Raw genomic sequence first — 114268 nt, forward strand, 5'->3', positions numbered from 1 at the left:
GCGGGTGCCCTGGACACCGTCCTCGGTGATCCGGCGGCCGCCCGGCGGATGGGTGAGGCCGGACGGGCGCGCGCGGTCGGGGAGTTCGGCTGGGACGCCGTGGCCCGGCGCACGGCCGCGCTGTACGAGGAGGTCCTCAAGCAGGCTTAGTCCCGTCCGCTCGGGGCAGCCATGGTTCAACCAGGGTGAGGGGAGCGGCCATGCGTCGTGGAGGGCCTTCCGTGCTCGGGATCGTACTGGCGGGCGGCGAGGGGAAGCGTCTGATGCCGCTGACCGCCGACCGTGCCAAACCAGCCGTCACCTTCGGCGGCACCTACCGTCTCGTCGACTTCGTCCTGTCCAACCTCGTCAACGCCGACATCCTGCGCATCTGCGTGCTGACCCAGTACAAGTCGCACTCGCTGGACCGGCACATCACCACCACCTGGCGGATGTCCAGCCTGCTCGGCAACTACGTCACCCCGGTTCCGGCCCAGCAGCGCCTCGGCCCGCGCTGGTACCTGGGCAGCGCCGACGCGATCCTGCAGTCGCTGAACCTGATCCACGACGAACAGCCGGAGTACGTGGCCGTGTTCGGCGCGGACCACGTCTACCGCATGGACCCGCGGCAGATGCTCCGCCGGCACATCGAGGGCGGCGCGGGCGTGACGGTAGCCGGGATCCGGGTGCCGCGCGCGGAGTCCTCGTCCTTCGGCGTGATCACCCCGGGTCCGGACGGCTGCGCCGTCGAACGCTTCCTGGAGAAGCCCGCCGACCCTCCCGGGCTGCCCGACGACCCTGAGTGCGTGTTCGCCTCGATGGGCAACTACCTCTTCACCACCAAGGCCCTCGTCGAGGCGCTGCAACGGGACGCCGAGGACGGGCAGTCGGTGCACGACATGGGCGGTTCGATCCTCCCCCAGCTCACCGCCCGCGGCGAGGCGCAGCTGTACGACTTCAGCGAGAACCACGTGCCCGGCGAGACCACCGGCGACCAGGGCTACTGGCGGGACGTGGGCACCCTCGACGCCTACTACGAGGCGCACATGGACCTCATCGCCGAGCGCCCCGCGTTCAACCTCTACAACCGCCAGTGGCCCGTCTACACCCACTCGGGCCAGCTCTCCCCGGCCCGCTTCAACTCGGGCGGCATCGCGAGCGAGTCCATCGTCAGCGCGGGTTGCCTGATCCGCGGTCAGGTCACCCGGTCCGTCCTGTCCCCGGGCGTACAGGTCGACCCGGGCGCGGTGGTCCAGGGCTCGGTGCTGCACGACAACGTGCGCATCGGCCGGGGCGCGGTGGTCCGCGGCGCGGTCCTGGACAAGAACGTCGAGGTCCCGCCCGGCGCGACCATCGGCGTCAACCCGGAACGGGACGCGGAGCTGTACACCGTCTCCCAGGGCGGAGTGATCGCCCTGGGGAAGGGGCAGCGGGTGCCCTAGGACAGAGCCTGGGGATAGGGTCCCGCGCATGCGATGTGGGATATGCGGTTCCGAGCGGCTGAGCCCGGTCGGTGAGCTCGTCGCGGCGGGTCAGGCGCGCGTGCGACTGCGGCTGAGGTTCCGCCGTCCGGGGTTCTTCAAGCCCCGGCCGGAGTTCGAGGCCCTGCGCGCGCGTGCCTGCCGCGACTGCGGAGCCTTCCTGCCCTTCCTCGCCGAGTACGACCGGCGGGAACTGGACGCGGTGGCCGACGAGCTGATCGAGGTCGACGACGCCGAGCCCGCACCTCACCCCTGGGGCCCGCCCACGGCTTAGCTGTCATGGTTCGTTCGCACACATGACCTTGTGCGACGCGTTGGGGGTAACCCTCATGGAATGCCCGGGTTCGGCTCGTTCGCCCCTCAGGATGCAGGCAACGACTCGAACTTCCGGAGGTCATCCGACATGAGAGGGACCCGGCGCACGCGGCTGTGCCTGGCCGGGGTGATGGCAGCGTCCGCGCTGATCGCCACCCCCGCCGCACGGGCTGCCGAGCGGACCGACGGCCACCTCACCGATCTGGTCAACCCGTTCATCGGGAGCCAGGACGAGGGCAACACCTTCCCCGGTGCGGCCGTGCCCTTCGGCATGGTGCAGCTCTCCCCGGACACCGGGCACAGCACCGGCTACGACTACACACAGAACCGGATTCGCGGCTTCTCCCTGGTCCATCTCTCGGGCGTCGGCTGCCGTATCGGCGGCGACCTGCCCGTGCTGCCCACCACCGGCGACGTCACACAGACGGACTACAGCCAGTACGCGGCCGGCTTCTCGCACCGGGACGAGACGGCGAGCCCCGGCTACTACCGTGTCGGCCTGTCCTCCGGCATCCGTGCCGAGCTGACCGCGACCGAGCGCACCGGCGTGCAGCGCTACACCTTCCCCGCCACCGGCAAGGCCAACATCCTGCTGAACGCCGCCCAGTCGCTGCACAAGGCGGTCTCCAGCACCGTCGAGATCCTCGACGACCGCACCGTGCGCACCGAGATCACCGGCCGCGGCTTCTGCCGGGACACCAACCCCTACACGGTGTATACGATCACCCGCTTCAGCCGGCCCTTCACCGCCTACGGCACCTGGGACGGAAAGACCGTCACCCCGGGCTCCCGCAGCGGGCACGGCGGCGCCTACGTCCGCTTCGACACCACCGGGAACCGTACCGTCGAGGCGACCACCGCCCTGTCGTACGTCGACGCGGGCGGCGCGGCCGGCAACCTGCGCGCCGCGGGCGACAGGTCCTTCGACGCGGTACGCGAGCGGGCGCGCGAGGAGTGGGAGAAGCGGCTCGAAGCCGTCCAGGTGCGGGGCGGCACGAGCGCACTGCGCCGCACCTTCTACTCCTCCCTGTACCGGTCCTTCCTCGCGCCGAACATCGGCAGCGACGCCGACGGACGGTACCTCGGCTGGGACCGCCGTACCCACCGCGCCGACGGGTTCACGTACTACCAGAACTGGTCGCTGTGGGACACCTATCGCACTCAGGCCCAGCTCCTCGCGCTGCTCGCGCCGCACGAGGCACGGGACATGGCCCGCTCGGTCGTCGCGATCGCAGAGGACGGCGGCTGGCTGCCCAAGTGGGGCTACGGCCCGGTCGAGACGAACGTCATGAGCGGCGACCCGGTCACCCCGTTCCTGACCACGGCGTACCAGACCGGGCTGCTCAAGGGCTTCGAGGAGCGGGCCTACCGGGCGCTGAAGAAGAACGCCGACGGTGTCCCGCCCGCCGACTACCCGGGCATCGGCCGGGAGGCCAACACCGAGTACCTCGCGCACGGCTTCGCCCCGTTCATCAAGGACCGTCCGCTGGCCAAGCTGGGCGACTCCGACTACCACCACGGCGCCTCCGTCACCCTGGAGTACGCGCTCGCCGACGCGATGCTGGCCCAGATGGCCCGCGGACTCGGCCATGAGGCGGACGCCGACCGGTACGCGGCCCGCGCCCAGAACTACCGGACCATCTTCGACCCGTCGACCGGCTTCTTCCGCGCCCGCGACGCCTCCGGCGCCTTCACCGGCTCGGCCGACCCCGCGCTCGGCACCGGCTTCCACGAGGGCACCGCCTGGCAGTACCAGTGGCTCGTGCCCCAGGACGTGCCCGGCATGGTGCGGCTCATCGGCGGCGAGCGCGCCGCCAACGAGCGCCTGGACTCCTTCTTCGCCTACGACCGGCTGCTCGCCGACCCCGCGAAGACCGCCCGCGAGGTGTGGGTGCACGGCGACGCGTACGCGTACTACAACGCCGACAAGTACAACCCGATGAACGAGCCGGACCTCATCGCGCCCTACACCTACCTCGCCACCGGACAGCCGTGGAAGACCACCGACGTGGTGCACGCCGCCCTGACCCTCTTCACCGACGGGCCCACCGGCATGACCGGCAACGACGACCTGGGCACGATGTCCGCCTGGAACGTGCTGTCGTCCATCGGACTGTTCCCGGTCCAGCCCGGCTACAGCACCTGGGGGCTGTCGACCCCGGTCTTCGACCGCGTCGACCTCACCCTGGACCGCCGGTACTGGCCGAGCGGCGGGCTGACGATCGCCGCGCCGGGCACCTCCGCCACCGACCGCTACATCCAGACCGTCCGCACCGACGGAACACCGCACGAGCGGACGTATCTGACGACGGGTGCGCTGCGCTCCCTGCGCTCGCTCGCGTTCACGGTCGGCCCGCGCCCGTCTGAGTGGGGTACGTCACCCGAGGCGGCGCAACCCGTCCTGAAGTGACCTCACATATCCCTTGGTCCCGCCCCCTGTACAGGGGCGGGACTTAATCTGCCGTTAACTGAGCGTAGCCTGATCGTACTTGACCGTAATCGGCTGACAGGGATTGACTGCGAACGACTGCAGATCCACCCGTCGTCGACGCGTGAGGCAAGCCCTTGACTTCCGACCTGCTCGCTCCCCTCGACCTGGCGTTCTGGAACATCGAGTCCGACCGGCACCCGATGCACCTCGGCGCGCTCGGCGTCTTCGGTTGCCACTCGCCCACCGCCGGCGCCCATGCCGCCGACCTGCTCGCCGCCCGCGCCGCCGCCGTACCCGGGCTGCGCCTGCGTATCCGCGACGTGTGGCAGCCGCTCGCCTTCGGCGGCGCCACCCGGGAACCCGACCCGGACTTCGACCCGCTGAACCACGTACGGCTGCACGCGCCGACCGCCGACTTCCACGCGGTCGCCGGCCGGCTCATGGAGCGCCCGCTGGAGCGTGGCCGGCCGCCGTGGGAGGCACACGTCCTGCCCGGCGAGGACGGTGTCTCCTTCGCCGTCCTCTTCAAGTTCCACCACGCCCTCGCCGACGGGCTGCGCGCCCTGAAACTCGCCGCCGGCATCCTCGACCCGCTGGACATGCCCGAGCGGGCACCCCGCGCCATCGAGCCGCCGCGCGGTCTGCTGCCCGACATCCGCAAGCTTCCGGAGCTCGTCCCCGGGCTGGTCAGGGGCGCGCTGTCCGACGTCGGCCGGGCGCTGGACATCGGGGCCTCGCTCGCCCGCTCGACCCTGGGCATGCGGCCCGTCTCCGCGCTGATCTCGGCCCCGAGCGGTACGCGCCGCACCGCCGGAGTCGTCGTCGACATCGACGACGTGCACCGGGTGCGCAAGGCCGCCGGCGGCACCGTGAACGACGTGCTCATCGCCGTGGTCGCCGGGGCGCTGCGCCGCTGGCTGGAGGAGCGCGGCGACGGCAGCAAGGGGGTGGCGCCCCGCGCCCTCATCCCCGTCTCCCGGCGCCGCCCGCGCACCGCCCACCCGCAGGGCAACCGGCTCTCCGGCTATCTGATACGGCTCCCCGTGCACGAGTCCGACCCGCTCGGCCGGCTCGACACCGTGCGCACCGCCATGCTCCGCAACAAGGACGCGGGGCCCGACCGGGGCGCCGGCGCCGTGGCGCTGCTCGCCGACCATGTCCCGGCCCTCGGTCACCGGCTCGGCGGACCGCTCGTCGGACAGGCGGCCCGGCTGTGGTTCGACATCCTCGTCACCAGCGTGCCGCTGCCGGGAGTGGGGCTGCGGCTCGGCGGGCACGAGCTGACCGAGGTCTATCCGCTGGCCCCGCTCGCCCCGGGCCAGGCGCTGGCGGTAGCCATCTCGACGTACCGCGGGCGAGTGCACTACGGGCTGGTCGCCGACGCTCGGGCGGTGCCGGACCTGGACCGGTTCGCTCACGCGGTGTCGGCCGAGGTGTCGACGTTGCTTTCGGTGTGCGAGGCCTGATCCGTCCTCCGGCCGGACGGTGTTCCCACCCGCCCACCCGTGCGACTCCTGTCGCCGGGTGCGGGTGGCTCCCGCCGGGCAGGGTGGCTCCCGCCGGGCACATGCGCCGCCGGCGGCTTGCGGGGGTGCGTGGGTGGGGCCGCGTGCGGGTCCGTTGCTGCTCCGCGTGGGGGCCATGGTCGCGTGCGGGTCCTTCCATGGCGGGCCGGTCCCTGGGCGGACGGCTTGCGGGTGCGTGGGTTGATGGCCCGCGGGCGGCTCGGGGGCTGTGCGTGGACGGCCGGAGGCGCGGCGCCCGGACGATCGGCGCCGCTGCGGAGGGCCTCGGCGGCAGACGCGTCCCGTCCCGTGCCGTCCAGGGACGGGCACGCGCCGACCAGCTCGGGGCCATGGCGCCCCGACGGCGGACACCCCGCCCGCGCACGCCCGCGAGCCGGTCACAGCGGCCACGCCCCCACTCGAGCGCGCCTCCGAACGTCGCTGGCCGGTCGTGATCGGGACCGCACGGGTCCGGGGGCGGGCCGCGGTCGGTCATGGCCCGGATGGAACGGGTTTGGCGGCCGGGCCGTGCGCTCCGTAAAATTCCCCGTTCGAAAGCGGGCGCGAGTCGGAGCGCTGCGCGGGTGATCAGGGAAGCGGCAGCGCGATGACGGTGACAGAGGACGGCTCCATGGCCTGCACGGCCTCCATGACCACGGACGAGGTGGTCTACGGGCCGGGTATCGACCCCGAGCGGCTGGCCGTCTGCCTGAGCGTGCTCGAGGAACTCGACCAGCTCGACGTCGACCACCCGGACGCGGTCAGGGTCCGCCGGGCCACCTCGCACATCTACCGCACGGTCAAGCAGCGCCGCCGCCAGGAGCGCCGCGCCGCCAAGACCGCGCACGACCGCGCCGTCACCGAGGCCACGGCCACCGGCTCCGCCGAGCGCATCGACGACGAGACCGAGGGCATCCTGCCCTCCTCCAAGGTCGAGGCCGGAAAGATCGCGGGCATACTCCAGCGCGCCCGCTCCTGCTACACCTGCAAGCAGCGCTACGTCGAGGTCGACTACTTCTACCACCAGCTCTGCCAGAAGTGCGCCGCCGAGAACCGCGCCAAGCGGGACGCCCGCGCCGACCTCACCGGCAAGCGCGCCCTGCTCACCGGCGGCCGTGCCAAGATCGGCATGTACATCGCGCTGCGGCTGCTGCGTGACGGTGCGCACACCACCGTCACCACGCGCTTCCCCAAGGACGCCATCCGCCGCTTCAAGGCGATGGAGGACTCGGCGGACTGGCTGCACCGGCTGGAGGTCGTCGGCATCGACCTGCGCGACCCGGCCCAGACCGTGGCCCTCGCCGAGCTGGTCGCCGAGGCGGGCCCGCTCGACATCCTGATCAACAACGCCACGCAGACCGTACGCCGCCTGCCCTCCGCGTACGCGGCCCTGGTGGAGGGCGAGAGCGCCCCGCTGCCCGCCGGTGAACTCCCCGCCCACCATGTCATCGGCGCCTTCAACTCCGGCGCCGTCGACGGCATCGCCGCGCTGCCCGTCGGCACCAGCGGCCTGGACGCACAGAAGGTCGCCGACCTCGCCCTCGTCGCGGGCAACGCCAGCGTCGCCCGGCACCTCGACGGCACCGCCATCGACGCCGGCGGCCTCGTCCCCGACGTCGTCGACACCAACACCTGGGTGCAGACCATCGACCAGATCTCGCCGGTCGAGCTGCTCGAGACCCAGCTGTGCAACTACACCTCGCCGTTCATCCTGATCAGCGCCCTGCGCCCGGCGATGGCGGACGCCGCGAAGAAGGCCGCCAGCGGCCGTGCGTACGTCGTCAACGTCTCCGCCATGGAGGGTGTCTTCCACCGTGGCTACAAGGGCGCCGGGCACCCGAACACCAACGCCGCGAAGGCGGCCATGAACATGGTCACGCGGACCAGCGCCCAGGAGATGTTCGACACCGACGGCATCCTCATGACCTCCGTCGACACCGGCTGGATCACCGACGAGCGCCCGCACTACGACAAGCTGCGCCTCGCCGAGGCCGGCTTCCACGCCCCCCTCGACCTGGTCGACGGCGCCGCCCGCGTCTACGACCCGGTCGTCCGCGGCGAGGCGGGCGAGGACCTGTACGGCGTCTTCCTGAAGGACTACGCGCCCGGCAAGTGGTGAGCCGGTGATGTCGGCGGCGCGCCGTCAGCTGCCGGCCGCGGGCCGGGACAGCCATCCCTGGTCAGTCGACGGCGCCGAGCCTGGCGTTCCGGGCCGCCACCAGTTCCAGCACCGTACGCCAGTCCTCCAGCACACCCGCGTCGAAGCCCGCCGTGCGGCTTTCCGCGCCGGCCTGGCGCAGCCGCAGCAGATCGTCGTCGGCGAGGGCGGTGGGGGCGGTGGGGTCGCGGTCCCCGCGCACCAGCCGGTACACCCGCTCCCCGAGCAGTGAGCGCACCGCCTCGGTCGCGCCGATGTCCTGGACCAGCCCCGCCACCTGGAGCTCCTTGTCGGCGGGCCGGCTGCGGCGCAGCAGCGCGGCGGTTCGCAGCGCGTGCTGGTGCCGGCCGGCGTACAGCAGATCCATCAGCTCCTCGACACTGCGCAGCTCCATGCGTCAGTCCTTCCGCGAGACAGCCGTTGCCGCCATGAGCAGACCATGGCGAGCTTGCGGCCCGGCCAACGGCACTTGAACTGCACCGCACCCGGTCCGCAAGCCGAGCCGGTTCGAAGGCGTGTTCGCACGTGTGGGCCGAGTGGGTGATTCGTCGTGCTGGTCGTGTGATGCGTCCAGTGCCAAATAGCTGCATATTGGGGGGCATTGAGGGGGTATTCGGCGTCCGATAGTTACACCTTGTTTGCACTCCCTATCGAGCGGCAGGTCGCTCATTTGGTTAATCTGGAGGGGACGGACAGCAGTACGGGGTCCCACCCACACCCAACGTCCGTCCCGGGGTGAGCCGGTTGACAACGGCCTGCTCTGCATGACGTACCGGCGCCACCGCGTCAGAACTGGCCTTCCATTCAGACCCGAGCGGGCGTCGAGTGCCGAAGCACAGGTTGTCCGGCAGGCCCTCGAGGGTGACCGACACATAAGGAGTGCGCGGTGACACCGGAGAAGACGAATCGCGAACAGCGCCCCAAGGAACGCACGGAGCGCGCGGGCAAGCGGCCCGGAGAGCTCGGCAGCCTCGATGTGTGGGCCCGTTCGGCCCCGATCCGCCTCGCGGGCTACGAGGACGACCTCGCCGAACCCCACATCCTGCCCAGCGTGGACTGACCCCCGGGCCGGACCTTCGCGATCGCCGCACGCATGGGCGTGACCTGACAGACTCACGCCCATGCTGATCAGAGAAGCCGTGGCCGGGGACTGGCCGCGGATCTGGCCTTTCTGGCACCGCATCGTCGCCGCCGCCGAAACCTACGCCTGGGACCCGGAGACCTCCGAGGAGGACGCCCGCGCCCTCTGGATGCACCCGGCCAAGCGCGTCTACGTCGCCGAGGACGCGGCCGGAACCGTGGTCGGCTCGGCCTACCTCACCCCCAACTACGGCGGCCCCGCCGCCCGCGTGGCCAACGCGGGCTTCATGGTCGACCCGGACCGCACGGGTGAGGGCATCGGCCGCGCCCTCGCCGGACACGTCCTGGCCGAGGCCAGGGCCCACGGCTACCGCGCGATGGTCTTCAACGCCGTGGTCGAGACGAACCCCGCGGTCGCCCTGTGGACCTCCCTCGGCTTCACCGTCCTCGGCACGGTCCCGGAGGCCTTCGACCACCCCCGGCACGGCAGGGTGGGCCTGCACATCATGTACCGGTCACTCGAATAGCCGGTACTCAGGAGCCGGTCACCGGTGCCGTACGCCGCCAAGGGCGCAGCCGCTCCAGTTCCTCCGCCAGCTCCAGCAGGACCGCCTCCGCACCCGGACGGCCCACGAGTTGTACGGCGCAGGGGGCGCCCGAGGGGAGGACGCCGGACGGGACCGACATCGCGGGCCAGCCGGTCAGGTTCCAGGGCGGGGTGAACGGGGAGTACGCGGTGTTGGCCAGGACGTTGTGCAGCCAGCCGCGTTCGTGCCATGGTCCCGCCGCAGGGGACCGGCGGGCCAGCGCCGGGGTGAGCAGGACGTCGTACTCGGTGAAGAAGGGCGTCAGCCGGGCGCGCAGCCGCTCTCGGCTGTCCCCGGTGCGCACCGAGCGGACGAACCGCCGGCCCACCGCCGCGTGCACCCGGGTCCGCCGGGCCAGCCGCGTCCGGTCCAGGCCCTCGGCGTCCACCGCGGTGCCCGCCGTCCAGTGCCGCAGCGCGGTCGCCCCCAGCGAGAGGGGATAGGGCGGCTCGGCCCGCCGTACGTAGTGCCCGGCCCGTGCCAGCACTCCGGCCGCCTCCCGGACCGCGCTCGTGTACGGCCTGCTCACGCCGACTCCGGCGAGCGGGCTGCGCAGGGAAACGGCGATCCGCAGGGTTCCGGGTTCCTCCGTGCGCGGAACGCCGTCGTCCGCCAGGACGTCCAGCATCAGCCGCAGATCCTCGACCGTGGTGGCGAGCGGACCGTTCTCCGCCATGCCGAACCAGTCGCCGTTGCCGATCCCGGCCGGCACCACACCGTGCCCCGGCTTCAGCGTGACGAGTCCGCAGTTCGCGGCCGGGATGCGCAGGGAGCCCATCCCGTCGTTGCCGAGCGCGACGGGGACGAGCCCAGCGGCCACGGCGGCCGCGCCGCCGCCGGAGGAGCCGCCCGCCGTACGCGAGGTGTCCCATGGATTGCGGGCGGTGCCGTACGGCCCCTCCGTCGTGCCGAAGACACACAGCTCGGGCACGTTCGTCAGGCCCACCACCACCGCGCCGGCCGCCCGCAGCCGGGCCACCGTGACATGGTCCTCGGCGGCCGGGGTGTCGGGGGTGGCGGCGGAGCCGTCGCGGTGGGACTCGCCGCGCACCGCGAGGTTGTCCTTCACGGCCACGGGCACGCCTGCGAGCGGCAGTTCGGCCAGATCGGCGCGGGAGGCCACCTCGTCGGCCTCGGCGAGCGCCGCCTCGGCGCGCACCTTCCGGAACGCCTCGATCCGTCCGTCGAGCCGCTCGATCCGCGCGAGGTGCCCGGCCACCACCTCGCGGGGCGTCACCCGCTTCTCGCGTACGGCGGCGGCTATCTCGGCGGCGGTCCGCCCGGCCCAGTCACCCACGGGAACTCCTTCGTCGGTCGTCGGCTACTCGCTGGTACGAATCAAGGCGCAGGGAGAACTGTGCACGGCCCGGCCGCCCCACGTCGAGAGGCCGTCCTCACCCACGCCCCGGTCGTCCGATCGGCGGCAGCGGGCGCCACCGCATGAGCGCGACCGAGCCGCTGACAAGTCCGGTCTCTCATCCCTGCCGTGCCGTCCCCGTACTGCCGCGCCCCGTCAGCCTCGGCACCGGCACCGCCGCCGCGCGCGCCGCCTCACCGTCGAGCAGCGCCAGCAGCTCCCGTGCCGCCGTCCGGCCGAACTCGGCGCTGTCGCGGGAGAGCGCGGACAGCCGCGGTGTGACCATGCGGCACAGGGCCGAGTCCTCCCAGGAGACCAACGAGACGTCCTGCGGGACGCGGAAGCCGAGTTCCGCCGCGGCGGCGAGGCCGGCGACGGCCATCACGTCGTTGTCGTAGATCAGCGCCGTCGGGGCGGGGGAGCCGCCGAGCACCCGGCGGGTCACGGCCGCTCCCTGCGTGTCGGAGTAGTCGGTGGTCACCGAGCTGACCTCGGTCAGACCCCGGCGCTCCGCCTCCGCGCGCAGGGTGGCGATACGGCGCTCGGTGTGCGCCAGGCCGGCCAGGCCCGCGATGTGCACGATCCGGCGATGGCCGAGGGTCGTCAACTCGTCCACCACGGACGCCATCGCGCCCGCGTCGTCAGCCCAGACCGTGGACAGACCGCGGTGACGCACATCGGACGCGCCACCGATGACCACGGCGGGCAGGCCCAGTTCGTCCAGCACGCCGGGGCGCGGGTCCTCGGCGCGCGGGTCCACCACCAGCACGCCGTCCACCCGGTGCTCCGCCCACCAGCGGCGGTAGACCGCGCACTCCTCGTCCACGTCCTCGGCCACCTGGAAGAGGAGACCCAGATGGCGCTCGGCGAGCACTTCCTGGATGCCGGAGACGAGTTGCAGGAAGAAGGAGTCGACGCCCAGGGTGTGCGCCGGACGGGCCAGGACGAAGCCGACCGTGGCCGCGCCCTCACCGGAGAGCGCGCGGGCCGCCGTACTGGGGCGCCAGCCCAGCTGCTCCGCGACCCGGCGGACCCGGGCGCGGGTGCCCTCGGAGACGCCCGGGCGGCCGTTGAGGGCGAAGGAGACCGCGCTCTCGGAGACTCCGGCGCGGCGCGCGATGTCCTTCATCGTCGGCCGGCGCGCGGGTGATCGCTTCGACGCCACGTCATCCCCCGTCCCACCAAGAACTAATGCGCTTGAGCGCGATGACCCTAAAGCGCATTAGCGACCGGGGCAAGATGTCGACCGGAACGGCTTTCACCTGGACTAATGAAGAGTGGATTTCTTTAGCTGGGAACCGTGCATTGACTTTCTCCGAACGGCCCGGGCAAGGTCGCTGGCATCACCGCCGCCGACACCGCAAGGGAGCCGTGTCACCGTGCCCACATCCCGCAGAGTCCTCGCCGCTGCCGCCTTTCTCGTCCTCGTCCTGCCGCTGAGCGCCTGCGGCCCGGACGGTGGCGACGGCGGCTCGACCGACGCCTCGGGCAAGGTCGAGGGCGACATCACCTTCCAGACCTGGAACCTGCGCGCGAACTTCAAGCCGTACTTCGAGGGCCTCATCGCGGACTTCGAGAAGAAGTACCCCGGCACCCATGTGAAATGGATCGACCAGCCCGCCGAAGGCTACCCGGACAAGCTCAGTGCCGACGCCGGCGGCGGCACCCTGCCCGACGTCGTCAATGTCTCCCCGGACCTGGTCGCCCCGCTCGCCAGGGCGGGCCTCGCCCTCGACCTCGACAAGACGGCCGGTACGTACAGGTCCGAGTACCTGGACGGGGCCTGGGCCAGCCACCAGGTGCCGGGCATGAGCGGCACGTACGCCTTCCCCTGGTACCTGAACACCGGTCCGCTCTTCTACAACAAGGCCCTGTTCACCAAGGCCGGACTCCATCCCGGCCGGCCGCCGAAGACGTACGACGAACTCTTTGCCGACGCCCTGCAGATGGCGAAGAAGAGCGGCGGCAAGGTCGCCACCCTCGCCAATGTGCCCACCATCGAGGACTTCGGCCGCTACGGCGTCACCCTGATGAACAAGCAGGGCACCGCGTTCGCCTTCAACGACACCAAGGGTGTCGAACTCCTCGGCAGGTACAAGGAGTTGTACGACGCCAAGGCTCTCGACCCACAGGCCTTGACCGCCACCCCGGAGTCCTCCGGCAAGAAGTTCCTCACCGGCGCCGTCGCCATGAACCCCGGCAGCGCCCTCGACCTCGACAACTTCAGGAAGAACGCGCCGAGCCTGTACCGGAACATCGGCATCACCGACCAGATCACCAGCACCGGGCACGTCAACATGTACGTGATGGGTGTGATGGTCAACTCGCACACCAAACACCCCCCGGCCGCCGTCGCCTTCGCACACTTCGTCACCGACGCGCGGAACCAGATGTCCTTCGCCAAGAAGGTCGCCATCTTCCCGAGCACCGCGGGCTCCCTGAACGATCCCTACTTCACCAAGGAGGACGGCACCGACGAGACCCGGGTCCGCATCGCCGCCGCCAAGTCCCTGAAGACGGCCGTCAACTACACGCCGGTGCTGTTCAGCGACCAGATGAAGACCGCGCTGCGCAACGAGGTGGCCAAGGCGCTCCAGGGCAAGGAGAGCCCCAGGCAGGCCCTCGACAACGCTGTCAACGCCGCCGACCGCCTCCTGCGGCAGGGCTGACCGGCCATGGCCACGCCTGTCCGCATCAGGCGCCAGCTTCCGTTCAGCCCCTGGCTGTTCGCCGCACCCGGGCTGCTGATCACCGGCGGCTTCGTGCTCTACCCGTTCGTCTCCACCCTGGTGAACTCCTTCACCGACCGCCGCACCCTGCTCCCGGGCCACTTCGTGGGCCTCGCCAACTTCCGCGAGCTGCTCCACGACGACATGTTCTGGACCGGCCTGCGCAACAGCACGCTGTACATCCTCGGAGTCGTACCCGCCCTGGTGGTACTGCCGCTGCTGCTCGCCCTGCTGGTGCAGAAGAACATCCCCGGCATCACCTTCTTCCGCTCCGCCTTCTACACCCCGGTCGTCGCCTCGATCGTCGTGGTCGGACTGATCTGGGTGTGGCTGCTGGACGAACGCGGCCTGGTCAACTCGCTGCTGGAGGCCGCCGGGATCGGCCGGATCGGCTTCCTCAGCGACCAGTGGCTGCTCCTGCTGAGCGCGATGGCCGTCACGGTGTGGAAGGGCCTCGGCTACTACATGATCATCTATCTGGCCGCGCTCTCGAACGTGCCGCGCGAACTGCACGAGGCCGCCGCCGTGGACGGCGCGGGACCGGTGCGCCGCTTCTTCTCGGTCACCGTGCCCGCCGTCCGCTCCACCATGGTGCTGGTCGCCGCGCTCTCCTCGGTCGCCGCCTTCAAGGTGTTCTCCGAGGTGTATCTGATGGCCGGCCCGAGCGGCGGTCCGGCCGGCGAGGACACCACCCTCGTCATGCTCGTCCAGCGCACCGGCACCGGCCTGACCGGCCGTGTCGGCTACGCCTCCGCGCTCTCGGTCGTCGTGTTCGCCGTCACCGTCGCGCTGATGCTGCTCGTGCTGCGCGCCGACCGCAGGGAGGAGTCGTGAGCGTCCTGGAGAAGGTACGGCCCGTGCGGACCCCCGCCCCGGAGCGGGAGCCGCGCGTCACCGACCAGCACGGCCGCCGAATCCGGGCCGGCGAGCTGGCCTGGCGCTACCTGCTGCTCCTCGCCGTCCTCGCGCTGACCGTCGGCCCGTTCCTGTGGCAGCTGGCCACCTCCCTGAAGAGCCCGACGGAGGACATCTACAGCTCACCGCCGAGCTTCCTGCCCGCTCACCCGACCCTGCACAACTACACGCGGGTCGCCGGCACCATCCCCGTCTGGGACTACGCCCTCAACTCCCTGAAGGTCGCCACCGCCAACGTCGCCACCAACTGCGTCGGCTCCGCGCTCGCCGGGTACGCCCTGGCCCGGCTGCGCTTCCGCGGCCGGCGCGTGACCACGCTGGTGTTCGTGCTGGCGATGCTCGTGCCCGTCGAGGGCATCGTCATCGCCCAGTTCACCACCATGCGCGAACTCGGCCTGAACAACACCCTCGTCGGCGTCGTGCTGCCCGGCGCGGTGGGCGCGATGAACGTGCTGCTGATGCGCAACGCCTTCCGCAATCTGCCGTACGAGATCGAGGAGGCGGCCTACGTCGACGGTGCCAACGTCTGGCAGCGGTTCCTGCGCGTCGCCCTGCCCTCGGTGAAGGGCACGGTGGCCGTCGTCGCGATCTTCGCCTTCATGGGCGCCTGGGACGACTTCCTGTGGCCGCTGATCGTGCTCAGCGACCCGTCCAGGTTCACCCTGACCATCGGCCTCAACTATCTGCACGGCACCTTTGCCAACGACGAACGCCTGGTCGCCGCCGGCACCGTGATCGCCGTGGCCCCGCTCATCGCCCTGTTCGCCTGTCTCCAGCGGTACTTCTTCCGCGGGGTCGGCGAGGGCGCCGTCAAGGGCTGACCATCCGTACGCCACAAGGACACTCCATGCCTCCTGCCGTGCGCTTCGGCGTCAACTACACCCCGAGCGTCGGGTGGTTCCACCACTGGCTCGACTTCGACCTCGACTCCGTGCGCGCCGACCTCGACGCGATCGCCGCGCTCGGCCTCGACCACATCCGCGTCTTCCCGCTGTGGCCCTACTTCCAGCCCAACCGCACCCTGATCCGCCCGCGCGCCGTCGAGCAGCTCGTGGCCCTCGCCGACGCTGCCGCCGAACGGGGCCTCGACGTCAACGTGGACGGTCTGCAGGGCCACTTGAGCAGCTTCGACTTCCTGCCCGCGTGGACACGCACCTGGCACCGGCGCAACCTCTTCACCGACCCCGACGTGGTCGAGGGGCAGGCCGCCTACCTGTGCACCCTCGCCGCGGCCCTCGCCGACCGGCCGGGCTTCCTCGGCATGACCGTCGGCAACGAGGTCAACCAGTTCGCCGCGGGACCCCACCCCGACCCCGACCGCATCACCGCCGAGGAGGCCGAGCGGTGGCTCGTTCGGATGCTGGCCGCCTGCGCCGAGGGCGCCCCGGGCCGGCTCCATCTGCACGCCTCCTACGACGCCGCCTGGTACCAGGACGACCAGCCCTTCACCCCCGGCCACTCCGCCCGCCTCGGTGACGTCACCGCCGTGCACTCCTGGGTGTTCAACGGCACCGCCCAGCGGCACGGCCGTACCTCCGTACCGGCCGAACACCACGCCGCCTACCTCGCCGAGCTCAGCAAGGCCTGGGCGGACACACCCCACCGGCCGGTGTGGCTGCAGGAGGTCGGCGCACCCGCCCCGCTCGTGCCCGCCGAGCACGCCGCCGCCTTCGCCGAGGCGACCATCGCCCACGCCCTCGACTGCCCCGACCTGTGGGGCGTCACCTGGTGGTGCTCCCACGACGTCTCACGCGGCCTCGCCGATTTCCCCGCGCTCGAATACGGGCTCGGACTGTTCACCAACGACCGGCGGCCCAAGGACCTTGCGCGCGTGCTGGCCGACGCGGCGCACCGTACCCGTGAGGTCCCCGCCGTACGCACCACGGCCCTCGTCGTCCCCGACGATCCGGGCCGCCGTTCCCGCTGCGCCCCCGGCGGAGCCGTCTTCGACGCCTTCTTCCGGCTCGTCGCCGACGGCGCGCGCCCCACCACCGTGCTCGACACCCGCGCGGCCGACAAGGACCACCTCGCCGCGCGCGGCATCACCGAAGTCGTCACTCCCGACCAGGTACTCCCCACCCCACACGGAGGCACCCGCACGTGAACCCCGCCAGACGCACCGTCCTCGTCGCCGGCGCCGCCGCCCTGCTCCCCGTGCCCGCCCTCGCAGCCGCCCGCCCCAAGGCCGCCGCCACCCCGCCGTACACCTGCTACTGGTACCCGGACTCGCTTCCCTCCGGCAGCCCGGGCAGCGGCATCACCTGGCGCAGTCTGAAGAGCTGGCGCGCGGCCGACGACCCCGACCTCGCCTTCAACGCCGCGTCCGTGCCGCTCGCCTCCCGCTTCACCCCGGTCCCGGCGAACCCCACCGCCCGCTCGGGCCGGGCCCGCATCCAGGCCCTGGTGTCGTTCGCACCGACGTCGAGCAACCCTTCCCAGGGTTCGGCCACCGCCGACTACTACGCCCTCACCCACTGGGCCTATCTGGACGAGCTGGTCTTCTGGGGCGGCTCGGCCGGCGAGGGCCTGATCCTCGCGCCCAACGCGCCGGTCGTGGACGCGGCCCACCGGCACGGCGTCCCGGTGCTGGGCACCGTCTTCCTGCCCCCGGTGGCGTACGGCGGGCAGTTGCAGTGGACCCGGGACCTCGTGCAGAAGGACGCCGCGGGGCATCACCCGCTCGCCGCGCAGCTCGTCGCGGTCGCCGCGGCCTACGGCTTCGACGGCTGGTTCCTGAACGCCGAGACCGGCGGCGGGGACACCGCGCTGGGGCAGGCCATGCTCGGCTTCGTCAAGGAGCTGAAGGCGCGCGCGGCGGCCGAGGGGCAGCGGGTGACCTGGTACGACGCGATGACCTTGAACGGCACCGTCGGCTGGCAGGGCGCGCTGAACAGCCAGAACCAGGCGTTCTTCCAGGCCGCCGACGACATGTTCGTGGACTTCCGGTGGACCGCGGCCACACTCGCGGCCTCCGGTGCGAAGGCGGGCCGGCTCGGCCGCAGCCGGTACGCGTTGTGGGCGGGCGTCGACGTCGAGTCGAACGGGTCCGGTACCTCCGTGGACTGGGACGCGATCGTGCCGGCCGGACGGCCGCACGTCACCTCGATCGGCTTCTACCGGCCGGAGTGGACCCGCAACCACCTGCCCGCCGACCAGCGCGCCCCCGAGGACTTCCACGCCGCCGACGACCGGTTCTGGACCGGGCGTTCGCTGGACCCGTCCCGCCCGGACGCCGGCGATCCGTGGCGGGCGCCGGCGGTGTCGGTCGCCGACCGTTCGACGGTGACCGCGCTGCCGTTCGCCACCGTGTTCAACACCGGGCACGGACTGCGCTGGTACGAGGAGGGGTCGGTCACCTCGGACGCGGCCTGGAACCACCTCGGGCTCCAGGACCGGTTGCCCGCACGGCGGTGGGTGGTGCGCACGGCGGGGAAGCGGCCGGTGGTCTCCTTCGACTTCGCCGATGCCTGGCGGGGCGGGAGCAGTGTGCTGGTGGACGGTGAACTGGATCAACCCGTGGAGGTGGACCTGTACGCGACCCGGCTGCCGATCGGTGTGAACACAGTTGTCGAGCTGACGTCCCGGACGGACGCGGGTGCTGTGAACGTCGAGCTGGCTGTGGCGACCGCCGAGCCGGGCTCACCAGGTGTGACACCGCCCTACACCTATCTGCCTGTGAATTCGGCCAACGGATGGCAGACCGTGAGCGTGCCGCTCACCGGGCTGACCGGGACCGTCCATGCGATCGGTGTGCGGCTCACCGCGACCGACGGCCCCGTGAGGTGGCGGCTGGGCGGACTCGCCGTCCGGGACGCGGCCCAGACCCCGGCCGCCCCCTCCGGCCTGCGGATCACCGCGGCCTCCGGCGGCAACCTGCGCCTCGCCTGGCATCCGTCCCCCGGCGGCGTACGCCACTACACCCTGCACCGGCTCCTGCCCGACGGCACCCGTCGCTTCCTCGGCGGCACCTGCCAGCAGGCCTGGTTCGCCACGGGCCTCCAGCCCGAACAGGGCGAACGGGCGGCGCGGTTCGAACTGCGTGCCGTGGGGGAGCTGTACACATCGTCGGCCCCCGTGACCGTGACCCACACCTGGTAACCATCCCCTGCCTTGGAGGTCACCCCGCATGCATGACGACCGCACTCTGGTGGAAGCCCGCCTCAGGCGCGTCCTCGACGAACGCATCCGCCCCGCCGTGTATCCGGAATCCGTGCCGCTGCGGGTCGCGGTGTGGCACGCGCCCGGCGAGCCCGTGCCGGTCGCGGAGGGACTCGCCGCCGAGCCGGAACCGATCGAGGCCGGCGCCCGCTGGGGTGCTCCCTGGGGCACCAGCTGGTTCCGGGTGACCGGGACCGTGCCCGAGGCGTGGGCCGGGAGGACCGTCGAGGCCCTGCTCGACCTGGGCTTCGACGAGAACATGCCCGGATTCCAGTGCGAGGGCCTGGTCTACCGGCCCGACGGCACCCCGGTGAAGGGCCTGAACCCGCGCAACCAGTGGGTGCGCGTCGGCGCGCCCGCCGAGGGCGGCGAGGAGGTGCGCCTGCACATCGAGGCCGCCTCCAACCCGGTCGTCCTCGACTACCACCCCTTCCTGCCCACGAAGCTCGGCGACAAGGAGACGGCCGGCAACGAGCCGCAGTACACCCTCACCCGCATGGACCTGGCCGTGTTCGACGAGTCGGTGTGGCAGCTGGTCATGGACCTGGAGGTGCTCGGCGAGCTGATGGCCGAGCTGCCCGTGGACTCCGCGCGCCGGTACGACATCCTGCGCGCCGTCGAGCGGGCCCTCGACACCGTGGACCTGCAGGACGTGAACGGCACGGCGGACCGGGCCCGGGAGCGGCTCACCGGTGTCCTGTCGGCCCCCGCCGTACCGTCCGCGCACCGCATCAGCGCCGTCGGGCACGCGCACATCGACTCGGCGTGGCTGTGGCCGCTGCGCGAGACGGTGCGCAAGGTGGCCCGTACGACCTCCAACATGACCGCGCTGATCGAGGACGAACCGGAGTTCGTCTTCGCCATGTCCCAGGCGCAGCAGTGGGCATGGGTGAAGGAACACCGGCCCGAGGTGTGGGCGCGGGTGAAGAAGGCCGTCTCCGAGGGGCGGTTCGTGCCGGCCGGCGGGATGTGGGTGGAGTCGGACACCAACATGCCGGGTTCGGAGGCGATGGCCCGGCAGTTCGTGCACGGCAAGCGGTTCTTCCTCGACGAGTTCGGCATCGACAACGAGGAGGCCTGGCTGCCCGACACCTTCGGCTTCGCCGCGGGCCTGCCGCAGATCATCAGAGCGGCCGGCTCCAAGTGGCTGCTGACGCAGAAGATCTCCTGGTCGCGTACGAACACGTTCCCGCATCACACCTTCTGGTGGGAGGGCATCGACGGCACCCGGATCTTCACCCACTTCCCGCCCGTCGACACCTACAACTGCTCCATGAAGGGCGGCGAAATCGCCCACGCGGCAAGGAACTTCAGGGACAAGGGCCGGGCCCGGCACTCGCTCGCGCCCACCGGCTGGGGTGACGGAGGCGGCGGCACGACCCGCGAGATGGTCGCCAAGGCGGCCCGGCTGCGCGACCTGGAAGGCTCGGCGACCGTGGTCTGGGAAACGCCCCGCGCCTTCTTCGAGAAGGCCGAGGCCGAGTACCCCGAACCGCCGGTCTGGGCCGGCGAGCTGTACCTCGAACTGCACCGCGCCACCCTCACCAGCCAGGCGAAGACCAAGCAGGGCAACCGGCGCAGCGAACACCTGCTCCGCGAGGCGGAACTGTGGGCGGCCACCGCCGCCGTACGCACCGGGTTCCCCTACCCCTACGAGGAGTTGGACCGCATCTGGAAGACGGTCCTGCTGCACCAGTTCCACGACATCCTGCCCGGCTCCTCGATCGCCTGGGTGCACCGGGAGGCACGGGCGACGTACGAGCGGATTGCCGGCGAGCTGAACGCGATCACCGAAGCCGCCCAGCGCGCCCTGGCAGGCGGGGGCACGACCCCTCTCGTCTTCAACGCGGCCCCGCACTCCCGCACCGGCGTGCCCGCCGGAGGAGCGGCGACGCCGCACACGGACGGCGCGACGACACTCGCGCCGCGCCCGGACGGCGGACACGTTCTGGACAACGGCCTGCTGCGGATCGGGATCGACGCCCGGGGCCTGGTCGTCTCCGCCCACGACATCGCGGCCGACCGCGAAACGATCGCCCCCGGCGCCGCCGCGAACCTCCTCCAGCTGCACCCCGACCTCCCGAACATGTGGGACGCCTGGGACGTGGACGAGTTCTACCGGAACACGGTCACGGACCTCACGGACGCGGACGAGGTGAGCGCCGGCGAGGACGAGATCTCGGTGCGGATCGTCCGCTCCTTCGGCGACTCCCGCGTCACCCAGGTGCTGACCCTGCCGCCGGGGGAGCGGCGCCTGGTGCTGGACACGGAGGTCGACTGGCACGAGACGGAGAAGTTCCTGAAGCTGGCCTTCCCGCTCGACCTGCACGCCGAACGCTACGCCTCCGAGACCCAGTTCGGGCATGTCTTCCGGCCCACGCACACCAACACCTCCTGGGAGGCGGCCAAGTTCGAGGCGTGCAACCACCGCTTCGTCCACCTGGAGGAACCCGGCTGGGGCGTGGCGGTCGTCAACGACTCGACGTACGGCCACGACGTGACCCGCACGGTGCGCACCGGAGGCGACCGCGGTACGACGACCACGCTCCGTGTCTCCCTCCTGCGTGCCCCGCGCTTCCCCGACCCCGAGACCGACCAGGGCGTCCACCGCTTCCGGCACGCCCTGGTCCCCGGCGCCTCGATCGCCGACGCGGTCCGCGAGGGCTGGCGCGTCAATCTGCCCGAACGGCATCTGACCGGCGCCCACGAGGTCGCCCCGCTGTTCACCGTCGACAACGACGCCGTCGTGATCACGGCGGTCAAGCTCGCCGACGACGGCAGCGGTGACGTGGTGGTCCGCTTCCACGAGGCCCACGGCGGCCGTGCCCGGGCCACCCTCACGGCCGGCTTCGAGATCGCGGACGTCACGGTGACGGACCTGCTGGAGCGCCCGGACGGCGACGCCGAGCCGCCGGTGCGGAACGGCGGGCAGATCACCGTACGACTGCGGCCGTTCGAGCTGAGGACCCTGAGGCTGCGCAGGGCGTGAACCCGGGGCGGGCAAGGGCGCCCGGCGCGGCCGTCCCTGCCCGCCTCGGGGCTTTCCCCGGCGCGGGCCCAGCCACGATGATGTGCCGACGAGGTGAAGAAGGGTCCCCGACAGTTCCTGGGCCGCCGAGCCGGATCCCCTTCCGGCCCTCGTCCGAAGGGATGTGGCGTTCTACACGCGGGCCTCCGACCGGGCCAGGCGGCTGCACCACGGCACCTGAGCTCGGCGCGAACGAGCTGCGCGCCTGGTCCGAAGAGCAGAGCGGGCGCCCGGAACCCCCTCTGCCCTCGATGGGACCCTGACCGAGGGACCGAGCGTGGTGCCGTCCAGGGCAGCCAACGGCAGTCCGCGCCACCAGCCTCCAGAAGTCTCCGGTGTGGCCGGCGGTCCAGCCACCTGCCTGAACACAGTCTTGCGGTGCCCTGACGGAGTGGCGGTTCGCCGCGGGGGCCGCGGGTCCGCCGGGCAGGGAGAGTGCTGACGGTCCCGGTCAAAGCAACTGCATGGGGCGGGTCAGGGTCCCAGCTGGGCCCGTAGCCACTCTTCCACCTCGCCCACATGGGCCGCTGCCGCCGCCCGTGCCGCCTCCGGGTCGCGGGCGGTGAGGGCGCGGTGGATGGCGGCGTGTTCGCGGCGGGTGCGGGTGAAGGCGCCCTCCTCCTGGTAGCCGCGCCAGACGCGGGCGCGGAAGGTGCGCGAGGACAGGCCCTCCAGGATCGCGGCCATGGTCTCGTTGCCCGCCGCGGCGGCGATCTCTCGGTGGAAGGCGAGGTCGTGCGCGAGGATCTCCTCGGGGTCGTCGGTGGCGTTCATCGCCGCCAAGTGCTTTCCGACGGCGGCCAGTTGGTCGGCGGTGATGCGCGCGGCGGCCAGTGCGGTCGCCGTCGACTCCAGGATGCGCCGCACCTCCAGAAGCTCCACCAGTCGCGGTCCCCGGGACAGGTCCGCGACCACCCCGAAGGTCTCCAGCAGATCGCCGGCCTCCAGTGCGGTGACGTAGATCCCCGAGCCGTGCCGGGCCTCCAGGACGCCCATCACGGTCAGCGCGCGGATCGCCTCCCGCATCGAACTGCGCGAGATGCCCAGCCGCGCCGCGAGATCCCGCTCGGTGGGCAGCCGCTGGCCCGGTTCCAGCCGGCCCTGGGCGATCATCGCCGTGATCTCTTCGATGGCGCGCTGGGTCACCGTGCCCTTCTGCGGCACTTCTTCCTCGTCCACGCCACTCCTCCCTCCGCCGGGTGTGCCGCAGTCTAATCAGGCAAGTGGTCCGACCACTACGCCATAAGCCCCGGGATTTTCCCTGCACGAGGGTGTTGACGCGGCTTATTGGTCTGATAAGTATGCGGCGTCCGCTCGAACACCCTCGACGAGGAGCCGCGAGATGCCCGCCAGCACTGTCAGGAAGCGCAGCAGGTCCCGGATCATCGGCGCGACGGCCCTGGCCGCAGGCGCCTCGCTTCTGCTCGCCGCCTGCGGCAGCACCAAGGACACCGCGAGCGCGGGCAGCGGCGGCACCGGCCGGGTCGGTGTGATCCTCCCGCTGCTGACCTCGCCGTTCTGGCAGTCGTACAACGACTACGTGCCCAAGATGGCGGCGTCCGAGGGCGTCGAGGTGCTGAAGACGGTCAACTCCAACAGCGACCCCTCGCAGCAGATCACCGACATCGGCAATGAACTCAACCAGGGTGTCAAGGGGTTGGTCGTCGCCCCGCTGGACAGCGCCGCCGTCCAGGCCGGACTGGACCAGGCCGAGCGCAAGGGTGTCCCCGTGGTCGCCGTGGACGTCGCCCCCGACAAGGGCAAGGTCGCCATGGTGGTGCGCGCCGACAACGTGGCCTACGGCGAGAAGGCCTGCGACTACCTCGGACAGCACGTCGGCAGCGGCAAGGTCGTACAGATCATGGGCGACCTCGCCTCGGTCAACGGCCGCGACCGCTCACAGGCCTTCCGCTCCTGCGTGAGGAAGAAGTACCCGAAGCTGGAGGTGCTGGAGGTCCCCGCCAAGTGGGAGTCCGACACCGCCGCCGCCAAGCTGGACACACTCCTGGGCGCCAACCCCGACATCAAGGGCATCTACCTGCAGGCCGGCGGCGTCTATCTCGCACCCACCCTGCAGACCCTGAAGTCCAAGAACATGCTGAAACCGGCCGGACGGAAGGGTCACATCGCCATCGTCTCCAACGACGGCATCCCGCAGGAGTTCGACGCCATCCGCAAGGGCCTGATCGACGCCACGGTCTCCCAGCCCGCCGACGCCTACGCCCGGTACGGCCTGTACTACATCAAGGCGGCGATGGCCGGGAAGACGTTCAGGCCCGGCCCGACCGACCACGGCTCCACGATCGTCAGGCTGCCCAGCGGGATCCTGGAGGACCAGCTGCCCGCGCCCCTGATCACCAAGGCCAACGTCGACGACCCCAAGCTGTGGGGCAACACCGCCCAATGACCACGCCGCCGCTTGTCCAAGCCGAGGGCATCGTCAAACGGTACGGCCCCACCCTCGCGCTCGCCGAAGGCCGGCTCACCGTCCGGCCCGGTGAGTCACACGCCCTGGTCGGCCGTAACGGCGCCGGCAAGTCCACCCTGGTCCATGTGCTCACCGGGCTCCAGGCCCCGGACGCGGGCACCGTCCGCTTCGACGGCGAGCCCGCGCCGCCGCTCGCCGACCGGGACGCCTGGCGCCGCAAGGTCGCCTGCGTCTACCAGAAACCCACGGTCGTGCCGGAGCTGACGGTCGCCGAGAACCTGTTCCTCAACCGGCAGCCGACCGGCCGCGGCATCATCAGCTGGCGCCGCCTGCGCCGCGAGGCCGCCGAACTCCTCGCCACCTGGGACGTGCGCGTCGACCCCGAGGCACGCACCGCCGACCTCAGGGTCGAGGACCGTCACATGGTCGAGATCGCGCGGGCCTTGAGCTTCGGCGCCCGGTTCATCGTGCTGGACGAACCCACCGCCCAGCTCGACAACCGGGAGATCGAGCGGCTCTTCACCCGGATGCGCTCCCTGCAGGACTCCGGCGTCACCTTCCTGTTCATCTCCCACCACCTCCAGGAGGTGTACGAGGTCTGCCAGACGGTCACCGTGCTGCGCGACGCCCGCTGGATCACCACCGCCCCCGTCGCCGACCTGCCGAAGGCGGCGCTGGTGGAGGCCATGGCCGGGGAGTCCGTCGCCGGGCAGGCCGTACCCGGCAGGAAAGCCGACGCAGGCGCTCCCGTGCTGCTGGAGGCACACGGGCTCACCTCACCGGCGTACCAGAACGTCGAACTCACCGTCCGCCGCGGCGAGGTGGTCGGACTCGCCGGCTCCAGCGGCAGCGGCAAGACCGAGCTGGCCGAGTCCTTCGCCGGACTGCACACCCCCACCGGGGGCACCGCCCACCTGGACGGTGAGCGGCTGCCCTTCGGTGACGTACGGGCCGCCCTGCGGGCCGGTGTCGGCTGTGTGCCGCGCGACCGGCACCAGCAGGGACTGGTGTCCGGCATGAGCATCGGCGACAACGCCACGCTGAGCGTGCTGGACCGGCTCGGCCGGGCCGGATTCGTCGCCACCGGCACAAGGCGCCGCTTCGCCACCGAGCTGATCGACCGCCTCGACATCCACGCCGAGGGCCCCGACCAGCCCGTGTCCGACCTGTCCGGCGGCAACGCGCAGAAGGTGGTCATGGCCCGCGCCCTCGCCTCCGATCCGCGCCTACTGGTGCTGATCAACCCCACCGCCGGAGTCGACGTGAAGTCCAAGGAGTCACTGCTCGCCCGCATGGACAGCGCCCGGGACGACGGCACCGCTGTTCTTGTCGTCTCCGACGAACTCGACGACCTGCGCCGCTGCGACCGCGTCCTCGTCCTCTTCCACGGCCGTGTCGTCGCCGAGCACCCGGCCGGCTGGCGCGACCACGAGCTGATCGCCTCCATCGAAGGAGTTGACCATGGCTGACACCCGGGCCGCCCCGCCGCTCGCGCCGACGAAGACCCCGGACGCCCGCACGGCCAGGACCGTACTGCTCCGCCGCGCCCGCGAACTCGCCCTGTTCCCCGCCCTGTTGCTGCTCATGGTACTCGGCGCGGTGGTCAACGACTCGTTCCTGACCGAGCGGAACCTGATCTCGATCCTCGGTGCCTCGGCCGCGCTCGCCATGGTCGTCCTCGCCGAGTCCCTGGTGCTGATCACCGGAAAGTTCGACCTGTCCCTGGAATCGGTCGTCGGTATCGCACCGGCCGTCGGCGCCCTGCTGGTACTGCCCGCGAGCCAGTCCGGCTGGGGCACCGGCTTCCCGGCCGCGCTCGCCCTGCTCGCGATCCCGGTGGCCGGCGCGGTGATCGGTGCCTTCAACGGCGTCCTCGTGGTGAAGTTCCGGCTCAACGCGTTCATCGTCACGCTCGCGATGCTCATCGTCCTGCGCGGCCTGCTGGTCGGCGCCACCAAGGGCAAGACCCTGTTCGGCATGCCCGACGGCTTCTACTCCCTGGCCACCACCACCTTCCTGAACGTCCCGCTGTCCGTGTGGCTCGCCGGCGTCGCCTTCGCGGTCGCCGGATTCGTGCTGAAGTACCACCGCACCGGCCGCGCCCTGTACGCGATCGGCGGCAACGCGGACGCCGCCCGCGCGGCCGGGGTCCGCGTGGACCGGGTCATGCTCGGCGTGTACGTCGTGGCGGGCGTGCTCGCCTCCGTCGGCGGCCTGCTGCAGACCGGCTACGTCGGTGCGATCAGCGCCAACCAGGGCCAGAACATGATCTTCACCGTGTTCGCGGCGGCGGTGATCGGCGGCATCAGCCTGGACGGCGGCAAGGGCACCATGTCCGGCGCGCTGACCGGCGTCCTCCTCCTGGGTGTCGTACAGAACCTGCTCACCCTCGCCCAGGTCCCCTCGTTCTGGATCCAGGCCATCTACGGCGGGATCATCCTCGTCGCCCTCGTGATCGCGCGCGTGACGACGGGCCGCGCCCAGGACTGACCCACTCCATCCCGCCCACGGAAAGGACCTCAGTGTCCCAGGTCCCCGCCCGCGTCACCGCGGTCGACACCCACGACATCCGCTTCCCCACCTCGCGCGAGCGGGACGGCTCCGACGCGATGAACCCGGACCCCGACTACTCGGCGGCCTACGTCGTGCTGCGCACCGACGCCGCCGACGGGCAGGAGGGACACGGGTTCGTCTTCACCATCGGGCGGGGCAACGACGTCCAGGTCGCCGCGATCGACGCGCTGCGGGACCATGTGCTCGGCCGCGACGTGGCCGAGCTGTGTGCCGACCCCGGCTCCCTCTACCGGGACCTGATCGGCGACAGCCAGCTGCGCTGGCTCGGCCCCGAGAAGGGCGTGATGCACATGGCGGTCGGGGCCGTCGTCAACGCCGTCTGGGACCTGGCCGCCCGGCGGGCCGGCAAACCCCTGTGGCAGCTGCTCGCCGACGCCGAACCCGAGTGGCTGGTCCGGCAGATCGACTTCCGGTACATCGCGGACGCGCTCACCCCGAAGGAGGCCCTCGGTCTGCTGAGGCGGGGGCGGCAAGGAGCGGCAGAGCGCCGCAGAGGGCTCCTGGAGCGCGGCTACCCCGCGTACACCACCTCCCCGGGCTGGCTCGGCTACGACGACGACAAGCTCGGCCGGCTCGCCGCGCAGGCCGTCGCCGACGGCTTCACACAGATCAAGCTGAAGGTCGGCGCCGACCTCGACGACGACATCCGGCGCTGCCGGGTCGCCCGCGCGGTCGTCGGACCGGACATCCGGCTCGCCGTCGACGCCAACCAGCGCTGGAACGTGGACGAGGCGATCCGCTGGACCAGAGCCCTCGCCGAGTTCGACCCGTACTGGATCGAGGAGCCCACCAGCCCCGACGACGTCCTCGGCCACGCCACCATCCGCCGCGCCGTGGCCCCGGTGAAGGTCGCCACCGGCGAACACGCGCACAACCGGATCGTCTTCAAGCAGCTGCTCCAGGCGGGCGCCCTCGACATCGTCCAGATCGACGCCGCCCGCGTCGCCGGCGTCAACGAGAACCTCGCCATCCTGCTGCTCGCCGCCAAGTTCGGCGTCCCCGTCTGCCCGCACGCGGGCGGGGTCGGCCTGTGCGAACTCGTCCAGCACCTGTCGATGTTCGACTACCTGGCGGTCTCGGGCACCACCGAGGACCGGGTCATCGAGTACGTCGACCACCTCCACGAGCACTTCGTCACCCCGGTCGTCATCCGCGACGGCCACTACACCGCGCCCACCGCCCCAGGCTTCTCCGCCGCCCTGCGCCCGGAGTCGATCGCGCGGTACACGTTCCCCGGCGGCACCTGCTGGGCCGCCGACCCCGACACCCGGAAGGGACAGGCCGCATGAGCGACTTCGAGGGCCTGAGGGCCCTGGTCACCGGCGGCGCGGCCGGCATCGGCCGGGCCACCGCCGACCTCCTCGCCCACCGCGGCGCCCGGGTCGCCGTCCTCGACCGGGACCCGACGGGCGTCGACAAGCCGCTCCTCGCCCACCGCGCCGACGTCACGGACGACACCTCGGTGCGCACGGCCGTCGAGCGCGCCGCCGAGGACCTCGGCGGCCTGGACATCCTGGTCAACAACGCCGGGATCGGCGCCCAGGGCACCGTCGAGGACAACGACGACGCCGAGTGGCTCCGCGTCTTCGACGTCAACGTCCTCGGCATGGTCCGCACCGCCCGGGCCGCCCTGCCGTACCTGCGCCGCTCGGACCACGCCGCGATCGTCAACACCTGCTCCATCGCGGCCACCGCCGGACTGCCCCGGCGCGCCCTGTACAGCGCCACCAAGGGCGCCGTGTACTCCCTGACCCTCGCCATGGCCGCCGACCACGTCCGCGAGGGCATCCGCGTCAACTGCGTCAACCCCGGCACGGTGGACACCCCGTGGATCGGCCGGCTGCTGGACGCGGCCCCGGACCCGGCCGCCGAACGCGCCGCCCTCCAGGCCCGCCAGCCCATCGGACGGCTGGTCTCCGCCGCCGAAGTGGCGGCCGCCATCACCTACTTGGCCGGCCCCCTGTCCGGTGCCACCACCGGCACCGCCCTCGCCGTCGACGGCGGCATGCAGGGCCTCAGGCTCCGGCCGGTGGGCCAGTGAGGAGGCTCGGCCACAGCGGCGTCGAGGTCACCCCGCTCGGCTTCGGCGCCGCCGCGCTCGGCAACCTCTACACCCCGCTCGACGACGAGCAGGCCCACGACGCCGTACGCGCCGCCTGGCAGCGCGGCATCCGGTACTTCGACACGGCCCCGCACTACGGCCTCGGCCTGTCCGAACGCCGGCTCGGCGCGGCCCTGCGGGCCTACGACCGCGCCGACTACACCGTCTCCACCAAGGTCGGCCGCCGCCTCGGCCCGGCCGACGGCACGGGCGACGACCTCGCCCACGGCTTCGCCGTACCCGCCACCCACCGCCGCGTGTGGGACTTCACCGCCGACGGCATCCGCCGCACCCTGGAGGCGAGCCTGAACCGCCTCGGCCTGGACCGGGTCGACGTCGTCTACCTGCACGATCCCGACGACCACGCCGAGCAGGCGTTCCGCGAGGGCTACCCGGCCCTGGAGAAGCTGCGCGCCGAAGGCGTCGTCGGCGCGATCGGCGCGGGCATGAACCAGACCGGGATGCTCACCCGGTTCGTCCGCGACACCGACGTGGACGTGGTCCTGTGCGCGGGCCGCCACACCCTGCTCGACCAGAGCGCCGGGACCGAACTGCTGCCGACGGCCGCCGAGCACGGGGTGTCGGTGGTCCTCGGCGGTGTCTTCAACTCGGGCCTGCTGGCGGACCCGAGGCCCGAGTCGACGTACGACTACACCCCGGCGCCACCGGAGGCGCTGAACCGCGCCCTGCGCATGAAGGCGGTCGCCGAACGGCACGGCACCACCCTGCGCGCCGCCGCACTGGCCTTCTCCGCCGCCCACCCGGCCGTCGCCTGCGTCCTGCCCGGCCCCCGCTCCGCTGCCGAGGTCCACGACTGCGCCGACCAGTTCGCCGCCCCGGTCCCGCCGGAGTTCTGGCAGGAGCTACGGGAGTCCGGACTGCTGCCCCGACAGGAGGGCCTCGCATGAGAACCGCCCTGCACACCGAGGCCCGCGCCGTCGGCTGGGAGCTGCCGTGACCGTCGACGCCCATCACCACCTCTGGGACCTCTCCGTACGGGACCAGGACTGGATCCCCGAACACAGCCCGCTCAGGCGCGACTTCACCCTCGCGGACCTCGAACCGGAGGCCCGCGCGGCCGGGGTGGACCGTACGGTCCTCGTCCAGACGGTCACCGTCCCGGAGGAGACCCCGGAGTTGCTGGCCCTGGCGGCCGAGCACGACCTGATCGCGGGCGTCGTGGGCTGGACCGACCTCACCCGCACGGACGTGGCCGACGAACTGGCCCGGCTCCGCGAACTCCCCGGCGGGGCCTTCCTGAAGGGCATCCGGCACCAGGTCCAGGGTGAGCCGGACCCGGGGTGGCTGCTGCGGAAGGACGTACGGCGGGGACTCGCGGCCGTGGCGGCGGCGGGACTGGTGTACGACCTGGTCGTCCTGCCCCACCAGCTCCCGGCCTGCACCGAGGCCGCCGCAGCCCTGCCCCGGCTGACCTTCGTACTGGATCACCTGGGCAAGCCGCCGATCGCCTCGGGGGAACACGAACCCTGGGCGTCCGCGCTGCGCGCACTGGCCGCCCTCCCCAACACGGTCGCCAAACTCTCCGGCCTGGTCACGGAGGCCGACCCCGCCGCCCGGACCGTCGCCGACCTGCGGCCGTACACCGACACGGCCCTGGAGGCCTTCGGCCCCGGCCGCCTGATGTCCGGCTCGGACTGGCCGGTGTGCACCCTGACGGCCACCTACGCCGAAGTGCACGCCACGGCAGCCGAGTTGACCGCCGGCCTCGGCGAGACGGAACGCCAGGCCCTCTTCGAGGGCACCGCCACCGCCGTCTACCGTCTGTGAGGCCACAATGGCCACATGACCGATCACCAGGCTCCCGCGTCCGTCCGGCCGCTGCTGCGCCGGCCCGAGGACGGCGAATTCATAGACGTCGCCGGCGTCGCGCACTTCTTCCGGCTCACCGGCGAACACACGGGCGGGCACTTCGCCTTCGAGGAGTTCAGCCTCGCCCCCGGCACCGTCGGTGCCAGGCCCCACCTGCACGACGGACACGACGAGTACTTCTATGTCCTGGAAGGCGAGTTGACGCTCCACACCGGCGACGGCGAGGTGACGGCCGGCCCCGGACACCTGCTCGCCGCCACCCGCGGCACCCCGCACGGTTTCCGCAATGCCGGCCCGGTTCCCGCGCGCGCACTGTGCCTTTACACCCCGGCCGGCTACGAGAACTACTTCCGGGACGTGCACGCCGCCGTGAGCGCCGGGGCCGAGGCGACCGACGAGCTGCTGGCCGAGTTCCGCAGCCGCTACCGCACCCGGTCACACGGACGCTCATGACTGCCGGGCCACCGCCGCCAGCCGCGTCGGTGGCAGGTACTCGCGCACATACGTCCGCTCCCAGCACGCGCCCGACTCCCGCAGCTCACGCCAGGTGGTGTAGCGGTAGCGGAAGAGGCGGGCCCGGACGTAGCGGGGCGGGGTGTCCGGCGGGAAGGGGGAGCGGCGCAGCAGGCGCAGGGTGTCGCGGTCGTTCTCCAGCAGGCGTTCCACCAGACCGCCGAACCAGTCGCCCGCATAGCCCGGGGACAGCGCCGCGAACCACATCAGCCAGTCCAGGCGCAGATGGTACGGGGCGAACTGGCGCGGCCAGTGCCGGGTGTCCCCGGGCTTTCCCCGGAACTCGTACTCCCGCCAGTCCGAGTCCTCCCGGGGTACGGCGTCCAGCGTGCCCTCGACCACCACCTCGTAGCGGACCCGGCTGACACTGCCGAACGCGCCGTAGGTGTTCACCAGGTGCAGCGGGTCGAAGGAGCGGTTCATGACCTGGCGGCGGGAGATCATGTTGACCACCGGGTGATAGCTCAGGAAGAGCAGCAGCGCGGCGACCGTGAGCACCAGCACCTCGTACCACAGCGGCGCCGACGGCACGGACGGCGCGGACCCGGGAATCCGGAGCGCGGGCAGGGCCAGCACGATGGTGATCCAGTTCAGCCAGGAGAAGTTGCCGGACAGCACCAGCCACAGCTGGGTGACGATCATCAGGGCGGCGGCGGCCGAGGCGATCGGCTGCGGTGTGAACAGCAGCACCGGTACGACCAGTTGGGTGACGTGGTTGGCGGCCACCTCGGCCCGGTGCAGCGGCCTCGGCAGATGGTGGAAGAACCAGCTCAGCGGGCCCGGCATGGGCTGTGTCTCGTGGTGGTAGTACAGGCAGGTCAGCTGCCGCCAGCACGCGTCGCCCCGCATCTTGATCAGCCCGGCGCCGAACTCCACCCGGAACAGGATCCAGCGCAGCAGGAACAGCACCACGATCGGCGGCGCCACCTCGTCGTTGCCGAGGAACGCGGCCAGGAAGCCCGTCTCCAGCAGCAGTGACTCCCAGCCGAACGCGTACCAGGTCTGGCCCACGTTGACGACCGACAGGTACAGCGCCCACGGCACCAGCCACAGCAGGATCGCGGCCCAGAGCGGCAGCAGCGAGTCCGCGCCGGCGAGCAGGGCCGCCGACACCGCGGCGCCGGTCCAGGCGCAGCCCGCGAAGAAGCGGTCGGAGTAGTGCAGATGGAACAGGCTCGGGGCCCGTCGGAAGGGGATGCGGGCCACGAAGCGGGGGATCGGCAGCATGCCGCGTTCGCCCAGCAGGGCACGGAACTGCAGGGCCGCCGTCAGGAACGCGACCAGGTACACGGCGGCCAGGGCCCGCTGGAAGACCAGCCGGCTCAGCCAGTAGTCGTCAGCGGTGAACCAGTTCACGACCGTGCGCACCCTTCGTCGCGGCTACACCGCCGGTGTCGTCCTCATCATGACCTTCCCCGAGTTGCCAGCCAGACGCGTGCGATGCGCACAATGGGGAGAAGTCACCCATAGTGATGCGGAGCGTACGGTGCGGATACCCGCCCGTCCGGACGGGCGAGGCGGTCCGCCCCGTGCCTCCCCTCCTCCGGTCGGCCGCGGCTAGCCCTCTCCCCGGCAGCACCGGGCGCGCTCCCCGGAACTCATCGGACGATCAGGTCGAAGAATCGCACGAATCCTGGCAAGGTGGCCCCATGGCAGAGCGGGGAGCGAGTGCCGTGTCACTGCCGGCGGAGTGGCCCGCCCACCCGGACCCGATCCTGGCGCTCAACCGCATGGGCACCTTCGACTGGGACCTGGACACGGGTCTGTTCCACATGGACGCCCAGGCGTACGAGGTGTTCGACCTGCTGCCCGAGGAGTACGACGGGCGCCCCGAGTCGCTGGCCGTCCGGGTTCCGCCGCCCGAGGCGGCCCGGCTGGACGCGGCGGTGGCGCGGGCCATCAAGGACCGCAGCGAGAACTACGGCGCCTACTTCCGCATCCGCCGCCGTGACGGCACCCCGCGCTGGACCCACACCCAGGGCTACATCCGCCGCGACCACACCGGCCGCCCGCGCCGGGTCGTCGGCATCGTCCGCGACGCCACCGAGGAACTCGCCGAGAGCGCGGAACGCAGTCTGCGGGCCGCCCAGGACGAGGCGTTCCGCCAGCAGACGAACGTCGTCCAGACCGTCTCCGCCGCCCTCGCCCACGCCCGCAGCGTCCACGACGTCATCGACGCCCTCAAGAACACCCACGGCATCCGCCACCTCGGCGCGGCCAGTCTGGTGATGGGACTGGTGGAGGCCGGGCGCATCCGGCTCGTCGCCGAAGGACCGGCCGGTGCCTCCGTCCCCGGCACGCAGGTCACCCGGATCGACGAGCCGTACCCGATGAGCGAGGTCGTCCGCACGCTCCTGCCGCGGTTCATCGAGTCCGCGGAGGAGTTCGCCCAGGGCTACCCGATCCTGTGGCCGCACCTCACCGGCCTGCACATCACCTCGGCCGCCTATCTGCCGCTGATCGCCCAGGCCCGCCCGATCGGCGCGATGGGGCTGCTCTACAACGACCGGCGCGGCTTCTCCACCGAGGAACGCGCCGTGCTGCTCGCGCTCGGCTCCAGCATCGCGCAGAGCCTGCAGCGGGCCATGCTCTACGAGCAGGAGAAGGACGTCGCCCAGAGCCTCCAGCAGGCCATGCTGCCCCGCACCATCCCCAGCGTCCGCGGCGCCGACACAGCCGTCCGCTATCGCGCCGCCACCGCCGGGGGCACCCTCGGCCGGGACATCGGCGGCGACTGGTACGACCTGATCCCGCTGCCCGGCGGCCGGGTCGGCGCGGTCATCGGCGACGTCCAGGGCCACGACACGCACGCGGCGGCCGTCATGGGCCAGCTGCGGATCGTGCTGCGCGCCTACGCCGCCGAGGGACACCCGCCGGCCACCGTGATGGCCCGCGCCTCGGTCTTCCTGCACGAACTCGACACCGACCGCTTCGCCACCTGTCTGTACGCCGAGGCCGACCTGTCCACCGGTGTCGTCCAGGCGGTCCGCGCCGGGCACATCGACCCGCTGATCCGGCAGGGCGACGGCACCTGCCGCCGGGTCCCGGTCGAAGGCGGGCTGCCACTGGGCCTGTCCGCCGAGTTCGGCCGCCTCGAGTACCCGGTCTCCACCCTCGAACTCGACCCCGGCCACACCCTGCTGCTGTGCACCGACGGGCTCGTCGAACAGCCCGGCGCCGACCTCGACGACGGCATGCGCCGCCTGACGGCACTCGTCGCGGACGGCCCCGAGGACGTGGGGGCGCTCGCCGACCGGCTGATCCAGCTGGCCGAGGAGCGGGGCGGCGACGACGACGTGGCGCTGCTCCTGCTGCGCCGGCGCGTCCCGGAGGCCCCGCGGGCGGGCGGCCGGCTCCAGCAGCATGTGGCCCCCGGCGATCCCGAGGCGCTCACCCAGGCCCGGCACCTGATCCGGGCCGCGGTCCGCTCCTGGGGCCACCGTGACCGCGCCGACGAGATCGAGCTGGTCGCCGACGAACTGATCACCAACGCGCTGATGCACACCGAGGGCTCCGCGATCGTGACGCTGCGGGCCCTCGGCGACGGGGTGCGCAGGCTGCGGATCGAGGTCGAGGACTCCTCCAGCGCCCTGCCGCGCCGCCGCGAGGCGGGCGAGGACGGCGTCTCCGGCCGGGGCCTGCTCCTCGTGGAGACCCTCGCCGACGCGTGGGGCGTGGAGGCACGCGGCGGCGGCAAGGCGGTGTGGTGCGAGTTCCGGCGCACTGCCTGAAGGGCGTTGTCCGTACCGGATGGCACTCTGGACGTATGCCGGAACTTCCCGAGGTGGAAGCGCTCAAGGACTTCCTCACCGAGCACCTGGTCGGCCGCCGGGTGGCGCGGGTGCTGCCGGTCGCCGTCAGCGTGCTGAAGACGTACGACCCCCCGGTCACCGCCATCGAGGGCGCCGAGGTGACGGCCGTGCACCGGCACGGCAAGTTCCTGGACCTGACGGCGGACACCGGGCTGCACCTGGTGACCCACCTGGCCCGGGCCGGCTGGCTGCAGTGGAAGGACCGGCTGCCGGACGGCCCGCCCAAGCCGGGCAAGGGCCCCCTCGCGCTGCGCGTGGCACTGGAGACCGGCGAGGGCTTCGACCTCACCGAGGCCGGCACCCAGAAACGCCTCGCGGTGTACGTCGTCCGTGATCCGCGGCAGGTCGAGGGGATCGCCCGGCTCGGCCCGGACCCGCTGGCCGCCGACTTCGACGAGGACCGCTTCGCCGCTCTGCTCGCGGACGAGAGACGTCAGCTGAAGGGCGCTCTGCGCGACCAGTCCCTGATCGCGGGCGTCGGCAACGCCTACAGCGACGAGATCCTGCACGCCGCGAAGATGTCCCCGTTCAAGCTCGCCGCGTCCCTGACCCCCGAGGAGACCCGTCGGCTGTACGAGGCGCTGCGCGGCACGCTCACCGAGGCGGTCGAGCGCTCCCGGGGCGTGGCCGCCGGACGGCTGAAGGCCGAGAAGAAGGGCGGACTGCGCGTCCACGGCCGCACCGGCGAGCCGTGCCCGGTGTGCGGCGACACCATCCGTGAGGTCTCCTTCAGCGACTCGTCGCTGCAGTACTGCCCCACCTGCCAGACGGGCGGCAAGCCCCTGGCGGACCGCAGGCTGTCCCGGCTGCTGAAATGAGCCCCGGTGTCACTGCGGCGCCTCGACGGACACCAGACGCTGCCCGTCCTGGGTGCGCACGTCGTAGCGGGCGATCTCCTGCGGGTGCATGCTGGACGACCCGAGCGCGGTGAAGGTGCTGATGCCGTGGCCGGGCTCCATCCAGGTGCCGAGGACCTGCTCGGTGCCGTCGCGGCCCACGACGACGAGCCGGCAGGCATGGGGGCCGGTGCCGTCCTTCACCCGCAGCAGCAGCCGGCTGCCCGTGTCCCCGTCGTCGGCCGTGACCTCGGCCCACACCCCGGTCCTCGGATCGGTCGCGGCGGTGACGTGTGCGGCCGGCTCCCCATGCCCGGCGAAGGCCACGACACCCGTACCGGCGACCGCGAGCACCACGGAGGCGGCCAGGCCGTACAGAAAGCGCCGGCGCCGCGCCCGCTGCCGGTGCGCGACCTCGCCGAGCAACCGGTCGAGCAGCCGGGGACCGGGCTGTGTCATGGGGTGCACAAAGCGCGGCGTGGCCCGGCGGTACAGCATCAACTGCCGTGTGGCCGGACCGAATTCGGTCACCTGTGCCGCGCACTGAGGGCACTCCATGAGGTGGTCCTCGAAGCGGAATGCCTCCGCCTCGTCCAGCACGCCGAGCGCGTACGCGCCGACGTCGCGATGCCTTTCCAGGGACCTCATGCCGAATCCTCGTGCCGATGGGTGCGGGTGGGGTTACTCCGTGCACCCATCCGTACGCAGCCGACAGCCGAATCACTCAAGCCACTCGCAGAATCCCGGACAGGGGATTCGGAGCCGCGCGGCCCGCGGATTGGTCCGATCGCGGAAAACTTCGCCGTGGCTCGGACCGTGTGGTGAGTACGGGTGATCAGAACAGATGGATCGCGAGGTGCCCGAGGGGCAGCCCGAGCCGCCAGGCCGGTGTCCACACCTTCGGTCCGTCGTCCTCGTCGGCCACCGCTCCGCCGCCCGGCACCGCGTCCAGGTCCGGCGCGAGCAGCTCGGTCTCCTCCAGCCACCGCCAGGCGTCCGCCGCGAGATCCAGGTCGGGCGACCGGGTGCCGGACCGGTGGGCCCGCTCGGTCAGCTCGGCCATGCGCTCGCGCACCCAGTCCTGCCACGGCTGGTCGTAGGCGGTCAGCGACAGCCAGTTCTCCAGCTGGGAGATCACCCGGATGCCGGACAGCTCCCCGTCGGTGTCGGACAGGAAGACGGTGAGCGCCAGCGCGTCCCGCCCGGCCCGGAACTCGAAGGACGTCGGCGGCATCAGATCGCCGGTGCGCAGCAGCTCGTCGGCGATGTACTCGGCGTACAACCAGGCCATGGGGACGGCCAGTTCACCGCCGTCGGTGCCGTCCGTGCTCTCGTGCCCTCTGTGCAGCATCCCTTTCTGCCCTTCCTCCGGTGCGTGCGCGTCGCCCGAGCCCGGTCGGGTCGCAGACCGCCGCCCGGAACGCGGATGAGGACAGCCCATTGCCCGAACGGGGGCCACAGCAAGGCGCTTTACGAGAGCTTTGCTCTGTTGCCGGTTTCAGTGCAGGTCGGCCGCATACCCCGGAAGGACCCGGCGCAGCGCGCGCAGCGCGTCATACGCGCGGGACTTCACGGTACCGGGTGGAACGCCCAGGGTCTGCGCCGCTTCCGCCACACTGGCCCCGAGGAAGTACACAAGTGCCAGCACGTCACGGTGTTGCGGCGTGAGTGTCTTCACAGCCCGGCGGACATCGAGCATCGCGGCGGCCCACTCGGCGTGGCCGCACGGAGTCGAAGTCCGCGGCGTGCGATCGCGTCGGCGAACGGTCGGACGAGCGGTCCGGTGCAGCACCGAACGGGCTAATGACAGCGCTCGGGTCGTTTATTCGGCGAGTCAGATTCGTACCCATATGCCCGACACTGCATTGTCGGTAAATACGACATTCCAGGGGTGAGCGGATGTTCGGACGCAGACAACAGGTGGCCCTGGCGATCACCGCCGTCCTGACGGTCGCGGCTGCCTGCCAGAACCATGACCGACAGGAGGCCGGCAGTGCGGGCCCGTCCGGGGCCGCCGCCGGCTTCACCCTCGTCGCCTCCGGTGACGTCCTGCCGCACACGTCCGTCCTCGACCGGGCGGCCCACGACTCCGGCGACGACGGCTTCGACTTCCGGCCCATGCTCTCCGGCGTCGAACCGGTCGTCTCCCGGGCCGATCTGGCGCTGTGCCACATGGAGACCGTCTACGGCGCCGAGGGCGAGTACTCCGGCTACCCCGCCTTCAGAACCCCGCCGCAGATCGCCCAGGGCCTCGCCGCGACCGGCTACGACGGCTGCTCCACCGCCTCCAACCACTCCCTGGACGACGGCGCCGACGGTATCCGCCGCACCCTGGACGCCATGGACGAGGCCGGCCTCCGGCACGCCGGCACGGCCCGCTCCGAGGACGAGGCCCGCTCGGTCACCCTCCTCAGGGCCGGTCCCGCCAAGGTCGCACACCTGGCGTACACCTTCGGCACCAACGGCATCCCGCTGCCCGCCGGCCGGTCCTGGGCCGTGAACCTCATCGACGAGCGGCGGATGATCGCCGACGCCCGCGCCGCCCGGCGGGCCGGCGCCGACGTGGTCGTCCTCTCCGTGCACTGGGGCACCGAATGGCAGGACGCGCCGGACCGGCTGCAGCTCACCCTCGCCCGCCGGCTCACCGCCTCCGCCACCGGCGGCCGCCCGGACATCGACCTGATCCTCGGCACCCACGCCCACGTCCCACAGGCGTACGAGAAGGTCAACGGCACCTGGGTGATCTACGGCATGGGCCATCAGATCGCCGGCGAGATGTACAACGGCAAGGGCGCCCGGGACCCGCGCGGCAACGAGTCCACGATCGGCCGGTTCACCTTCGCCCCGCCCGCCGGAGAGGGCGCCCGCTGGCGGGTCACCAAGGCCGAGTTCATCCCGCAGCTGTACGACGTCGGCACCGGCCGGGTGCTGAACCTCAACCGGGCCGTCGCCGACGGCACCGAGCCGGCCGGCGTGCGCGACCGCATCCGGAAGGTGGTGCTCAGCCGCGGGGCCGCCAAGGACGGCCTGGTCATGGGGGAGTGATCAGCCGCTGCTCATGCGGCGGGCCGCCGCTCGGCCAGGGCCGAACGCCGGTAGGAGTAGCCGAAGTAGATCACGCAGCCGATCACGAACCACACCGCGAACCGCACCCAGGTCTGCCACTGCAGGAACGTGATCAGCCAGACCGAGAACACCACACCCAGGGCGGGCACCACGGGCATCGCCGGCGTACGGAAGGTGCGCGGCAGCTCCGGCTGCCGGTAGCGCAGCACGATCACGGCCGTGCACACCACCACGAACGCCAGCAGGATGCCGATGTTGGTCAGCTCGGCCGCCTCGGCGATCGGGATGAACCCGGCGATCACGGCCGACGCCGCACCGACGATCCAGGTGACCCGGGTCGGCACGTGCCGCGTCGGATGGGTCTTCGCGAACCACCGGGGCAGCAGCCCGTCCCGGGACATCGAGAACCACACCCGGGTCACGCCCAGCATGAACGTGAACATCACGGTGAGGATGCCGATGATCGCGCCCACCGCGATCACGTCCGCGAGCCCGCTCAGGCCCACCGACTTGAACGCGGTGGAGAACCCGCTCTCCTTGTTGATGTGCTGGTAGTTCTGCATGCCGGTCAGCACCAGGCAGGCCGCCACGTACAGCACCATCGAGATCACCAGCGAGTAGATGATGGCCTTCGGCATGTGCCGCTGTGCGTCCCGGGACTCCTCGGCCGCCGTCGACATGGCGTCGTAGCCGAACACCGCGAAGAACACGGTCGCCGCACCGGTGAACGCCCCGCCGACGCCGTACGGGAAGAACGGGTGGTAGTTGGCCGTGGTGATGTGGAAGACGCCCACGGCGATCACCAGCAGCACCACCAGCACCTTCAGCGCCACCACGAAGGTCTCGAAGCGGGCCGCGCTGCGGATGCCCAGGTTCAGCAGCCAGGCGATCAGCAGACACAGCACGACCGCGAAGAGGTCGACTCGGTGCCCCGCCCCGGTGCCCGGCGCGCCCAGCATCCAGTGCGGCACCTTCGCGCCCATCTCCTCCACCAGGAAGCCGAAGTAGCCCGAGATGCCGATCGCCACCACCGCCACGATCGCGGTGTACTCCAGCAGCAGGTCCCAGCCGATGAACCAGCCGGCGAACTCGCCGAGCACCGCGTAGCCGTAGGTGTACGCAGACCCCGCCTTCGGGATCAGCCCGGCGAACTCGGCGTACGACAGCGCCGCACAGGCGCTCGCCGCACCGGCGATCAGGAACGACACCAGCACCGCGGGCCCGGCCGTCCCGTTGGCCACCGTGCCGGCCAGCGTGAAGATGCCGGCGCCGATGATGCCGCCCACCCCGATCGCGGTGAGCTGCCACAGCCCGAGCGAACGGTCCAGTCGGGCGCCCTCGCCGACTTCGGTCTCGTCGATGTGCTCGATGGGTTTGCGGCGGAGAATCCCCTCACCCGCGCGGAGCCTGGCCATGTGCCTCACCTCTTCGCCGACGGCAACGGCTGACGGCGGATCATGATGTCTCAGGGGTGCCCTGCGCGGAAGACGCCACGCACGGCCCAGGCCGGTGTCCAGGTGCGGGAGGCGGGCCGGGCCGGCCGCCGGGCGGCGAGATGGGCGCGCAGGGCGGCGAGCCCGGGGTGTGTGTTGGCCGCGCTCCAGACCAGGGAGTGCGGGTACACCGGCGTCGGGTCGATGAGCGGGATGCGCCGCAGCTCGTGGCCGACGGGCCGGGACAGCCGGATCTGCTCGCAGACCAAGGTGGTGAGCGAGGCGGAGCCGGCGACCGCGTCCAGCAGTGGCTCCCCGTCGAAGCCGGGGACGACCGGGTCGATGGTCAGCCCGAACTCGGCGGCGAGGGTCGTGTAGTACGCGGCCCACTCGGTGCCGTCCACCAGGCCCGGCATCCAGATCCGGTGCCCGGCCAGCTGCGCCGGCGTCACCGAGCGGGCCCCGGCGAGCGGGTGCCGCACTCCGGTGAGCAGCTGCACCGGCTCGTCCAGCACCCGGACGGACCGCAGCCCCTCGGGAAGCCGCGTGGTGACCGCGCGGATGGTCGCGTCGATCGTGCCCGCGCGCACGGCGGCCACGGCCGTGCCCGCGTCGAAGAGCGTCACGGCGTCGAGAGCCGTGCCGGGATGTGCCTCGTGGAAATCGCGCAGCAGGGCCGCCGGGGCCAGCCTGGCCCCGATCACGTCGACGCGCAGCGCCCGCCGTCCCGGCCGTACCGAGGCCAGGGCGCGCTCCTCGGCCAGCAGCAGCTCCCGGGCGTGCGGCAGGAACGCCTGCCCGTCGATGGTCGGCTCCGCCCCGCGCGCGGTCCGCGTGAACACCCGCACCCCGAGGTCCTTCTCCAGGGCCGCGATCCGCTTGGACACCGCCTGCTGGGTGATGCCGAGGACGGCCGAGGCCTCCTGGAACTGCCCGGTGTCCACCACGGTCACGAAGGTGCGCACGGCCTTGAGGTCCACGCCGCTCACCCTACTCGTACAACCATCGGTTGTACCTCCTCGCCTTCTGGTTGTTTGCTCCGGGCCCGACCTGCTGGTTTTCATGTCCCGGGGCAACGGGAGGTTGTGCATGGGACGACAGTTCGGATGGTTGTGGGCCGCGTACTCGGTGAGTGCGGTCGGCACCTGTCTCGCCTTCGACGCGTTCTCGGTGATCGCGGTCATCGCGCTGCATGCCGGGCCGGCCCAGGTGGCGCTGCTCGCCGCGGTCGGACCCGCCGTGGGCGCCGTGGCGGCGGTGCCGCTCGGGCCGTGGGTGGAGTTCCGGCGCAAGCGGCCGGTGATGCTGGCGATGGACCTGATCAGGTGCGCCGCGCTGCTGACCGTCCCCGCCGCCTACGCGCTCGGCGGCCTCGGCCTCGGCCAGCTCCTGATGGTGTCCGTGATCGTCGCGGCGGCCGACATCACCTTCAGCGCGGCCTCCGGCGCCTTCCTCAAAGGTCTGGTACCGGCAGACCGGCTGCTCACCGCCAACACCCGGTTCGAGGCCACGAACTGGACGGCGCTGGTCCTCGGACCACCCCTCGGCGGCGCCGCGATCGGTCTGTTCGGCCCGGTCGCGACGGTCGCGGCCAACGCGGTCAGCTTTCTGCTGTCGGCCCTGGGCATCCGCGCCGTCGCAGGTGGCGAGCCCCGCCCCGAGCGCACCGGGACCGGACGCCTGCGGGCCGCCGACCTGCTGGAGGGCTGGCGGCACATCCTCACCAGTCCGGCCCTGCGGCCGCTGTTCTTCAACAACCTCGCGGCCAACGCCCTGATCATGGTCGCCATGCCGCCGCTGGCCGTCCTCATGCTCGGCCCGCTCGGCTTCGCCCCCTGGCAGTACGGCCTCGCCTTCGCCGTGCCCTGCCTCGGCGGCCTCGTCGGCTCCCGGCTGGCCCGCCCCCTCGTCGCCCGCTACGGACAGCACCGGGTGCTGCGCACCTCCAGCGCCCTGCGCGCCGTCTGGCCCCTCGGGCTGGCCTTCGTCCGGCCCGGGCTGCCCGGCCTGCTGCTGGTGATGGTCCTGGAGGTCGGGGTGATCACCTGCTCGGCCGTCTACAGCCCCGTGTACGCCACGCGCCGCCTGGAGTGCACCCCGGACGACCGGGTCGCCCGCACTCTGTCCGCCTGGTCCGTCACCGGCAAGGCCACCACGGCCGCCCTGACCGCCCTGTGGGGACTGCTGGCCGCCCTCACCGGCCCGCGCACCGCGATCGCCGTGGCCGGGACACTGCTGCTGGCGACCCCGCTGCTGCTGTGGCGCCCTACGGGACGACCGTCACCGGCCAGCGCCCCGCCTTCACCAGTCGCACCGCCACCGAGCCGATGATCCGGTGTCCGGCCTGCTCCGAGGCGCCCACGACCACCGCGTCCGCCTTCAGCTCGTCGGCCGCCTTCACCAGCCCGTTGTAGGGGTCGCCGCGGAAGGTGTGGAACTCCCAGCGCACCTCGAATATCCCCTTGACCCGCTCGGCCGCCTCGCGGATCTGCTGGATCAGGTCCTCGGCGATCTCGTCGGTCGTCTCCGCCACCGGCGCCCCGAGCGCCGCTCCGGCCGCGAGCACCGGCTGCACGTACACCACGGCCAGCAGCGCGTGCTGTCGCCGGGCGAGTCCGCCCGCGTACGCCGCGGCACGCAGCGAGGATTCGGAGCCGTCCACCCCCACCACGATGACCTTCGGGCCGTCCGTGCCCCGCTCGAACCGGTGCCAGGGCGTGCGCTGCTCGTGCTGTTCCGTCACGACGCGAGGCTACCGGAACGGCCGATTCCAACAAGGCCCCTGGGCTGTTGCGCACAGGGAGGCGGCCACCCGGCAGCCCGCTCTCCGGCCCTGCGACCGGTGTGACACGGGGGCGGGTGACGCCTCGACGGCCCGGCCGGCGGCCTCGCGCTACGGGCCCCGGCACACCGGCCTGCCCCGGAACGTCGGCCGCATGGCGCGGGGGCGCCCTGACGACGCGCCCGGTCGCCCTCCTGCGGGACCTGCGACACCGCCCCGCGCCGCGCCTCGACGCACCGACGCGCTCCCACCGTGCGCGGCGTCCGGTCCCTGCGGGCGCCGGCCCGATCGTCCTCGATGCGCTGTGTGCCGTGTCGTGGCTGTGTGGCGCGGTGTTGTGCGGTGTTGTGCGGTGTCGGGGTGTCGTGGTTCTGCGGGGTCGGCCTCGGCGCCGTCGGGCCGTGCGCGGTGTCTGATCGCTGCGGGTGCTGCCCGGGTCCACTCGACGCGTCGTGCGGGTGTCGTAGCACCCGCGGCGCCGGCCCGGCGTCATTGCGTCGGTGTGCGGCGGCGGGGCCCCGTGGGGGCGGACCGGCCGCCCTGGCGGCCGACCCGCGGTGTCGGAGCGCGCTGTCGGCCGGTCCGGGCCGTCTCGACGGGCGAGCCGCGCGCCCGCTTCCTACAGTCGGAACCATGACCGCCAGCGCGGAGCCCCTCGCACGGAGGGACCCCACGGCCCCGATACGCCCGCCCGCCGGCGGGCGCCTGGGCTGGGTGCCCGAGGCCTTCGGTACGCTCTTCGCCGCGCTCGGCCTGCTGTGCGCCGTACTCGCGCTCATCGAACCGCTGCGCCGCCTGCTCCGCCCGGTCGCCCACGCCGTCGACCTGCTGCTGGTGCCCATCAGCGCCAACCTCGCGTACGCCGTCTTCCTGTTCCTGCTGGCCGGCGCCACCGCCGCCCGCAAGAAGGTCGCCTGGTGGCTGGTCGTCGTCTATCTCGGCCTGCTCGTCCTCACCGACGCGTTCGGCCTCGCCCTCGGCATGTACGCCGAATCACTGCCCTCCCTGGTGCTGTGCGCCCTGCTGCTGCTCCTGCTCGTCGTGGCCCGCGGGGAGTTCTACGCCGCGTCCCGCCGCGCCGCCCTGTGGCGGGCCCTCGGCGTGCTGCTGGCCGGACTAGCCCTGGCGATCCTGCTCGGCTGGGGCCTGGTCCTGCTGTTCCCCGGCTCCCTGCCGGCGAGCCAGCACCTGGCGTGGGCCGCCGACCGGGTGTGCGGCGGACTGGTCCCGAACAGCTCCTTCGCCGGCCACCCACCCCGCAAGGTCACCTTCGTACTCGGCCTGCTCGGCGCCCTCGCCCTGCTCAACGCCGCCGCCACACTGTTCCGCTCCCAGCGCCTGGAAGCCGCCCTGCACGACGACGAGGAGGCCCGCATCCGGGCGCTGCTCAGGGCCTATGGCGACCGGGACTCCCTCGGCTACTTCGCCACCCGCCGCGACAAGGCCGTCGTCTTCTCGCCCAGCGGCAAGGCCGCCGTCACCTACCGCGTCGAGGTCGGCGTCTGCCTCGCCAGCGGCGACCCCGTCGGCGACCCCGAGGCCTGGCCGCACGCCATCGCCGCCTGGCTGGACGTGGCCCGCCGCTACGCCTGGGCGCCCGCCGTGATGGGCGCCTCCGAGGACGGCGCCCGTGCCTACGCCCGCGCCGGACTCGGCGCCCTCCAGCTCGGCGACGAGGCGATCGTGCACGTGGCCGCCCTTGATCTGAACGGCCGCGACATGCGGGTGACCCGGCAGGCCGTGCACCGGGTCCGCCGCACCGGCGCCACCTGCCGCATCCGCCGCCACGCCACCCTCTCCGAACGGGAGATGGAGGAGATCGTCGACAAGGCCGACGCCTGGCGCGACACCGAGACCGAGCGCGGCTTCTCCATGGCCCTGGACCGGCTCGGCGACCCCGCCGACGGCGACTGCCTGCTGGTGGAGGCCCTCGGTGACGACGGCCGGCTCCTCGCCCTGCTCTCCTTCGTCCCCTGGGGCCGCGACGGCATGTCCCTGGACCTCATGCGCCGTGACCGCGCCGCGCCCAACGGAGTCATGGAGTTCATGGTCGCCGAACTGTGCGCCGCCGCCCCCAAGCTGGGCGTGCGCCGGATCTCGCTGAACTTCGCCGTCTTCCGCTCCGTCTTCGAGGAGGGCGCCCGCATCGGTGCCGGACCGGTCCTGCGGCTCTGGCGCCGCCTGCTGCTGTTCTTCTCCCGCTGGTGGCAACTGGAGGCCCTGTACCGCTCCAACGCCAAGTACCACCCCGAGTGGTATCCGCGGTTCATCTGCTACGGCGAGACCGCCTCCCTCGCCCGCATCAGCCTCGCCTCCGGCATCGCCGAAGGCTTCGTCTCCGTACCGTCGTTGCGCAAACTCTGGGGAAAGGGGCACCCGAAGACGGGGCAGCGGCCCGCGACCACGTACGGGCTGCCGCCCCTGACGGCGCTCGGCCTCGGCGGAGGGGACCAGGCCGGGTCCGCCGCCCCGGACGCGGGCCTGCCCGACCAGGTCCGCGTCCGGCACCACAAGCTCGACCGGCTGCGCGCCACCGGCACCGACCCCTATCCGGTCGGCGTCCCCGCCCCCACCCATGCCCTCGCCGACGTGCCCCCCGGCGAGGACGTCACCGTGGCCGGACGGATCATGCTGGTCCGGGACTTCGGCGGCATCGTGTTCGCCGTGCTGCGGGACTGGTCCGGCGACCACCAGATCGCCCTCACCCGCAGCGCCTCCGGCACCGCCCTCGACCGTTTCACCGCCGGCACCGACATCGGCGACCACATCACCGCCATCGGCCGGGCCGGCCTCAGCGACAAGGGCGAACCCACTGTCTTCGTCACCTCCTGGCAGCTCACCGGCAAGTGCCTGCGCCCGCTGCCCGACAAGCGCCGCGGCCTCACCGACCCCGAGGCCCGGGTCCGCCGCCGCTACCTCGACCTCGCGACCAGCCCCGCCGCCCGCACCGTGATCCGGGCCCGCTCCGCCGCCGTACAGGCCCTGCGACAGGGCCTGTTGGACCGGGGCTACGTGGAGGTCGAGACCCCGATGCTCCAGCAGATCCACGGCGGCGCCAACGCGCGCCCCTTCACCACCCACATCAACGCCTACGACCTGGACCTGTACCTGCGCATCGCCCCCGAGCTGTATCTGAAGCGGCTGTGCGTCGGCGGCCTGGAGAAGGTCTTCGAACTGGGCCGCACCTTCCGCAACGAGGGCGTCTCCTACAAGCACAACCCCGAGTTCACGATGCTGGAGGCCTACCAGGCCTACGCCGACTACAACGTCATGCTCGACCTCACCCGCGAGCTGATCCAGGGCGCGGCGACCGCCGCGTTCGGCTCCCCGGTGGCCCGCAAGGACGGGCAGGAGTACGACATCTCCGGGCCATGGCCGGTCAAGACGGTCCACGGCGCGCTCTCCGAGGCGCTGGGGGAGGAGATCGGCCCCGGTTGCGAACTGCTGCGGCTGCACCGGCTGTGCGACCGGGCCGCGATTCCGTACACCGCCGACGACGGGCCAGGGGACATCGTCCTGGAGATGTACGAGCGGCTCGTCGAGGAACGCACTCAACTGCCCACCTTCTACAAGGACTTCCCGACGGACGTCTCCCCGCTGACCCGGCAGCACCGCACCGACCCGCGTCTCGCCGAGCGCTGGGACCTGGTCGCCTTCGGCATCGAACTCGGCACCGCCTACTCGGAGTTGACCGACCCCGTCGAGCAACGCCGACGGCTCACCGGGCAGTCGCTGCTGGCCGCCGGCGGCGACCCGGAGGCCATGGAGCTGGACGAGGACTTCCTGCAGGCCCTGGAGTACGCGATGCCCCCGACCGGCGGACTCGGCCTCGGCGTGGACCGGCTGGTGATGTTCCTCACCGGCCTCACGATCCGGGACACCCTGCCGTTCCCGCTGGTACGCCGCCGCTGACGCCCGGGCCCGGGACGGTCGTCCGGGCGGCGCGCCGGGGCAGGGCGAACAGCGCGGTCGCCACGGCGGTCGGACAGGGCGCGGTAGCGAGTGCGAAGCAGTCGCCGGCCCCTCCCCCCGAGGAGCGCCCGGTTCTGTTCGCTCCCGCTGAGCGCCACGCTCGTCGTGCCCCGCTCCGCGAGCCGCGCAGCGGCAGCCGCACGCCCGTGAGGTGGCAGACCACGCCCGGACGGCTGAGCAGGGGGCCCGACCGCTGCCGCACCGCAGGCCCCGGCCACCGTGGCGCAGAGACCGGGCAGCACCAGGCAGTCGACGACAACCGCGGCAGCGGACACGCTCCGGTCCCCGAGCCGGTCGGCGAACCAGGCCAGGAACCCCGGCGGCACGACCGCCGGCGCGGCAATCCCCAGCCGGCGGTTCCTCCGTACGGGCGCCATCGAGCCCAGAGCCCCGGCGCGCACCGGCGGCGCGGCGAAGCACACGCTGGACGCGGACAGCGGCCAGGTCGGCCCGGCGACGGTCAGCCCCGGTCGCGCGCGATCAGCGGCCCGCCCACCACGAAGGCCGTCGTGTCGAGGACGACCAGCCCGACCCCCTTGTCTCTCCCGGCAGTTGCTGCGAAGCGACTGCTTGCCAGAAGCGCGTGCGGCGGACCGTCACCGCCCCGCGGTCCGCCGTCCGGGTGTATTCCTGCCGCCGCACCGGTGCCGTTGCGGTGCGCCGGAGTCCGGCGGGGCGACTGATGAGTCATGCAGAATGATCAGCTCTTCACGCGGCGGCGGATGCTCCTCGGCGGCGCCGCCGCGCTGGGGGCCGCGGGTACTGCCGGAGCCTTCCTGGCGAGCGGCGCCGGGGAGAGCGCCGGGACCGCCGCCGCTCCCGTCGCCGGCCCGCAGGCCCGTCAGGCGCTCAAGTCGTCCGCCTTCCGGCTCCAGCCGCTCACCGGTGACGGACCGCCACGCGCCGCGCCGCGCAAACTGAAGACCCGTAAGGAGCCCATCCTGCGGATCTCCGGGCGCGGCCGGCACATGATGCTGACCTTCGACGACGGCCCCAACCCGGACTACACCCCGCACATCCTGGACACCCTCGCCAAGTACGACGTGCGGGCGATGTTCTTCGTGTGCGGCGAGTGCGTCGTCCAGTACAAGGAACTGGTCGCCCGGATGGCCGAGGAAGGCCATGTCGTCGGCAACCACACCTGGACGCACCCGCTGCTGACGACGCTCAGGCGCAAGGAGATCCGCTCCGAGATGGAGCGCACGAGCGACATCATCGAGGACACCTACGGCGAGCGTCCGCAGTGGTTCCGCGCGCCCTACGGCGCCTGGAACCGGGCCGCGTTCCAGCTGGGCGCCGAGATGGGCATGGAACCGATGGCCTGGACGGTCGACACCACCGACTGGGAGACCCCCGGTACCGACGTCATCATCGACCGGGTGGAGAACGGCGCCGCCCCCGGCGTCGTGGTGCTCTCCCACGACGCCGGGGGCGATCGCTCGCAGACCGTCCACGCGATCCGTGAATGGCTGCCCTATCTCCTCGACTCCGGATATCACCTCACCGTGCCGCGCAGACGCGTGTGAGCACGGCCATCGGCCGCCCGGCCGCGGTGGTTCAGTTCACCGCGACCAGGCGGGCGAAGACGACGACATTTCCGTCATAACCGCTCTGCTTGGAAAAACCGCCGCCGCAGGTGATGACCCGCAATTCCGGTGCGCCCTTCGCGCCGTACACCTGGTCACCGGGAAAACCGGCTTTCGAGACGACCTCGACTCCGTACGTCTCGAACACCGCGGTCTTTCCGTCCTTGCGCAGGACTTCGATGCGGTTTCCCTTTTTCAGGGCCCCGAGTCCGTAGAACACGGCGGGGCCCTGTTTGTTGTCGACGTGCCCGACGATGACGGCGGTGCCGTTCTCCCCGGGGGAGACCGCACCCGTGAACCAGCCCGCCAGGTTGGGGTCCTCCGGCGGCGGCGCACCGACCCAGCCGTCCGCGTCCAGGCCGACGGGCGTGACCGGGGCGTCCACCTGGATCGCGGGAATACGGACCCGGTCGACGGCGGAGAACGCGAGCGGCGCCGGACCCGCGGTGAAGGTGCCCAGGCCGGTCCGGCTGTCCGGGGCCGCCGCCGAAGCAGGCTGCGGCGGACCGACGTCGAACTCCCCCGAACCGTTCCGGATGAGGGCGAGACCGGTCAGCAGAAGAAGAGCTATCACGCCCCACGGGGCGCGCTTCCTCCGCCGCTCCTCCGCCTCTGCAAGCTGGGTCAGCTCGGACGCAGACATTCGCCATCCCCTCTCGACGCGGTCGTCGCCACGTCCCGCACGCTTGGGAAAACGCTAAATCCCGCGCGGACGCCGGGCGACGGGGCAAGTGGCGAACGGGTGGCCGACAGGCCTTGTGGTGCGCCATCCGAGTTGCCGTTCCCAGGAATTTTCTGACGGTCCGTGACCTGCAGGAATATCAGATTGTGTGCTTTTCCTTCGGCGTGTCGTCTCACCAGGACGGACGATTCTCGACATGCGGGCGTGTTCCGCGCGCTTGAGGGTCTTCCCGGGAGGTGTTTTCTCGCCGATCCACCGGGGACGGGACCCGGGGCGCCTCCCGCGGAGGATCACATGCGAAATCAACGTGCCCTGGCGGCGGCATGCACCGCGGTCGCCGTGCTCGGGCTCGCCGCCCCTGTGGCCGTCGCGGACGGCATGGGCAACGGCGGCGGCCCGTCCACCCCCGGCGTGGGAGTGAACCCAGGCGTGGGGGTGGCGCCCGGTGTGGGCGTCGCACCCGGCGTGGGGGTGGCGCCCGGCGCGGGCTTCGATCCGGACAGCGGCTTCAGCGGAAACTTCAACCTCAACGGTCACTTCAGCAACAACGGCAACCGCCGCTTCGGCGACGGCGGCCGGGATCGGGACCGGGATCGGGATCGGGACCGTGACCGGGACCGGGACCGGGACCGGGGCCGTGGCGACGAGGGCGGCCGTGACCGGGGCCACGGTGAAGACTTCGGCCGGGGCGACGACTTCGGACGTGGCGACGACTTCGGTGCCCATGGCAACGGCGGCGGGCGGGGTGACGACTTCCGAGGCCCGCGGAACATCATCGTCATGCCCGGCCTGGTCGCGGCCGGTGGCCGGCTCACCATCACCGTGGACGGCTGCCGCGGCGGCACCGCGTCCTCCCGCGCCTTCCCCACCACCGAGCTCAACCCGTTCCGCGACGACACCGCGCGCGGCACCGCCAGGATCGACAACGACGCCCGTCCCGGCCGGTACGACATCACCGTCCGCTGCGACGGCAGGACCCTGACCCGCCAGCATGCGTTCACCGTGATCGGCGGTGTCCAAGGCGGTTTCGGCGGCAGCATCACCAACGGTGCCACGCCGACCGACATGGCCATCGGCGGCGGACTCGTGGCCTCCGCGGTCATCGGCGGCGGCGCGTTCTGGCTCCGCCGGCGGCACGAGAAGCGGATCTGAGGCCCCGTCGACCGGCCCACCGACTCGTCCCCTGCGCACGGCGCACATCGGCACGGCGCACGTCGGTACGGCAATCGCCCCGGTCCCTCACCGGGAGCCGGGGCGAGGACGTCCTCGGGGACGCTTGCGCGGTCGGAGGACTAACCGGTGATGCCCGGGAACAGGTTCACGAACGGCTCCGCGGTCACCGCGATGCCCCGGCTGAAGGGGGCGTCGAAGTCCCAGATGAGGAACAGCATGAACGCGATGGTCGCGGAGAACAGCCCGGCCAGCACCAACTCGCGTTTCGTGCGCCGGATCTGCAGCGCGAACACCATGCCGATGGTGACCAGCGCCCCGGTGAGCAGCCCCCACCACACCACCGACGGCATGGTGGCCCCGGTGGAGTCGGCGCGGGCGTTGCGCGCCTGGTCGGCGGCGGTGATCTGGTCCAGCAGCGGCTGGTAGGCCTGCGCCTCGAAGTCGTTCTTCGGCTGGTAGTCGGTGACGTCCTGGCGGACCTTCTGGAGCAGTTCGGTGCCGTGGTCGGTGACCCGCTCGTCGCGGGCCATCGTGGTCCACTCGTGGTGTACGACGTAGCCGACATAGGTGTTGACATCGTCCCGGATCCGGTCACGGACCTCCGGCGGATAGACCCGGACCCGCTCCGAGATCTCGTGCAGCGCCTGGGCCTCGGACTGCACATAGTCCTGGGCCGAGCTGTGGGCCTCCCACACGCCCGCGATGGCCAGACCGAGGACGATGGCGTACACGACGCCGATCCACATCGTCATGTACTCGATGACGTCCGGCGTCTCATTGGGGTCCTCGTCCTCGGGAGCCCGCTTGTGCCGTACGACGGTGACGACGATCACCACGGCGCAGGCCGCCAGCATCGCGAGGACGAGAACAAGCCAATCCGACAACAGGTGCCTCCAGAAGTGAGCGGGCCGGCGCTTCAGCGCGGGCGCAGGGCCGCGACGGCGACGATCGCCGGAACGGTGATGAGCAGGACGTAGGTGACCGGCGGGGTGTGGCCGGGCGCGGTGTGCGCGGTGGAGTGCGGGTGGTACGCCGGATAGCTCACGCGCGTCGCCAGCGACCGCGGAGCGGGCGTCGGCCTCGGCTTGGGCGTCGGCCTCGGCTTGGGCGTCGGCGTGGGGGTGGGCGTCGGCCGTGGTGCAGGCGGAGCCGGGGCGGGCCTCGCCGGCGGCTTCGGCTTCGGACTGGGTTTCGGCACAGGGCGCGGAACCGGCGTCGGCTTCGGCGGTCGCGGCTTGGGCGACGGGGGCGGGGGCGGCGTGGGCGTGGGTGTGGGGGTCGGCGGGGGTGTGGGTGTGGGGGTCGGCGGGGTGGGCTCAGGGCAGGGCGGCGGTGCGGGCCAGTGGTGGCCGCCGGCGTAGGCCGTCGCCACCGTGCCGTCCGGGCCCGTGGAGGCGTACGCACAGGCGTCGGCCGACGCGCTGCCGACCGGGCAGCCCACCAGGGCCCAGGTCAGCGTCATCAGGGCCAACACCCGTGCGGCGGGCGCGCGTCGGGTCGCTTCGGGTCCATGCACGACGAAGATCATGGGGTGCGGAACCCGGCCGTATGCCGTAGTGCGCCGGGATTGCTTCGAAGGGAGGACATGATGCGATCAATGGTTTGAATCGGTGAAGTATGCAGTAGGGGCGATATGTACGCCTGTACGAGCCTCCCGTGGCGGCACCCCGCGCAGGGTCCGGCGGGATCCGGAAAGAAATTCCTGAAGAACTTCCCCTCCCCGTTGAACGCTCCGGCCCCTTCGGTGCGTACCCATGACCGTGCGGCGGCACGACAGAGCGCTGCAACATCCAGGCGATTATGGGGAGTTGGACATGAAGACCTCCTGGCGGACCGCCTCACTGGTGGCGACAGCCGCTTCGGTGCTGGCGCTGACGACGGCGTGCGGTCAGGACAACAGCACCACCCCGGCGTCGGCGGCCCAGAACGTCGGCGCCACGGCACCCGCGGGCAACCCGACCAACGGCGCCGGTACCGGCACGGGCACGGGAACGGGCAACGGCTATGGAGCCGACGGCAACCAGGCCTCCAGCTCCCCGACCCAGGCCGCCCCCGCGGGCAAGCTGACCGTGGCCGCCAACCCCGACCTGGGCAACGTACTGACCGACGGCTCCGGCCTCACCCTGTACCGGTTCGACAAGGACACCGCCAACCCGCCCAAGTCGAACTGCGCCGGCGACTGCGCCACCACCTGGCCGCCGGTGCCCGCCGACGACGCCACCGCCGGCGCCGGCATCGACAAGACGCTGCTGGGTGAGGTCACCCGCGCCGACGGCAGCAAGCAGCTCACCATCGGCGGCTGGCCCGCCTACCGCTACGCCAAGGACGTCAACGCCGGTGACGTCAACGGCCAGGGCGTGGGCGGCAAGTGGTTCGCGCTGGCCCCCAACGGCAAGAAGGCATCCCTGTCCTCCATGCCGGGACTGTCCGTGCGCAAGGACCCCAAGCTCGGCGACATCGTCGTGGACAAGAGCGGCAGGACGGTCTACCGCTTCCTGAAGGACAAGGCCTGGCCGAAGTCCGTCTCGAACTGCACCGGGGCCTGCCTGGAGAAGTGGCCGGCCGTCGGCATCGTCAAGCCTGAGGACACCAAGGGCGTCAAGAAGAAGGGCCTGATGGGCTTCACCCGTCCCGACGGAGTGAAGCAGATGACCGTCAACTGCTGGCCGATCTATACCTTCTCCGGCGACAAGGCCCCCGGGGACACCAACGGTCAGGGCGTGGGCGGCACCTGGTACGCCGTCTCGCCCGACGGCAAGCCGGTCGGCGCGCCGGGCAACTAGATCACCTCCCCAGGGTCGATCGCCCCGCCCGGCCCGGAGCGCCACCGCAGGTCCGCCCCCTCCGCACCGCACGGAGGGGGCGGACCGTTTGTGCGCTTCGAAGCCCCCATGTCCCGCACTCGCAAGACGGGCAAACCCCGGCACACGCGACAGCGACTTCGCAGGCAGTGACCGGGAACGGACGGTCAATTTCCGGTTTGGCTCGCTCCTTTCGCGGGCGATCAGTAGCCTCAGCTCGAACACCGGATCGCCTGTCCCTGTCGCCTACGCCTTGGAGTGATACATGGAGCGCCCCGCCTGGGCCCCCCGGAGCATCGACATCTCGGTGCCGAGCGTCTCGCGGATCTACGACTACTACCTGGGCGGTTCGCACAACTTCGAGGTGGACCGGGAAGCAGCCCGCAAGGCGATGGGGTTCATGCCGGGGCTGCCGAAGATCATGCAGGCCAACCGGGCGTTCATGCGCCGTGCCGTACGGTTCGCGGCCGGCGAGGGCATCACCCAGTACCTCGACATCGGCTCAGGCATCCCGACCTTCGGCAACGTCCACGAGGTGGCCCAGACGGCCGCACCGGGTGCCCGCGTGGTCTACGTCGACCGCGACCCCGTCGCCGTCGCACACAGCCAGGCGGTACTGGCGGGCAACGACACCGCGGACATCGCCGCCGCGGACCTGCGCAAGCCGCAGGAGATCCTGTCCAGCCCCCAGGTGGAGCGGCTGATCGACCTGAACCGGCCAGTCGCGCTCCTCCTCGTTGCCATACTGCACTTCGTGGAAGACGCGGACGACCCCTACGGTGCGGTGGCCGAACTGCGCGACGCGCTCGCGCCCGGCAGCCTGCTGATCCTCACCCATGCCTCGTACGAGGGAATCCCGGTGCCCGCCGAGCGGGCCGAGGGCGCGGTGGACGTATACAAGGACATTCGCAACCCGCTGATCATGCGCTCGCGCGACCGGATCGCGCGGTTCTTCGAGGGGTACGACATGGTGGAACCGGGACTGGTGCCGATGCCGCACTGGCGGCCGGAGTCGGCGCCGGAGGACGAGGACCCGTTCGCCTTCTCCGGGTTCGCCGGCGTGGGGCGTACGGCGTGAGGGCCGAGCCGGACGGGCCGGAGGACAGACTGCGCCGGTTCACCACGATCTGGAGCCGGGCGGTCTACCCGGTGACCTCCACATCGCTGACCCGCGCCGAGTTCGAGGAACAACTCCTTCCGCTCGCACGCCGGTTGAGTGAGCTGCTGCGCGCGCACGGCTTCGACGCCGACGCGGCCAAGGCGGTCGGCGCCGCGCTGGTCCGCGCGCACTGCACCGACCCCGAGGCGCTCGCCCGCACCCTGGACTGCGTCGACGCCTATCTGGTGCTGTACTGCGCCGAGGACGGCCCCCAGGACGAACCGCGCCTGCGCTCCTCGCGGTTGCAGCACGCGATGGCCGCCGGATACGCCGAGGCGCTGCGCGAGCGCACCCTCGCCGAGCAGGAGTCCATCGCCCAGGCCGCCCTGCAGGCCCAGGGCGTGGTCGCCCAGGCGCTGCACGCCAGCGAGGCCCGCTTCCGCGCGGTCTTCGAGGGCGCGGCCATAGGGATCGGCATCGCCGACCTCGGCGGCAACGTCCTGCAGGTCAACCAGGCGCTGATGCGCATGTTCGGGCTCTCCGAGCAGACCCTGCGCGGCCGCCGCGTCCAGGACTGGGTGCACCCCGAGGACGCGCCGCAGACCTGGAAGCTCTACGACGAACTCGTCCGCGGCGCGCGCGAGCACTACCACCTCGAAAAAGCCTTCAACCGGCCCGACGGCACGGTCCTGTGGACCAACCTGACGGTCTCCCTGCTGCGCGACGCCGACGGCACACCGCAGTACCAGCTCGCCCTCATGGAGGACACCACCGAGCGCCGGCTGCTCAACCTCCGGCTGCGCTACGAGGCGACGCACGACGCGCTCACCGGCCTGCCCAACCGCACGCTGTTCTTCGAGCGTCTGGAGAAGGTGCTGAACGCGGGCGAGGGTCAGCGCTTCGGCCTGTGCTACCTCGACCTGGACGGCTTCAAGACCGTCAACGACAGCCTGGGGCACGCGGCCGGCGACCGGTTGCTGGTGGAGGTCGCCGACCGGCTGCAGTCCTGTGCGACCGCGCCCGGCGAGATGGTCGCCCGGCTCGGCGGTGACGAGTTCGTGGCGCTGACCACCGGCCCCGGCACCGCGCGCAAGGTGGACGAACTGGCCGAGCGGATCATGAACGCCCTCGTCACGCCGGTCAGCATCGACGGCCGTGACCTGCTGGTGCGCGGCAGCCTCGGCATCGTCGAGGGCCCGGCGGGCGAGCGCACGGCGGCGGAGATCCTCCGGAGCGCCGACATCACCATGTACCGGGCCAAGTCCGCGGGCGGCAACCGCTCCGAACTCGCCGACCCGGAGGCCGACGCCCGCGCCATCACCCGCCACGGCCTGACCACGGCCCTCCCGACGGCCCTGGAACGCGGCGAGTTCTTCATCGAGTACCAGCCGCTCGTCCACCTCGGCGACGGCAGCGTGCGCGGCGCCGAGGCCCTGGTGCGCTGGCTGCACCCGCAGCACGGCGTGCTCGGCCCCGACCGTTTCATCCCGCTCGCCGAGCACACCGGTCTGATCGTGCCGCTCGGCCGCTGGGTCCTGGAGGAGTCCATCCGCCAGGCCCGCGCCTGGCGAGAACGTCATGGCGAGGACCAGGCCGCCGGGCCCCTGCGCATCAACGTCAACCTCTCGCCGTGCCAGCTCAGCCATCCGCGCCTGGTCCAGGACACCGTCGACATCCTGGAGCGCGCGGGAGTGGCCCCGGAAGCCCTGTGCCTGGAGGTCACCGAGTCCGCGCTCATCGGCGCCGACGACGATCTGCTCAAACCCCTGCACCGGCTTGCCGAGATGGGCGTCGACATCGCCCTGGACGACTTCGGCACCGGCTACTCCAACCTCGCCAACCTGCGCCGGCTGCCGGTGCGCGTCCTCAAGCTGGACCGCTCCTTCACCCGGGGCATGCAGCAGTTCCCCGCCGACCCGGTCGACCTGAAGATCGTGGAGGGCATCGTCTCCCTCGCCCACAGCCTCGACCTCGCCGTGACGGTCGAGGGCGTGGAAACCGGCGCCCAGGCCGAACAACTCCGGATACTGGGCTGCGACACGGCCCAGGGCTGGTACTACGCCCGCCCCGGCCCACCCGAGCGCCTGCACGACCTGGCTTTGGTGGACGCGACGGGCTGAGCTCTTCGAGGAGGAGTGGCGCAGTTCCCTGAGGGGCGCGGGGAACTGCGCGAGAAACCACAACGCACTCGCACTCCGGGACGGCGCTTCCCGGGCAGACGAATCCGAACACAACACCCTCACCGCTCAAGAAGCATCCGCTGAAGCTCCCGCGCCGCCCTCGGCGGAGCAACGTCACTGCGGTGAGCCAACGCGATCGTCCGATGCAACCCGGGACGGGCAAGCGGCGTCACCCTGAGCCCCGGCCCGGCCCGAGTCGCAACCATCCGCGGCACCACCGCCACCCCCAGCCCAGCCCGCACAAACCCCAGCACCGCGTCCATCTCACCGCCCTCGACGGCGAACTCCGGCTCGAACCCGGCCGAGCGACACGCTGCCACGGTCAGCTCGCGCAGGTCGTAGCCGTGCCGGAACATCACCAGCCGCTCGCCCTCCAGATCGGTGATGTTCACTGCCCGCCCAGCCCGGCCGGGTGCGGGCGCGTCCGGTGAGGACACCACGACCAGGTCCTCGCGCAGCAGCTCCACCGTGGTCAGTGCCGGCGCCGGCGTGGGCAGCGGCAGCACGACCAAGGCGAGATCGAGGGCGCCGCGCGCCAGTTCCCGCACCAGGTCGTGCGAGCCGCCCTCCTCAATCAGCAGCTGGATGCCGGGATACCGGTCGTGGAAGGCGCGCAGCACATCCGGCAGCAGGCCCGTGCACAGGCTCGGCGTCGCCCCCAGCCGTACCCGGCCCCGCCGCAGCTGCACCAGCTCCTGCACCTCGTACCGCGCCGTGTCCGCGTCGGCCAGGATCCGCCGGGCCAGCGGCAGCAGCGCCTCGCCGGCGTCCGTCAGCGTGATGTTGCCCCGCGCGCGCAGGAACAGATCCGCGCCCAACTCCCGCTCCAGCGCCTTGATCTGCTGCGACAACGACGGCTGGGCGACATGCACCAGCTCGGCGGCGCGCGTGAAGTGCCGGGTCTCTGCGACGGCCACGAAGTACTGGAGCTGCTGGAGCTGCATACAGCAATGATAGCCGCAGCCTATGGAAACGAGCTGGACCATGTCTTGGACCGATCGGCTCCCGCGCCCCTAGCGTGCTGTTCCATGGCTCTGGCAACGCGGACGGACCGACGGCCGTCCATGGCGCGCACGATGTGGGACTCCTCCGTCGGCAAGAAGACCGTGATGGCCGTCAGCGGCCTGATCATGCTGCTGTACCTGGTCGCGCACATGATCGGGAACCTGAAGATCTACTTCGGGGCGGGCGAGTTCAACCACTACGCCCACTGGCTGCGCACCATCGGCGAACCCTTCATGCACTACGCGTGGACGCTCTGGCTCATCCGGATCGTCCTCGTCATCGCCGTGGCCGCCCACGCCACGTCCGCGTACCAGCTCAGCCGCCGCGACATCAAGGCGCGGCCCAGCAAGTACGTGCACTCGAGGCCCCGGGCGAGCTACGCCACCCGCACCATGCGCTGGGGCGGCATCATCCTCGGCCTGTTCATCGTCTGGCACATCCTGGACCTGACCACCGGCACCGTGCACCCCGGCGGCTTCCAGGAGGGCCACCCGTACCAGAACGTGGTCGACACCTTCTCCACCTGGTACGGCAACGTCGTCTACATCGTCGCGATGCTCGCGCTCGGCCTGCACATCCGGCACGGCTTCTGGAGCGCCGCGCAGACCCTCGGCGTCGGCAGCCGCGCCCGCGACCGCGCCCTGAAGGCCGTCGCCGACATCCTCGCGCTGCTGCTCACGGCCGGTTTCATCGCCGTACCCGTGGGCGTCATGACCGGAGTGGTGAGCTGACATGACCGACTACGTGAACTACCCGACCGGTGACCCGGTCACCGACACCAAGGCGCCGTCCGGACCGATCCACGAGCGCTGGGACAAGCGCCGTTTCGAGGCCAGGCTGGTCAACCCCGCCAACCGGCGCAAGCACACGGTCATCGTGGTCGGCACCGGCCTGGCCGGCGGTTCCGCGGGGGCCACCCTCGCCGAACAGGGCTACCACGTCGTCCAGTTCTGCTACCAGGACTCCCCGCGCCGCGCCCACTCCATCGCCGCGCAGGGAGGCATCAACGCGGCGAAGAACTACCGCAACGACGGCGACTCGATCCACCGGCTGTTCTACGACACCGTCAAGGGCGGCGACTTCCGCGCCCGCGAGTCCAACGTGCACCGCCTCGCGCAGATCTCGGTCGAGATCATCGACCAGTGCGTGGCCCAGGGCGTGCCCTTCGCCCGCGAGTACGGCGGCCTGCTCGACACCCGCTCCTTCGGCGGTGTCCAGGTCTCCCGCACCTTCTACGCCCGCGGCCAGACGGGCCAGCAGCTGCTGCTCGGCGCCTACCAGGCGCTGTCGAGGCAGATCGCCGCCGGGAACGTGGAGATGCACCCGCGCACCGAGATGCTGGACCTGATCGTCGTCGACGGGCGGGCCCGCGGCATCGTGGCCCGCGATCTGATCACGGGTCGCATCGACACCTACTTCGCCGACGCGGTGGTGCTGGCATCCGGCGGTTACGGAAACGTCTTCTACCTGTCGACCAACGCCATGAACTCCAACGCGACCGCCATCTGGCGGGCGCACCGGCGCGGCGCGTACTTCGCCAACCCCTGCTTCACCCAGATCCACCCCACCTGCATCCCGCGCACCGGCGACCACCAGTCCAAGCTGACCCTGATGAGCGAGTCGCTGCGCAACGACGGCCGGATCTGGGTGCCCAGGGCCAAGGGCGACACCCGCCCGCCCCACCAGATCCCCGAGGACGAGCGCGACTACTACCTGGAGCGCATCTACCCCTCCTTCGGCAACCTCGTCCCGCGGGACATCGCCTCCCGCGCCGCCAAGAACGTCTGCGACGAGGGCAGGGGAGTGGGCCCCGGCGGGCAGGGCGTCTACCTCGACTTCGCCGACGCGATCAGGCGCATGGGCCGCACGGCGGTCGAGGCCAGGTACGGCAACCTCTTCGACATGTACCAGCGGATCACCGACGAGGATCCGTACGAGGTGCCGATGCGGATCTACCCGGCCGTGCACTACACGATGGGCGGCCTGTGGGTCGACTACGACCTGCAGACCACCGTCCCGGGCCTGTTCGCGATCGGCGAGGCCAACTTCTCCGACCACGGCGCCAACCGGCTCGGCGCGTCCGCGCTGATGCAGGGCCTGGCCGACGGCTACTTCGTGCTCCCGGCCACCATCAACGACTACCTGGCCCGCAACCCGCACCAGGAGGCCGTCACCGCCGAACACCCCGCCGTGCAGGAGGTGCTGGGCGAGACCGAGGAACGGCTCAACCTGCTCCTGTCCGTCGACGGCGACCGCACCCCCGACTCCTTCCACCGCGAAGTCGGCGAACTCATGTGGGAGTTCTGCGGCATGGCCCGCACCGACGCCGGGCTGCGCAAGGCCCTGGAGCGCATCCCGCAGATCCGCGAGGAGTTCTGGCGGCGGATCAAGGTGCCCGGCACCGGCGAGGAGTTCAACCAGTCGCTGGAGAAGGCCAACCGGATCGTCGACTACCTGGAGCTTGCCGAGCTGATGTGCCTCGACGCGCTGCACCGCGAAGAGTCCTGCGGCGGCCACTTCCGCGAGGAGTCCCAGACCCCGGACGGCGAGGCCGCCCGCAAGGACGACGAGTTCGGCTACGCGGCGGCCTGGGAGTTCACCGGCACCGGTGAGGCACCCGTCCTGCACAGGGAAGACCTGGTCTTCGAGTACGTCCACCCCACCCAGCGGAGCTACGCATGAAGCTCACCCTGCGCGTCTGGCGGCAGAAGAACGCCGACGCCGAAGGAACGATGTCCACATACGAGGTGGACGGCATCTCGTCCGACATGTCCTTCCTGGAGATGCTGGACGTCCTCAACGAACAGCTCATCCTCTCCGGCGAGGAACCGGTCGCCTTCGACCACGACTGCCGCGAGGGCATCTGCGGCGCCTGCTCGCTCGTCATCAACGGCGAGGCGCACGGACCGGAACGGACCACCACCTGCCAGCTGCACATGCGGTCCTTCAAGGACGGCGACACGATCGACATCGAGCCGTGGCGGGCGGCGGCCTTCCCCGTGATCAAGGACCTGGTCGTCGACCGGTCCGCGTTCGACCGGATCATCCAGGCCGGCGGTTACATCACCGCGCCGACCGGATCCGCGCCGGAGGCGCACGCCACACCGGTGCCGAAGGCCGACGCCGACTTCGCCTTCGAGCACGCGGAGTGCATCGGATGCGGGGCGTGCGTGGCCGCGTGTCCCAACGGCGCGGCGATGCTGTTCACCTCCGCCAAGGTCAACCACCTCAACGTACTGCCGCAGGGGGCGCCCGAGCGGGAGACGCGGGTGCTGGACATGGTGGCGCAGATGGACGAGGAGGGGTTCGGCGGCTGCACGCTGACCGGTGAGTGCGCGACGGCCTGTCCCAAGGGGATTCCGCTGGTGTCGATCACCAGCATGAACAGGGAGTGGCTGCGGGCCACGCGCAAGGTGGGCAGGAGGTAGCGCCCGAACCGCGGCCGGGCGGCCGAAGAGAGCGTGGGCTCTCCGGCCCCCGGCGTCCCGGTGTCGCTCTGTGGCCAGGGCGTCACTGACAGCGGTAAGTGACTCCGGGGCTCTGGATCTTGACGTCGCCCGGCCCGTCGGTCTCCGAGTGGACCCGGTACTGAGGGCGGGTCCGCCCACGCCGTTCAACAAGCCCACACCCGCTCTCCGGGCGCCGGTCACGCGCAGGCCAACCGGCGTCGGAAGAACAGGAGGGGCAGACCGGCCGACGGACTGCCCCTCCCTGCCGACCCGGCCCGTGACCTTGGAGAGAGCCATGACCGGCGTCACCACGCTCGACCGTCCTCCGCAGCCCGCGGCACCCACCCGCTACACCGTCACCCTCGCCCGCGACGAGGCCGACGTGCGTGCCGCGCAGCGGCTGCGGCACGATGTCTTCGCCGGGGAGATGGGTGCCCTGCTCGCCACCCCGCAGCCGGGGTACGACATCGACGCCTTCGACGCGTACTGCGACCACCTGCTGGTGCGCGACACCGTGACCGGGCAGGTCGTCGGCACCTACCGGCTGCTGCCGCCGGAGCGGGCCGCGGTCGCCGGGCGGCTGTACTCCGAGGGCGAGTTCGAGCTGACTCCGCTCGCCGCGATCCGGCCCGGCCTGGTCGAGGTCGGCCGCTCCTGTGTGCACCCCGACCACCGCGACGGCGCCGTCATCAGTCTGATCTGGGCCGGGATAGCCCGGTACATGATCGACCGCGGGCACGAGTGGCTGGCGGGCTGCTGCTCGGTGCCGCTCGCCGACGGCGGCGCCTTCGCGACGGCCACCTGGGAGCGGGTGCGCGCCAAGCATCTGGCACCCGAGGAGTTCCGCGTACGGCCGCTGGCGCCGTGGACCCCGGACGCCGAGCCCCCGGCCGGGCACAGCGAGCTGCCCGCCCTCCTGCGCGGCTACCTGCGACTCGGTGCCTGGGTGTGCGGCGAGCCCGCGCACGACCCCGACTTCGGGGTCGCCGACCTGTATGTGCTGCTGTCGATGCGCCGGGTGAACCCGCGCTATCTGCGGCACTTCCTCTCCCTCGTGCCTGCCTGATGAGCGTCTGGCTGCCCAGCGCGCCCTGCACCCCGGGCGCCTGTGTGGAGCCCGCCCCGGCCGCCGCGGCCGTACCCCGGGCCGTGCTGCGGCTGGCCGCGGTCGGGGTCCTGCTGCTGGCCGGGATCGCGCTGTCCCCACTCGGCGGGAGGATCCCCGCCGAGTGGGTCGGGCGGTGGTGCCGGGCGATCGTGCGGGCCGTCGGGGTCCGGGTCCGCCTCACCGGTGCCGCGGCACCGGCCGGCGGGCTGCTGCTGGTCGCCAACCATGTCTCGTGGCTGGACATCCCGCTGCTGACCGCCGTACGGCCGGCCCGGATGCTGGCCAAGACCGAGATCCGGCAGTGGCCGGTGGCGGGTGCGCTGGCCGCGCGCGGCGGGGCCCTGTTCATCGAGCGGGACCGGCTGCGCGCCCTGCCCGGGACGGTGGCCCGGATCGCCGGGGCGCTGCGCGAGGGGGCGGCTGTGGCGGCGTTCCCCGAGGGCAGCACCTGGTGCGGGCGGGCCCATGGCCGCTTCCACCGGGCGGTCTTCCAGGCCGCGCTGGACGCGGGCGCGCCCGTACAGCCGGTGCGGCTCCGCTACACCCGGGACGGCGGTACGGCCAGCACGGCGGCGGCGTTCGTCGGCGAGGACACCCTGTTGGCCTCCCTGTGGCGGGTGGCCCGTACACGCGGCCTGATCGCGGAGGTGGAGATACGCCCGGTGATACCGCCGGGCACCCATTCCGACCGCCGGTCCCTCGCCCGCGCGGCCCAGCCGGTCGCTCCGGAGCCCTCCTGGACCCACGAGGCCCTGGTCTCCGCCTGACCAATCGACGAAAAAGCTTACATATGGGGCGAATGGGAAGACGGACAGTGCACATCACTACTCCCTGAGGAGCGTGTGGCCATGTCCACGGGAACGCTTCTGGCGATCATCATTCCGATCGTGGTGGTGGTCGCTCTGGCCGCTGTGGCGGTCTCACTGCTGATGCGCCGCCGTCACCTCCGTCAGCGCTTCGGCCCGGAGTACGAACGGACGGTCGAGGGGTCCGACAGCCGGCTCTCCGCCGAGCGTGAGCTCAGGGCCCGCGAGCGGCGACACGACTCGCTGGAGATCAAACCGCTGCCCACCGTCTCAAGGGACCGCTATACGCGGGAGTGGAGCAGTGTCCAGGAGGAGTTCGTCGACCGGCCGGAAGACGCGGTGCACGACGCCGACCGGCTGGTGACCTCCCTGATGCACGAGCGCGGATACCCGACCGAGGGGTTCGAGCAGCAGATGAAGGACCTCTCGGTGGAGCACGGCGCCACGCTGGAGCACTACCGGGCCGCGCACGAGGTGGAGACCCTCACCACCCGCAAGCAGGCGACGACCGAGCAGCTGCGGGGTGCCATGGTGCACTACCGCGCCCTGTTCGACGAGTTGCTCTCCGACGGCGGCGGCCGGGCGCACCCCGCCCGGTCCTGACCGCGACCACGACCCCGCATGGAGGAACGCCATGCACAGAAACGAGGACGAGGACCGCACCACCGGCGGTCTGTCCACCGAGGACCTCGCCCAGCCGTCCGCCACCGGCGCGGAGGCAGAGCCGGCATCCTCCGAAGCCCCTGTCTATCCCGGTGAGAGCACCGCGACGGAGGGCGCGGGCGGCGAGTCCGCCACGGGTGGAGCCGACGCCGAGGTCGCGGCCCCCGAGGCCCCGGCCGCCGAGGGTGCCCAGGACGCCTCGGACGACGAGGTGCCGCAGCTGCTGACGGACGACGAGGAGCGCGGGTTCCGCGACCGATGGCAGCAGATCCAGAACAAGTTCGTGGACGACCCCCGCGAGGCCGTACACGACGCCGACACACTGGTGGCGGACGTCATGCAGGCTCTGGCGTCCACCTTCGCCCAGCACAAGAAGGACCTGGAGGCCCAGTGGAGCCAGGGCGAGCGGGTCGACACCGAGGAACTCCGCGGGGCGCTGCGCCGCTACCGCTCGTTCTTCAACCGGTTGCTCAGCACCTGAGCGTCCTGTTCAGGGTATGACCCGGGCCAGGAAGGGCGCCGTCGCGCTGCCCTCCGCCCGGGCCACCCGCTCCGGCGGACCCGACGCCACGATCCGCCCGCCCCGGTCACCCCCGCCGGGGCCCAGGTCGATCACCCAGTCCGCGCCCGCGACCACCGTCATGTCATGCTCGACCACCACGACGGTGTGCCCGGCGTCGACCAGCCCGTGCAGGCGGTCCATCAGCACCTCCACGTCGGCCGGGTGCAGCCCCGTCGTCGGCTCGTCCAGCAGATAGAGGGTGTGCCCGCGCCGCCCACGCTGCAGTTCGCTCGCCAGCTTGATCCGCTGTGCCTCGCCGCCGGACAGTTCGGTCGCCGGCTGCCCGATCCGCAGATAGCCGAGGCCCACGTCGAGCAGGGTACCCAGGCTGCGGGCGGCGGCCGGGATGCCGGCGAAGAACTCCGCCGCGGCCTCCACCGTCAGATCGAGGACCTCGGCGATGTTCCGCCCCCGGTACGCCACTTCGAGGGTCCCGGGGTGGTAGCGGGCGCCGCCGCAGTCCGGGCACGGCGCGTACGTGCTCGGCAGGAACAGCAGCTCGACGCTGACGAACCCCTCGCCCTGGCACGTCTCGCAGCGTCCCCCCGCCACGTTGAAGGAGAAGCGGCCGACGCCGTACCCGCGCGCCCGCGCCTCCTCCGTCTCGGCGAACACCTTGCGTACGACGTCGAACAGGCCGGTGTAGGTGGCCAGGTTGGACCGCGGGGTGCGCCCGATCGGCTTCTGGTCGACCCGGACCAGCCGGTCCACCCCCGCCAGCTCCTCCGTCAACTCACCGATGAGTGTGGACTTTCCGGAGCCGGAGACCCCGGTGACGGCGGTGAAGGCGCCGAGCGGGAACTCGGCCGTCACCGCGCGCAGGTTGTGCCGGGTCACCGGACCCACCGTCAACCAGCCTCGCGGCTCGCGGACCGCACGCGCCGGTCCCGGTGACTCGTCGAAGAGGAAAGCGGCCGTCGCCGACTCCTCGACCGACGCCAGCTCGGCCGGCGGCCCGCTGTACAGCACCCGTCCGCCGTGCTCGCCCGCGCCGGGGCCCACGTCCACCAGCCAGTCGGCGCCGCGCACCACCTCCAGATGGTGCTCCACCACGAACACCGAGTTGCCCGCGGCCTTCAGCCGGTCCAGCACGGTCAGCAGCGCCTCGGTGTCCGCCGGGTGCAGGCCCGCGGACGGCTCGTCCAGGACGTAGACGACGCCGAACAGTCCGGAGCGCAGCTGCGTGGCCAGCCGCAGGCGTTGCAGCTCGCCGGCCGAGAGGGTGGGGGTGGAGCGGTCGAGGCTGAGGTAGCCGAGGCCCAGTTCGACCACCGGCGCGATCCGGGATCTCAGGTCCTCGGTGAGGACCCGCGCGGTCTCGGAGCGGCCGGCCGGCAGTGCGGCCAGGTCCGTCAGCGGCAGCGCGGCCAGTTCGGCGACGGTCCGGCCGCCGAAGGTCACCGCGAGCGCCTCGGGCCGCAGCCGGCTGCCCCCGCACACCGCGCAGGGCGCGCTGGTCAGGAACCGTTCCGCCTTCGCCCGCAGCGACGCGGACCTGGTGTCCGAGAAGGTCTTCAGCACATACCGGCGGGCACTCATGTACGTGCCCTGGTACGGCCGTTGGATACGGTCGGCATCCCGCACCGGGTGGACGGTGACGACCGGCTGCTCGTCCGTGAACAGGATCCACTCCCGCTCCCGCGCGGGCAGCTCGCGCCAGGGCCGGTCCACGTCGTGGCCGAGCGCGTCGAGGATGTCCCGCAGGTTCTTGCCCTGCCAGGCACCGGGCCAGGCGGCGATGGCGCCCTCGCGGATGGACAGCGAGGGGTCCGGCACCAGCAGCTCCTCGGAGGTGTGGTGCACCCGGCCCAGTCCGTGGCACTCCGGGCAGGCCCCGGCCGCCGTGTTCGGTGAGAACGCGTCCGAGTCGAGCCGCTCGGCGCCCGCCGGATACTCCCCGGCGCGGGAGAACAGCATGCGCAGCGAGTTGGAGAGAGTCGTGACCGTGCCCACCGAGGAGCGGGAGGAAGGAGCCGAGCGGCGCTGCTGCAGCGAGACCGCGGGCGGCAGCCCGGCGATCTCCCCGACTTTCGGCGCCCCGACCTGGTGGATCAGCCTGCGCGCGTACGGCGCGACCGACTCGAAGTACCGCCGCTGCGCCTCGGCGTAGATCGTGCCGAACGCCAGGGACGACTTCCCCGAGCCGGACACGCCGGTGAACACGGCCAGTACGTCCCGCGGGATGTCCACGTCGACGCCCTTGAGGTTGTGCTCACGGGCTCCGCGTACGCGGACGTAGGGATCGTGCGGGTCGTGGGGGCTGTGCATGGGGGAAACCCTAGCCGCCCCCGTACGCTACGACTGCGGCGGGTTGTCCCGGTTCGGGCGGGTGCCGAACTCGTCCCTCACCTTGTCCTGCGCGGCGTCGACCTGCGACTGGTACTTGTCACCGGTGCGCTGGTCGATGTAGTCGCCGCCCTTGTCGATGCCCTTGTCGGCCATGTCCTCATGGCCCTTGAGCATTCCCTTGATCTTGTCCATGAAGGACATGGCCGCCCTCCTCGTCGCTTGCGGTTTCCCCTCCCAGGGTCACCGGCTCCGGCCGGGTTCGCATCCCGAGCCCGTCAGCGGCCCGGCGCGACCAGCGCGGCCAGGCGCCGAAAGGAATCCAGCAGCGCCGTACGGTCGTAACTGCTGGTAGTGACGAGAACCTCGTCCGCCCCCGTCTCCTTCAGCACCGTCTCCAGCTCATGCGCGACCTGCTCGCCGGTCCCGGCGATGTGACCGGCGAGCGAGGCCTCGTAGAAGCCGCGTTCCTTCGCGGTCATCCGCCGGGCCTCGATCTCCTCGGCCGGAGCGAGCGGCGGGAAGGTGCCGTGGGTGCGGGAGTACGCCATCGACCAGGCCTCCGGGACCAGCAGCCGCCGCGCCTCCTCCTCGCTGCCGGCGACGGCGACCGTGCCGGAGATCACGACGTACGGCTCGGACGCCCAGGGGGAGGGGCGGAACAGCGAACGGTACTGGTCGACGCCGCGCAGCAGCTTGTCCCGGCCCCGCAGATCGCCGATCACCATCGGCAGTCCGGCACGCGCCGCGATCCGCGCGCCCTCGCCCATGGCCAGCACGAACGGCGGCACCCGCAGCCCTTCCGCGGGGCGTGCCCGCACCCCCGTCGGTGAGGTGCCCGCGAACCAGCCGAGCAGCTCGCCGAGCTGTGCCGCGAAGTCCCCGGCGTCCTCCTTGTCCCGGCCGAGCGCTCTGCGCACCCCGTCGGTGAAGCCCACGGAACGCCCGAGCCCCATGTCGATCCGGCCGGGGAACAGGGACTCCAGGACGCCGAACTGCTCGGCGACGACGAGGGACTGGTGGTTGGGCAGCATCACACCGCCGGTGCCGACCCGGATGGTACGGGTCGCGGAGGCGACCGCGGCGGCGAGCACGGTCGGCGCGGAGCCGGCGACGCCGGGTACGCCGTGGTGCTCGGACACCCAGAAGCGGTGGTAGCCGAGCGCCTCCGCCTCCCGCGCCAGTGCGACGGTGTCCCGCAGCGCCCCGGCGGGCGGATGCCCCTCCCGGGCGCGGGAACGGTCGAGGACGGAGAACGGGGTCCGCGCGATCGCTGTACTGCTCACGCAGCATTCAACAGCCTGACGGCCGGATGATTCCCGGGGCGGTCCGGCGTCCGTCCCGAAGAGCCTGGCTAAGGTGACCCTGTGACCGACAGCAACGGACGTCCGCTTGCCGTGTTCGACCTCGACAACACCCTGGCCGACACCGCTCACCGGCAGCACTTCCTGGAGAGCCGGCCGCGGGAGTGGGGCGCGTTCTTCGCCGCCGCGCCCGCCGATCCGCCGCTCGCCGAGGGAGTGGCGCTGGCGGTGGAGAGCGCCCGGGAGTGCGAGGTCGTCTATCTCACGGGCCGGCCCGAGCGGTACCGCCGGGACACCCTGCAGTGGCTCGCGCACCACGGGCTGCCGGAGGGGCGGGTGCACATGCGGAGCAACGCCGACCGCAGGCCGGCCCGCTTCACCAAGCTGGAGATCCTGCGCCGGCTCGCGTGGGACCGGGAGGTGCGGGTCCTGGTGGACGACGACGAGCTGGTCTGCGACGACGCCGAACGTGCCGGGTTCACCGTGGTGCGGGCCCGCTGGGCCGCCAAGTCCGCCGCACTGGAGGAGGCGCAGGAACGCGAAGGACGTACCTGACGGCTCGGTGACCGCCCTCAGTCGCCGTCCTCGATGCGGAAACCCACCTTCAGGCCGACCTGGTAGTGCTCGATCCGCCCGTTCTCGATCTGGCCCCGGACCTGCGTCACCTCGAACCAGTCCAGATTGCGCAGGGTCTGGTCGGCACGGGCGATGCCGTTGCGGATGGCCTGGTCGACGCCCTCGTGCGAGGTGCCGACGATCTCGGTGACCCGGTAGGTGTGGTTCGACATGCGGGTGCTCCTCTCGTGTCAGCCGTACTCCACGGTGCCGCATCCACACCCGGACCGCACGGCGGGCCTCCGCCGGGATCACCGGGGAACCACCCCGGACGTGCGACTCACCGCACCCCGCTCAGCGACAGCGCGAAGCGGCCCTGTGCGTCCGTCCACCAGTGAGTCAACTCCAGTCCGGCTGCGGCCAGTTCGGCCGTCACGCCTTCCTTGCGGAACTTCGCCGACACCTCGGTGCGCAGCTCCTCGCCCGCCGCGAAGTCCACGGCGAGGTCCAGCGCGGGCACTTTCACGGTCTGCGCCGTACGGGAGCGCAGCCGCATCTCGATCCATTCCCGCTCGGCGTCCCACAGCGCCACATGGTCGAAGGCGTCCGGGTCGAAGTCGGCACCCAGCTCGCGGTCGACGACGGCCAGCACATTCTTGTTGAACGCGGCCGTCACTCCGGCCGCGTCGTCGTACGCCCGGACCAGCACCCGTTCGTCCTTGACCAGGTCCGTGCCGAGCAGCAGCCCGTCGCCGGGCGCGAGCAGCGTGCGCACGGAGGCCAGGAACCGCGCACGTTCGTCGGGCAGCAGGTTGCCGATCGTGCCGCCGAGGAAGACCAGCAGCCGCGGCCCGGGGGTGGCGGGCAGGGTCAGCGGGGCGGTGAAGTCGGCGATCAGCGCGTGCACGGCGAGGTCCGGGTGGTCCGCGACCAGCGCCTTCCCGGCCTGGGTGAGGGCGCTCTCGCTGACGTCGACCGGGACGTACGCCGCAGGGGCGAGCGCGTCGAGGAGGTAGCGGGTCTTCTCCGAGGAGCCCGAGCCGAGTTCGACCAGCGTGCGGGCCCCGCTGGCCGCGGCGATCTCGCCGGACCGGGTGGCGAGGATCTCCCGCTCGGCGCGGGTGGGGTAGTACTCGGGCAGCTCGGTGATCTGCTCGAACAGCTCGCTGCCGCGGGCGTCGTAGAACCACTTGGGCGGCAGCCACTTGGGGCTGACGGTGAGGCCGTGCAGGACGTCGGCGCGCAGGGCGGCGTCCGTCGCGTCCTCGGGGAGGGTGCGGGTGACAAGCAAGGGGCTCACGTACAGGGCTCCTTCGTTGGTGCGGACGCCGGATCCTCCAGCGGTGCGAGCAGCACGCCGGCGCGGCTTGCGGTGAGCACGGTGCGGTCGGGGACTTCCTGCCAGAGCGGATCGTCGTCGTACGGCTCGGAGGCGACGACCGTGCTCCGGCCCGGCTCCGTGCGGTACCAGAGGCTGTCGCCCCAGGCGGTGGCGGCGATCGTCGCGCCGTCGGTCAGCAGCAGGTTGAGCCGGGAGGCGGGGGCCGCCCCGGCCAGCCGGCGAACGGTGTCACCGAGGGCCTGGTCCGGTTCGTCACCGCACCTCAGCCGGTGCAGGACCAGCGCCCAGACGAACGCCGAGTCGGTACGGGCCTGCAGTGACAGCAGCTCGACCGGGGGCAGCGCGGACACCAGCGGCGCCGCAGAGTCGGGCCAGCCCGCGAGGGCGCCGTTGTGACTGAACAGCCACCGGCCCGACGCGAAGGGCGCCGCGGCGGCCTCGGCGTCCGCGCCCGCGAGCGTCGCATCCCGTACGGCCGCCAGAACGGCGCCGGAACGCACCACGCGGGCCAGGTCGGCGAAGGACAGGTCCGCCCAGATCGGCCCGGCACGCCGGTAGCGCGCCGGCGCCGGATCGTCCGGGGCGAACCAACCGACCCCGAAACCATCGGCGTTGACGGTCCCGTAGCGCTGCCGCCGGGGCGCCCACGCCTGGCGCAGCAGGCTGTGCTCGGGCTCCACGAGGATCCGGCCGAGCGGTACCTCGGGCCCCAGATAGGCCAGATGGCGGCACATCAGACGGCCTCCGAGCGGGCGGTGCGGAACCCGGAGAAGATCTGCCGCCGGACCGGGTAGTCCCAGTTGCGGAACGTGCCCCGGCAGGCCACCGGGTCCACCGCGAACGAACCGCCGCGCAGCACCTTGTGGCCGGAGCCGAAGAACACCTCCGAGTACTCCTTGTACGGGAAGGCCTGGAATCCCGGGTAGGGCAGGAAGTCGCTCGCCGTCCACTCCCACACGTCACCGATCAACTGCCGTATGCCGAGCGGGGACGCACCGGCGGGGTAGCTGCCGACGGGGGCGGGCCCGAGATGCCGCTGGCCCAGGTTGGCGTGTTCCGGCGCCGGGTCCGCGTCACCCCACGGATAGCGCGTCGAGCGGCCGGTGGCCGGGTCGTGCCGGGCGGCCTTCTCCCACTCCGCCTCGGTGGGCAGCCGGCGCCCGGCCCAGCGGGCGTAGGCGTCGGCCTCGTACCAGCACACGTGCAGCACCGGCTCGTCGGGCGGGACCGCCTCGGTCACCCCGAAGCGGCGGCGCAGCCAGCGGTCGCCGTCCCGGCGCCAGAACAGCGGGGCCGTGATGGCGTGCTGCCTGATGTGGGCCCAGCCCTCCGGGGTCCACCAGCGCTCGGTGTCATAGCCGCCGTCCTCGATGAACGCCTGGTACGCCGCGTTCGTCACCGGGATGGTGTCGATCCAGAACGGCGCCACCTCCCGGGCGTGCGCCGGGCGTTCGTTGTCCAGCGCCCACGGCTCCGCCGAGGTGCCCATGGTGAACGGGCCGCCGGGCACCAGGACTTCGGCGGGACCGGTGAACAGCGGAGCCGGTTCGGGATCCGGTGCGGTGAGCGCCTGCGGGCCCTTCCTGAGCTGATGGGTGATCAGCATCGTTTCATCGTGCTGCTGTTCGTGCTGGGCGATCATCCCGAAGGCGAAACCGGCCTCGGTCAGCCGGGTGCCGTGGAAGTCCGCCTTCTCCAGCAGGTCCATGACCCGCCCGCGCACCTCGGCCGCGTAGTGGCGGGCCTCGGCGGGCGGCAGCAGCGGCAGCGCGGGACGCTCGGCGCGCGGATGCTCGAAGGCGTCGTAGAGGCTGTCGATCCCGGGGCGCATGGCGTCCCGGCCGCCGACCGCCCGCAGCAGCCACAGCTCCTCCTGGTTGCCGATGTGCGCGAGGTCCCACACCAGCGGGGACATCAGCGGCGAGTGCTGGGCGGTGAGGTCCGGGTCCTCGACGCAGCTGGTCAGCAGCGTGGTGCGGGCACGGGCGGTGGTCAGCGAGGCCAGTGCGCGCTCCCGCAGCGCCTCGGTGTCCCCCTCCGTCGTCTCCGGCGTCCCTGCCGTCGCGGTGCCGGTCTCGGGGGCGGTCATGTGCGGATGTCCTTCCTCCCGTGGGCGGTGGGGGTACCCCCGGTGCGGCCAGGCCGGGCGGGGGGCGGGTCGCCGCCGTCCAGCCGGTCCAGCAGGTCGTGGGCCGGACAGCGGCCCCGGGCGACATAGCGGTCCCGGTACGCGGCCACCGCGGCCGTCACCTCGGCGCTGGCGCCGAGCCGGGGCAGCGCCTCCAGCGCCGCCGCGAAGCACAGGTCGGCGGCCTCGCGCAGTTCCGGGTCGGTGAGCCCGCGCCGGGCCGCGTCGGTCCACAGCGGGTTGTGCGGGGCGGGCAGGTTCAGGGCCCGCTCCCCGAGGGGTTTCACGCTCCGGTACGCCGTCTCGGCGGCCTCCGGATCGTCGAACAGTGCCGCCGTCACCGCGAGCGGCACCATCCAGCCGTCGTCGCCGGGCTGTGCGTCGATCATCCGCAGCTCCAGATGGCCGCGCGGCCTCACCGGCGGGAACAGGGTGGTCAGGTGATAGTCGAGGTCCGCCCGGCTGGGCGGCCGGGGCGACCGGGAACGGGTCCACTCCCGGAAGGTGAGCCCCTCGGGCACCTCCCACGGCCCGCTGTCCCGGCGCACACACATCACCGGCGCGTCCAGCACATGCCGGGCCCAGGCGGCCCGTGGGTCGCCGTCCAGCGGGGGAGCGCCCGCGCGGTCGGCGCCGATCTCCATCCACAGCAGCTGCCGGGTGGACAGCCAGCCCGTGGGCTCCTGGCCGAGCAGCGGGGAGTTGGCGAACGCGGCCACCAGGACAGCCCCCAGCGTATGGGCCAGCCACCAGCGCCGCTCGTGCCCGAGCGGGCCGGGTTCCTCATGGCCGGCGTCCACGCAGACCTGCACGGAGGCGGAGGTGCACATCATGTGGCGGCCCGCCGGGCCGGTGCGGTCCAGGCAGGTCTCCATCGCGTCGTAGCGCGGCTCGTGCAGGAACCTGCGGGGGGTGTGCCAGGGGTCGTGGCCGATGCCGACCAGACCGAGACCGTGCTCGGCGAGGACGGCGCGGACGCTGCCCAGGTCGGCGGAGACGGTGCCGACGCACTCCATCAGGGAGGCGGCGGGCGGCGAGCTCAGCTCCAGCTGGCCGCCGGGTTCCACGGTGAGCGGCGACCGCAGGGGCACGGCCCGCAGCGCGGTGTACGCCGCTCTCAGTCGTTCGGGTGTCACGGGGAGCTGCGGCATCCGCAGCTCATGGATGAGCCACTCCAGCTCCACACCCAGGGCGCGCGGTGGCCCGGTCTTGAAGCAGATGCCCCGGACCAGGGCCTCCACCTCGGCTTCGGTGACGGCGGTGCGGTGCTCCGTACAGTCACCACCGTCACTCCGTGAATCGGACATGTCGGGATCCTCCTGAGATTCCACCATGCCACCGGCCCGGTGTGTTCCTCGGGCCGGGCAGGCGCGCGTTCCACCCAAGACCCTCGGGCCGATTCGCACAAGGGTGCCCCGGCCGATGTTCCGGATAGGTCATCTCCGTTTCCATGGGCGTTTCCGGGCTGTTCCGGGCGGTTCCGGGGAGGGGAAACTCCGTTGCACTGCCTCACCAGCATCACCCAGGATGCGTGCATGAGCACGACGGGGGAGACCGCGCGGGCCGCGGTCGCGGCGCCCACGGGGGTGGCGCCGTGAGCGCGCGCCTGCGCGGGATCGCCGCGGAGACGGAAGCGATCGTGGCGGCGGGCGGGTACCGTGCGCCGGACGGCCGGGAGGTGTCCCTCGCGGCGGAGATCGAGGCCGCGCGGTGCGGCACGCGGATGTTCGGTCCGGAACCGGTTTCCGTGTCACAGAGCGCCGGTGTCGACGCGGTGTGCGAGGTCACCGGGGAGAGCAGTCTGGAGGCCGCCCGCCGGCTGGCCGGTGCCCCGGTCGCCGTACTGAACTTCGCGTCCGCCCGCAATCCGGGCGGCGGCTACCTCAACGGCGCGCAGGCCCAGGAGGAGGCCCTGTGCCGTGCCTCCGCGCTGTACACCTGCCTGCTGACGGCCCGCTCCTTCTACGACCATCACCGCGCCCACCGCGACCCGTTCTACACGGACCGGGTGATCCACTCACCTGCCGTCCCGGTCTTCCGTGACGACCGGGGCCGGCTGCTGGCCGAGCCGTACCGCGCCGGCTTTCTGACCGCTGCCGCCCCCAACGCGGGCGTCGTACGGCGTACGGAACCGGAGCGCGCCGCCGAGCTGCCGGACGCCCTGGCGGTACGGGCCGAGCGGGTGCTGCAGACGGCCGCCGCCCACGGCTATCGCCGCCTGGTGCTCGGCGCCTGGGGCTGCGGCGTGTTCCAGAACGACCCGGTGCAGGTCGCGGGGGCGTTCCGGGTACTGCTCGGCCCCGGCGGCCGGTTCGCCCGGACCTTCGAGCACGTGGTGTTCGGGGTGCTGGACCGGACGCCGGGGGCGGTGGTGCGGGAGGCGTTCACGCGGGCGTTCCCCTGAGGGCCGGCCGGGCCGACGCGTCGTACGGCGGTCAGGTCCAGCCGTAGCGCTCGTGCAGCCGCTGCCGGACGAGGTTGAACCGCATCCGGTCCAGCGCGCACGCCTCACGGCGCATGCCCTCCTCGTGCAGCCGCAGCACCCGGTCCACGTCCACCCAGGAGTCCCGGCCGGTCCGGTCCCACGGGCCGCTGCCGATCGCCACCCACTCCCGGTCGCCGTCGTGCCGCTTGCTGGACAGCTGTACGGCGAGAAACGTCCCGGCCGTCTCCCGGGCGACGACCAGCACCGGGCGGTCCTTGCCCCGGCCGTCGTTCTCCTCGAACGGCACCCAGGTCCACACGATCTCGCCGGGGTCCGGGTCGCCGTCGTGGGCCGGGGAGTACTCGGTGCGGACCCGGCCGACCTCGCGCGGGTCGGCCTCGGTGGTCGCGTGGGGGCTGTAGCGGCCGGGGACGTTCTCATCGGTAAACGTGGTCACGCAGGCACCCTAATGGGCCGCACAGGGAGCGCAAGGGGCGCCCGCCGTGCGCGCGTTGTGCCGGCCGGCGGTGACCGACGGCTGCGCTGGTGCCCTGTGCGGCGGTCCGCAGCCGAGGCAGTGTCACCGGCCCCGGGTGCGCCGCCGGTCGACTGTCTGTCAGGGCGTGTGGCGTGGCCGGCGCGGGTGGTCAGCCGTCGGGGCGGGTGCCGATCCGCATGCCCGGGCGGCGCTGATGCACGGTCACGTACGTCAGCCCCGCCTCACCGGCGATGATGCTGCGCGGCGCCCCGTGCGGCAGCCAGACCAGGGCGCCCTCGGCGAGCGGCTCGGGCTCGTCGGTGTGGCCCGTGCCGAGCAGGCCGCCCCCGGCCACGACCAGAACCATCACATCCAGCTGCTGTTCGGTGTGGGCCGTGATCCGGTCGCCCGGAGCGAGCCGGACCACGTTGGCGTCGAGCTGCCGTCCGCTCTCGGCCAGTTTCCACAGCACTCCGCCCGCCACCGGCGGAGCCTCGGCCAGCGCCCGGGTGTCGCACAGCACGCGTGCCTCCGCCGCGGTGCGGCCGGCCGGCCCGGTGTCGATCGCGGACCGCGACGTCATCTGGTGATCCTCTCGGCTGTTGCGCGTCCCGGGACGTCCCGTCCGTGGATGTCCCGTCCGTGGATGTCCCTGGATACCGGTACCCACTGCCTTGTCCTGACCACCCTACAATTTATACATGTAGGGTTCGTAAAAAATAACCGCAGGTGGGAAAGGGCGTCCGGACATGACCGCACGGAAGAGCCCGCGCCGCCGAGAGGTGCTGGACGTACTGCGCGCCGCACCCTCGCCGCTCGGCGTCGCCGAGACGGCCGAGCGGATCGGCGTCCACCCCAACACGGTGCGCTTCCACCTGGACGCCCTGGTGGCCGAAGGCCTGGTCGAGCGCCGGGCCGAGGTGTCCTCCGGGCCCGGCCGGCCCCGCACCGTCTACACCGCGCGTCCGGGTATGGACCGCGGCGGCACGCGTGACTACCGGCTCCTGGCCCGCATCCTGCTCAGCCGGTGGGCGTCCGCCGACCCGGCGACGGCGCGCACGGAGGCGATGGAGACGGGCCGGGCGTGGGGCGGTTTCCTCGTGGAGCCGCCACCGCCGTTCGAGGAGCCGACGGCCGGTCGTTCGGTGGCCGCGCTTCTCGCGCTGCTGAGCGAGCTGGGCTTCGCGCCGCGGCCGGAAGGAGCGGACGGGACCGGCGGGCCGCCCCGGCGGATCCGGTTGCGGCACTGCCCCTTCCTGGAACTCGCCGAGGAACACGCGCAGGTGGTGTGCCCGCTCCATCTGGGCCTGATGCAGGGCGCGTTGGCCCGGCTGGACGCCCCGCTGACGGCGACCGGCCTGGAACCCTTCGCGGACCCCGACTCCTGCGTGGCCCACTTGGCCGAGACCACCGCCGTCTAGGCCCTGTCGTCGAGGAATCACCCCCACCGAACCCCGCCGCCGTCCGCGGCGGAGAAAGGCCCCACCGATGAACGCCACGTCCGCCGCCACCGCGAGCGCGGTCACCTTCGTCTGGCTCGGCATGGTGCTGGCGATCTCCTTCCTGGAGGCACCGCTGAAGTTCCGCGCACCGGGCGTGACCATCCCCGTCGGCCTGGGCATAGGCCGGCTGGTCTTCCGCGCACTGAACGCCGCGGAAGCGGTGCTGGCCGTGGTCGTGATCGCCGCGCTCGCCGTGGGCGGGGCCCCGGCCGGGATCACGGCTCTGACCGCGGTCGTCGCGGTGCTGCTCCTCGCGCAGCTGGCCGTCGTCCGGCCCTCCCTCAACCGCCGGTCCGACCGGATCCTCGCGGGGGAGGAACTGCCCCGTTCCCGCAGCCACTTCTGGTACGTGGGGCTGGAGATCCTCAAGGTCGCGGCCCTGATCGCCCTGGGAGTCGGCCTGCTCGCGGTGTGACGGCGCAGGGTCGCCGACCGGGGACCGCAAGGGCGTTCCGGCGCTCCTCTCCGCCTCCGCCGTTGCCGCCGCGAAGGACCGCTGACGCCGCCGCACGTTCAGCTGGGCGAAAGCTGACCGATCGCCCATGAGACCGGCGTCAGACGGCCCGCGGTGCAGGGGCGGCCTCGGGTGGCCACCGTTCGTACCAGCGCAGCTCCGCCTCCATCTGGGCGGCGACGGACACCAGCAGCGGTTCGCTGTGGGCGGGCCCGAGCAGCTGCGCGCCCACCGGCAGACCGTCACCGACGAAGCCGGCGGGCACGTTGACACCGGGCCAGCCCAGCACGTTCCACGGCCAGGCGTACGGGCAGGCGGCGATCATCGCGCGATCCGTGGCCAGCCCGCGCCGCAGCCGGTACAGGGCGCCGATCCGGGGCGGGGGAGTGGCCGTCGTGGGCGCGAGGATCACGTCGTAACGCGCGAAGAACCCGCCGATACGGCGGTGCAGCACCGCCTCCGCGCGCCGGGCCGCCCGCAGCGGTGCCCCGCCGAGCAGCCGGCCGAGCCGGGCCGCGTCCCGGGTGCGCGGGTCGAGCAGCGCCGGGTCGGGCGCCTCACGGACCCAGTCGGCGATACCGGCGGTGGCGCGCGGCACGAAGGTCAGCCCGATCTGCCCGTACGGTGGATCGGCCTCCTCGACGTCGTGCCCCAACGCCGCCAGTCTCCCGGCGAGTTCGACGACCCGGGCACGGATCTCCGGGTGCAGCCGGGCCGGTACGGCGGTGAACGGCGGCTTGAGGGACAGGGCGACGCGCAGCCGGCCCGGGTCGCGGCCGACCGCGTCCGCCACGGTCAGCGCGGGCGGCCGGTGCGGGTCCCGGTCGTGGTTGCCGCTCGCCGCGTCCAGCAGCAGGGCCGCGTCGGCGACGGTCCGGGCGAGGGTGCCGTTGACCGTGATGCCGTGGAAGGACTCGCCGCGTGGCCAGGTCGAGATACGGCCGCGCTGCGGCTTGATGCCGATCAGGCCGGTCCACGAGGCCGGGATGCGCACCGATCCCGCGCCGTCCGAGCCGAGCGCGGCGGGCACGAGTCCGGCGGCGACGGCGGCTGCCGAACCCCCGGACGAGCCCCCGGGTGTGTACCCGGTGTGCCAGGGGTTGCGGGTGTCGCCGAACGCCGCTCCCTCGGTGAACGGCCACTGTCCCAGCTCGCACGTGTTCGTCTTGCCGACGATCACGGCACCGGCCGCGCGCAGCCGCCGTACCGCCTCCCCGTCCTCGGCGACCGCGGGGAACTCGCCCGCGCAGCCGAACGCGGTCGGCTCGCCGGCCACGTCCATGTCGTCCTTCACCGCCACCGGCACCCCGAGCAGCGGGCGCCGCGCCCCGGCGGCCAGCTCCCGGTCGGCGGCGTCGGCTTCGGCGAGCGCGGCCTCGGCCCGCACGATCCGGAAGGCGTTCAGCGTCCCCTGCGCGGCCTCGATCCGGCTCAGCGCCTCCTCCACCAGCGCACGGGAGCTCACCTCTCCCTCGGCGAGCGCACGCCGGGACTCCACCAGTCCGGCGCAGTGGTCGTGCGGCATGGGCGACCTCCGGGAGACTCCGGGGAACGATGTCTACTGAACGGTAACGTCAGAAGGGTGCGGTCGTACGGGTTTCGCACGGATGTCTACGACGCGCTCGCCCGTGTGCCGGCGGTTCCGGGGCGTGGTCTGCGGGCGCCGACGGTCCCTTCGGCCGCTGGGCAGCCCGGCGACGGCCATCGTCGAGGTCATGCCCGCCGACAGCCGCAGTGCGTCGGTCCGAGCGTCACGCCAGTCCGGGTGGTGCCGGACACCATGCCAAGAAGGAGCGCGCGGCTCACCGCCCCAGCAGCCGCCGCAGCCAGGCGAGTCGGGCCGCCCGTGCCGCGCGGGACAGGGCGGCCTGAGGCGCGAGGGTGTCGAAGCCGTGGAACCCGCCCGGCCAGACGTGGAGTTCGGCCTCGCCGCCGCACTGCCAGATACGGGACGCGTAGGCGACCACCTCGTCCCGGAAGGTCTCCGCGGAGCCCGCGTCGAGGTAGGCCGGGGGCAGTCCGGACAGGTCGCGGGCGCGGGCGGGGGCGGCGTAGGGCGGGACGCAGGGGCCGCCACGACGGTCGCCGAGCAGCGCCGTCCAGCCGGTCTCGTTGGCGGTGCGGTCCCAGACGCCGACGCCGGCCATCTGGTGGCTGGAGACCGTGTCGTTGCGGTCGTCGAGCATCGGGGCCAGCAGCACCTGGCCGAGCGGGCGCGGGCCCTGCCGGTCCCGGCTGAGCAGGGCGAGCGCCGCGGCGAGGCCGCCGCCCGCGCTGGCGCCCACGACGACGATCCGGTCCGGGTCGGCGCCGATCTCCCGCGCGTGCCCGGCGGTCCACAGCAGACCCGCGTACACGTCCTCCACCGGCGCCGGGTACGGATGTTCGGGCGCGAGCCGGTACTCCACCGAGACCACGACGGCGCCCAGCTCGCGCGCCCACGCCAGGGGCTGGTCCACGCCGGTCCGGTCGGTGCCGAGCACCATGCCGCCGCCGTGCACGTGGTACAGCACCGGCAGCGGGGCCGTGGACCCGGTGCGGGCGGGGCGGCAGAGCAGGAGGGAGACGTCCGGGGCGCCCTCAGGGCCCGGCACCGCACGGTCCTCCACCTCGAAGGCGCCGCCCAGGGTGAGGTCCAGCAGACCGGGCAGCTCCCTGCCGGTGGCCCGGGCGGACGCCAGCTCGTCCAGGGCGAATCCGGGCGCGGCCGCGTCTCCGAGCAGGTCGAGCGCGGCGGCGAGTTCCGGGTCGAAGGGCGGCGGGACCAGCGGCGGCATGGGGTCTCCTGACGTGGCGTGGTGACGTACGGCCGAGATGGCGTGCCGGCGTACGCGCGGTGTGGTGCGTGGCCGTGCGTGCGGCGTGGCCGCTGCCGTCCGTACGGCGTGACCGTTGCCGGGCGAGCGGCTCCGCGGGGCGCCGGGTGCGCCCGTCGGACGCCTACCCCGTGGCGGGCCGGGACCGACCTGCCGAGGCAGCCGTCCGGCGGCCCGGCCCTGCGCCCAGGTGCCCTGCCAGGCCCAGCCGGTGCTGTCCGCCCTGGTCGGTCCCACGCTCGCCCTGCCCGACCTCCTGACGCCCCGGCCCACCGCCTGCGCCCCGACGCTCGACGAGGAGCTGACCGTCGTACGGGCCACGCCCTCCGAGGTCGTACCGCACGACCTGCGCGCCGGCGCACACCACGCGCCCACTTCCGTCGGCGAACAGCTCGTGCCCGGCCGGGGTGTGCGGCCTGTGCCGGCCGGCGGGAACGGCGGCCACCGCGAGACCACGGAGAGCGGACACGGAAAAGGGGCCGGAACGGAACCGGCCCCCTTCACGGTGATACGCCTCAGGCGGCCACGACCTCGCCCACGTTGCCGTGCAGACGGGCGACGACCTCGGTCAGCTGGGCGGCGACCTCGGCGTCGTCGACCGGGTGGGTCTCGGCGAAGCGGGTCACCGAGCCCGGGATGGACAGCTTGATGTCCTCGATCACCTTGCCGCCGGCGATGCCCACGGACTTGCGGGCCTCGTCCTGCGCCCACACGCCGCCGTACTGGCCGAAGGCGGTGCCGATCACGGCGACGGGCTTGCCGCCGAAGGCGCCGGCACCGTAGGGACGGGACAGCCAGTCGATGGCGTTCTTCAGGACGGCCGTGATGGTGCCGTTGTACTCGGGGGAGAAGAGCAGGAAGGCGTCGGCGGCCTGCGCGGCCTCACGCAGCTTCGCGGCGGTCGCCGGCACGCTGCCCTCGACGTCGATGTCCTCGTTGTAGAACGGGATGTCGGCCAGGCCCTCGTACAGCACGACCTCGGCGCCCTCGGGAGCGAGCTTGACGGCCGCCTCGGCGAGCTGGCGGTTGTGCGAACCGGCGCGGAGGCTGCCGACGAGCGCGAGGATGCGAACAGACATGGGAACTCCAAGAGGCTGAAACATCGCTGTTACGATCCGGACCGGGGTCCGCTTAAAGGTTGTACCACCTCAAACGGACCGCGGTCCAGTTTTGTTCCGGATGCTTTACGCTGTCGTCATGTCCAGCGCCGTGCCGCCGTTCCCGCCGTCTCCCGAGCCCTTCGACGCGCCTCAATTGCTGGAGGTCGGCGCGTTGCCCGAAGGGCCGTGTCTGCGTGCCGACGCGGCGCGCAACCGGGCCCGGCTGCTGGATGCCGCCGCCCGGCTGATCGCCGAGCACGGGGTGGCCGGGGTCACCATGGAGGCGGTGGCCGCCGCGGCCCAGGTGGGCAAGGGGACCGTGTTCCGGCGCTTCGGTGACCGTACCGGGCTGCTGATGGCCCTGCTCGACCACTCGGCCAGGCAGTTGCAGGCCGACTTCCTGGGCGGGCCCCCGCCGCTGGGGCCCGGGGCGCCGCCCCTGGAGCGGCTGCGGGCGTTCGGCGTGGCGGTGCTGTACCGCTCGGACGAGCGGCTGGACCTGCACCTCGCCGCGCAGACGGAGCCGACCCGCCGGTTCTCCCATCCGGCGCACGAGGCCCTGCGCACCCACGTCCGCATGCTGCTGCGGCAGATCGTGCCGGACGCCGACTGCGAACTGCTCTCCCAGACCCTGCTGGCCTCGCTGGACCCCGCGCTGATCCACTACCACACCAGGCAGTGCGGGCTGCCCATGGAGCGGCTGGAGGCCGGCTGGATCGACCTGGTCGCCCGGGTGACCGGCACCTCGCCGCTCCGCTGAGCACCGGACCAGCGGGTCGACGGGACCGGGCCGCCGGTTGAGTCGGTAGTGGGGGGCGGTGTTGCCGGTCGAGGTGGGGCCGGGCGTCGCGGGTCGGTCGGGGGATGAGGGTTCGCCGGGTGCACGGGCGCGGTGATTCCGGGCGGGCGGGGTGCGGCGTAGCCGGGTGAACGGGTCGGTCGTTCCGGTGAGTGCGCCGGCCGTTCAGGCGGCCAGGACCGGCTTGGCGGGCCGGCTTTTCGTCGAACGATGAACGACGCCGCCCCGCCCGCTCCCACCCCCCGCCCCTCTGCCAAGATGCGGTCTGTCATGGTGCAGATACCGAACACGCCCACGAGTGCCGACGTGGCCCGCCTGGCCGGCGTCTCGCGCGCGACCGTGTCCTACGTCCTCAACAACACCCGCGCCGTACGGATCAGCGAACCGACGCGCCGGCGCGTGCGCGAGGCCGCGCGGGAACTGGGATACGTCCCCCACGCCGCCGCCCGCAGCCTGCGTGCCGGACACAGCCGCATGGTCCTCATGCCCGCCCCGGCGATCCCGGTGGGCCCCCTGTACAGCGGGTTCCTCAACGAGTTGCAGTGGGCGCTCGGCCGGCTCGACTACACCGTCGTGCAGTACGGCACCGTCGGCCTCCAGGACGATGAAGCCGCCCGTGCCTGGGCGGAGTTGCGGCCGGTCGCCGTCCTGGTGCCCGGCGCGGAACTCGGGCCGCAGGGCGTCGGCGTCCTCAAACGCTCCGGTGCCCGTGCGGTGGTCACCTTCGGCCCCGAACGCGTCGACGGCGCGCACGCGCTGCTGATGGATCACGACGCCGTCGGCCGGAGCGCGGGCGCCCATCTGTACGCCCGGGGCCGGCGCCGGATCGGTGTCGTGGTGCCCGAGGAGCCCGGGCTTGAGGCCTACTCCCGGCCCCGGCTCGCCGGAGTGCGCCAGGCGCTGCACGGCACGGACGCCACCGTGACGGAGCTCCCGCTCGCGTACACGGAGGAAGCCGCCGCCCAACTCGCCTCGGGATGGCGGGAGTCGGGCCTGGACGCGGTGTTCGCCTACAACGACGAGTACGCGATGCTGCTGATGCGCGCCCTGCAGGACGAGGGGGTGCGCATCCCCGAGGACGTGGCCGTGATCGGCGCCGACGACCTGATGCTCGGCCGGCTGCTGCGGCCCCGCCTCAGCACCGTCCACATCGAGCTGCCCTCGGGCCGCGAGCTCGCCGAACTGGTCGACCGGGCGGTGCGCGACCCCGGCGGCGAGCCGGAGGTGCACACGGTCCTGGGTGCCTCGGTGATCCGACGCGAGTCCAGCTGACCGGTCGCCGGCACCGTCCCGTCACCCGTGGTCGGCTGCCTGCCGGGCGTTACTCGGCGCTGCCCTGCTGGGCCGCGATGCTCTTGCGGACCTCGTCCATGTCCAGGTTGCGGGCCTGCCCGATGATGTCCGTGAGGGCGGGCTCGGGGAGGGCGCCCGGCTGGGCGTAGACGGCGACCTTGTCACGGACGATCATCAGCGTCGGGATCGACTGGATGCCGAAGGCCGCGGCCAGCTCGGGCTGCGCCTCGGTGTCCACCTTGCCGAACACCAGATCGGGATTGTCCTGAGCCGCCTTCTCGTACACGGGCGCGAACTGCCGGCAGGGCCCGCACCACTCCGCCCAGAAGTCGATGAGAACGAACTCGTTCTCGGTGACGGTCTGGTCGAAGTTCTCCTTGGTCAGCTCCACGGTGCTGCTCATGGCGTGCTCCCTCGTTCCTAGGTGCGGGCGAAGCCGTGGGCACAACACGGCCACCCGGTGACGTATTCCGCGCCCCTACCCGTGTGGCCGTAGCACACACCACCCACCAGACTGACCCCATGACGGAAACGGAAACCATCGCGTACGACGTCGTGGTGATCGGGGGCGGGCCCGTGGGGGAGAACGTCGCCGACCGCACCCGCGCGGCCGGACTCACCACCGCGGTCGTGGAGAGCGAACTGCTCGGCGGCGAGTGCTCCTACTGGGCGTGCATGCCCAGCAAGGCCCTGCTCAGGCCGGTCATCGCCCAGGCCGACGCACGCCGCCTGCCCGGCCTGGCCCAGTCGGTCCAGGGCCCGCTCGACACCCCGGCCGTCCTCGCCCGCCGGGACGCGTACACCTCCCACTGGAAGGACGACGGCCAGGTGGCCTGGCTGGAGGGCACCGGCGCCGACTTCCACCGCGGTCACGGGCGCCTCGCCGGACCCCGCACGGTCACCGTGACCGCCCCCGACGGCACGGTCACCACCCTCACCGCCCGGCACGCCGTCGCCGTGTCCACCGGCACCCGCGCCCAGCTGCCCGACCTGCCGGGCCTCGACGGGGTGCAGCCCTGGACCAGCCGCGAGGCCACCAGCGCCAAGGCCGCCCCGGGCCGGCTGATCGTCGTCGGCGGCGGTGTCGTCGCCACCGAGATGGCCACCGCATGGCAGGCCCTCGGCTCCCGGGTGACCCTGCTGGTGCGCGGCAAGGGCCTGCTGAACCGGATGGAGCCGTTCGCCGGGGAACTGGTCGCCGAAGCGCTCGCCGAGGCGGGCGCCGACATCCGCACCGGCACCTCGCTGGAGTCCGTCACCCGGGAGAACGGCACCGTCGTCGCCGTCACCTCCGCCGGCGACCGGATCGAGGCCGACGAGATCCTCTTCGCCACCGGCCGTGTCCCGCACACCGACGACATCGGCCTCGACACCGTCGGCCTGGAGCCCGGCTCCTGGCTGGACGTCGACGACACCCTCCGCGTCACCGGCACCGACTGGCTGTACGCGGTCGGCGACGTCAACCACCGCGCCCTCCTCACCCACCAGGGCAAGTACCAGGCCCGCATCGCCGGCGCCGCCATCGCCGCCCGCGCGGCCGGGGACCCCGTGCTGGACGAGTCCTGGGGCGCGCACATGGCCACCGCCGACCACCACGCCGTACCCCAGGTGGTGTTCACCGAGCCCGAGGCCGCCGCGGTCGGCCTCTCCCTCGCTGAGGCGGAACAGGCCGGCCACCGCGTCCGTGCCGTCGACGTCGAGTTCTCCTCCGTCGCGGGCGCCGGCCTGTACGGCGACGGCTACAAGGGCCGCGCACGCATGGTGGTCGACCTGGAGGACGAGATCCTGCGCGGGGTCACCTTCGTCGGACCCGGCGTCGGTGAACTCATCCACTCGGCGACCATCGCCGTCGCCGGCCGGGTCCCGGTGAGCCGGCTGTGGCACGCGGTCCCGTCGTACCCGACGCTGAGCGAGGTGTGGCTGCGACTACTGGAGGCGTACCGGGACAACTGACCTGTGTTTTACGGCATTTGGAAGCCGAGCGCGTCGGCCGCCGCCTGGGGCGTCGGCCGGTTCCACAGCGCGGCGACCGCCTCGTTCGTGGACAGGGAGCGCAGTTCGGCGCGGTCCAGATAGAGCGTGCCGTCCAGGTGGTCCGTCTCGTGCTGGACGATCCGGGCGGGCCACCCGGTGAACAGCTCGTCCAGCGCGCGGCCGTGCTCGTCCTCGCCGCGCAGCCGCACCTCGGCGTGCCGGGCCACCACCGCCTGCCAGCCCGGCACGCTCAGGCAGCCCTCGAAGAACGCCGCACGCCCGGTGCCGACAGGCTCGTACACCGGATTGACCAGGACACGGAACGGCTGCGGGACCCGGCCCCGGACCACCGCCACCTCCTGCGGTACCGGCGCCGGATCCTCGATGACCGCGATCCGCAGGCCCACGCCGACCTGGGGTGCGGCGAGGCCCACTCCGGGCGCGGCGTGCATGGTGACGCGCAGGGCCTCGATGAAGCGGGTGAGCAGGGCCGGCCCGAGCTGACCGTCGTACGGCTCGGTGCCGCGCCGCAGCACCGGCTGCCCGGCGGCGACGATGGGCAGGGGGCCGCCGGCGGCGAGGAGTTCCTCGACCCGCTCGGCGAGCGCTGCGTGATCACGGGGAGGTGCCATCGCGTCAGCATGCCATGCCCGCCCGGCACTCCCTGGAGCACAGGTCACCAAAACCCCGGGAGACTACGCCCCTTGGCGGCCCGGCCACCGGACCGTCCCCGCTTGCGCACCACGTCCACCGGAGAACTCCCCGATGCCCTCCGCTCCCCTCGCCCAGCGCCGAGGCGTCCTGCCGTACGCGGACTCGTTCCAGGCCGGGAAACTCGTCTACGGCCATGAGCTGACCGTTCCCGCCGGGAAGGACCGGCCGCCTTCCTCGCCGTCGACAATCGTGCTCGGGGAGGTTGCACACCGACGCGGACGCCGCGCCTACGGAGGTGCGCCCGGCATGAAGTAGCGTGGTCCGACACGCCGACGCCGGAGGGAGACGGAGATGGTGCGGGAAGGCGGCCGGGGCCGGCGGCGCGGCCAGGGTGAGCTGGAGGGCCAGGTCCTCGGCGCACTGCGCGAGGCGGACGGACCGGTCACCGCGGCCTGGGTGCGGCAGCACCTCGGCGGCGACCTCGCCTACACCACCGTCGTCACCATCCTGACCCGGCTGCTCGCCAAGGACGTCGTCTCCCGCGAACGCCACGGCCGCTCCTTTCTGTGGACGCCGACGGCCGACGTGGCCCGGCTCGCCGCTCTGCGCATGCGCCGGCTGCTGGACGGAGAACGGGACCGCGAGGCGGTCCTGGCCAGCTTCGTCACCGCCCTGCCGCCGGGTGACGAAGAACTCCTGAGGGCCCTGCTCGACGCCACGCACACGGGCGGCGCGGGTACGGAGGACTGACCGGGCATGGGGGTGTTCGTCTTCCTGCCGCTGGTGCTGCCGCTGTCGGCCTGGCCGGTCGCCCGGCTCGCCGAGACACGGCTGCATCCGCGCACCGCGACCCGGCTGCTGACGGCGGTCGCCGTCGTCATGGCCGTCTGCAGCACGCTCTGCCTGGCCCTGCTCATGGTCGTCGGCACCGCCCAGCTGCCCGGCAACCCGCTGCCGGACGGCTGGTCCGACCCGCAGGTACGGGCCGCCGTCCCGTACGACGAGATCGCCGGCCGGGCCGCCATCCCCGCGCTCGCCCTGGTCGCCGTCGCCTGCGCCCGCACGCTGCTCCGCCACCGCCGGGTCACCCGCCGCGCCCGCCGGGCCCTCGCCGCGCTGCCGGGCAGGGCGGTGGCGGTCCTGCCCGACAGCACGCCGTACGCCTACGCCCTGCCCGGCGGCCGGGGACGGATCGTCGTCACCACCGCGCTGCTGGCCGGGCTCGCCCCCGCCGAGCGGCGCGCCCTGTTCGCCCACGAGCGTGCGCACCTGGCCGCCCGTCACCACCGCCAGCTGCTCGCCGCGCACCTGGCCGCCCGTGCCAACCCGTTCCTGCGACCGCTGCGCACCGCCGTCGTCTACACGGCCGAGCGCTGGGCGGACGAGGAGGCGGCCCGGACGGTGGGCGACCGGCGCACCGTCGCCCGAGCCATCGGCAGGGCGGCCCTGCTCTCCGCCGGCACACCGGCCCCCACCCTCGCGGCGCTCGCGGCCACCGGTCCCGTGCCGCGCCGGGTCGCCGCGCTGCTGGCCCCCGCACCCGTGGCCCGTACCTGGCCGTCGGCCTTCACCTCGGTCGGTCTCGCCGCATGGGGCGCCGCCGCCGGGGCGCTGGTGTCCGCGATGTCCTCGGCGAACTCAGCCGTCACCCTGTTCCTGCTCCTGCGCGCGACGGCCTCGCTCTGACCCCGGACGGATCGCCTTACACCCCTCCGAGCGCCGAGGCGATCCGCAGATGCTGTTCCGCCTCCTCGTGCCGGGCCTGCCGCTGGAGCGTACGGCCCAGCATCAGCCGGGCGTAGTGCTCCACCGGGTCACACTCGACGATGACCCGCAACTCGGCTTCGGCGCGGCGCAGTTGGGCCGAGTGGTAGTAGGCGCGGGCCAGCAGCAGCCGGGGCCCGGTCTGCTCCGGCACCTCCTCGACCAGCCCGGTCAGCACCCGCGCCGCGCCCGCGTAGTCCTTGGCGTCGAAGAACTGCCGCGCGCGCTCCCAGCGCTCGGCCGGCGTGCCGTGGTCGTAGTACGTGGTCTCCACTTGCGTCTCCACTCGTGCCTCCTTCGACGGCCACAACGGAACACAGTTGTTCAATATTCCACCAATTAGCCGGTGGCGTCATCGGCGCGCCAGAGGGCGACCAGGACGGGCGATACGGCGCCTCTCGTGGCGAAGGCGGCGAGTGAGCTGGGGCTGGTCGTCTTCAAGAACGGCCTTGGCTGACCAACAAGGGCCGCCGCTACGACTGACACGTCCCCACCGGACTGATCGAGCCCCGGCCATCCTGACCTGGAGAGCCGGCCCGGCGGGCCGGCTCTCGTTCTCCTGCGTGGTGCGGCGTTCGGCGGCAACGGCCGGTTCCTGTCCGCCCCGGACGGCAGCCCGCTATGGGTCTCCGGCGTCGAGCCAGGTGAACGGAGAAGCGACACGGCGCATTGCCGACCGGGCCCCTTCGTCCGCAGCCCTGAATCCTTGGCCGGTGATCCTCGCATTCAGGCCTGGGCCGCCGGCCGCTTCGGCAGAAGGAAGACGACGATGCCCGCTATGACAGCGATGGCCAGCGTCCCGAAGGACGCGACGGCAAAGGCGTGCCCGGCGGCGGCAACCCTGCCGACTGCCGCAGGATGGAACGAGCTGAAGAAGACCGCTCCGATCACGGCAACACCCAGCGCTCCGCCACACTGCTGGGCCGTGGACAAGACCCCTGAGGCGACACCGGCCGACTCCGGCTTGACGCGGCTCAGAACCGTGTTGAGCGCCGGCGTGATGACCAGCCCGCCACCCACGCTCTGCACGATGAGGGTGGGGATCAGGAGCAGCGGAGTGATCCGCGGGCCGGACACCAGCAAGACGCCGGTCGCCAGGTATCCGCTCGCCAGGATGATCGCCCCGACCTCGAGGACGCGTCGTCCGTGTTTCGGGATGGTCCGGCTCGCCACCATGCTGAACACGAAGAACGCGGTGGCTGCCGGCGTGTAGACCAGGCCCGCGCCGAGCGCCGACATGTTCAGGCCTTGCTGCAGCGTCACCGACAAGGCCAGGTAATACGAGTAGATCAGCGCGTACAGGGCGAGGACGAGAATGATCCCGAGCGAAAACGAGCGCTGTCTGAACAGCGTCAGCGGTACCAGCGGATCCCCGCCCCGCCGTTCCAGGCCCCGCTCGATCGCGACGAACAGGCCGAACGCGACGGCGCTGCCCGCGAAGCAAGCCCAGACCCACCCCGGCCAGCCTGCCTGCTGCCCCTGGATCAGCGGGAGCACCAGGAGGAAGAGAGCCGCGCTGAGCACCAGGACACCGGGCATGTCCAGCTTGCGGTTGGCGGCTGAGGCCGTCTCCGGCACATATCGCACGGCGAGCAGGAACATGGCGATTCCGATCGGCACGTTCACCCAGAACACCAGGCGCCAGCCGGAGCCGAACAGGTCGGCGCCGATCAGCAGTCCGCCGATGACCTGTCCGCCGATGGTGGCCATACCCATGACGATGCCGAGCACGCCGTACACGCTGTGCCGCTTCGCCGCCGGCACCAGCACGGTGACGTACGCGAACACCTGGGGAACCATCAGGGCGGCTCCCAGGCCCTGGATGACGCGTGCGGCGATGAGGCTGCCCGCGTTCGGCGAGAGCGCGCAAGCGACGGACGACAGAGTGAACAGGGCCACCCCGAGAAGGAAGATCCGCTTGCGGCCGTACAGGTCGGCCAGGCGGGTAGCGGTGATGATGAAGACCGCGTAACTCAGCTGATAACCCGCCAGAACCCACTGGACGTCGCTGTCGGAGGCATGCAGGTCCGCCACGATCGAGGGGTCGGCGACCACGACGATGAACGAGTCGAGGACTGCCATGAACAGAGCGGTCAAGACAACCGATATCGTCATCCAGGGAGTTGCGCCGGATTTCGCGGCCACTGAGGGCCGGCTGGCTGCTTGCTGACTACTTGCCATGATGAGAGACCTCTTTGTTTGTCGGGGTCCGGCCATGCGTGAAATCCGGGGTGCGCCCCAGGGACCCAGCCAGCTTCTTGACCACCTCGGCCGCCATGACGGCCTGACCCGAGGTCGAGAAGTGGATACGGTCCTCGCTGAGCAGGTTGCCGCGGTCGTTGACCGGGTGATCCCACATGTCCACCACCATGGCGTCGTATTCCGAAGCCAGCCCGCGCACGATCTCGTTGACCGCGGCAATCCGCTCCGGCCAGTCGGGGAACACCGGGACGACATACGCCCTGCCGAGCGTGAAGGTGGTCAGCAAGGCGCCGGTTGTCTTCGCCAGGTCGTACATCTGCCGAAGCGTTCGCTCGATCTCACCGAAGTCCGGTCTGCGCCGCGCGATGTCGTTGGCCCCGCAGGGCAGGTGGAGCAGGTCCGGGGAGAACTCGACCATGCGGGCCGCCTGGTTCTCGAGCGTCTGGGCGGTTGTTGCCCCGATCTCGGAGACATTGAGGTACTCCAGATCCGGCCGGACGGACCGCAAGACACCAGCTACACGGCCTGACCAGCCCTGATCCTGGTAGCCCGGGGTGGGATCGCCGGTCCCCGCCGAAAGGCTGTCTCCGATGACGGCATACCTGCCCCACGGCGCCCCGGTCAGCAATGTCACGGCCTCCGCCTGGTCCAGGCAGAACGGGTCGGTCGCCTCGGTGCATACGGGTTGCTTCATGCAGAAGAGCGTACAGTCGGTCGTATGCTTTCTCAAGGGCGGTCAACGAGCCGACGGCGAGGGCGACGCGTCGCCCGGAGCGTCCGCTGAATGTGAAGCGATCACCCCGCGGTGTCTGGCGGTGGCGGGTCTGTACAGGCTCCGGGCCGGTTCGGCTGCTGCGTCATCGGGCCGTTCGTCTCCTCAGAGCCTCGACGGACCAGTCGATCACCGGCTTCAGGGGTTCAGGGGCCGGCCAGCCATTGATCACGGCGAGCAGGGCGAGGTACCGGTCCCTGCGTGGATCGTTCGCGGCTTCCAGGCGTCGCAACAGCCAGCCCTGCAACAGGGTGTCGTGGGGACGGCCGACGGCGAGCGCACACCCTGCGGTGAGCGTCGCGAGCACGGGATCGGCCTGTGGTGAGTCGGGACTGATGCCGGATGCCACGGCAGTTTCCACAAGGTCGCGGATGACGGCGACGACGTCCGGGCGTGGCGGCGTGGCGGCGCCGTCAGGCGAGCACCGGATCGCGGCATGGCCTGCCTTATGTGAGCCGTCGTACCAGGAGATAGGTCCGCTGGCTGGGGTGCTCGTGTTCGGGGTGTGGTGCTCGGTCGAGGCGTGCGGTGAGGGTGAGGCCCGCTTGGGCGAGGGCCGCCGTTTCGGCGACCGGGTCGAGGAAGCGGAAGGTGAGGTCGACGGGGCTGTCCCACCATTCGGTGAGGTGTGTGGCCTGTCCCGGGCGGGTGTCGTTGTCGCTGGTGTGGAAGGCGAGGAGGGCGTGGCCCGCGGGGCGCAGCACGCGGGCGAATTCCCTGTAGGCAGCGGCTCGTTGGGCTCGGTTCAGGTGGATCACGGCGTACCAGCACAGTATGCCGCTCACCGTCCCCGAGCGGATCGGCAGCGCGGTCATGTCCGCAGCGGCGAACGGCAGGGCGGTGGCGCGGTGCGCGATGGTGCACATGGCAGGCAGGCGACAGGTCGACGCCGAAGGTACGGGCTTCCCGGCGGGCCAGGTGGGCTGTTGCGTGGCCCGGGCCGCAGCCGACGTCCACGATCGGTCCCTCGGAGGCCAGTTCGGCGAAGGCGTCCAGCAGGGCGCGGTCGAGGGGCTTGCCCTTGAGTTCATCGCCGATCTCGGCGGCGTAGCGTTCGGCCACCGTGTCGTAGCTGCTGCGCGTCACAGCGGACGCCGCGGCATGCGGGCGCGGTGCTGTCATGCCTGGCTCCGGTCGGGTCGGACGAGGACCTCGGCGCCGATCGGGGTGAACCCGGTGGCGAGGAAGGCCCGCAGGGAGCGGGCGTTGCCCGGGGCGACGGCGGCGTAGACGGGCTCGCCCTCCGACACCAGGGTGAGGGCGTCGGCGAGGAGCGCCCGGCCATGTCCGCAGCCTCCGTCCGCGGGTCGATGCAGCTCGATGCTGAGTTCCGTACGTCCGGCGAGCCCCGCCGCGAGCGTGACCAGGCCCCGCTCGTCGCCGAACACCCGTACATGTGCACGCAGTTGCCGGGCGTGCCGAACCCTCGGGTGGTCGTCGGCGTCCGTGAGCGGCCGCAAGCGCGGTGTGCCGCCGGTGCCGCGGTGTACGAGGGTGGCATCGACGCTGCCGATCCGGCCCGTGGGTCCGGCGAGGGCCCGCAGGAAGTCCGGGGACAGGGAGCCGCCGAAGCCGTCGGGCTCGTGGGCGTGGACCTGTGCGGCGGGTAGCGCGGTGGCGACGACGGCGTGGCCGGTGAAGGCGACCGAGCATTCCAGGCCGCCGGGCAGCGCGGGCAGCACCGTGACGGTCCCGTCGGCGGGTGGGAAGCGTCCTTCGGCGGCGCCGAGAAGGTACTCCAGCAGCGGGTGCGGGGGCGCGAGTGCAGTCCGGTGGGCGTCGAGGAATGCCAGCAGCGCGGCGTTGAACCGCTCCGGCTGCTCCAGGTTCGGCAAGTGGGCCGCGTCGCCGACGACGGCGAGAGCCGAGCCGGCGACGAGCCCGTGCATGAGCTCGGCCTGTTCCACCGGCGTGTAGGTGTCGTCCGCGCCGACCATCACGAGGGTCGGTACCCGCACGTCCCGCAGCGTACGGCGGTAGTCAGGCCGTTCAGCCCGCCCGCGCAGCGCCGCCGCGGCCCCGGCCGGGGCGGTACCGCGCATCATGCCCAGGACGTGCCCGGCGACCTCGGGCAGGCCGGTCACGTGGTGCGGTGCGATCATCTTGTCGATCACCTCGGCCGCGTATCCGTCCATGCCCTCGGCCAGCAGCCGATCGGCGAGGGCGTTGCGGAACGCCCTGCCCTGCTCGGTCTCGGCGAACGGCGAGGTGTCGGCCAGCACCAATGCCGCCACTCGCTCGGGGTGGCGCCGGTGGAACTCCATGGCGATCTGCCCGCCCATGGACAGTCCGACCACCACGGCCCGTTCCATGCCGAGATGGCCGAGGACGCCCGCGAGATCCTGTGCGAAGTCGGACAGCAGCGTCGCACCGGGTACGACGCTGCTCTCGCCGTACCCGCGCAGGTCGGGGACGACCACCCGATACCCCGCGGCAACGAGCGCATCCACCTGGGGACGCCACATGCTGCGGTTGAACGGGTGCCCGTGGATCAACAGGACCGGCACCCCTGCGGGAGAACCGAGATCGTCACAGGAGATGGTGACACCTGCCGCGACGAGGACCTCGCAGGCTCTGGCCCTGGTCGCCGAAGCCGGTGCCGTGCTGGTGGAGTTCATGCCGGTCGCCTTTCCGAGTGGTAGTGCAGGTGGAAGCCCGAATGCTAGTCAGGGCTTTACGGCGTGCAGATCCGCATCCCCCTTGCGTCCGCGGCATCGTGGCGGACGTCCAGTCCCGCCGCTCGGCACTGTTCGACCAGCCAGGAGGACGCGATCCGCAGCTTGGAGTAGCTGCTGGTCTGCTGCTGCCAGGAGCCGTTCGTCCGGGTGTGGAGCAGGTCGTGGACGATCACCGGGATGAAGCGGTCGGTACCGCGCAGCTCCACCGTGAGGTCGCGGTAGGTGACGACGAGGTGTCCGCCCGAGGCGAGGGCACGGCTGATGTGGCCGAGCAGCACGGGGACGTCCGCCTTGGCCGGGAGGTGGGGAAGCGTGTCACCCATGCAGACGACGGCCGCGACCATGCCTGGCTCGGCCGCCTCGGGCAGCACGGTGCGGAGGTCGCCGTGCACCGCTCGGACGACCGCGGAGTCCTGGGCGTACGTGACGAGCTCGTCGAGCAGGCGGCGGCTGGTGTCCACGGCGATCACTGCGGGAGAACCGAGGCGTACCAGGGCCAGCGTCTGCGCACCGGAGCCGCAGCCCAGGTCGATGGCCGGCCCGCCGTCCAATGAGCCGGCCGCTTTCCAGGTCATGCGTCGCTGCGGGCCCGCCAGCCCGCCAGCCCGCCAGCCCGCCGGCCCGCCGCGACCGCGCCGGGGGGCGGTGGTCAGGAGGTGGGCTGGAATGTCCACAGCAGGTTGGTGCTGGTCACCCAGGTCCATTGCTTGGTCACGGACCCGGAGGGGACCTGTCCGCCGCCGTCGAGGACAAGTCCGGTGGTGCGGTTGGCGATCGAGTACTGGCCGTTGCCGCGGTCGGTGATCTGCCACTGCTGGTGGGGGCCGCCGTGCCAGGCCGCTTGCTGGGCGGGAGCGCCGTCGCGGGTCGAGCCCCAGCCGTCGACGACCATGCCGTTGGTGCGGTTGACCAGCCTGTAGTAGCCGTTGCCGAGGTCGACGGCTTGCCACTGGAGGTTGGGGCTGTCGACCGGTGTCCACTGCTTGAGGTGGGAGCCGCTGGCGACGTTGCCGCCGCTGTCCAGGGCCAGACCATCCGTGACGTTGATCAGCCGGAAGTGCGAGGTCGGGTCGAAGGTGACCTTCAGTGAGGCGATGGCGTCGTTGTTGCCGGTCACCCGCAGGTCGGGATTGTCCGCCGTGAACGTCCAGGCCGTGCCGGTGAAGTTGTCGCCGGAGTAGCCCGTCACCGAATAGCCCTGGGGCACCCTCAGTGAGGAGATGGCCGAGGGCCCCACCCCCGCGGCCGACAGCTGGGAGGAGGAGTAGCTGCCCAGCGGCAGGATGGCGCTCGCCGAGGAGTAACCCACGTCCTGGTACACCGCCACCCTGGCCCCGCCCACGGACGTGGGGACGCCGCTGACCTCGACACAGACCACGGAGTCATGGGCGTCCGGGGCGGTGGTCGGCACGGTGACGCTGATCTGGCCGCCGCCGACGGTGTAGGTGAGCGAAGCCGAGGGGTTGTTCATCAGGTAGACACGGCTGATCGTGTTGGTGATCGCCGGGATGTGCAGCACGCCATTGGCGGGCCAGGTGAAGACGTGGGCAAACAGCTTGCCGTCCTTCTTGGTGGCCTTGCCCCAGGCCGGATCGGTGGCGAAGGGGCTTGCCGTGGCTCCGTGGATGCTGTCGCCGTATGTCGGCATCCAGGAAGCCAGGCCGCGCAGAATGGTCACGGATCCGGCGGTGACCGAGCCGTCGCCCTTGGGGCCGATGTTCAGCAGGAAGTTGCCGTCCCGGGAGACGCATGTGACGAGTTCCTGGACGAAATCGCTGATGGGTCGGTAGGAGTTCTCGGCGCCCGAGTTGTAACCCCAGGCGCCGTTCATGGTGTCGCATCTCTCCCACTGCCGCTCCAGCGGCGCGTCGGGGACACCGAACTCCGCGACGCTGTAGTCGCCCAGACCGAAGTCCCGCTTGACCCGTTCGTTGACGACGAGGTCGGGCTTGCGGGCGATCAACCAGTTGTAGAGGTCGACGCCGTCCGACCGGAGCCACCAGTCCTGCAGGGTGGGGCTGGCGGGTTCTGCGAACCAGTCGCCGTCGAACCACAGGAGTGCCGGGTCGTAGCGGTCCAGCAGCTCCTGCAGCTGGGCCTTCATATCGGCGATATACGCGGTTCTGGCGGCCTGCGAGGCCATTGTTGTGAGGCCCCCTCGGTCGGTCTGGGAGGGGTGGTTCCAGTCCAGGATCGAGTAGTAAAGCCCGAACTTGACGCCTCGCGCCTCGCACTCGGTCTTGAGTGCCGCCAGCAGGTCGCCCCGGACACCTGCGTAATCGCGCAGGTTGTACAGCTTGGCGCCGGTGGTGTCGGTGAAGCCGGGGACGTCGGAGTCCCACATGGCGAAGCCCTCATGGTGCTTGGCGGTGATCACCAGGTACTTCATACCGGCGTCCGCAGCCAGTTGGGCGATGGTGGCGGCGTTGAACGCGGTCGGGCTGAAGTGTGCGGACACCTGGGTCTGATAGCTGGCCTTGGACCAGTTCTCGTTGTTGAACGCCCATTCACCGTGGCCGAGGGAGGAGTAGGACCCGAAGTGGATGAACATCCCGAACCGGGCCTGGTACCACCAGTCCATCTTCGAGGGGACGGTGTAAGCCTCGGCGGTGGCAGGCAACAGGACCTGCGGCAGCCCGAAGGCCACGACGCCACCGGCGAGCGCGGCAGCCTTGATCAGGGAACGTCTGCTCAGGGGTGCAGAGGACATGGTGCGGCTCCTGGATCGTGGGGGTGCTGGTCGGGGTGGGGGCTCCTGAAGGGACGTCAGGTCCGTGAGCACCTCGGACGCGTTGCGTTCCGAACCTCAGTGCCGGTCAGATACATCGGATGAATTTATAGACGCTGCCCACTGTGACGTCCAGGGGTGAAGCAGCCATTCACCAATCGCACTGCGTAGTCCACCATTTGATCGAGATCAACCCATCCCCGTACGGTGATCGCGGCCTGATCTCCCGGCATAGCTCGGATCTATGGTGCTCGGGCTGACGCCCTGGGGGGCGCCGACGAGCTCGATGTGCTGTCCGATGGTGCAGCGGGCGGTCCGGGGGCAGCGGCAGATCGAGCACCCCCTGGAGGGTCCGGTCCGCGTCGCCGACGGCGTTGTCGAAGAAATAGGTGGAACCCAAGATCGCGTAGGCGCAGCGGCTGCTCGTGGCGCATGCCCAGCGTTCCGGTCCGATGGCCGGTGAGGGCGTCCGGTTGCCTGATTCTCCGGCTGGGGGCAGCGTGGTCGGTATCGGTCAGTTGTCCTGGGAGGAGTGTGCTGTGGCCATGGTCTCCCATGGGGCGTCGCGGACGATGTGGCCGCGGCTGCGGGTCGCCGACTGGACCGAGACCCGGGACACACTGCACATGTGGGCCCAGATCGTCGGCAAGATCCGGCTGGCCCACGCGCCCCTGGTCAATCACTGGTGGCAGGTCACCCTGTACGTCAGCCCGCGCGGCCTGACCACGTCGGCGATCCCCTACCGCTCGGGGGTCTTCGACATCGAGTTCGACTTCCTCGACCATCAGCTGTGTGTCCGCAGCAGCGACGGCGCCAACCGCAGCGTGGCCCTGGAGCCGAGACCGGTGGCCGACTTTTACCGCGAGACGATGCACGCCCTGGATGAGCTGGGAATTGAGACAAAGATCCAGGCGTCTCCGAACGAGGTGGACCCAGCGATCCCCTTCAATGAGGACTACCAGCACGCTTCCTACGACCCGAGCGCCGCACAGCTCTTCTGGCAGCAGTTGCTGCAGGCCAACCGGGTGCTGGGGGAGTTCCGCTCGTGCTTCGTCGGCAAAGTCAGCCCAGTGCACTTCTTCTGGGGTGCCATGGACCTGGCCTGCACGAGGTTCTCAGGACGGGCGGCCCCGCCGCATCCTGGCGGCGCCCCGAACTGCGGTGACTGGGTGATGACGGAAGGCTACTCCCGCGAGTTGAGCAGCTGTGGTTTCTGGCCCGGCGGCGGTGAAGAGGGGGCCTTTTACTCGTACGCCTATCCAGAGCCGGATGGCTTCGCCGCGCAGCCGGTCACCCCGGCCGACGCGTACTACAGCCCTGACCTCGGTCAGTTCCTTCTCCCGTACGAGGCGGTGCGTACTGCGGCCGACCCGGACCGGGTACTGGCCGGTTTCCTGCACACGACCTACGAGGCTGCTGCGGAACGCGGCGGCTGGGACCGGGCGTCCCTGGAAGAGGACCCGAACCGGTGGCGACAGCACCGTAGATCATCACCCATCGTGAGCGTGCATGACGATCCGCAATGACCCGGCGGCAACGGTGGACCGGCCCCGAGGCGGGGCCGTCCCATGGCGGGTGCTTCCCCGGGACCGGCAGCCACGGCGTGGCCTCGGCTGCACGTGGCAGCCGCTGCGGCTCGCACCGGCGAGACAAACGGCGACCTGGGGGTTCCCGATCCGCCCGCGGTGCCGGTGTACTGACGTCGCACACCCACCGTGGCCCGGCCCTTCTTGGGATCGCCGGTCTCGTCCACGACCAGCACCGCATCCGGGTCGGTCAGGTGCTCCACACTAAGGCGCGGACATCGTCACGGACCCCGTCGGCGTCCCACACCGCCCGGTTCAGCAAGTGCTGCATCCCATCCGGCCGGGCCTCGCCGGCCCACGCGGCCAGGGTTCCAGCAGGTCTTGCGCGGCAGGTCTTGCGCGCAGTTGTGCAGCACGATGCCGTTCCCGTCGAAGGCGTGGACCTCCGAGACCATCACGTCATAGACGTCCTCGCGCTCGTCCGGCTCGACGCTTTCCACGGTCGCCGTGTACGGATTCTTGTAGAAGCCGCGCCGCATGTCGTTGGTGAGGGCTTCCCACTTCTCTGTCTTCGCCGAGTTGAGGAAGCCGACAACCTGCATGTAGCGGGCCGCGTTCGCCCCTGCGGCGATCAGTCGGTAGCTGCGCCGCGAGGTGTACTCGCCGCCCCGCTCGCCCCAGTCGTGCACCTGCTCATCCTTGAGCTTCCGTATGACGGAGCGGATGCCGAGGCGGGCGAGCATCCGCTGCACTGCCTGGAGGGCGGGGAGGTCAATGGACGTGAGGCGGATGCTCACGCCACCGGCAGTGGACGCACCCTCGATGTGCCCATCTGCGTCGAACAGCCCGCGCAGGAAGCCCCGGTAGAAGCCGGACGAAGCTCGCTCGACCTCTGGCGTGACCGTTTTGCGGCCTTGGGCGATGTCGAACTTGGCGGCGAGGTCACGGATGCCGGTTGTCTTCAGGCGGTACTGGTCGCTCTGGCTGACTCGGTGCCATCCCTTGAAGTCGGAGCGCGCGCCGAGCTTCACTACTTCCTCGTAGAGGTAGTCACGAACCGGCTCGAAGCCAGGGTCCGTGTCCCAGAAGGCGACAGCTCCGTAACCCCCGTAGGTGTGGAAGGTCCCGTCACCGACGAGGTTGCCGAGCACATAGCCCTGCCCCTCAGTGCCACGGCCAGCCCAGCTCGCGCCCAGGTTGTCGCTCAGGCGGACGAGGGTGCCGGGCTTGAGGTCGCCGGCCGCGACCCACTCTTCGCGAGCGTCCGTCGCGTAGCGGTTCGACTTCGGGATGTACGTCAGCACGCTGTGGCCGGCGGTCAGTCGGACCTCATGGCCTTCAGAGGTCCGCACCTTTACGACGTCCTTGGTGCCGGTCTTGAAGAAGCCGTTCGACAGGGTCCCGTAAGGCTTGCCGTCCAGGACGGCAGTGAAGGGGATGCCGACAAGGTCCCTTACCTGTCGTGCGCCCTCGCTGGTGAGGACCCACACCGAGTCCACTACACACGGATTGGCCGCCATCACTTCCTTTACCCCCCACGTTCGACGGCGAGCTGTTCCCGTAGCCGGGCTCGCCGTTGCGCAGCATCCCAGCCGGCACTGACAAGTGGACGCGCTTGGCGGCCTGGTGCCGACCGTTCGTGCAGTCGTGGCACAGGTCGCGCGAGCAGTAGGAGAAGCAGAACTCGCGGCGGGAGGCCGGAGTGCCTGGGCTGGCCGCCGGGCCACTGAGGAACGACTGCGCACCCGCCTTCAAGGAACGCCGGAGGGGTGTTCAGCGTGTGCGTGACCGGTGCGGCGGCCAGTGATCCAGTGATGGAGCCGAGGGGGATGTCCGCCGTGCGAAAGGCGGCGAGGGGGTGCCGAGCAGCGGACGTAGTAGCCGGTCCTCCGGGGCCGCGGGCACACCCCGGGGGCAGGGGTGCCGGCGTCGGCTTTGCTCATGGCGCCCGCGGTGCCGGCTGCCGCAGGCCCCCGGCCGGCCCGGCAGCTCGCTCCGGCTGCGGCGGCCCGCATGCTGGCGGCCACCACGGCGGTCGCGGCGCTGGCCACGGTCTGGGGCCTGCTGGTGCCGGCCGCCGGCGGCCTGGGCCCCATCGGCGAGGTCGTCGCTCATACCCGCCCCGACCCGGCCGCCCTCGCCGCCACCGATCCGGTACCGCGCACACTGGGCGCACTGGCCGCTGTTCTGCTCGCTTGCGGTCTTTGCCGTCTCGTACGCAGTGTATGGCGGCGGCACCGTGAGGTACGGGCCTTGGCCCGGCTGCGGGCCCTGCCCGTGGCGGGAGACCTGATCGTGCTGGCCGACCACCGGCCCGACGCCTGCGCACTGCCCGGCCGGCCTGGGCGGATCGTGCTCACCTCCGGCATGCTCCGCGCGCTGCCCGCCGACGAGTTGCCGTGCTGCTGGCCCACGAACGCGCCCACCTCGCCCACCTCGCCCACCGTAACGACCGCTACAGGGCCCTGGGCGAGATGGCCTGCGCGCTCAATCCGCTGTTGCGCGGCCTGCGTGACCAGCTCGGCTTCGCCTTGGAACGCTGGACGGACAAGGACGCCGCCCAGCAGGTGGCAAGCAGACCGCTCGCGGCCCGCTTCCTGGCGCTCGCGGCCCGCTCCCTGACGCTCGCGGCCCTCGCCGGGCCCGGCGGCGGCCCGGCGGTCGCACTGGCCTACCTGCGTCATCAGGTGACCGCCCGCGTCCGCGTGCTTCAGGGGACCCGGCCTGAGAGCCGCCGAAGCGCCACCTTGCTTGCCACGTCGCTGGTCACCCTGACCGCCTTCGCCATGGCGGACACCACCTCGGCACCGGGCCGGTTTCTCGCGACTCTGCACCCGTGACCGGGTCCGCCATCAGCTGACATCGCCCTCGATACCGCCAAGTTCGCGTAAATGGGCGGAACTTCAGGTCTATGCGCGGCGCAAGGTAAACTCCACGCCATTTTTCCCGTGAGCCCTTTGTGTGGCTGTTGTGGTCACGCCAAGATCCCGTCTGCGTCGGGACACCCCCATGCCCGACGCAGGGAGGAGAGGGCATGTTGCTCCGAAGGCACCAACGGCGGTTCATGACCTGCGCCGTCGTGGCCGCCGCGTTCGGACTGGTAAGCACCCAGTCGTTCGCGGCGTCGACCGGCACCAGACCGCGGCCCTGGCAGGCGCGCCACCAGGCCGCCATAGGCCGCGAGCACATCAAGGCGGTGCACGGGGGCCATGGAACGTCCGCGTTCGCCGCAGAGGGCGATGATGACGGCTCCGACGAGGCGGAGAACTCCGCTGAAGCCACGGCCCAGTTCACCGAGGCCCGCACCGCTCCCGGTGTGGTCGCGCCCGGCTCCTACGGGGCGGCTTGGCAGCAGTTGCAGTCGATGAAGCACGCGAGCGGCAGCTGGGACCACGTCACGAAGAAGGCGTACGACTCCGACGACCCCCGCTACCGCGATGTGAACTCCAACTCCAGTGGCGGCGCGGGCAAGGTGACCGGCCGGATCACCGGCATCGCCGCCGATGACCAGGGCTATGTGTACGCGGGCGGTGCCAACGGCGGTGTCTTCCGGTCCACCACCGGCGGCGGACACTGGAAGCCGATCGCCGACAAGCTGCCGTCCCTGTCGACGGGCACACTCTCCCTGGACGGCAAGAACCGCCTCTGGTACGCCACGGGCGAGTCCAACACCGGGGCGACCTCGTTCGTCGGTACTGGCGTGTACGTCCTGAAGGACCCGCGCCACGGCCGGTTCCAGCCCGGTGACCGCGTGGGCGGCGCCGAACTGGAGTCCACGGTCATCCACGCGCTGCGTTTCGCCGGCACCAAGGTGTGGGCGGCGACCAGCACCGGCGTGTGGTCGCACTCCACGACCACCCTGTCCGGGCCCTGGAAGCACGAGTTCACCCCCAACCCGGACTATCTGCCGGGCGGTTCGAAGGCGGACGATCCCAGCGCGCCGTACAAGAACATCGCCAACGACATCGCCGTCGACCCCAAGGACCCGGACAAGGTCCTCCTCGCGGTCGGCTGGCGCGGCGGCGACACCTACAACGGCCTGTACGCCAAGCAGGACGACGGCAGCTGGAAGCCGGTCAGCGGGCTCGGTGACCTGCCCACCAGCAGCGGCGACGTCGGCAACATGACGTTCGCCGCCGCGGCCGACGGCTCGCGCCTGTACGCCGTCGACCAGTCGCCGGCGCAGACGACCGCCAACCCGGACAGCGGGCTCAAGGGTGTGTACGTGTCGAAGAGCGGTTCGCCGTTCGGGCCGTGGACGCAGATCGCGGACTACACCAAGCTGAAGGCGTCCGGATCCGCACTCCAGAGCGCGGGCTACATGCCCGGCATCCAGTCCTGGTACAACCAGTTCCTCCAGGTCGACCCGGCCAACGCCGACCATCTCTACCTCGGCCTGGAAGAGGTCTTCGAGACCAAGAACGGCGGCCAGAGCTGGACCGTGCCCGGTCCCTACTGGAACTTCCCCTTCCCCTGCTGGAGCATCGACCCGGCCAAGCAGACCGGCGACTGCTCGCCCACGACCCACTCCGACCAGCACGCGGTCGCGATCGGCAGCTACCAGGGCAAGACGTGGGCGTACGTCGGCAACGACGGCGGCATCTACCGGCGCCCGCTCAACGGCGCGGTCGACTCCGGCGGCCACGCCAAGGACTGGCAGTCCCTGAGCGACGGCACCCTCGACACCCTCCAGTACTACTCCGTGGGCGTCGGCAAGGACCTCACCAACGGTGGTGTCTCGGTGACCGGCGGCCTGCAGGACAACGGCCAGTCCATCCTGCGCGGCCACGACAAGGTCATGGGCTCCAACTTCGGCGGCGACGGCGGAGACACCATCGCCGACCCCGCCAACGGCTGCAACATCGCCGCCGAATACGTCTACCTCGACATGTGGGTGACGCAGAACTGCGGTGTGAACGACGGTTCCTGGTCGACGGACCCGTCCAAGGCCACCGAGTACGAGGTCGCCCCGCCGGACAAGGACCAGGGCGGCGCCGGCGCCCGCTTCATCGCACCGATCACCGCCGACGCCAAGAACACCAGCACCTGGGTGGCAGGCGGCCGGCACGTGTGGGTGAACACCAAGGGCTTCGCCATCCGCTCCGGCAAGGAGTGGACGAACGCCTACGACCTCGGCGAGGGCCACGTGGCCACGGCCGTCGCGTCCTCCGGCGGCACGGTCTACGTCGGCTGGTGCGGCCCCTGCAACAACCAGGGCTTCACCCGGGGCATCGCGGTCGGCAACGCCGACGGCACCGGCTGGCACCAGCTCAGCCTCCCGGTCGACGGCACGATCCCGAACCGCTACGTCTCCGGCTTCGAGATCGACCCGGCCAACGCCCAGCACGTCTACGTGGCGATCAACGGCTTCTCCCGCCGGTTCACCGAGGGCCCGGGCGCGGGCGTCGGCCACGTCTTCGAGTCCAAGGACGGCGGCGCCGGCTGGACGGACATCTCCGCCAACCTGCCCGACGTCCCCGCCGACACGGTCAAGCTCCTCCCGAACGGCGGCCTCGCCCTCGGCACCGACCTGGCCACCTTCTACCGCCCCGCCGGGGCCACCAAGTGGCTGGTCCTGGGACACAACCTGCCCACCACGGCCGTCATGCAGCTCCGTCTCGGCCCCGACGGCAAGCTGTACGCCGCCACCCACGGACGCGGCATCTGGTCCTTCGACGTACGGCGCCTCAAGGGCCGTAAGGACTGATCACGACGGCTACTCCGTCACCCAGCGGCCGGTGCACCCCCCTCGCGGGCGGCGCACCGGCCGTTCCACGACCGGGGTCATTGCACCGGATACGCCGCCACACTCAGCCAGAGGCCGAAGAAGGGCTCGGCCTCAGGACCCCAGGTCACCGATACCGAGCCCGTACGCGCGGCCCGTACCGTGACCCGGGCGACGCCCTCCCGGTCGGTGGTGGCCGAGGTCACCAGCGCCAGCATCGGATTGCTCGTGCGCGGCTCAGGCCAGGAGTTCCCGGAGCGAGGCTGCAGCACCACGGTCACCGTCGCGCCAGGCCGGACGCACACTTTCCGTACGGCAGCGTCTCCAGGGCCGTGGGTGACGCTGACGGCGCCGGCGACACAGCCCGGTGCGGCCGAAGCCGTCCCGGAGGGCGCCGGGGCCTCTGAGGGATGCCGCGGCGGTGTCTTTGCCGGTGGTGTCGTGGTGGAAGAGGGCGGCGCTCCCGGTGTTCCGGAGCTGTCACCGTCCGAGGGCGCCGTGGCGGGCGGATCGGCGGACGGGCGGGGCGACGCGGAATGCCGCGCCTGCGAAACGCTGCCGCCGTTGTCTCCGCAGGCCGTCAGGAGGCAGGAAACGGCAACCAGTACGGCCCCGAACCAAGGCCACGACCGCCCGCGGCCTGCGCTGCGTCTGCTGTGCTCCATCGCCACCGCCGCTCCTTCACGTCACCGCACGTCACTGTGACGTTCTGGGCTGCGGCTCGGTTCCTGGTGCCGGCCTGACAGGACGGGAGGTACGTACCGGCGGACGCCGGGTACGCACCTCCCGTGGCGAAGCCGATGCCTCAGCGGCGGGTCGGGAGCGGCCCGGAGCCCGTGGGCGTGTGCGGTGCGGGGACAGTGGCCGCGCCGCGGGCGGTGGAGGCGGTGCTGCCGCCCGTCACGGCGAGGGGCCCGGCGGTGTAGAGGGCCTCGTCGAAGGCTTGCCCGTTGGCCGGGGTCTTGCCTGCGGCGAATACGGAGACCGCCCTACCGCCGATGACGGAGGTGGACAGATAGTCGCCAACCATACGGCCCTGCGTGGAGTCGGCGATCTGGGACAGGGGCATGGGTCCGGCGACCGTGGTGGGTGTGCTCCATGTGCTGCCACCGTTGACGGAGGAGAGGTAGCCGACCTCCAACTGGCAGGTCGATGCGGAGCAATTGGCGTTCGGATAGAAGTAGTAGTAGAGGCCGATCTTCGCCGTGGCGCCGGAGGTGGCGGGATCGATGCCGATGCCGGGGATGAAGTGGTCGACGCCGCTGGTGGTGGCGTCGATCGGGACCCGGGTCACGGCCGACCAGGTGGTGCCGTTGGTGGAGGTGGCGTAGACGATGTCGTTGGCCGGGCAGCCGGAGCGGAAGCGGCAGTCCTGCCAGGCGATGTAGATCTTGCCGGATCCGTCGATCTCGGCGGACGGCAGTCCCTCACCGTCGCGCAGGTTGCCGGCCACGCCGTGACTGGAGACGTTGGCGATCAGCGTGCTGGTGGTCCAGCTGGAGCCGCCGGCAGCCGAACTGAAGGCGCGGACGGCGCTGCCATCGGAGGAGTAGGGGACCACGACGGTGCCGTTCGGCTGGACCAGTGGCTGGCCGCCGAGCCCGCTGGGGTTCCCGGAGGGCGAGACGGGGCTCGACCAGGTTGCGCCGCCGTCGGTGGAACGGCTCATGACGATACGGTTGCCGGACGAGGTGACGTCGACCTCGATGTAGCAGCTGCCGTAGTACGGGCTGGTGGCCGAGTTGTCGCAGACGATCCATTCCTTGTCGTAGCCCTGACCGTCGTTGCCGACCGCCATGACCGGGTTCTGCCACGTCGTGCCGTTCGTCGAGCGGCTGACCGTCACGCCCGCGCCGTTGACGCTGGAGTCGATGACCAGCCCGGCGACCATCCAGGTCCCGTGCCGGGCGTCGTAGGCCACCGCCGGGTCGGAGACGCGGGCCCAGGTGCCGCCCTGGTAGGTGGTGATGCCGGGGAGCATGCCGTGCTGCCAGGTGGTGCCGCCGTCGGTGGAGGTGTTCCAGCCGATGTCGGAGGCGCCGCCGTCGGTGAACCGGCCGACCTGCGAGGAGGCGACGATCGTGTTTCCGTACGCGAAGGTGTCGGGTTCCAGCTCGGTGGCGTGCTGGCTGGAGGTGTTGGTGAACGGGTCGGTGCTGACCTGGGTCAGTCCGGGCGGCGGGGTGGCGGTGGCGAAGGCGACGTCGTCGTAGAGGGTGTAGGTGGCGTCACCCGCGTAGTTGTCGTCGTGGCTGACGAGCTTGAGGGTGTAGCTGTGCCCGGCGGTCACGGAGGACGTGACCTGCTTCCAGCCTTGGCCGGTGGTGCAGGCCTTGGCGAGCACGGTCGTCGTGGTGCCGGCGGTGGTGTCGGTGAGCGTGGCCGTGGCCCAGTCGTAGGTGACCGTGTCGGGGCAGGTGACGCTGTACCAGAACGACAGCTGGGTGGCGCCGGCCGGCGCGCTGAACGTCTGGGCGATCGAGGAGTCACCGTTGGTCGGCGACGTCCCGCCGACACGCGCGGCGTAGGTGCCGCTGTGGGCGCCCGAGCTGACCACGGAGGTCGTGCCGGTGCTCGTCCAGCCGGTCGGACTGCCCGACTCGAAGCCACCGTTGGAGACGTCGGCCAGCGCCGGGTGCGAGGCGAGGAGGAGGCCGCCTAACGAGACGAGGACAGTGGTGGCGGTCGCGACGGATCTACGGAAAGCGGGGTGCGACATGAGGAGACCTCTTGTGGTCGATGTGGGGTTCGGGTGGGGCGGACCACCGGCGTGCGGCCGCCCAGTCGTAGGTGACCGTGTCCGGGCAGGTCACGTTGGAGTGGAAGCCGGGCGTGCTGGTCCCGGACGGCGCGGTGAAGGTCCGGGCGATCGATGAATCACCGTTGGTCGGCGAGGTGCCGCCCACTCGAGCCGCGTACGTACCGCTGTGCGGCCCGGAGCTGACCACCGAGGCCGTCCCAGCGGACGCCCAGCCGGTCACCGTGCCCGTCTCGAAGCCTCCGCTGGTGATCGAACCGCCGCCGCCGCCGTGGACGGTGAGCGTGTACGTCGCCGTGTGTGTGGCCGAGCAACCGGTGCCCGTCAGGGTGATGTTGTACATGCCCGCCGGGGTCGACGAGGACGTGGCCACCGTCAGCGTCGACGAGCCGCCCGCGGTGACGGAGACCGGACTGAAGGTCGCGGTCGCTCCGCTGGGCAGCCCCGAGGCCGGCAGGCTCACCGTCTGCGCCGCGCCGGAGGTGACCGCTGTGGAGACGGTCGTCGTCGCCGACGATCCGGCGTGCACGCTGGAGGAGGCTGGGCTGGCGGAGACCGAGAAGTCGTTCGCCGAGGTCGAACCGCAGTGGGGCAGGGTCCTGGGCCGCGGGAGCGGCGAGCCGGGGAACGGGGACTGCGGTCAGGACGGCGGTGAGCGCGGCTGTCCGGCCGCGTCTGTGTCTGGATCGGGACACGGAACATCCTTTCGGGCAGCCGGAGATCACCCGGCCCGTGGGGTGGAAGGACGTTCACGCCGAAGGAGCGCGTGTTCGCAATCGGGGATGTTTGCACCGGACATGTCACACAACAAGAGAGAGGGAGCCCGGGTGGCGCGAAGCAACCGAGAATTTACGGAGTTCAGTCAACTCACGGTAAAATCAGAGGGTTTCCTCTGTATCGTCACAGGGTTCCCTCTGTATCGCACAGAGCAGCGCGGTGCCCGCCCCACCCGCCGGGGACTCCCCGTGACACGGTCACGTCCCACCGCCGGACGACCACAATCCACCAGGGGCCCATGAGACACCACCGCACCAGCGACCGGCTGCTCACCGCTCTCGCCCTGGCAGCCGCAACCGCCGCCTGAGCCTCCGGTACCGGCGTCTCCCCGACGGCCCCCACTGAACCGTCGGTTTCCGGCTCCACCCCGCCCTCCTCATCGGGTCCCACCCGGCCCGGATCGTCCGTGTCCGGCTCTTCCGCCGGCGGCCCCGCGTCATCCGGCCACTCCGCCCCGGCATCCCCCACCAGCCCGGCTCCAGGCATGGTGAAGGTACTCGACACGCACACCACAGCCGACGGAACCCACACCGCCACCGCACGTGCCACCTCCCCGGGCGCCGCCACTCTCCCCTTCGCCGACACCTACATCCCCGACCCGCACGGACCACCCTCCCGGCCACGGCAGTTGGCACTCACCGTCGTGCCGTAACCGCCGTAACCGCCGTACGCCCGCTACGGACCGATGACCACCACCAGCCGCCACAACCGCGTCCGCGTCCCGTCCGGAAGCTGGACCTGCAGCGCGACGGTCCCGGTCGTCACGTTAGGCTGGGTTGCGGCTGTGGTCTCTGATCACAGCGCGGCGGTGGGGCTCGCCGTACCCGAACCGCGGCACGGATGCCGCCAACAGTCCCTACTTGCGAGGGAGCGTGCCGCGTACCTGGGCCCCGGCGAGTAGGAGACGTACGTCCATGACAACCCCGAATCCTCAGGTGCACGAGCCCACGGCCCCCGACTTCGATGCGCGCGCGCCCGCTCAGCAGCGGCAGCGGTCCTGGCGGACGCAGGGGCCGATCGTGGCGGTGGTGGCGCTCGGCGGGGCGGTCGGGGCCTCGGCCCGGTACGGGGCGTCGCAGCTGTGGCCGGTGATGGCGGCGGTATGGCTCGCGGCGACGGTGACGCGCCGCCTGGTGGCGTGGAGGCAGCGGTGACAAGGCTGACGGGCAGTGCCCTGCGGGTGACGATCTTCATCGGTGAGAACGACGTCTGGCATCACAAGCCGCTGTACAGCGAGATCGTGCACCGGGCGCACAAGGCCGGACTGGCCGGTGCGTCGGTGTTCCGCGGCGTGGAGGGCTTCGGTGCCTCCTCCCTGATCCACACCTCGCGGTTGCTGTCGCTGAGCGAGGACCTGCCGGTGGCGATCGTCATCGTGGACACCGAGGACCGGGTGCGGGACTTCCTGCCGCAGCTGGACGAGCTGGTCGGTGAAGGGCTGGTGACTCTCGACGCGTGCGAGGTCATCCGGTACGTCGGCAGGGAGATGAAGGCGTGAACTGGCTGCTCGTCGTCATCGGCGCGATGGTCGGCGCCCCGTTGCGGTATCTCACCGACCGGGCGGTGCAGAAGCGACACGACACCGTGTTCCCGTGGGGCACGTTCACCGTCAACGTGGTCGGCTGCCTGGTCCTGGGCCTGCTGTCCGGCGCCACGGCGGCCGGCGCCGCTGCGTCCCATGTTCAGCTGCTGCTGGGCACCGGACTGTGCGGGGCGCTGACGACGTATTCGACCTTCTCGTACGAGACGCTGCGGCTGGCCGAGGACGGGGCGAGGTTCTTCGCCGCCGCCAACGTCGTCGCCGGCGTGGTGGCGGGCCTGGGCGCGGCGTTCGCCGGGGTGTCGTTCGCGGAGGCGCTGTGGGCGTGAACCCGGCGGCTGCCGAGGAAGAGGAGGCGGATCGGCCGGGGCGGATGGGACCCTGGCGGTTCGTGGTGTGGTTCGGCACGGTCAGCCTGCTCGCGGACTTCGTGTACGAGGGCGCCCGCTCGATCACCGGACCGCTGCTGGCCTCGCTGGGTGCGTCCGCCCTGGTCGTCGGCGTGGTCACGGGCGCCGGTGAGGCGGCGGCGCTGGGGCTGCGGCTGGTCTCCGGCCCGCTGGCGGACCGGACCCGCCGTTTCTGGGGCCTGGCGATCGCCGGTTACGCGCTCACCATAGTGTCCGTCCCGCTGCTCGGCGTGGTCGGCGTGCTGTGGGCGGCGTGCGTGCTGGTGATCGCCGAGCGAGTCGGCAAGGCGGTGCGCTCACCGGCGAAGGACACCCTGTTGTCGCACGCCACAGCCGCGACCGGACGCGGGCGCGGATTCGCCGTGCACGAGGCCATGGACCAGGTCGGCGCCCTGGTCGGCCCGCTGGTCGTCGCCGGGGTGCTCGCCCTGACCGGCGGCGCCTACGGACCGGCGCTCGGCGTGCTGGCCGTCCCCGGTGTCGCGGTACTGGGGCTGCTGGCGTGGCTGCGGGCCCGCGTGCCGGACCCGGAAGCCTACGAACGCGAGCTCACCGCGGCAGCCGCGACACCGGCCGGTCAGGACGGGCGTCTGCCGAGGGCGTTCTGGACGTACGCAGGATTCACCGCGGCCACCACGACCGGGTTCGCCACCTTCGGCGTGCTCTCCTACCACCTGGTCCAGCGCCATCTGCTGTCCGCCGCGTGGGTGCCGGTGCTGTACGCGGCGGCGATGGCCGTGGACGCGGTGGCGGCGCTGGCCACGGGATTGCTGTACGACCGGCTCGGCCCACGCGTGCTGATCGCCCTGCCCGTCCTCACGGCGGGCGTGGTGGCGCTGGCGTTCACCGACACGGTCGCCGTCGCGGTGGCCGGGTCGCTGGTGTGGGGCGCGGCCATGGGCATCCAGGAGTCGACCCTGCGCGCCACGGTCGCGGACCTGGTGCCCAGCGGGCGACGCGCGACCGCGTACGGCCTGTTCGCAGGCGTCGTCGGCGCGGCGAGCCTGGCCGGCGGCGCGCTGACCGGGGGCTTGTACGGATACTCGATCCCCGTGCTGATCATGGTGGTCGTCGCCATCCAGGTCCTGGCTGTGGTGCTGCTGGCCGTCACCCGGGTCGATCGGCGCTGAGACGCCGGCACCGTCCGGCGTCGTCACCCGCTCAGGCCGTACCGCGTGCAGGGGCGCCGGACTGGATCTGCCCGCAGCGGCCCCGACGACCTCTGGGCGTAGCCGGCCGCGCGGCTGACGCGGATGGCCTCCGGTGCAAGTGCCATGCTCCACGTTTCGACGGCTTCATCGACTCGCTCGGCATCGCGCGCAACACCCTCACCGACCGGCTCCGGCGCCTGGAGAACGCCGGCCTGCTGCAGCGCCGCCCCTACCAGAGCGAGCCGGTCCGTCATGAGTACCTGCCGACGGACAAGGGCCGGGACTTCTTCGGCGTGCTCGCCGCGATCAACGCCTGGGGCGACCGGTGGCTGACCGATGACGACGGCATCCCCGTGGTCATGCACCACACCGCCTGCGACCACGACACCCAGGCCAAGGTCGTCTGCTCCTCATGCGGTGAACCACTGCACCACCAAGACGTCGCGGTGCGGACCGGACCCGGCTACCCGGCCCGACTCCTCGACAGCCCCGACGTACAGGCACGCTTCGCCACGGGTGGACCCCCCGAACGAGTCGCCAACGCCTAACCGCGCTCAGTCGATCTTCCTGCACAGGCAAGTCCGAGGCAGAGTTGCACCCACGGCACGGCAGCTCTCACTGAGCCATTTCCCCACGGCGGCGGCACCCGCCCCGGTACCGCAGCCTCCTCGCCCCCGATACAGACTCGCCGTCCGGGACCAGGTCCTCTCCCAGGTCGGAGGCCGCTGCGGCGATGTCAGGGGAAGCGTCAGTTCCGCCCCCTGACGGGACTGGGCTGCCGGATGTCCTCGAACCAGAAGTAGGAACGAGACACCAGTTGCTTCGCCCCGCTCTGAGACACCTATGAGGTGTCTGGAGAACCGTCCCACTCCTCCAGAGCCCGCGGCTCGTCGGGGCTCAGGTGACTCGCGCCGCAGGTTGTACAGCCGGCGGGCCGCAGCCATCAACGCGCGTGACTACGCGGGACCGCTGGTTCGGCGGTCCGGGCCGGGAGTGCTTGCCCATGGCTTCGATGGTCTCAGGCGGCGACCGTGGTCGGCCGGGCTGCGGTGAGAGCCCCCGCGCGGGCCCGCACCTCGTCCCACCGCGGTCATCTTGTACGGGCGGGCGGCGTCGTCCAATGCTTGCTGGGCCGCTTGAGCAGCCCGCTCAGGCTCGCCCTCGGCGAACAGGGCGGGTGATCCCGACGCGCCGGGGCCTGGCCTTCTCGGCCTTGGGGACCTTGACGGTCGCCGGGCTCGGTGTACGAGTAGAACGCGGGCTCGACGAAGGTGTCGTCGCCGAACCAGAAGCCGAAGCTGTGGGCGATGTCGAAGGTGTGGCTCAGCACCCGCCAGTAGCGGTGTGCGGCCACCGGGTCGTAGGTCGCGTGCTCGGTGTCCTCGGCGAAGGGCCGGTCGGCGTCGGGCAGATCGAAGGGCTTGGGAATAGGGATGTCCACCCGGACGCCCAGGACGCCCAGGACGCCTGTGCGGCGAGAGCGGTCAGGGTCTGGTCGTAGAAGGATGCGACGGACTGGCCCGGAAGCGGAGAGGGCTGCTCTTCGCCGTCCTGACCCATCGGGCGGGTGGTGATGCCGCACACAGTGACATGGAACGGGACGTTCCACAGTGCTTGCGCCGGGCGCTCGCGGCCAAACGGATCTTGCAGACGATCTGCGCAAAGCGGTGCAGTGTCTCCTCCGGCACGCCGCCGAGGGAGCGGTCGGTCCTCGGTCAGCAGAGCGGGAGTGCACCTGACATGACAGAGCCTTCGCCACCGTGTTCCGCGACACCCTGTACCGCTGGGCGAGCGCCCGGCCCGAGGCCGCCGATCCAACCGACGGTTACGGCGGATCCGCTCAGAGATCCACTCACGCGACGCACACCCACGGACTCCTGACACGACCGTGACCAAAGGATCGCAGCGTGACCCGCGCCGGGCGAGCAGTGGCCGGGTCGGTCGATCATGAGCAGTCGGGAGAGCGGCGGCACCAGCACAGGCGAGCGCCGATTACCGATGAGGCTCTTGCTTCGGCAGGATGGGACCATGACCGAGATCCGTACCCCCCGCCTCCTTCTCCGCCGCTGGCATGACGACGACCTCGCGCCGATGGCGGACATCAATGCGGACCCGCAGGTCATGCGCTGGATCGACGACGGCTCGGTGCGCGACCTGGACCACACAGCCGAGGACATCGAGAAGTGGGAGGAGGAGTGGGACGAGGAGGGCTTCGGCCTCTTCGCCGTCGAGCTGCTGGCCTCGGGTGAACTGGCCGGCTTCACGGGTCTGTCCGTGCCCGAGTTCCTGCCGGAGGTACTGCCCGCCGTGGCGATCAGCTGGCGGCTCGGCTCACAGTTCTGGGGCCAGGGATACGCGTCCGAAGCCGCCCAGGCCACCCTGGAGTTCGCGCTCCAGGACCGTGGCCTCGACCGCGTCATCAGCATCAACCGGATGGGTGACGACGCCTCCGAGAACATCATCCGCAAGCTCGGCATGGTGCCGGAACGCGAGACGGTGCACCCGGTGTACGGCTATCCGCTGCACGTTCACACCATCGATCTCACCGAATTCGAGGCGTGAACCGGCTGAGCCGTCGGATCATCACGATCACGAGGCCACCGAGCGCTGACGATGGACCGCATTGATCGCCACGGAATGAGACACCAAGAGCGCCATCACCTCCGGACGAAAGCCGATTGGGCACAGCGGGATCGATGCCGTACAGTTCACCGTACCGACGCGGGGTGGAGCAGCTCGGTAGCTCGCTGGGCTCATAACCCAGAGGTCGCAGGTTCAAATCCTGTCCCCGCTACTCACACGTGAAGGCCCGGTATCCACCGGGCCTTCACTGCGTCTGAGCCCGCTCGAACCCGATCCTCAGGCGACCAGGGCTCCAGGGGTACGAAGGCGTCAATCTCCGGGCAGCAACGAAGCGGGCGTTCTGCTGCCGCGGCGATCCGACCCCGCGAGCCAGAGCGGCCGATGGCGGCTGGTGATGCCGACCTCGGACGCCTCATGCGGTGCCCGGCATGACAAGCTGTGATCTCCACTGTCCGAACCCAGGAGGTCGCCATGACCGCAGAGTCCCCGTCACAAGAAGGTTCGGAGTCGGCTGACGTCGAGAGCCCTGCCCTCTCGCCCGACGATGACGGCCAGTACGACCTGAAGCGCAAGTTTCGGGAGGCCCTGGCGCGCAAGCGCGGTATGCAGGCGGACGCCGCCGAACTCGCTGCGAACACCGACGCGTCAAAGGTCCGCGCCGCGCACGGCCCGGCTGCAAACCAGCGGTCGTTCCGACGCAAGAGCGGTGGCTGAGTCCATAACGGCCGCTAGCTAGTGTGCTGCGCAGCGATCGGGTCCTCGGCGTCGACCATGCGGGTTGACCGCCTGCGGCTCAGCCGGAACTGCCTAGGAACTTCCGGCGCAGGACACTAGCCGGCGTCGGCCGGTCGCTGTCGCCTTGGCGGGGGCCTTGGCGATATGTCCGTCGACGAGGACGGCCAGCAACTGGCCCCCTGCTCGTCGCCGAGGGCGTTGAAGATCCGGCTGGTGCCCCGAATCCGCTACCGAAGTCGCTTTCGTCGAGGAGCCGAGTCGTCAGTTCGGCGGACGTCAGCCCGGCCCGGCAGCGCGGCCAGATCTGGTCGTGGGTGGAGATCTTTGTACGCTGGTAGGGCTGGGGAAGCCGTCTTCCGGGACGAGGCGCTGGGCACTGATAAGGAGCGGGAAGCACGGTGGCAGGGCTGCGTTAGGGAAGCACCTCGTCACTGGGGTCGTGCGGGCGAAGGAAGTTCACGGCTTTGCGGGCCAGGACGGAAGTGAAGTGTTCACGTGCGTCCGGGCGCAGCCGTGCCAGGGCGACCATGCCGGTGATGACGGCGTCGGCCACCTCATCTTGGACGTCTGTCCACGTGTGACTGTGCCCTTTTCGAGGATTGGTTCCCCGGGCGCCGATGACTGCCTGCGCGGCCTCGCCCACCTCTTCGGCGAGCTTGAGTACTTGCAGGGTCCATTGCTCCTCTTGTTGGAGTCCGTTCTTCGTGTCGAAGCCGCTGAACGTGTCGGCCAGACGCTGGATCGTGTCCCATTCGTCGGTGGTAGCGGCGCGCGTGTGATGACCACGGGATTGCGGGGGCAGGGCGGTTCTGCGCATGAGTGCCGGATCGCTGATGAATCCGAGTCCCTCGTAGAGGGGCCTGGATTCGTCACTGGCGTGCAGTTCGAAGAGGGTGACGCCTTCCTGCTCCAGGTCGTCGAGGAGTGCGGTGAGGGCGGCCTTGGCGTAGCCACGGCGTCGGTAGCCGGGCCGGGTGGCTACTGCCTGGATGCGTGCGGCCAGTCCCTCTGGGTACCGGGGTGCGGGCAGTACGGGGCTGACCAGGGCCAGGGCGCAGGTGGCGAGTCCTCCATCGGGTGTGTCGATGACGTAGGCCCGGGCGTCGCCGGCAGGCTGGAGGCGTTCGGCCAGCTGGTCTCGGCACACGGCCGACCAGGTGGAGTCGAGTGGTGGGGAGAGGATCAGCTCCGACCGCAGGTGGGTGATGCCTTCGGCGTCGGCGGGCGTTGCACGGCGTGGAGTGGTCATGGATCGGTCCTTGGGGCCACAGTGCGGTTGTCCGTGTGGTTCCGTCCGTTCAGGCCGGAATCACACGGGGGCGGTCGTGTTCGGGTCGTTGAGGGGAATGAAGTGGGCGGGTGCGTGGTCGATCGGCAGGTCGGGGCGCCAGGCGGTGAGGATCTGGGCGCTGCACTCGAACAGGTCGGGGGGCAGGGCGTCCAGCGGCCACCAGCGCCAGTCGCCGACGCTCTCGCCGGGTTGGTCAGCGGGCTCGCCCCGCCAGCGGGTGACGAGCGCGCCGAAAGTGATACGGACGACGCCGCCGACCTGGTCGAGGAGCATGCCCAGGACGCGGACGTCGGCTGGGTCGGCGTACAGGCCGGTTTCCTCGGCGAGTTCGCGC

At 71.6% G+C, this 114268-nt stretch carries 103 protein-coding genes, 1 tRNA gene and 4 pseudogenes (2 of these 108 only partly in view); 61 read left to right on the forward strand and 47 right to left on the reverse strand.

What is annotated here, in order from left to right:
* The 6 genes from glgA to ABZ624_RS23230 all read left to right on the forward strand — a co-directional run.
* Positions 1-150, forward strand: partial view of a glycogen synthase gene (gene glgA / locus ABZ624_RS23205; RefSeq protein WP_360092001.1) — the final stretch only. The gene continues 1002 nt to the left of window position 1, outside the view; the window shows 150 of its 1152 coding nt (coding positions 1003-1152); the start codon falls outside the window, past its left edge; its stop codon occupies positions 148-150.
* 50 nt (positions 151-200) lie between these two features.
* Positions 201-1421, forward strand: a complete 1221-nt coding sequence (glgC, locus tag ABZ624_RS23210) for a glucose-1-phosphate adenylyltransferase (protein WP_360092004.1) — start codon at positions 201-203, stop codon at positions 1419-1421.
* 28 nt (positions 1422-1449) lie between these two features.
* Positions 1450-1734, forward strand: a complete 285-nt coding sequence (locus ABZ624_RS23215; RefSeq protein WP_360092007.1) for a hypothetical protein — start codon at positions 1450-1452, stop codon at positions 1732-1734.
* 129 nt (positions 1735-1863) lie between these two features.
* Positions 1864-4185, forward strand: coding sequence for a GH92 family glycosyl hydrolase (locus ABZ624_RS23220; protein ID WP_360092010.1), 2322 nt, complete (start codon positions 1864-1866; stop codon positions 4183-4185).
* A gap of 155 nt (positions 4186-4340) precedes the next feature.
* Positions 4341-5672: a wax ester/triacylglycerol synthase family O-acyltransferase gene (locus ABZ624_RS23225; RefSeq protein ID WP_360092013.1), complete on the forward strand. Its 1332-nt coding sequence runs from the start codon at positions 4341-4343 to the stop codon at positions 5670-5672.
* 646 nt (positions 5673-6318) lie between these two features.
* Complete coding sequence (locus tag ABZ624_RS23230) at positions 6319-7830, forward strand: SDR family NAD(P)-dependent oxidoreductase (RefSeq protein ID WP_360092016.1); 1512 nt, start codon at positions 6319-6321, stop codon at positions 7828-7830.
* Positions 7831-7891: 61 nt separating this feature from the next.
* Here the strand turns inward: ABZ624_RS23230 and ABZ624_RS23235 are convergent, their stop codons facing one another.
* A complete protein-coding gene (locus ABZ624_RS23235) occupies positions 7892-8263 on the reverse strand; it encodes a hypothetical protein (RefSeq protein ID WP_360092019.1) in 372 nt (123 codons plus the stop codon).
* Between the two features lie 492 nt (positions 8264-8755).
* On the opposite strand from ABZ624_RS23235, the gene ABZ624_RS23240 reads away from it, so the two are divergent.
* Together ABZ624_RS23240 and ABZ624_RS23245 are read left to right on the forward strand one after the other, a co-directional pair.
* Entirely contained in the window at positions 8756-8929 is a 174-nt protein-coding gene (locus tag ABZ624_RS23240) for a hypothetical protein (RefSeq protein WP_360092022.1), read from the forward strand.
* A 61-nt stretch (positions 8930-8990) separates the two neighbouring features.
* Positions 8991-9476, forward strand: a complete 486-nt coding sequence (locus ABZ624_RS23245) for a GNAT family N-acetyltransferase (protein WP_360092025.1) — start codon at positions 8991-8993, stop codon at positions 9474-9476.
* A 7-nt stretch (positions 9477-9483) separates the two neighbouring features.
* Here the strand turns inward: ABZ624_RS23245 and ABZ624_RS23250 are convergent, their stop codons facing one another.
* Complete coding sequence (locus tag ABZ624_RS23250; RefSeq protein WP_360092028.1) at positions 9484-10833, reverse strand: amidase family protein; 1350 nt, start codon at positions 10831-10833, stop codon at positions 9484-9486.
* Positions 10834-11011: 178 nt separating this feature from the next.
* Positions 11012-12058, reverse strand: coding sequence for a LacI family DNA-binding transcriptional regulator (locus ABZ624_RS23255; RefSeq protein ID WP_360092031.1), 1047 nt, complete (start codon positions 12056-12058; stop codon positions 11012-11014).
* Between the two features lie 214 nt (positions 12059-12272).
* Here ABZ624_RS23255 and ABZ624_RS23260 point away from each other — a divergent pair, with 214 nt between their 5' ends.
* Genes ABZ624_RS23260 through ABZ624_RS23285 form a run of 6 tightly spaced genes read left to right on the forward strand, consistent with a single transcriptional unit; the run spans position 12273 to position 21684 of the window.
* Positions 12273-13562 (forward strand): sugar ABC transporter substrate-binding protein, encoded by a 1290-nt coding sequence (locus ABZ624_RS23260; RefSeq protein ID WP_360092034.1) that lies wholly within the window; start codon positions 12273-12275, stop codon positions 13560-13562.
* Between the two features lie 6 nt (positions 13563-13568).
* Positions 13569-14456 (forward strand): sugar ABC transporter permease, encoded by an 888-nt coding sequence (locus ABZ624_RS23265; RefSeq protein WP_360092037.1) that lies wholly within the window; start codon positions 13569-13571, stop codon positions 14454-14456.
* Positions 14453-15358, forward strand: coding sequence for a carbohydrate ABC transporter permease (locus tag ABZ624_RS23270; protein ID WP_360092040.1), 906 nt, complete (start codon positions 14453-14455; stop codon positions 15356-15358). Before ABZ624_RS23265 ends, ABZ624_RS23270 begins: the two co-directional genes overlap by 4 nt.
* Before the next feature lie 26 nt (positions 15359-15384).
* On the forward strand, positions 15385-16641 hold the full coding sequence (locus tag ABZ624_RS23275) for a glycosyl hydrolase (RefSeq protein ID WP_360092043.1): 1257 nt from the start codon (positions 15385-15387) through the stop codon (positions 16639-16641).
* The gene (locus tag ABZ624_RS23280) at positions 16638-18635 is read left to right on the forward strand and encodes an endo-beta-N-acetylglucosaminidase (RefSeq protein ID WP_360092046.1); all 1998 of its coding nucleotides are present in this window, start codon (positions 16638-16640) and stop codon (positions 18633-18635) included. Before ABZ624_RS23275 ends, ABZ624_RS23280 begins: the two co-directional genes overlap by 4 nt.
* A 28-nt stretch (positions 18636-18663) precedes the next feature.
* Complete coding sequence (locus ABZ624_RS23285) at positions 18664-21684, forward strand: glycoside hydrolase family 38 C-terminal domain-containing protein (protein ID WP_360092049.1); 3021 nt, start codon at positions 18664-18666, stop codon at positions 21682-21684.
* Between the two features lie 513 nt (positions 21685-22197).
* Here ABZ624_RS23285 and ABZ624_RS23290 read toward each other — a convergent pair.
* Positions 22198-22902 carry a FadR/GntR family transcriptional regulator gene (locus ABZ624_RS23290; protein WP_360092052.1) on the reverse strand — a complete coding sequence of 235 codons (705 nt, stop codon included), beginning with the start codon at positions 22900-22902 and terminating at the stop codon, positions 22198-22200.
* Between the two features lie 163 nt (positions 22903-23065).
* Here ABZ624_RS23290 and ABZ624_RS23295 point away from each other — a divergent pair, with 163 nt between their 5' ends.
* Genes ABZ624_RS23295 through ABZ624_RS23330 form a run of 8 tightly spaced genes read left to right on the forward strand, consistent with a single transcriptional unit; the run spans position 23066 to position 31109 of the window.
* Entirely contained in the window at positions 23066-24130 is a 1065-nt protein-coding gene (locus tag ABZ624_RS23295; protein ID WP_360092055.1) for a sugar ABC transporter substrate-binding protein, read from the forward strand.
* Positions 24127-25620 (forward strand): sugar ABC transporter ATP-binding protein, encoded by a 1494-nt coding sequence (locus tag ABZ624_RS23300; protein ID WP_360092058.1) that lies wholly within the window; start codon positions 24127-24129, stop codon positions 25618-25620. Before ABZ624_RS23295 ends, ABZ624_RS23300 begins: the two co-directional genes overlap by 4 nt.
* Positions 25613-26641 carry an ABC transporter permease gene (locus ABZ624_RS23305; RefSeq protein WP_360092061.1) on the forward strand — a complete coding sequence of 343 codons (1029 nt, stop codon included), beginning with the start codon at positions 25613-25615 and terminating at the stop codon, positions 26639-26641. The genes ABZ624_RS23300 and ABZ624_RS23305 overlap by 8 nt, the downstream gene beginning before the upstream one ends.
* A gap of 32 nt (positions 26642-26673) precedes the next feature.
* Positions 26674-28014: an L-fuconate dehydratase gene (locus ABZ624_RS23310; protein ID WP_360092064.1), complete on the forward strand. Its 1341-nt coding sequence runs from the start codon at positions 26674-26676 to the stop codon at positions 28012-28014.
* Entirely contained in the window at positions 28011-28766 is a 756-nt protein-coding gene (locus ABZ624_RS23315; protein ID WP_360092067.1) for an SDR family oxidoreductase, read from the forward strand. Before ABZ624_RS23310 ends, ABZ624_RS23315 begins: the two co-directional genes overlap by 4 nt.
* The gene (locus ABZ624_RS23320) at positions 28763-29734 is read left to right on the forward strand and encodes an aldo/keto reductase (RefSeq protein ID WP_360092070.1); all 972 of its coding nucleotides are present in this window, start codon (positions 28763-28765) and stop codon (positions 29732-29734) included. The genes ABZ624_RS23315 and ABZ624_RS23320 overlap by 4 nt, the downstream gene beginning before the upstream one ends.
* Before the next feature lie 46 nt (positions 29735-29780).
* Entirely contained in the window at positions 29781-30614 is an 834-nt protein-coding gene (locus tag ABZ624_RS23325; RefSeq protein WP_360092073.1) for an amidohydrolase family protein, read from the forward strand.
* Positions 30615-30629: 15 nt separating this feature from the next.
* Complete coding sequence (locus ABZ624_RS23330; RefSeq protein WP_360092076.1) at positions 30630-31109, forward strand: cupin domain-containing protein; 480 nt, start codon at positions 30630-30632, stop codon at positions 31107-31109.
* Here ABZ624_RS23330 and ABZ624_RS23335 read toward each other — a convergent pair.
* A complete protein-coding gene (locus ABZ624_RS23335; protein WP_360092079.1) occupies positions 31104-32525 on the reverse strand; it encodes a lipase maturation factor family protein in 1422 nt (473 codons plus the stop codon). The genes ABZ624_RS23330 and ABZ624_RS23335 overlap by 6 nt on opposite strands.
* Before the next feature lie 293 nt (positions 32526-32818).
* Here ABZ624_RS23335 and ABZ624_RS23340 point away from each other — a divergent pair, with 293 nt between their 5' ends.
* Together ABZ624_RS23340 and ABZ624_RS23345 are read left to right on the forward strand one after the other, a co-directional pair.
* Positions 32819-34900, forward strand: coding sequence for a SpoIIE family protein phosphatase (locus ABZ624_RS23340; RefSeq protein ID WP_360092082.1), 2082 nt, complete (start codon positions 32819-32821; stop codon positions 34898-34900).
* Between the two features lie 35 nt (positions 34901-34935).
* Positions 34936-35799 carry a DNA-formamidopyrimidine glycosylase family protein gene (locus tag ABZ624_RS23345; RefSeq protein WP_360092085.1) on the forward strand — a complete coding sequence of 288 codons (864 nt, stop codon included), beginning with the start codon at positions 34936-34938 and terminating at the stop codon, positions 35797-35799.
* Between the two features lie 9 nt (positions 35800-35808).
* On the opposite strand, the gene ABZ624_RS23350 is transcribed toward ABZ624_RS23345, so the two are convergent.
* From ABZ624_RS23350 to ABZ624_RS23360, 3 genes and pseudogenes are all read right to left on the reverse strand, one after another.
* On the reverse strand, positions 35809-36465 hold the full coding sequence (locus ABZ624_RS23350; RefSeq protein WP_360092088.1) for a zf-HC2 domain-containing protein: 657 nt from the start codon (positions 36463-36465) through the stop codon (positions 35809-35811).
* A 187-nt stretch (positions 36466-36652) separates the two neighbouring features.
* On the reverse strand, positions 36653-37168 hold the full coding sequence (locus ABZ624_RS23355; RefSeq protein ID WP_360092091.1) for a hypothetical protein: 516 nt from the start codon (positions 37166-37168) through the stop codon (positions 36653-36655).
* A gap of 147 nt (positions 37169-37315) precedes the next feature.
* Positions 37316-37537, reverse strand: a pseudogene (locus tag ABZ624_RS23360) (sigma factor-like helix-turn-helix DNA-binding protein); the annotation flags it as partial.
* 179 nt (positions 37538-37716) lie between these two features.
* Between ABZ624_RS23360 and ABZ624_RS23365 the strand changes: the two are divergent.
* Entirely contained in the window at positions 37717-38862 is a 1146-nt protein-coding gene (locus ABZ624_RS23365; RefSeq protein ID WP_360092094.1) for a CapA family protein, read from the forward strand.
* An 11-nt stretch (positions 38863-38873) separates the two neighbouring features.
* On the opposite strand, the gene ABZ624_RS23370 is transcribed toward ABZ624_RS23365, so the two are convergent.
* Both ABZ624_RS23370 and ABZ624_RS23375 read right to left on the reverse strand, forming a co-directional pair.
* Positions 38874-40298, reverse strand: coding sequence for an amino acid permease (locus ABZ624_RS23370; RefSeq protein ID WP_360092097.1), 1425 nt, complete (start codon positions 40296-40298; stop codon positions 38874-38876).
* A 50-nt stretch (positions 40299-40348) separates the two neighbouring features.
* Positions 40349-41296 (reverse strand): LysR family transcriptional regulator, encoded by a 948-nt coding sequence (locus ABZ624_RS23375; protein WP_360092100.1) that lies wholly within the window; start codon positions 41294-41296, stop codon positions 40349-40351.
* Between the two features lie 109 nt (positions 41297-41405).
* On the opposite strand from ABZ624_RS23375, the gene ABZ624_RS23380 reads away from it, so the two are divergent.
* On the forward strand, positions 41406-42647 hold the full coding sequence (locus tag ABZ624_RS23380; RefSeq protein ID WP_360092103.1) for an MFS transporter: 1242 nt from the start codon (positions 41406-41408) through the stop codon (positions 42645-42647).
* Here ABZ624_RS23380 and ABZ624_RS23385 read toward each other — a convergent pair.
* Positions 42583-43059: a universal stress protein gene (locus ABZ624_RS23385; protein ID WP_360092106.1), complete on the reverse strand. Its 477-nt coding sequence runs from the start codon at positions 43057-43059 to the stop codon at positions 42583-42585. The two genes, ABZ624_RS23380 and ABZ624_RS23385, sit on opposite strands and share 65 nt — an antisense overlap.
* 672 nt (positions 43060-43731) lie before the next feature.
* Here ABZ624_RS23385 and lysX point away from each other — a divergent pair.
* Positions 43732-47010 (forward strand): bifunctional lysylphosphatidylglycerol synthetase/lysine--tRNA ligase LysX, encoded by a 3279-nt coding sequence (gene lysX, locus ABZ624_RS23390; protein ID WP_360092109.1) that lies wholly within the window; start codon positions 43732-43734, stop codon positions 47008-47010.
* A 749-nt stretch (positions 47011-47759) separates the two neighbouring features.
* Positions 47760-48596 (forward strand): polysaccharide deacetylase family protein, encoded by an 837-nt coding sequence (locus ABZ624_RS23395; RefSeq protein WP_360092112.1) that lies wholly within the window; start codon positions 47760-47762, stop codon positions 48594-48596.
* A gap of 31 nt (positions 48597-48627) precedes the next feature.
* Here the strand turns inward: ABZ624_RS23395 and ABZ624_RS23400 are convergent, their stop codons facing one another.
* Entirely contained in the window at positions 48628-49299 is a 672-nt protein-coding gene (locus ABZ624_RS23400; RefSeq protein ID WP_360092115.1) for a class F sortase, read from the reverse strand.
* Positions 49300-50100: 801 nt separating this feature from the next.
* On the opposite strand from ABZ624_RS23400, the pseudogene ABZ624_RS23405 reads away from it, so the two are divergent.
* Positions 50101-50490: pseudogene (locus ABZ624_RS23405) on the forward strand (hypothetical protein); the annotation flags it as partial.
* Positions 50491-50630: 140 nt separating this feature from the next.
* Here the strand turns inward: ABZ624_RS23405 and ABZ624_RS23410 are convergent.
* Together ABZ624_RS23410 and ABZ624_RS23415 are read right to left on the reverse strand one after the other, a co-directional pair.
* Complete coding sequence (locus ABZ624_RS23410; RefSeq protein ID WP_360092118.1) at positions 50631-51395, reverse strand: DUF4239 domain-containing protein; 765 nt, start codon at positions 51393-51395, stop codon at positions 50631-50633.
* Between the two features lie 32 nt (positions 51396-51427).
* Positions 51428-51556 carry a hypothetical protein gene (locus tag ABZ624_RS23415; RefSeq protein WP_360092121.1) on the reverse strand — a complete coding sequence of 43 codons (129 nt, stop codon included), beginning with the start codon at positions 51554-51556 and terminating at the stop codon, positions 51428-51430.
* Positions 51557-52325: 769 nt separating this feature from the next.
* On the opposite strand from ABZ624_RS23415, the gene ABZ624_RS23420 reads away from it, so the two are divergent.
* From ABZ624_RS23420 to ABZ624_RS23430, 3 genes are all read left to right on the forward strand, one after another.
* The gene (locus ABZ624_RS23420; protein WP_360092124.1) at positions 52326-53294 is read left to right on the forward strand and encodes an SCO0930 family lipoprotein; all 969 of its coding nucleotides are present in this window, start codon (positions 52326-52328) and stop codon (positions 53292-53294) included.
* Between the two features lie 283 nt (positions 53295-53577).
* A complete protein-coding gene (locus tag ABZ624_RS23425; protein WP_360092127.1) occupies positions 53578-54390 on the forward strand; it encodes an SAM-dependent methyltransferase in 813 nt (270 codons plus the stop codon).
* Complete coding sequence (locus tag ABZ624_RS23430) at positions 54387-56531, forward strand: EAL domain-containing protein (RefSeq protein WP_360092130.1); 2145 nt, start codon at positions 54387-54389, stop codon at positions 56529-56531. The genes ABZ624_RS23425 and ABZ624_RS23430 overlap by 4 nt, the downstream gene beginning before the upstream one ends.
* 119 nt (positions 56532-56650) lie before the next feature.
* Here the strand turns inward: ABZ624_RS23430 and ABZ624_RS23435 are convergent, their stop codons facing one another.
* Positions 56651-57535: a LysR substrate-binding domain-containing protein gene (locus ABZ624_RS23435; protein ID WP_360092133.1), complete on the reverse strand. Its 885-nt coding sequence runs from the start codon at positions 57533-57535 to the stop codon at positions 56651-56653.
* A 120-nt stretch (positions 57536-57655) separates the two neighbouring features.
* Between ABZ624_RS23435 and ABZ624_RS23440 the strand changes: the two genes are divergently transcribed.
* The 7 genes from ABZ624_RS23440 to ABZ624_RS23470 all read left to right on the forward strand — a co-directional run bounded on the left by ABZ624_RS23440 (position 57656) and on the right by ABZ624_RS23470 (position 64103).
* Positions 57656-58327: a succinate dehydrogenase gene (locus tag ABZ624_RS23440; protein ID WP_360092434.1), complete on the forward strand. Its 672-nt coding sequence runs from the start codon at positions 57656-57658 to the stop codon at positions 58325-58327.
* Position 58328: 1 nt separating this feature from the next.
* Complete coding sequence (locus ABZ624_RS23445) at positions 58329-60278, forward strand: fumarate reductase/succinate dehydrogenase flavoprotein subunit (RefSeq protein WP_360092136.1); 1950 nt, start codon at positions 58329-58331, stop codon at positions 60276-60278.
* Positions 60275-61024: a succinate dehydrogenase/fumarate reductase iron-sulfur subunit gene (locus ABZ624_RS23450; protein WP_360092139.1), complete on the forward strand. Its 750-nt coding sequence runs from the start codon at positions 60275-60277 to the stop codon at positions 61022-61024. The genes ABZ624_RS23445 and ABZ624_RS23450 overlap by 4 nt, the downstream gene beginning before the upstream one ends.
* Before the next feature lie 316 nt (positions 61025-61340).
* Positions 61341-62111: a GNAT family N-acyltransferase gene (locus ABZ624_RS23455; protein ID WP_360092142.1), complete on the forward strand. Its 771-nt coding sequence runs from the start codon at positions 61341-61343 to the stop codon at positions 62109-62111.
* Entirely contained in the window at positions 62111-62920 is an 810-nt protein-coding gene (locus ABZ624_RS23460) for a lysophospholipid acyltransferase family protein (RefSeq protein ID WP_360092145.1), read from the forward strand. Before ABZ624_RS23455 ends, ABZ624_RS23460 begins: the two co-directional genes overlap by 1 nt.
* Before the next feature lie 81 nt (positions 62921-63001).
* Positions 63002-63562, forward strand: a complete 561-nt coding sequence (locus ABZ624_RS23465; RefSeq protein ID WP_360092148.1) for a hypothetical protein — start codon at positions 63002-63004, stop codon at positions 63560-63562.
* Between the two features lie 31 nt (positions 63563-63593).
* Positions 63594-64103: a hypothetical protein gene (locus ABZ624_RS23470; RefSeq protein WP_360092151.1), complete on the forward strand. Its 510-nt coding sequence runs from the start codon at positions 63594-63596 to the stop codon at positions 64101-64103.
* A gap of 9 nt (positions 64104-64112) precedes the next feature.
* Here ABZ624_RS23470 and ABZ624_RS23475 read toward each other — a convergent pair whose 3' ends face one another.
* From ABZ624_RS23475 to ABZ624_RS23485, 3 genes are all read right to left on the reverse strand, one after another.
* The gene (locus ABZ624_RS23475; RefSeq protein WP_360092154.1) at positions 64113-66452 is read right to left on the reverse strand and encodes an excinuclease ABC subunit UvrA; all 2340 of its coding nucleotides are present in this window, start codon (positions 66450-66452) and stop codon (positions 64113-64115) included.
* A gap of 27 nt (positions 66453-66479) precedes the next feature.
* The gene (locus tag ABZ624_RS23480; protein WP_360092157.1) at positions 66480-66674 is read right to left on the reverse strand and encodes an antitoxin; all 195 of its coding nucleotides are present in this window, start codon (positions 66672-66674) and stop codon (positions 66480-66482) included.
* A 74-nt stretch (positions 66675-66748) separates the two neighbouring features.
* A complete protein-coding gene (locus tag ABZ624_RS23485) occupies positions 66749-67756 on the reverse strand; it encodes an LLM class flavin-dependent oxidoreductase (protein ID WP_360092160.1) in 1008 nt (335 codons plus the stop codon).
* Between the two features lie 81 nt (positions 67757-67837).
* Between ABZ624_RS23485 and ABZ624_RS23490 the strand changes: the two genes are divergently transcribed.
* Positions 67838-68329: a hypothetical protein gene (locus tag ABZ624_RS23490; protein ID WP_360092163.1), complete on the forward strand. Its 492-nt coding sequence runs from the start codon at positions 67838-67840 to the stop codon at positions 68327-68329.
* 17 nt (positions 68330-68346) lie between these two features.
* Here ABZ624_RS23490 and ABZ624_RS23495 read toward each other — a convergent pair whose 3' ends face one another.
* The 5 genes from ABZ624_RS23495 to egtA all read right to left on the reverse strand — a co-directional run bounded on the left by ABZ624_RS23495 (position 68347) and on the right by egtA (position 73106).
* A complete protein-coding gene (locus ABZ624_RS23495) occupies positions 68347-68562 on the reverse strand; it encodes a dodecin (protein WP_067043298.1) in 216 nt (71 codons plus the stop codon).
* A 107-nt stretch (positions 68563-68669) separates the two neighbouring features.
* Entirely contained in the window at positions 68670-69629 is a 960-nt protein-coding gene (egtD, locus tag ABZ624_RS23500) for an L-histidine N(alpha)-methyltransferase (protein ID WP_360092166.1), read from the reverse strand.
* The gene (egtC, locus tag ABZ624_RS23505; protein ID WP_360092169.1) at positions 69626-70405 is read right to left on the reverse strand and encodes an ergothioneine biosynthesis protein EgtC; all 780 of its coding nucleotides are present in this window, start codon (positions 70403-70405) and stop codon (positions 69626-69628) included. The genes egtD and egtC overlap by 4 nt, the downstream gene beginning before the upstream one ends.
* Positions 70405-71760, reverse strand: coding sequence for an ergothioneine biosynthesis protein EgtB (egtB, locus tag ABZ624_RS23510; protein ID WP_360092172.1), 1356 nt, complete (start codon positions 71758-71760; stop codon positions 70405-70407). The genes egtC and egtB overlap by 1 nt, the downstream gene beginning before the upstream one ends.
* Complete coding sequence (gene egtA, locus ABZ624_RS23515; protein ID WP_360092175.1) at positions 71757-73106, reverse strand: ergothioneine biosynthesis glutamate--cysteine ligase EgtA; 1350 nt, start codon at positions 73104-73106, stop codon at positions 71757-71759. Before egtA ends, egtB begins: the two co-directional genes overlap by 4 nt.
* A gap of 287 nt (positions 73107-73393) precedes the next feature.
* On the opposite strand from egtA, the gene ABZ624_RS23520 reads away from it, so the two are divergent.
* Positions 73394-74203 (forward strand): TIGR02452 family protein, encoded by an 810-nt coding sequence (locus ABZ624_RS23520; RefSeq protein WP_360092178.1) that lies wholly within the window; start codon positions 73394-73396, stop codon positions 74201-74203.
* A gap of 31 nt (positions 74204-74234) precedes the next feature.
* Here the strand turns inward: ABZ624_RS23520 and ABZ624_RS23525 are convergent, their stop codons facing one another.
* The gene (locus tag ABZ624_RS23525; protein WP_360092181.1) at positions 74235-74681 is read right to left on the reverse strand and encodes a type II toxin-antitoxin system PemK/MazF family toxin; all 447 of its coding nucleotides are present in this window, start codon (positions 74679-74681) and stop codon (positions 74235-74237) included.
* Positions 74682-74871: 190 nt separating this feature from the next.
* On the reverse strand, positions 74872-75285 hold the full coding sequence (locus ABZ624_RS23530; RefSeq protein WP_360092184.1) for a hypothetical protein: 414 nt from the start codon (positions 75283-75285) through the stop codon (positions 74872-74874).
* A 166-nt stretch (positions 75286-75451) separates the two neighbouring features.
* On the opposite strand from ABZ624_RS23530, the gene ABZ624_RS23535 reads away from it, so the two are divergent.
* Together ABZ624_RS23535 and ABZ624_RS23540 are read left to right on the forward strand one after the other, a co-directional pair.
* On the forward strand, positions 75452-76123 hold the full coding sequence (locus ABZ624_RS23535; protein ID WP_360092187.1) for a helix-turn-helix domain-containing protein: 672 nt from the start codon (positions 75452-75454) through the stop codon (positions 76121-76123).
* Positions 76124-76190: 67 nt separating this feature from the next.
* Complete coding sequence (locus ABZ624_RS23540; RefSeq protein WP_360092190.1) at positions 76191-76619, forward strand: hypothetical protein; 429 nt, start codon at positions 76191-76193, stop codon at positions 76617-76619.
* Between the two features lie 139 nt (positions 76620-76758).
* On the opposite strand, the gene ABZ624_RS23545 is transcribed toward ABZ624_RS23540, so the two are convergent.
* The 4 genes from ABZ624_RS23545 to ABZ624_RS23560 form a co-directional block, all read right to left on the reverse strand.
* The gene (locus tag ABZ624_RS23545) at positions 76759-78183 is read right to left on the reverse strand and encodes an amidase (RefSeq protein WP_360092193.1); all 1425 of its coding nucleotides are present in this window, start codon (positions 78181-78183) and stop codon (positions 76759-76761) included.
* A gap of 277 nt (positions 78184-78460) precedes the next feature.
* Positions 78461-79435, reverse strand: a complete 975-nt coding sequence (locus tag ABZ624_RS23550; RefSeq protein WP_360092196.1) for an alpha/beta hydrolase — start codon at positions 79433-79435, stop codon at positions 78461-78463.
* A gap of 163 nt (positions 79436-79598) precedes the next feature.
* Positions 79599-79943: a hypothetical protein gene (locus ABZ624_RS23555; RefSeq protein WP_360092199.1), complete on the reverse strand. Its 345-nt coding sequence runs from the start codon at positions 79941-79943 to the stop codon at positions 79599-79601.
* 46 nt (positions 79944-79989) lie between these two features.
* Positions 79990-80553 carry an NAD(P)H-dependent oxidoreductase gene (locus ABZ624_RS23560; RefSeq protein WP_360092202.1) on the reverse strand — a complete coding sequence of 188 codons (564 nt, stop codon included), beginning with the start codon at positions 80551-80553 and terminating at the stop codon, positions 79990-79992.
* A gap of 100 nt (positions 80554-80653) precedes the next feature.
* Here ABZ624_RS23560 and ABZ624_RS23565 point away from each other — a divergent pair, with 100 nt between their 5' ends.
* Both ABZ624_RS23565 and ABZ624_RS23570 read left to right on the forward strand, forming a co-directional pair.
* Positions 80654-81334 (forward strand): TetR/AcrR family transcriptional regulator, encoded by a 681-nt coding sequence (locus ABZ624_RS23565; RefSeq protein WP_360092205.1) that lies wholly within the window; start codon positions 80654-80656, stop codon positions 81332-81334.
* A gap of 297 nt (positions 81335-81631) precedes the next feature.
* Entirely contained in the window at positions 81632-82645 is a 1014-nt protein-coding gene (locus ABZ624_RS23570) for a LacI family DNA-binding transcriptional regulator (protein ID WP_360092208.1), read from the forward strand.
* A 49-nt stretch (positions 82646-82694) separates the two neighbouring features.
* On the opposite strand, the gene trxA is transcribed toward ABZ624_RS23570, so the two are convergent.
* Positions 82695-83069: a thioredoxin gene (trxA, locus tag ABZ624_RS23575; protein WP_360092211.1), complete on the reverse strand. Its 375-nt coding sequence runs from the start codon at positions 83067-83069 to the stop codon at positions 82695-82697.
* A gap of 119 nt (positions 83070-83188) precedes the next feature.
* On the opposite strand from trxA, the gene ABZ624_RS23580 reads away from it, so the two are divergent.
* The gene (locus tag ABZ624_RS23580) at positions 83189-84619 is read left to right on the forward strand and encodes an NAD(P)/FAD-dependent oxidoreductase (protein WP_360092214.1); all 1431 of its coding nucleotides are present in this window, start codon (positions 83189-83191) and stop codon (positions 84617-84619) included.
* A gap of 8 nt (positions 84620-84627) precedes the next feature.
* On the opposite strand, the gene ABZ624_RS23585 is transcribed toward ABZ624_RS23580, so the two are convergent.
* The gene (locus ABZ624_RS23585) at positions 84628-85272 is read right to left on the reverse strand and encodes a peptide deformylase (protein ID WP_360092217.1); all 645 of its coding nucleotides are present in this window, start codon (positions 85270-85272) and stop codon (positions 84628-84630) included.
* Between the two features lie 133 nt (positions 85273-85405).
* Here ABZ624_RS23585 and ABZ624_RS23590 point away from each other — a divergent pair, with 133 nt between their 5' ends.
* Genes ABZ624_RS23590 through ABZ624_RS23600 form a run of 3 tightly spaced genes read left to right on the forward strand, consistent with a single transcriptional unit; the run spans position 85406 to position 86980 of the window.
* Positions 85406-85609: a hypothetical protein gene (locus ABZ624_RS23590; protein WP_360092220.1), complete on the forward strand. Its 204-nt coding sequence runs from the start codon at positions 85406-85408 to the stop codon at positions 85607-85609.
* A 36-nt stretch (positions 85610-85645) separates the two neighbouring features.
* A complete protein-coding gene (locus ABZ624_RS23595) occupies positions 85646-86044 on the forward strand; it encodes a BlaI/MecI/CopY family transcriptional regulator (RefSeq protein WP_360092223.1) in 399 nt (132 codons plus the stop codon).
* 6 nt (positions 86045-86050) lie between these two features.
* Positions 86051-86980, forward strand: a complete 930-nt coding sequence (locus ABZ624_RS23600; RefSeq protein WP_360092226.1) for a M56 family metallopeptidase — start codon at positions 86051-86053, stop codon at positions 86978-86980.
* A 16-nt stretch (positions 86981-86996) separates the two neighbouring features.
* Here the strand turns inward: ABZ624_RS23600 and ABZ624_RS23605 are convergent, their stop codons facing one another.
* The 8 genes and pseudogenes from ABZ624_RS23605 to ABZ624_RS23640 form a co-directional block, all read right to left on the reverse strand.
* A complete protein-coding gene (locus tag ABZ624_RS23605; RefSeq protein WP_360092437.1) occupies positions 86997-87332 on the reverse strand; it encodes a tetratricopeptide repeat protein in 336 nt (111 codons plus the stop codon).
* 452 nt (positions 87333-87784) lie between these two features.
* Entirely contained in the window at positions 87785-89239 is a 1455-nt protein-coding gene (locus ABZ624_RS23610; protein WP_360092229.1) for an MFS transporter, read from the reverse strand.
* Entirely contained in the window at positions 89229-89954 is a 726-nt protein-coding gene (locus ABZ624_RS23615; protein WP_360092232.1) for an SGNH/GDSL hydrolase family protein, read from the reverse strand. The genes ABZ624_RS23610 and ABZ624_RS23615 overlap by 11 nt, the downstream gene beginning before the upstream one ends.
* 163 nt (positions 89955-90117) lie before the next feature.
* The gene (locus ABZ624_RS23620; protein ID WP_360092235.1) at positions 90118-90381 is read right to left on the reverse strand and encodes a hypothetical protein; all 264 of its coding nucleotides are present in this window, start codon (positions 90379-90381) and stop codon (positions 90118-90120) included.
* Positions 90382-90478: 97 nt separating this feature from the next.
* A complete protein-coding gene (locus tag ABZ624_RS23625) occupies positions 90479-90898 on the reverse strand; it encodes a class I SAM-dependent methyltransferase (protein ID WP_360092237.1) in 420 nt (139 codons plus the stop codon).
* Between the two features lie 915 nt (positions 90899-91813).
* Positions 91814-92572 (reverse strand): annotated as a pseudogene (locus tag ABZ624_RS23630) (alpha/beta fold hydrolase); the annotation flags it as partial.
* 134 nt (positions 92573-92706) lie between these two features.
* Positions 92707-93285 (reverse strand): class I SAM-dependent methyltransferase, encoded by a 579-nt coding sequence (locus tag ABZ624_RS23635; RefSeq protein WP_360092240.1) that lies wholly within the window; start codon positions 93283-93285, stop codon positions 92707-92709.
* Positions 93286-93359: 74 nt separating this feature from the next.
* On the reverse strand, positions 93360-95420 hold the full coding sequence (locus tag ABZ624_RS23640) for an alpha-L-fucosidase (protein WP_360092243.1): 2061 nt from the start codon (positions 95418-95420) through the stop codon (positions 93360-93362).
* Positions 95421-95983: 563 nt separating this feature from the next.
* Between ABZ624_RS23640 and ABZ624_RS23645 the strand changes: the two genes are divergently transcribed.
* Positions 95984-96964: a DUF5996 family protein gene (locus ABZ624_RS23645; RefSeq protein ID WP_360092440.1), complete on the forward strand. Its 981-nt coding sequence runs from the start codon at positions 95984-95986 to the stop codon at positions 96962-96964.
* A 99-nt stretch (positions 96965-97063) separates the two neighbouring features.
* Here the strand turns inward: ABZ624_RS23645 and ABZ624_RS23650 are convergent.
* Together ABZ624_RS23650 and ABZ624_RS23655 are read right to left on the reverse strand one after the other, a co-directional pair.
* Positions 97064-97334, reverse strand: a pseudogene (locus ABZ624_RS23650) (transposase); the annotation flags it as partial.
* Complete coding sequence (locus ABZ624_RS23655) at positions 97246-98484, reverse strand: LAGLIDADG family homing endonuclease (protein ID WP_360092246.1); 1239 nt, start codon at positions 98482-98484, stop codon at positions 97246-97248. The pseudogene ABZ624_RS23650 and the gene ABZ624_RS23655, both read right to left, overlap by 89 nt.
* Positions 98485-99363: 879 nt before the next feature.
* On the opposite strand from ABZ624_RS23655, the gene ABZ624_RS23660 reads away from it, so the two are divergent.
* Both ABZ624_RS23660 and ABZ624_RS23665 read left to right on the forward strand, forming a co-directional pair.
* On the forward strand, positions 99364-99804 hold the full coding sequence (locus ABZ624_RS23660; RefSeq protein WP_360092249.1) for a hypothetical protein: 441 nt from the start codon (positions 99364-99366) through the stop codon (positions 99802-99804).
* Positions 99805-99998: 194 nt separating this feature from the next.
* The gene (locus tag ABZ624_RS23665; RefSeq protein WP_360092252.1) at positions 99999-102671 is read left to right on the forward strand and encodes a glycosyl hydrolase; all 2673 of its coding nucleotides are present in this window, start codon (positions 99999-100001) and stop codon (positions 102669-102671) included.
* A 77-nt stretch (positions 102672-102748) separates the two neighbouring features.
* Here ABZ624_RS23665 and ABZ624_RS23670 read toward each other — a convergent pair whose 3' ends face one another.
* From ABZ624_RS23670 to ABZ624_RS23680, 3 genes are all read right to left on the reverse strand, one after another.
* Positions 102749-102961, reverse strand: a complete 213-nt coding sequence (locus tag ABZ624_RS23670; protein WP_360092255.1) for a hypothetical protein — start codon at positions 102959-102961, stop codon at positions 102749-102751.
* A 533-nt stretch (positions 102962-103494) separates the two neighbouring features.
* Positions 103495-105408, reverse strand: coding sequence for an exo-alpha-sialidase (locus ABZ624_RS23675; protein WP_360092258.1), 1914 nt, complete (start codon positions 105406-105408; stop codon positions 103495-103497).
* Positions 105386-105976, reverse strand: coding sequence for a hypothetical protein (locus tag ABZ624_RS23680; protein ID WP_360092261.1), 591 nt, complete (start codon positions 105974-105976; stop codon positions 105386-105388). Before ABZ624_RS23680 ends, ABZ624_RS23675 begins: the two co-directional genes overlap by 23 nt.
* A 732-nt stretch (positions 105977-106708) precedes the next feature.
* Between ABZ624_RS23680 and ABZ624_RS23685 the strand changes: the two genes are divergently transcribed.
* The 6 genes from ABZ624_RS23685 (at position 106709) to ABZ624_RS23710 (ending at position 109873) form a co-directional block, all read left to right on the forward strand.
* Entirely contained in the window at positions 106709-106876 is a 168-nt protein-coding gene (locus tag ABZ624_RS23685; RefSeq protein ID WP_360092264.1) for a hypothetical protein, read from the forward strand.
* 262 nt (positions 106877-107138) lie between these two features.
* Entirely contained in the window at positions 107139-107378 is a 240-nt protein-coding gene (locus ABZ624_RS23690; protein ID WP_360092267.1) for a hypothetical protein, read from the forward strand.
* Positions 107375-107722: a DUF190 domain-containing protein gene (locus tag ABZ624_RS23695; protein WP_360092270.1), complete on the forward strand. Its 348-nt coding sequence runs from the start codon at positions 107375-107377 to the stop codon at positions 107720-107722. The genes ABZ624_RS23690 and ABZ624_RS23695 overlap by 4 nt, the downstream gene beginning before the upstream one ends.
* Complete coding sequence (gene crcB, locus ABZ624_RS23700) at positions 107719-108093, forward strand: fluoride efflux transporter CrcB (RefSeq protein WP_360092273.1); 375 nt, start codon at positions 107719-107721, stop codon at positions 108091-108093. The genes ABZ624_RS23695 and crcB overlap by 4 nt, the downstream gene beginning before the upstream one ends.
* Positions 108090-109304: an MFS transporter gene (locus tag ABZ624_RS23705; RefSeq protein ID WP_360092276.1), complete on the forward strand. Its 1215-nt coding sequence runs from the start codon at positions 108090-108092 to the stop codon at positions 109302-109304. The genes crcB and ABZ624_RS23705 overlap by 4 nt, the downstream gene beginning before the upstream one ends.
* A 92-nt stretch (positions 109305-109396) precedes the next feature.
* The gene (locus tag ABZ624_RS23710; RefSeq protein ID WP_360092443.1) at positions 109397-109873 is read left to right on the forward strand and encodes a helix-turn-helix domain-containing protein; all 477 of its coding nucleotides are present in this window, start codon (positions 109397-109399) and stop codon (positions 109871-109873) included.
* 542 nt (positions 109874-110415) lie between these two features.
* On the opposite strand, the gene ABZ624_RS23715 is transcribed toward ABZ624_RS23710, so the two are convergent.
* Positions 110416-110766, reverse strand: coding sequence for a DUF5996 family protein (locus tag ABZ624_RS23715; protein WP_360092279.1), 351 nt, complete (start codon positions 110764-110766; stop codon positions 110416-110418).
* A gap of 587 nt (positions 110767-111353) precedes the next feature.
* On the opposite strand from ABZ624_RS23715, the gene ABZ624_RS23720 reads away from it, so the two are divergent.
* The 3 genes from ABZ624_RS23720 (at position 111354) to ABZ624_RS23730 (ending at position 112622) form a co-directional block, all read left to right on the forward strand.
* Positions 111354-111887 (forward strand): GNAT family N-acetyltransferase, encoded by a 534-nt coding sequence (locus tag ABZ624_RS23720; RefSeq protein WP_360092282.1) that lies wholly within the window; start codon positions 111354-111356, stop codon positions 111885-111887.
* Positions 111888-112045: 158 nt separating this feature from the next.
* A tRNA-Met gene (locus ABZ624_RS23725) sits at positions 112046-112119 on the forward strand.
* Positions 112120-112379: 260 nt separating this feature from the next.
* A complete protein-coding gene (locus ABZ624_RS23730) occupies positions 112380-112622 on the forward strand; it encodes a DUF5302 domain-containing protein (RefSeq protein WP_360092285.1) in 243 nt (80 codons plus the stop codon).
* A gap of 433 nt (positions 112623-113055) precedes the next feature.
* On the opposite strand, the gene ABZ624_RS23735 is transcribed toward ABZ624_RS23730, so the two are convergent.
* A complete protein-coding gene (locus ABZ624_RS23735; RefSeq protein ID WP_360092288.1) occupies positions 113056-113892 on the reverse strand; it encodes a GNAT family N-acetyltransferase in 837 nt (278 codons plus the stop codon).
* A 60-nt stretch (positions 113893-113952) separates the two neighbouring features.
* Positions 113953-114268, reverse strand: partial view of a bifunctional class I SAM-dependent methyltransferase/NUDIX hydrolase gene (locus tag ABZ624_RS23740; protein WP_360092291.1) — the final stretch only. The gene runs 851 nt beyond the window's last position; 316 of the gene's 1167 nt are visible here — the last part of the coding sequence; its start codon lies off the right edge, out of view; the stop codon is at positions 113953-113955.

This window comes from Streptomyces sp. NPDC007205, from assembly GCF_040634095.1.
Classification (GTDB): Bacteria; Actinomycetota; Actinomycetes; order Streptomycetales; family Streptomycetaceae; genus Streptomyces.

Excerpts from the sequence above, each read along its gene's own strand:
- glgC (WP_360092004.1), top strand. The coding sequence starts at position 201 with ATGCGTCGTGGAGGGCCTTCCGTGCTCGGGATCGTACTGGCGGGCGGC.
- ABZ624_RS23215 (WP_360092007.1), top strand. The coding sequence starts at position 1,450 with ATGCGATGTGGGATATGCGGTTCCGAGCGGCTGAGCCCGGTCGGTGAG.
- ABZ624_RS23220 (WP_360092010.1), top strand. The coding sequence starts at position 1,864 with ATGAGAGGGACCCGGCGCACGCGGCTGTGCCTGGCCGGGGTGATGGCA.
- ABZ624_RS23230 (WP_360092016.1), top strand. The coding sequence starts at position 6,319 with ATGACGGTGACAGAGGACGGCTCCATGGCCTGCACGGCCTCCATGACC.
- ABZ624_RS23235 (WP_360092019.1), bottom strand. The coding sequence starts at position 8,263 with ATGGAGCTGCGCAGTGTCGAGGAGCTGATGGATCTGCTGTACGCCGGC.
- ABZ624_RS23245 (WP_360092025.1), top strand. The coding sequence starts at position 8,991 with ATGCTGATCAGAGAAGCCGTGGCCGGGGACTGGCCGCGGATCTGGCCT.
- ABZ624_RS23265 (WP_360092037.1), top strand. The coding sequence starts at position 13,569 with ATGGCCACGCCTGTCCGCATCAGGCGCCAGCTTCCGTTCAGCCCCTGG.
- ABZ624_RS23275 (WP_360092043.1), top strand. The coding sequence starts at position 15,385 with ATGCCTCCTGCCGTGCGCTTCGGCGTCAACTACACCCCGAGCGTCGGG.
- ABZ624_RS23285 (WP_360092049.1), top strand. The coding sequence starts at position 18,664 with ATGCATGACGACCGCACTCTGGTGGAAGCCCGCCTCAGGCGCGTCCTC.
- ABZ624_RS23295 (WP_360092055.1), top strand. The coding sequence starts at position 23,066 with ATGCCCGCCAGCACTGTCAGGAAGCGCAGCAGGTCCCGGATCATCGGC.
- ABZ624_RS23300 (WP_360092058.1), top strand. The coding sequence starts at position 24,127 with ATGACCACGCCGCCGCTTGTCCAAGCCGAGGGCATCGTCAAACGGTAC.
- ABZ624_RS23305 (WP_360092061.1), top strand. The coding sequence starts at position 25,613 with ATGGCTGACACCCGGGCCGCCCCGCCGCTCGCGCCGACGAAGACCCCG.
- ABZ624_RS23315 (WP_360092067.1), top strand. The coding sequence starts at position 28,011 with ATGAGCGACTTCGAGGGCCTGAGGGCCCTGGTCACCGGCGGCGCGGCC.
- ABZ624_RS23330 (WP_360092076.1), top strand. The coding sequence starts at position 30,630 with ATGACCGATCACCAGGCTCCCGCGTCCGTCCGGCCGCTGCTGCGCCGG.
- ABZ624_RS23340 (WP_360092082.1), top strand. The coding sequence starts at position 32,819 with ATGGCAGAGCGGGGAGCGAGTGCCGTGTCACTGCCGGCGGAGTGGCCC.
- ABZ624_RS23345 (WP_360092085.1), top strand. The coding sequence starts at position 34,936 with ATGCCGGAACTTCCCGAGGTGGAAGCGCTCAAGGACTTCCTCACCGAG.
- ABZ624_RS23350 (WP_360092088.1), bottom strand. The coding sequence starts at position 36,465 with ATGAGGTCCCTGGAAAGGCATCGCGACGTCGGCGCGTACGCGCTCGGC.
- ABZ624_RS23355 (WP_360092091.1), bottom strand. The coding sequence starts at position 37,168 with ATGCTGCACAGAGGGCACGAGAGCACGGACGGCACCGACGGCGGTGAA.
- ABZ624_RS23365 (WP_360092094.1), top strand. The coding sequence starts at position 37,717 with ATGTTCGGACGCAGACAACAGGTGGCCCTGGCGATCACCGCCGTCCTG.
- ABZ624_RS23370 (WP_360092097.1), bottom strand. The coding sequence starts at position 40,298 with ATGGCCAGGCTCCGCGCGGGTGAGGGGATTCTCCGCCGCAAACCCATC.
- ABZ624_RS23380 (WP_360092103.1), top strand. The coding sequence starts at position 41,406 with ATGGGACGACAGTTCGGATGGTTGTGGGCCGCGTACTCGGTGAGTGCG.
- lysX (WP_360092109.1), top strand. The coding sequence starts at position 43,732 with ATGACCGCCAGCGCGGAGCCCCTCGCACGGAGGGACCCCACGGCCCCG.
- ABZ624_RS23395 (WP_360092112.1), top strand. The coding sequence starts at position 47,760 with ATGCAGAATGATCAGCTCTTCACGCGGCGGCGGATGCTCCTCGGCGGC.
- ABZ624_RS23400 (WP_360092115.1), bottom strand. The coding sequence starts at position 49,299 with ATGTCTGCGTCCGAGCTGACCCAGCTTGCAGAGGCGGAGGAGCGGCGG.
- ABZ624_RS23420 (WP_360092124.1), top strand. The coding sequence starts at position 52,326 with ATGAAGACCTCCTGGCGGACCGCCTCACTGGTGGCGACAGCCGCTTCG.
- ABZ624_RS23425 (WP_360092127.1), top strand. The coding sequence starts at position 53,578 with ATGGAGCGCCCCGCCTGGGCCCCCCGGAGCATCGACATCTCGGTGCCG.
- ABZ624_RS23435 (WP_360092133.1), bottom strand. The coding sequence starts at position 57,535 with ATGCAGCTCCAGCAGCTCCAGTACTTCGTGGCCGTCGCAGAGACCCGG.
- ABZ624_RS23440 (WP_360092434.1), top strand. The coding sequence starts at position 57,656 with ATGGCGCGCACGATGTGGGACTCCTCCGTCGGCAAGAAGACCGTGATG.
- ABZ624_RS23445 (WP_360092136.1), top strand. The coding sequence starts at position 58,329 with ATGACCGACTACGTGAACTACCCGACCGGTGACCCGGTCACCGACACC.
- ABZ624_RS23450 (WP_360092139.1), top strand. The coding sequence starts at position 60,275 with ATGAAGCTCACCCTGCGCGTCTGGCGGCAGAAGAACGCCGACGCCGAA.
- ABZ624_RS23455 (WP_360092142.1), top strand. The coding sequence starts at position 61,341 with ATGACCGGCGTCACCACGCTCGACCGTCCTCCGCAGCCCGCGGCACCC.
- ABZ624_RS23460 (WP_360092145.1), top strand. The coding sequence starts at position 62,111 with ATGAGCGTCTGGCTGCCCAGCGCGCCCTGCACCCCGGGCGCCTGTGTG.
- ABZ624_RS23465 (WP_360092148.1), top strand. The coding sequence starts at position 63,002 with ATGTCCACGGGAACGCTTCTGGCGATCATCATTCCGATCGTGGTGGTG.
- ABZ624_RS23470 (WP_360092151.1), top strand. The coding sequence starts at position 63,594 with ATGCACAGAAACGAGGACGAGGACCGCACCACCGGCGGTCTGTCCACC.
- ABZ624_RS23475 (WP_360092154.1), bottom strand. The coding sequence starts at position 66,452 with ATGCACAGCCCCCACGACCCGCACGATCCCTACGTCCGCGTACGCGGA.
- ABZ624_RS23480 (WP_360092157.1), bottom strand. The coding sequence starts at position 66,674 with ATGTCCTTCATGGACAAGATCAAGGGAATGCTCAAGGGCCATGAGGAC.
- ABZ624_RS23495 (WP_067043298.1), bottom strand. The coding sequence starts at position 68,562 with ATGTCGAACCACACCTACCGGGTCACCGAGATCGTCGGCACCTCGCAC.
- egtC (WP_360092169.1), bottom strand. The coding sequence starts at position 70,405 with ATGTGCCGCCATCTGGCCTATCTGGGGCCCGAGGTACCGCTCGGCCGG.
- egtB (WP_360092172.1), bottom strand. The coding sequence starts at position 71,760 with ATGACCGCCCCCGAGACCGGCACCGCGACGGCAGGGACGCCGGAGACG.
- egtA (WP_360092175.1), bottom strand. The coding sequence starts at position 73,106 with ATGTCCGATTCACGGAGTGACGGTGGTGACTGTACGGAGCACCGCACC.
- ABZ624_RS23530 (WP_360092184.1), bottom strand. The coding sequence starts at position 75,285 with ATGACGTCGCGGTCCGCGATCGACACCGGGCCGGCCGGCCGCACCGCG.
- ABZ624_RS23535 (WP_360092187.1), top strand. The coding sequence starts at position 75,452 with ATGACCGCACGGAAGAGCCCGCGCCGCCGAGAGGTGCTGGACGTACTG.
- ABZ624_RS23540 (WP_360092190.1), top strand. The coding sequence starts at position 76,191 with ATGAACGCCACGTCCGCCGCCACCGCGAGCGCGGTCACCTTCGTCTGG.
- ABZ624_RS23545 (WP_360092193.1), bottom strand. The coding sequence starts at position 78,183 with ATGCCGCACGACCACTGCGCCGGACTGGTGGAGTCCCGGCGTGCGCTC.
- ABZ624_RS23550 (WP_360092196.1), bottom strand. The coding sequence starts at position 79,435 with ATGCCGCCGCTGGTCCCGCCGCCCTTCGACCCGGAACTCGCCGCCGCG.
- ABZ624_RS23560 (WP_360092202.1), bottom strand. The coding sequence starts at position 80,553 with ATGTCTGTTCGCATCCTCGCGCTCGTCGGCAGCCTCCGCGCCGGTTCG.
- ABZ624_RS23565 (WP_360092205.1), top strand. The coding sequence starts at position 80,654 with ATGCTTTACGCTGTCGTCATGTCCAGCGCCGTGCCGCCGTTCCCGCCG.
- ABZ624_RS23570 (WP_360092208.1), top strand. The coding sequence starts at position 81,632 with ATGCGGTCTGTCATGGTGCAGATACCGAACACGCCCACGAGTGCCGAC.
- trxA (WP_360092211.1), bottom strand. The coding sequence starts at position 83,069 with ATGAGCAGCACCGTGGAGCTGACCAAGGAGAACTTCGACCAGACCGTC.
- ABZ624_RS23580 (WP_360092214.1), top strand. The coding sequence starts at position 83,189 with ATGACGGAAACGGAAACCATCGCGTACGACGTCGTGGTGATCGGGGGC.
- ABZ624_RS23585 (WP_360092217.1), bottom strand. The coding sequence starts at position 85,272 with ATGGCACCTCCCCGTGATCACGCAGCGCTCGCCGAGCGGGTCGAGGAA.
- ABZ624_RS23590 (WP_360092220.1), top strand. The coding sequence starts at position 85,406 with ATGCCCTCCGCTCCCCTCGCCCAGCGCCGAGGCGTCCTGCCGTACGCG.
- ABZ624_RS23595 (WP_360092223.1), top strand. The coding sequence starts at position 85,646 with ATGGTGCGGGAAGGCGGCCGGGGCCGGCGGCGCGGCCAGGGTGAGCTG.
- ABZ624_RS23600 (WP_360092226.1), top strand. The coding sequence starts at position 86,051 with ATGGGGGTGTTCGTCTTCCTGCCGCTGGTGCTGCCGCTGTCGGCCTGG.
- ABZ624_RS23610 (WP_360092229.1), bottom strand. The coding sequence starts at position 89,239 with ATGGCAAGTAGTCAGCAAGCAGCCAGCCGGCCCTCAGTGGCCGCGAAA.
- ABZ624_RS23615 (WP_360092232.1), bottom strand. The coding sequence starts at position 89,954 with ATGAAGCAACCCGTATGCACCGAGGCGACCGACCCGTTCTGCCTGGAC.
- ABZ624_RS23625 (WP_360092237.1), bottom strand. The coding sequence starts at position 90,898 with ATGTGCACCATCGCGCACCGCGCCACCGCCCTGCCGTTCGCCGCTGCG.
- ABZ624_RS23635 (WP_360092240.1), bottom strand. The coding sequence starts at position 93,285 with ATGACCTGGAAAGCGGCCGGCTCATTGGACGGCGGGCCGGCCATCGAC.
- ABZ624_RS23640 (WP_360092243.1), bottom strand. The coding sequence starts at position 95,420 with ATGTCCTCTGCACCCCTGAGCAGACGTTCCCTGATCAAGGCTGCCGCG.
- ABZ624_RS23645 (WP_360092440.1), top strand. The coding sequence starts at position 95,984 with ATGGTCTCCCATGGGGCGTCGCGGACGATGTGGCCGCGGCTGCGGGTC.
- ABZ624_RS23655 (WP_360092246.1), bottom strand. The coding sequence starts at position 98,484 with ATGGCGGCCAATCCGTGTGTAGTGGACTCGGTGTGGGTCCTCACCAGC.
- ABZ624_RS23665 (WP_360092252.1), top strand. The coding sequence starts at position 99,999 with ATGTTGCTCCGAAGGCACCAACGGCGGTTCATGACCTGCGCCGTCGTG.
- ABZ624_RS23675 (WP_360092258.1), bottom strand. The coding sequence starts at position 105,408 with ATGTCGCACCCCGCTTTCCGTAGATCCGTCGCGACCGCCACCACTGTC.
- ABZ624_RS23685 (WP_360092264.1), top strand. The coding sequence starts at position 106,709 with ATGGTGAAGGTACTCGACACGCACACCACAGCCGACGGAACCCACACC.
- ABZ624_RS23690 (WP_360092267.1), top strand. The coding sequence starts at position 107,139 with ATGACAACCCCGAATCCTCAGGTGCACGAGCCCACGGCCCCCGACTTC.
- ABZ624_RS23720 (WP_360092282.1), top strand. The coding sequence starts at position 111,354 with ATGACCGAGATCCGTACCCCCCGCCTCCTTCTCCGCCGCTGGCATGAC.
- ABZ624_RS23730 (WP_360092285.1), top strand. The coding sequence starts at position 112,380 with ATGACCGCAGAGTCCCCGTCACAAGAAGGTTCGGAGTCGGCTGACGTC.
- ABZ624_RS23735 (WP_360092288.1), bottom strand. The coding sequence starts at position 113,892 with ATGACCACTCCACGCCGTGCAACGCCCGCCGACGCCGAAGGCATCACC.